The following is a 111,137-nucleotide window of genomic DNA, read 5'->3' as shown; positions in this document are numbered from 1 at the left end:
GTTCGCGCCACCGAGCCGACCTTCATCGATTTCTGCCTGAACCCGGAGAAGGCCGCCGAGGTCACCCTGCAACCCATGCGGCGGTTTCCGTACGACGCGGCCATCGTCTTCGCCGACATCCTGTTGATCCCCCAGGCCTTGGGCCAGAAGGTGTGGTTCGAGGCGGGCGAGGGTCCCAAGCTGGGCGAGCTCCCGTCGATCGAGTCGATGCGCGAGCTGACGGGCCAGGCCGGCCAGGCGCTGGGCGCCGTGGGCGAGACCCTGAGCCGCGTACGTTCGGCCCTGGAGCCTGAGCGGACCCTGATCGGTTTCGCCGGCGCGCCCTGGACCGTGGCGACCTACATGATCGAAGGCGGCTCCAGCGATCGCTCCGGCGCGCGGACCTACGCCTACCAGAACGCCGAGAAGCTCGACGCCCTGATCCAGGTGCTGGTCGACGCGACCATCGACTACCTGGCCATGCAGGCGGCGTCGGGCGCCCAGGTGCTGAAGCTGTTCGAGAGCTGGGCCGAGGGCCTGTCCGAGCCGCTGTTCGACCGCCTGGTGACCAAGCCGCACACCGCGATCATCGAAGGCCTGCGCGCCAAGGGCGTGACCACGCCGGTGATCGGCTTCCCGCGCGGAGCCGGCACGCTGGTCGAGACCTACGCCAAGCTGGCGCCCGTTCAGGGCGTGGCGCTGGACACCCAGGCCTCCGCGGCGCTGGGCCAGTCCATCCAGAAGACCAAGGCCATCCAGGGCGCGCTGGATCCCCTGCTGCTGCGGGCCGGCGGCGACGCCCTGCTGGCGCGGGTCGACCAGCTCCTGGAACAGTGGGGGCAGAGTCCCTACATCTTCAACCTGGGTCACGGCATCCTGCCCGACACGCCGATCGCCCACGTCGAGGCGGTGCTGGCGCGGGTCACCGGCAAGTGACCAAGCGCATAGCCGTCGTCCTGTTCAATCTGGGCGGGCCTGATGGGCCGGACGCGGTGCGACCGTTCCTGTTCAACCTGTTTCGCGACAAGGCGATCATCGGCCTGCCGGCGCCCCTGCGCTATCCGATCGCCGCCTTGATCGCCGGGACGCGCGCCAAGTTGGCCAAGGAAAACTACGCCCTGATGGGCGGCGGCTCGCCCTTGTTGCCGGAGACCGAAAAGCAGGCGAGGGCGCTTGAGGCGGACCTGGCCGCGCGCTTCCCGGACGCCGAGACCCGCTGCTTCGTCGCCATGCGCTACTGGAAGCCGCTGACCAACCAGACGGTCAAGGCCGTGAAGGCCTTCGCCCCGGACGAGGTCGTGCTGCTGCCGCTCTATCCGCAATATTCGTCGACCACGACCGGCTCGTCGCTGAAGGCGTGGAAACGGGCCTATCGCAAGGGTCCCGGCCGGGTCTCGACCGTCTGCTGCTATCCGGTGAACGAAGATCTGGTTCAGGCCCATGCCGACCTGATCAAGGCGGCCTACGACAAGGCCGGAGGTCCCGGTCCGGCGCGCCTGCTGTTCTCGGCTCACGGCTTGCCCGAGAAGGTGATCCTGGGCGGCGATCCCTATCAGCAGCAGATCGAGGCCACCGCCGCGGCGGTGGCCGCCAGGCTCGGCGAAGGTTGGGACTGGCGGGTGACCTATCAGAGCCGCGTCGGTCCGATGAAGTGGATCGGGCCCTCGACCGAGGACGAGATCAAGGCCGCCAGCAAACAGGGCCTGGCGCTGGTGGTCACGCCGATCGCCTTCGTCTCCGAGCACATCGAGACCCTGGTCGAGCTGGATCACGAATACCGCCAGGTGGCGTTCGAGGCCGGCTGCCCGGTCTATGTCCGCGTGCCGGCCCTGGGTGTGACGCCGGGCTTCATCGCCGGCCTCGGCCGCACCATCCAAGGCGCCCTTGGCGCGCCCGATCGCCTGGTCACCGGCTGCGCCTGGCGCTGCGGCGGCGACCGCACCCAATGTCCGAACAAGCAGGGAGCTTCGGCGTGATCGATTTCCTGGCCCCGCATTTTGACCTGATCCGCGGACTGCACATCATCTTCGTGATGGCCTGGATCGCCGGCATGCTGATCCTGCCGCGTCTGTTCGTCTATCACATGAAGGCCGAGCCCGGCTCGGACATGGACGCGACGTTCAAGCTGGCCGAGCTGCGCACCCTGCGGATCATCATCAATCCGGCGATGATCCTGGCCCTGCTGATGGGCTTGCTGCTGGCGGCGATCGACGCCGAGCGGCTGGGCCACGACTTCTTCCTCAAGCCCTGGGCCCTGACCAAGATCGCGGCCCTGATCTTCCTGTTCGCCTGGCACGGCTTCGTCTCCAAGGCTCGCCGCCAGTTCGCCGCCGGGACCAACACCCGCTCGGAAAAGTTCTGGCGGATGACCAACGAGCTGCCGTTCCTGGCGGCGATCGTCATCGTCCTGTCGGTGACGACCAAGTTTCTGGGCCACTAGCCCAGGCGGCGATCCGGGCGGCTTCGCTTGACCGGCGGGGCCGCTTGTGGTTCCCATCCAGGCAGACATGTCGCCTCGCGGCCTGTTCCCGCCTCTTACGGACCGGCGCTCGTCCTGACGCGCCCCCGGAGCCTCTCGCTTCGAAGGTCTGTCCCCCGATCGATACGCGCCGTCGTCATGGCGCGACCTGCTCGCCGCTTCACCGCGACGAGTCCGTTTTAGAACCAAGGCTCGGCTCGCATCCCCGCGGGCCGCGCGACGTTGAGTGTCAACTATGACCGACCAAACCGAAAACCAATCCGAGACCGAAGAGCCCGTTATCGACACGACGGCCGAGGTCTCCAGCGACCCGCAGGACGCGCCCGAAGGCGACGGCGGCGACGATGAATCCGAAGTGGGCGCCACCGTGGCGGCCATGGGCCTGAAGACCATGTCCCTGCAGGAGCTGAAGGAGAAATCCCCGGCTGACCTGCTGGCGTTCGCCGAGACCTTCGAGGTCGAGAACGCCAACTCCATGCGTAAGCAGGACATGATGTTCGCGATCCTGAAGACCCTCGCCGAGGAAGGCGTGGAGATTTCGGGCTCGGGCACCATGGAAGTCGTGCAGGACGGCTTCGGCTTCCTGCGCTCGCCGGAAGCCAACTATCTTCCGGGTCCTGACGATATCTACGTGTCGCCCTCGCAGATCCGCAAGTTCGGCCTGCGCACCGGCGACACCATCGAGGGCGCCATCCGCTCGCCGCGCGAAGGCGAACGCTACTTCGCCCTGACCGGCGTCTCGAAGATCAATTTCGAGAGCCCGGACAACGTCAAGCACAAGGTCCACTTCGACAACCTGACGCCGCTCTATCCCGAAGAGCGCCTGCACATGGAACTGCCCGATCCGACCATCAAGGATCGCTCGGGCCGGGTCATCGACATCGTCGCCCCGCTGGGCAAGGGCCAGCGCTGCCTGATCGTCGCCCCGCCGCGGGTCGGCAAGACGGTGATGCTGCAGAACATCGCCAAGTCGATCGAGACCAACCACCCCGAGTGCTATCTGATCGTCCTGCTGATCGACGAGCGCCCGGAAGAAGTCACCGACATGCAGCGCACGGTGAAGGGCGAGGTCATCGCTTCGACCTTCGACGAGCCGGCGACCCGCCACGTGCAGGTGGCCGAGATGGTCATCGAGAAGGCCAAGCGCCTGGTCGAGCACAAGCGCGACGTCGTCATCCTGCTGGACTCGGTCACGCGTCTGGGCCGCGCCTACAACACCACCGTCCCGTCGTCGGGCAAGGTGCTGACCGGCGGCGTCGACGCCAACGCCCTGCAGCGCCCCAAGCGCTTCTTCGGCGCGGCGCGGAACGTCGAGGAGGGCGGCTCGCTATCGATCATCGCCACCGCCCTGATCGACACCGGCAGCCGGATGGACGAAGTGATCTTCGAAGAGTTCAAGGGCACCGGTAACTCGGAAATCGTCCTTGATCGTAAGGTGGCTGACAAGCGCATCTTCCCGGCCATCGACGTGCTGAAGTCCGGCACCCGCAAGGAAGAGCTGATCACCCCGCGCGACCAACTGCAGAAGACCTACGTCCTGCGCCGCATCCTCAACCCGATGGGCGCCTCGGACGCTATCGAGTTCCTGCTGGAGAAGATGCGCCAGTCGAAGACCAACGGCGATTTCTTCCAGAGCATGAACACTTAAGCTTGGTGTTTCACGTGAAACACGAAGGGCGGCTGGAGCAATCCAGCCGCCCTTTCTTTTAGCTCCTCCCCTGTGGGGGAGGTGGCCCAAAGGGCCGGAGGTGGAAGTCGCGCCTACGGGATCAGCAGTGTCGCCCCAGTCGTCCGCCGCCCCTCCAGCGCCTCGTGCGCCGCGCGGGCGTCCGCCAGCGGGAACGTCTGCCCGACCTCGATCTTCACCGCGCCCGACGCCAGCACCGCGAACAGGGCCGCCGCGCTTTCGTCCAGCTCGGCCGTCGTGCCGATGTAGTCGAACAGGCGCGGCCGGGTCAGGAACAGCGATTTGGTCCCCAGCTCCAGCGGCGCGATCGCCGGGGCCGGACCGGAGGCGTTGCCGAAGGTCGCCAGGATGCCGCGTCGGCCCAGGCTCTTAAGGCTGGCCTCGAAGGTGTCCTTGCCGACCCCGTCATAGACCACGGCCACGCCTTGGCCGCCGGTGATCTCCGCCACCCGGGCCGCGACGTCCTCCTCGCCGTAGAGGATCACATGGTCGGCGCCGTGATCGCGGGCGAGAGCGGCCTTGGCCTCCGAGCCGACGGTGGCGATCACGGTCGCGCCCAGCGCCTTGGCCCACTGCACCAGGATGGAGCCGACACCGCCCGCCGCTGCGTGGATCAGAACGGTCTGACCCGGTTCGACCTTGTGGCAACGGCGGACCAGGAACTCAGCGGTCATGCCCTTGAGCAGGACGGCCGCGGCGGTCTCCAGGCTGACCGCGTCCGGGACCTTCACCGCGCGGTCGGCCGGAACCACGGCGGCTTCGGCATAGGCGCCGAGCGTCCCGTTATAGGCGACACGGTCGCCGGCCTTGAACCGGGTGACGCCTTCGCCGAGCGCTTCGACGAGGCCCGCCGCTTCCAGTCCAAGGACGGCCGGCATCTTCATCGGGTAGAGGCCGCTGCGGTGATAGGTGTCGATAAAGTTCAGACCCACGGCCTGGTGGCGGACCAGGATCTGGCCGGGACCCGGCGAGGGGACTGGCAGGTCGACGGCCTCGAGCACTTCGGGGCCGCCGGTGCGGACGGCTTGTATGGCCAGCATGACGGTCAGCCCAGGTTGGACTTGAAGAAGGCCAGGCTGCGGGCGTTGGCCCTACCGGCGTCCGCCGCGTCGTAGTGCGCTCCGCCCACCCGGGCAAAGGCGTGGTCGCGGCCGGGATAGGTATGGATCTCGATCTGCGGGTGATCCTTCAGCGCGTCGAGGATCACCTTCTGGGCTTCCTTCGGCACGAACTGGTCTTCCTCGGCGATGTGGATCAGCAGGGGTCGCGCCAGCTTCTCGGCCTCGGCCACGTACTTGTCGGTTCCGACACCGTAGTAGGAGACGCTGGCGTCCGCGTCGGTGCGGGTCGCCGTCAGGAAGGCCAGCAGGCCGCCCAGGCAATAGCCGACCGCGCCGACCTTGCCGTTGACGCCGGGCAGGGCGCGGGTGGCGGCGATCGTCGCGGCGATGTCCGAAACGCCGGCGTCGACGTCGAAGGCGTTGTAGAGCTCGAACGCGCGCTTCCAGTCGGCTTCGCTCTGATCGGTGATGTCGATGCCCGGTTCGATGCGCCAGAACAGGTCGGGACAGACGGCGACGAAGCCCTGGGCGGCGATGTCATCGCAGACGTCGCGCATGACCTTGTTGACGCCGAAGATCTCCTGGATGACGACGATGGCCGGAGCCGACGCTGCCGAAGCCATTGGGGGGCGAGCGACATAGGCCGAGAAGGCGCCGTCGGGGGTGGTGATCGTGAGGGTCTCGGACATGGGGCTCTCCGTATCCAGCAAGGCGTCGATGGGACTTTCGACCGAAGCGCTCTAACGTGCGCCGTTGCGGTCGAGGCATAACAACATCGTGCTTCCGCGGCAGGGAACCCCAGATCATGAAGATGACCATTGAGATTGACTGCACGCCGGTGGAGGCCCGCGCTTTCCTGGGCCTGCCGGACGTGAGCGCCCTGAACGACCACCTGGTCAAGGAGATGCAGGAGCGCATGACCTCCAACATGGCCATGCTGGCGCCCGAGGAGCTGATGAAGAACTGGATGGCGTTCGGGGTGGGGGCCCAGGACCAGTTCCGCAAGTTGATGACCGCGGCGGCCGGGGCGGCGGTCGGGGGCATGGGCGGCAAGTCCGAATGAACGACACGATCTACGCGCCGGCCACGGGCGCGGGCAGGGCGGCGGTTGCCGTGGTCCGGGTCTCGGGGCCGCGCTCCGCCGACGCCGTGCGCGCGCTGGCGGGCGATCTGCCCAAGCCGCGCCGTGCGGCCCTTCGCCAACTGACCCGCGAAGGGGTCGCCCTCGACGACGCTCTGGTGCTCTGGTTCCAGGGGCCGGCCAGTTATACCGGCGAGGACGCCGCCGAGTTTCACGTGCACGGCGGTAGGGCCGTGGTCGAGGCCTTGCTTGAAGCCCTCGCCGACGAGGGTCTGCGCCTGGCCGAGCCAGGCGAGTTCACGCGGCGAGCCTTCGAGAACGGCAAGCTGGACCTGACCCAGGCGGAGGGCGTGGCCGACCTGATCGACGCCGAGACCGAGGCGCAGCGTCGTCAGGCTCTAGGCCAGTTGGGCGGCGCGTTGAGCCAGCGCTACGACGCCTGGCGCGGTCTTCTCGTCCAGGCTTTGGCCATGCTCGAAGCCGCGGTCGACTTCCCGGACGAGGAACTGCCCGAGGATGTCGCGGCTCGCGCTCGCCCCGGACTGGCGGCCTTGGAGGCCGAGATCGGGGCGGCCTTGGAGGATTCTTCGCGGGGTCGCCGTGTCCGGGACGGCTTCCGGATCGCCCTGGTCGGTGCGCCAAACGCCGGCAAGAGCACCCTGCTGAACGCCCTGGCCGAGCGCGACGCGGCTATCGTCACCTCAACGCCGGGCACCACCCGCGACATCATCGAGGTTCCGCTGACCCTCGGCGGCTACAAGACCCTGCTGGCGGACACCGCCGGTCTGCGCGCCACCGAGGACGCCATCGAGGCCGAGGGCGTGCGCCGGGCGCGGGCCTGGGCGGCCGAGGCTGACCTCCGCCTCTGGGTCATCGACGCCGCCATGTTCCACGTGAAACAGGACGAGGAGCTCGCGGTGGTTCAGCCCGGCGATTGGGCGGTGATCAACAAGATCGACTTGGTCGACGCCTATCGTCTGGAGGAGTTGCGGGAAGTCCTGTCGACCCGTGGCTTGGCGGTGATCGAACTGGCCGCCCGCAAACCGGGCGGTGCGGAGCAGGCGAGGGCGGCGCTTACGGCGCACGTGGTCGACGCCCTGTCTGGCGCGGAGTTCCCGGCCGCAACTCGTATCCGCCACGCCGAAAGTCTCACCGAGGCGCGGGCCTATCTTCAGCGCGCCCTTTCCGATGTCGGCCTGGAGGTCGAGCTCGCCGCCGAGGACGTGCGACTGGCCACGCGATCGTTGTCGCGGATCACCGGGCGCATCGATCCGGAAGATGTGCTGGATCGAGTGTTTTCAACCTTCTGCATCGGGAAGTGATGTTTCACGTGAAACATCGGCTTGAACTGTCCACAGGCTGATCACAGATGTCTCGGGCGTGTTTCACGTGAAACACCCGGGACCGACTCGCCGCTGCGGGTAGTCTCGCGTATAAGGCTAATACGCCCCCGCCGAGACGGGGGCGTTCGCATTCGAGGCGCGCAAGCTTGTCCAACACTTGGGATGTCATTGTCATCGGCGGCGGTCACGCCGGCTGCGAAGCCGCTTCTGCGTCGGCTCGCGCCGGTGCGCGCACCCTCCTGCTGACCCACAAGCGCGAAACCGTCGGCGAGATGTCGTGCAACCCGGCTATCGGCGGCCTGGGCAAGGGCCACCTGGTCCGTGAGATCGACGCCCTGGACGGCCTGATGGGCCGCATGGGCGACAAAGCCGGCATCCAGTATCGGCTGTTGAACCGCTCCAAGGGTCCCGCCGTGCGCGGCCCGCGCTCGCAGATCGACCGCAAGCTCTATCGCGAAGCCATGCAGGCCGAGCTGTTCGCCTATCCGAACCTCGACGTGATCGCGGCCGCGGCCGAAGACCTGATCGTCGAGGACGGCGTCGTGGCCGGGGTGATCGACGGGGAGGGCGGGATCTACCGCGCTTCTCGCGTGGTCCTGACCACCGGCACCTTCCTGAAGGGCGTCATCCATCAGGGCGAGACCCGCATCTCGGCCGGCCGGGTCGGCGACGCGCCGTCGATCGGCCTGTCGGACCGGCTCTACGCCCTGGGGTTCGACATGGGCCGCCTGAAGACCGGCACCCCCGCGCGCCTGGACGGCAAGACCATCGCCTGGGATCGCCTGGCGATGCAGGCCGCCGACGAGAAGCCCGAGCCGTTCTCGTTCCTGACGACCCACGTGGATATCCCGCAGATCCAGTGCGGCATCACCTACACGACGGCGCAGACCCACAAGATCATCGCCGAGCGCCTGGGCGAGTCGGCGGTCTATGGTGGTCGCGCCACCGGGATCGGCCCGCGCTATTGCCCGTCGATCGAGGACAAGGTCGTCCGCTTTGCCGACAAGACCAGTCACCAGGTGTTCCTGGAGCCGGAAGGCCTGGACGACGACACCGTCTATCCGAACGGCATCTCGACCTCGGTCTCGGCCGAGACCCAGCTGCTGTTCCTGCGCACCATGCCGGGTCTCGAGAACGTCGAGGTCATCCGGTACGGCTATGCGATCGAGTATGACTACGTCGACCCACGTGAGCTCTACCCGACCCTGGAGACCAAGCGTCTGACCGGGCTCTACCTGGCGGGCCAGATCAACGGCACGACGGGCTACGAGGAGGCCGGCGCCCAGGGCCTGATGGCCGGGCTGAACGCGGCGCTGGCGGCGCAGGGCAGGGAGCCCGCCGTCTTCGCCCGCGACGAGGCCTATATCGGCGTGATGATCGACGACCTGGTCACCCGGGGCGTCACCGAGCCCTATCGGATGTTCACCAGCCGCGCCGAGTTCCGCCTGATCCTACGGGCCGACAACGCCGACCAGCGCCTGACCGACAAGGGTCTGGAGCTGGGCGTGGTGGGTCCGGTCCGCGCCGAGTTCTGGGCGGCCAAGAAGGCCGAGCTGGAAACCGTTCGCGCCTTCGCCCGCTCGGTCACCCTGACCCCGGCCGAAGCCAATCGCGCCGGCTTCAAGGTCAATCACGACGGTCAGCGTCGCGACGTCCTGGCCATGCTGGCCCTGCCCGATGTCACGCTCGACGGCCTGACCGCGGTATGGCCGGAGATTTCCACGTGGAGCCCGATGGCCCGCGAGCAGATCGAGATCGAGGCGGCCTATGCCGGCTATCTCGACCGCCAGCGCAACGACGCCGAGGCCTTCCGCAAGGAAGAGGACCTGCGCCTGCCGGCCGATCTGGACTACGGCCTGGTCGGCAGCCTGTCGAACGAGGTGCGCGAGAAGCTGGCGCGCGTGAAGCCCCTGACCCTGGGCCAGGCGGCCCGGATCGAAGGCGTGACGCCTGGGGCCCTGACCGCGCTGCTGGCCCATGTCCGCCGCGCGAAGGCCGCTTGATGTCGGCTGTCGTTTCGCCCCTGGTCATCGAGGACCTCGATCCCGTCGACGCCGCCGCGTTCCAGCGGCTGACGGGCTGTTCCGACAGCCAACTGGCCGATCTCGTGCGGTTCCAGGTCCTGCTGGCCGAGTGGAACGAAGTGATGAACCTGGTGGGTCCGGCGACGATCGCCACCTACTGGAACCGTCACGCGTGGGACAGCGCCCAGCTGCTGCAGCTGGCGCCGGACGCCAAGACCTGGGCCGACCTCGGAGCCGGCGCCGGCCTGCCCGGCGTCGTGCTGGCGATCCTGCTGAAGGACACGCCGGGGGCCAAGGTCCACCTGGTCGAGAGCATGGCCAAGCGTTGCAAGTTCCTGCGGGTGGTCGTCGACGCGCTGAACCTGCCCGCCGAGATCCACAACACCCGCGCCGAAGAGCTGGACCTGAAGGTCGACATCGTGACCGCGCGGGCCTGCGCGCCGATGGTCAGACTGCTCGGGTACGCCCAGCCCTACCTGAAGCGCGGCGCGGTCGCCTGGTTCCTGAAGGGACAAGATGTCGCTTCGGAGCTGGCCGAGGCCGCTACATATTGGAAATTCGAGTCGACCCTGCGGTCATCCCTGAGCGACCCGCGAGGCCAGATCGTGCAAGTGAAGGGGCTTAAGAGTGTCCGTAAAGTCTGACCAACCGCTGCGCGTCCTCGCCATCGCCAACCAGAAGGGCGGGGTGGGCAAGACCACGACCGCGATCAATCTGGGCACCGCCCTGGCGGCCTGCGGCGAACGCGTGCTGCTGATCGACGCCGACCCGCAGGGCAACTGCTCCACCGGCCTGGGCATCACCCGCATGCAGCGTCGGACCACGCTCTATGACGTGCTGATGGGCGAGAAGCCGGTCGTCGATGCGGCGGTGCCGACCGAGCTGCCAGGCCTGGACGTGATCCCCGCCGACGCCGACCTGTCGGGCGTGGAGATCGAGCTGGGCCAGCAGGCGCGGCGTTCCTACCGCCTGCGCGACGCCCTGGAGCCGCTGCGCGCCAACGGCCCCTACACCTATGTGCTGATCGACTGCCCGCCGTCGCTGAACGTGCTGACCGTCAACGCCATGACCGCCGCCGACGCGGTGTTCGTGCCGCTGCAGTGCGAGTTCTTCGCCCTGGAAGGCCTGACCCAACTGATGCGGACCATCGAGCGGGTGCGCGGCAGCCTCAATCCCAAGCTGGAGATCCAGGGCGTGGTTCTGACCATGTACGATCGCCGCAACAGCTTGTCGGACCAGGTGGCCAAGGATGTCCGGGAGCACTTCGGCGACAAGGTGTATGACGCGGTCATACCGCGCAACGTCCGGGTGTCGGAGGCGCCGTCCTTCGGTAAGCCCGTCTTGCTCTACGACCTCAAATGCGCCGGCAGCCAGGCCTATCTGCGGCTGGCGCGCGAGGTGATCAGCCGCGAGAAGTCGAGGCTCTCCCAGGCGGCCTGAGGTCCGTCTGAGGATAACCATCCAAGTCATTGTCCAAATTGAGTATCGAGCGCGTGAAGGAGTCGGTCGTGGTGGGAGAGCCGGGGATGTCTGAAGGTCGTCGTGGTCTGGGTCGCGGCCTTTCCGCCTTGCTCGGCGAAGTCGATTCCGCGCCCGCCCAAGCCCCGGGCGACACCGGCGCCGGCTCGCGCGAGGCGCCGATCGAACTGATCCGCCGCAATCCCGATCAGCCGCGCCGGACCTTCCGCGAAGAAGACCTGGTGGAACTTTCGGACTCGATCCGCGAGAAGGGCGTCCTGCAGCCGATCCTGGTCCGTCCCGCCCCGGGCGCTCCCGGCGAATACCAGATCGTCGCCGGCGAGCGTCGCTGGCGGGCGGCCCAGCGGGCGGGCCTCAAGACCATCCCGATCATGATCCGCGAGCTGGACGACCTGGCGGTGCTGGAGATCGGCATCATCGAGAACGTCCAGCGCGCCGACCTCAACGCCCTGGAAGAGGCGCTGAGCTACAAGGTGCTGATGGACAAGTTCGGTCGCACCCAGGAGGCGATCGCCCAGACCGTCGGCAAGAGCCGCAGCCACGTGGCCAACACCCTGCGCCTGCTGGCCCTACCCGAAGCTGTGCAGTCATACCTGACCTCGGGCGAGCTGACCGCCGGCCATGCCCGCGCGATCGCCTCGGCGCCGGACCCGACGGTTCTCGCCCGCGAGGTCATCGCCAAGGGCCTGTCGGTGCGCGACGCCGAGGCCCTGGCCCGGCGCACGCCGAACGCCGACGGTGAGGTCCGCGCCAAGTCGAGCGGCGGCCGGCCGCCGAAGTCGAAGGACACCGACACCCAGTCGCTGGAAGCCGACCTGTCGTCGCTGCTCGGCCTCGATGTCGAGATCGACGATCGCGGCGGCGCCGGCGCCCTGACCATCCGCTACGCGACGCTCGAGCAACTGGACGATCTCTGCAACCGTCTGACGCGCGGCGCCTGAGGCCTTCTTCGAGGGTCCTCTGTCGCGCACGGAAGGCGGCTCGACCGTGTCGCTGGTCGAGCTGTTCGCCAGAGTTGGCCCTTCATGAACGCCAATTCTCGTGCAAGCTGCTGAAAAACCAAAGGAAACGGCGTGGTCGGCCGACAATTTGGTCGGGGCCGCCGAAAGCCGGAATCGACAGATTCTTGTGGATGAAGACGCTGATGGTTTGACGAAGCCAGCGACTCGCTGATCGAAGCGAGCGCGTCGGCGCTAGAGCCCCAGCCGCCGAGCCTTGCCGGCGATCTGCATGGCGAGGCGCTCGGAGATCAGCTGGTCGGGCGAGCCGGACGTCTTGCAGGCCTTGTCGGCCGCCAGCACCTCGGCCTGGACCGCCAGCAGCTGATCCAGGGTCCAGGCCCGGGCCTGGCGCAGGAACTCGCGCTCGCTCTTCCAGAACACGCCCGAGGCCTTGGCGGCGGCCGCCAGGTCGACGCCGTTCTTGTGCAGGGTCAGGGTGCGGCGCAGACGGCCCAGGTGATAGCCCATGGCCCGTACGGCCGCGGGTCCGCCTTCGCCCTCGGCGGCGGCGCGGCGCAGGCCGGCCTGGGCGGGGCCCACGCGGCCGCCGAACGCGTCGATGGCCGCGTCGCCCAGCGAAGCCTCGGGCTCGACGCCCAGGAAGTCGGTCAGATCGGCCGGCGTGGCCACGACGCCGCTGCCGGGCTTCAGATAGAGGGCGAGGCGCTCGATCTCGGCGCGGGCCACGCCGCGCTCCTTGGGCAGGCGCGAGACGAACAGGTCCAGGGCCTCGCCGTTCAGGCTGACCTTGTCCTTGGTCAGGGTCTCGCGGGTCAGCCGGGCCAAGTCGCCGGCCTCGTCCTCGTAGCAGGGGATCACCGCCGCGCCGCTGGCCTTCTCGGCGACCTTGCGCAGGGTGGAGTCGCGACCCAGGGCGCCGGCCTCGATCAGGAAGAAGGCGTCCGGGTTCAGCTGGCCTTCGACATGGCGGGTGAGGGCTTCGGCCGCCTGCTTGTCGGGGCCGCCCTTCTCGCCGGTCAGGCGCAGGCGCACCAGGCGCCGGCCGCCCATCATCGACAGGGCCGAGAGCTCGTCCTCCAGCTTGCCGGCCTGGCTGTCCAGGTCGCTCTCGGTCAGCTGGGCGGTGTCGAACGGATCGTCGGGGCGCGCGAACAGCTTGTTGACCAGCTGGTCGGCGCGGTCGCGCACCACGCCGCGATCGCGGCCATAGATGACCACGGCGCGGATGTCGGCGGCCGGATCCCGCAGGAAGCGTTCGATGTCCGGTCGTTTCGACAGGATCATGGCGAAGGGACCTTACGCCTTGGCCTTGCCCGCGAGCCAGGTCGCCAGTTCCAACTGGATCCGGCGCGCCAGTTCGGTGGCGGCGCGTTCCTGGCTGTCTTCCTGGGCGGCGATGGAGGCGTAGGGCTGGTCGGCCGAGTCATAGGTCACGGCGGCGCTTGTGGAGCCCGCGCGGACGGCCAGCCCGGTCTTGGAATCCATCAGGCGCCAGTTGGCCGTGAGGCTCAGCTCATAGCGGTTGGCGACGTTGTCGACCCGGACGCCACGCGCGTAGCGGCGTTCCTCGAGCGTATAGACCAGCCGGTGGGACGGGAGCACGTTGACGTCGCGGGCGAAGGCGTCGTCCAGTTTCTCACGCAGCAGGTAGCCGGCGCGACCTGGGGGCGCGACCACCTCGATGGCGCTGAGCCCCTTGGTGACCGTCTGGGGGCCGTATAGCGGCGTGAAGCCGCAGGCCGACAGGGCGAGGGCCGCGACAGCCAGAACGGCGACGGGAAGGGCCTTGGAGAGCGATTGTGAGAGCGAAAAGCGCTTCATGGATCAGCCGGCCACGATGTTGACGATACGGTCTTTCACCACGATCACCTTGCGAACGGTCAAGCCCTCAAGGTGGCCCAGCACGGCGGCGTCCGCCAGAGCGATTTTCTCGACCTCGGCCTCGGCGGTGCCGGCCTTGACCTTGATCTCGCCGCGGCGCTTGCCGTTGATCTGGATCGGCAGCACGCGCTCGTCGTCGGCGGCCAGGGCGGGATCCGCCTTGGGCCACGGCGCGTCGACCACCATCCCGGCCTTGCCCAGGTGGGCCCAGGCCTCTTCGGCCAGGTGGGGCGTGAAGGGCGAGATCAGGCGGGCCAGAATCTCCAGGGCCTCGGCGCGGGCCGCCAGGACGCCCTGGGACGCGTTCTCGGCCGGCGCGGCCTTCAGCATGTTCAGGAACTCGTACAGGCGCGCCACGCCGCTGTTGAAGCGGAAGCCTTCGATGGAGTCGGTCACGAAGCCGATCAGGCGGTGGGCGCCCTTGCGCAGGGCCACGGCGGCCGCGTCGGCGTCGTCATGGGCGAAATCGCCGGCCGGCTGGCTCTCGAACTCGTTCCAGACCCGGTGGGTGAAGCGCCACGAACCTTCGACGCCGCTGTTGGTCCACTGCACGTCGCGCTCGGGAGGGCTGTCGCTCATCACGAACAGGCGCGCGGCGTCGACGCCGTAGGCCTCGAAGATGTCCTCGGGGGCGACGACGTTCTTCTTGGACTTCGACATCTTCTCGATGTCGCCGATGGTGATCGGCTCACCGGTTGTCGCGTGCTTGGCCGAACGGGCGTTGCCCTCGACGGCGATGACCACGTCCGAGGGTTCGACCCACTCGCCGGCGGTGTTCTTGTAGGCTTCGTGGGTGACCATGCCCTGGGTGAACAGGCCGGCGAACGGCTCCTCCACCGAGACCAGGCCCTCGTCTTTCAGGGCGCGGGTGATGAAGCGGGCGTACAGCAGGTGCAGCACCGCGTGCTCGACGCCGCCGATATACTGGTCGACCGCCATCCAGTGGTCGGCCGCGGCCTTGTCGATCGGCTCGGCGGCGGTCGGATCGGTGAAGCGGGCGAAGTACCAGCTGCTGTCCACGAAGGTGTCCAGCGTGTCGGTCTCGCGCTCGGCCTTGCCGCCGCAGGTCGGGCAGGTGGTGTGGCGCCAGGTCGGGTGGCGCAGCAGCGGGTTGCCCGGCTTGTCGAAGGCGACGTCGTCGGGCAGCACCACCGGCAGCTGGTCTTCCGGCACGCCGACGGGGCCGCAGGCCGCACAGTGGATGACCGGGATCGGGCAGCCCCAGTAGCGCTGGCGCGAGACGCCCCAGTCGCGCAGGCGATAGACCGTGGCGCCCTGGCCCTGGTCCATGGCCTCGATGCGGTTCACGGCCTCGGTCTTGGCGGCCTCGATGTCCAGGCCGTCCAGGAATTCCGAATTGAAGATCGCGCCGGGGCCGACATAGGCCTCCTTGCCGACCTGGAAGGTCGCGGCGTCCTCGCCGGGGGGCAGGACGACGGGCAGCACGGGCAGGTCGTACTTGCGGGCGAAGTCCAGGTCGCGCTGGTCGTGGGCCGGGCAGGCGAAGATCGCGCCGGTGCCGTAGTCCATCAGGATGAAGTTGGCGATCCAGACCGGCAGGGTCAGGGTCGGGTCCAGCGGATGGACGACGCGCAGGCCGGTGTCGCGGCCCAGCTTCTCGGCGCCCTCGATGTCGGCCTCGGACGTGCCGCCCTTGCGGCATTCGGCGACGAAGGCGGCCACGGCCGGATCTGCCGCCGCCAGCTGCTCGGCCAGCGGATGCTCGGGGGCGATCCCGACGAAGCTGGCTCCGAACAGGGTGTCGGGGCGGGTGGTGTAGACTTCCAGGCCGTCGGCGTGGCCGGCGGGCGCGGCTCCATCGAACTTGAACGTGAACCGCAGGCCCTTGGACCGGCCGATCCAGTTCTCCTGCATGATGCGGACCTTCTCGGGCCAGCGATCCAGGGTCTTCAGGCCGTCGATCAGGGCGTCGGCGTAGTCGGTGATGCGCAGGAACCACTGGGTCAGCTTGCGCTTCTCCACGGTCGCGCCTGAGCGCCAGCCCTTGCCGTCGATCACCTGCTCGTTGGCCAGGACGGTCATGTCGACCGGATCCCAGTTGACCGAGGCCTCCTTGCGATAGACCAGGCCGCGCTTCAGCAGGCGCAGGAACCAGGCCTGCTGCTTGCCGTAGTATTCCGGGTCGCAGGTGGCGAACTCGCGCGACCAATCGACCGACAGGCCCAGGGCCTTCAGCTGCTCGCGCATCGCGGCGATGTTGTCGTAGGTCCAGCCCTTGGGGTGGACGCCGCGCTCCATGGCCGCGTTCTCGGCCGGCATGCCGAAGGCGTCCCAGCCCATCGGGTGCAGCACGTTGAAGCCCTGGGCGCGCTTGTAGCGGGCCACGACGTCGCCCATGGCGTAGTTGCGCACATGGCCCATGTGGATGCGCCCCGACGGATAGGGGAACATCTCGAGCACGTAGTACTTCGGACGCGCGTCGGGAGTGATCGGCGTCAGGAAGGTGTTGGCGGTCGCCCAGGCGGCGCGCCACTTCGGCTCGGTGTCTTTGGGATTGTAGCGGGCCATGAAACCAGACTGTAGGTGCGGGGGCTCGCGCCTCAGGCGCGTTCCGCGGAAGTCATAAGCGGTTTCGGCCGGGGCGCGGTTCTAAAAGTGCGAACGGGAGCCGTTTGTCGCCAGGACAAAGGGCTCCCGCGAAGAACCAGGGAAGGCCCTAGTTCTTGATGTTGGAAAGTCGAAGCTGACGGGCGCGGGTCAGGATGGCGTTCTCGACGTCGGTCGCCGTCTGTTCGGTGGCGGCGGTGTCGACCCAGCCGCCGCTGGCGTCCTTGACCTGCTTGAAGATCGTGACGTTCAGGCCGTCGGCCCGCAGGCGGGTGTCCAGGATGTAGACGGTCGCCTTGAAGCGCTCGTCCGGCTTTTCCGGATTGGTGTACCAGTCGGTGACGATCACGCCGCCGTAGGGATCGGCCGAGGCCAGGGGCATGAAGGCCAGGGTGTCCAGGCTCGCGCGCCACAGGAAGCCGTTGACGCCGATCGCGCCGGCTTGCGGAGCCGACTTGGAGCCGCCGCGACCCTTGAAGGGATTGAAACCCGGATCGCTGTCTTGGGTGACAAAGGTTCCGCCGCCCTTATTGCCGCCACAGGCCGAAACGCCCGTCAGAACAGTCAGCGCCAGAACGCCAGCGGCGACGCCGCGCAACACCGACCCACGCTCAAACGCCATAGTACCTCGCTCCAATGTATCAGCCGGCGCTTGCGCGCACCCAGGCGCGCCCCCGCAGCCGGAAGCGGTCTATAGCATGGTCGCGCTGCGTCAAAACAGGAATCGCGTGGCAGGACCGCCACAGGCGCCGCTTGAATCGACTCTTGCGACCCTGAGTCCAATCCAACTGCGGTTGACCGCGTTGTACTAGGGTCTTTAATCGATGTTCAGGGAGCCCGCTCCTATATAGGGTTTGACTCTATGAGGCGCGGGTTGGGGATTGGGTTCGAGTAATATGTTCGCCGCACGGTATTTCATGGCAGGGGCCGCCGCGCTGATCCTGATGGGATCGGCTTCGGGGGTCTATGCCCAAAGCAAGCCGCGCACGAGCTCGCCGGACTTCGCCGTGAAGAGCGACTTCAGCAATTCGACCCCGATCGCGCCGTTCAACCCGCAGCAGGGCCCGAAGAAGTCCCTGAAGTGGGACGACAAGAAGGGCAAGTGGGGCCTGAAGCTCGATCTCGAACAGCCGGTGGGCCGCGAGATGGAGGGACGGGACGTCCAGGCCGGCGCCTACTACAGCGTCACTCCGTCGATCCGCGTCGGCGGCGCCGTGGCCCTGGGCGACCAGAACCCGGCCCTGGCGGCCCGTAAGAACGAGATCCAAGAGCCCGCGCCCCGGGTGAAGCTGGAAACCGCGTTCAAGTTCTAAGACCCGGCTTGGCGCCCAATGAGGCGCTGAGCGCCTCCACCGCCGCGATCCCGACAATTCCCGTGTCCAGCAGCAGCGTCACCGTGTCCGCGCGCACGCCGCCCAGGGCATAGACCGGCGTCTCCACCGCCTCCACGATCCGTTTCAGGCCCTCCACGCCCAGTGGCGCGCCCGCCGAGGGGCTGTTGCTGGGGAAGATGGGCGAAACCACCAGCGCGTCCGCTCCCGCCTCGGCGCCGGCCAGGGCCGCCTCCATGTCATGGGCGGCCAAGGTGATCAGCCAGCCAGGATGGGCCGCGCGCAGGTCGGACAGGGTTGGGACCAGGCGTTCGGGCAGGTGAACGCCGTCGGCTTCGACCTGCAGCGCCAAGGTCTCGTCCGCGCCGACCAGCAGCCTCAGGCCACGCCGCCGGGTGATCTCGCGCAGTCGGGCTCCCCGTTCCGCCGCGTCCGACGCGCCAAAGGCCCGGAACACCACGGCCGCGCCGGCCGGCAGGCGCTCGGCGACCCGCTCGGGATCGGGCGTGCGCTCGGGATCGGTGAAGAACAGCAGGTTCGGCAGCGGCTTTCCGCGCACCGGCCATGGGCGAAGGCGCGCGACCGTTCTAGACAGGGCCTCCATCTGGTCGATCACGTGTTCCGAGCTCATGTCTGACGTCTACGCCTCGATCCAATCCCGCATCCGCGCCGCCGCCGTGGCCGCCGGCCGCCCGGCCGATGCGGTCACCCTGGTGGCGGTGTCCAAGCTGCAGCCCTGGGACCATATCGCGCCCATTCTCGACGCGGGCCAGCGGGTGTTCGGAGAAAATCGCGTCCAGGAGGCCATGGGCCGCTGGAGCGAGCGCCGGGGCGAGATCGAGCTGCGCCTGATCGGGCCCCTGCAGAGCAACAAGGCTCGCGACGCCGTGGCCTTCTTCGACGTGATCGAGAGCCTGGACCGCGAGAAGCTGGCGCGCGTGCTGGCCGACGAGGTCCAGGCCCAGGGCAAGGCGCCTCGGCTGTTCGTCCAGGTCAACACCGGCGAGGAGCCGCAGAAGGCCGGCGTGACGCCCGGCGGGGCCGACGCCTTCATCGCCCTGTGCCGGGGCCTGGACCTGCCCGTGGAGGGCCTGATGTGCATTCCGCCGGCCGACCTGGACCCCGCCCCGCATTTCCGCCTGCTGGGCCAGATCGCGGCCCGCAACGGGCTGGAAAAGCTGTCGATGGGCATGAGCGACGATTTCGAGGCCGCCATCGCCTGCGGCGCGACCTCGGTGCGGGTGGGCTCGGCGCTGTTTGGAAGCCGGATCTAGGTCGCGGCGATCTCGACCGCGTCGCCTGGCTTTGCGATCGCCAGCAGGGCCTCGACATCCTCCCGCGCCAGGGCCACGCAGCCCTCGGTGCCGGGATAGCCGTCGCGCGCCAGGTGCAGGAAGATCGCCGAGCCCAAGCCGGGGACCGGCGGGTCGTCGTTGTGGCCCAGCACCACCACCAGGTCGTAGACGGCGTCGTCGCGCCACAGCCGCTCGGCGCTGGCCGGGCAGGGCAGTTTGACCGGCTGGTTGTAGGCCGGGTCGCCCGGCGCGTCGCACCAGCCGTCGTCCGGCGCGATCGGCCTGGTCTCGAGCGCGGTCGTGGGACCGTCAGGATAGACGTCGGGACGGTAGAGCACGTAGCGGATCGGCCACACGCCCGTCGGGCTGCGATTGTCGCCCTCGCGCTTGTCGGCTCCGGCGATCGTGCCGGCCTTGCCGAGCGCGGCCCGCGTGGACTTGTCGTCCCACTCGATCCGGCCGTCCCAGGGGCTTGAACCATCGGGGCGGGCGCGAAAGATCGTCAAGACGAGGTCTCCAAGGGCGTTGCGTGGCGCCGGGAGCGAGAACCGCCCTTGGCGCCGGGGGCCGCAGCGGTGCATGTTCCCGCTCATGGCGCAACGCAAAACCCTTCTCCTGGTCGACGACGACGATGATCTGCGCGGAGCTCTGGCCGAGCAGCTCGCCCTCCACGAGGAGTTCGCGGTCGCCGAGGCTCCGACGGCCGGCGAGGGCGTGCGGATGGCCAAGGAGCTCAAGCCCGACCTGGTCCTGCTGGACGTCGACCTGCCCGACATGGACGGCCGCGAGGCCTGCCGCCTGATGCGCAAGAACGGCGTCACCGCGCCGGTGATCATGCTGACGGCGGCGGCCAGCGACAGCGACACCATCCTGGGCCTGGAATCCGGCGCCAACGACTATGTGACCAAGCCCTTCCGCTTCGGCGTGCTGCTGGCCCGCATCCGCGCCCAGCTGCGCAGCTACGAGGCCTCGGAAGACGCCCTGTTCCGCATCGGCCCTTACGAGTTCCGGCCGTCGGCCAAGCTGCTGATCGACGAGAAGCAGAAGAAGGTCCGGCTGACCGAGAAGGAAACCAACATCCTCAAGTACCTTTATCGCGCCGGCTCCAAGCCGGTGTCGCGCGAGGAACTGCTGACCGAGGTCTGGGGCTACAACGCCGGGGTCACCACCCACACGCTGGAGACCCACGTCTATCGCCTGCGCCAGAAGATCGAGCCCGACCCGGCCGTGGCGCGGATCCTGATCACCGAAATGGGCGGCTATCGGCTGCAGCCATGATCCACGCTTGGGGACAGTCGCATGCGACTGTCCCCGTCCAGGCAAAGAAAAAGCCCCGGCCGCTTCGAGCGACCGGGGCTTTTGTCTTTCAGCGCTCAGCCCGTTGATCAGGCGTTGCCGACCACCACGCCTTCGGCCTGGGCCTTGCGGGCCGCGTAGACGCCGGCGAAGTCGATCGGGTCGATCAGGAAGGGCGGGAAGCCGCCTTCGGTGGTGACGTCCGAGATCAGGCGGCGGGCGTAGGGGAACAGGAAGCGCGGGCACTCGATCAGCAGCACCGGCTCCAGCTGGTCTTCCGGCACGCCGGCGATGTGGAACAGGCCGCCGTACATCACCTCGACGTGGAACACGGGCTGTTCGTCGCGGGTGGCGCGGGCCGACAGCTTCAGGTCCACTTCGAACAGGCCGTCGGGACGGCCGCGGGCGTTCATCTCGACGCCCATGTCGATGGCCGGCGGAGCGCCGCCGGCGCGCAGGGAGTCGGGGGCGTGCGGGCTCTCGAAAGAGAAGTCGCGCACGAACTGGGCGATGATGCGGATGCCCGTTTCGGTGGCCGCGGAGTCGTCCGAAGCGGCGGGCGGAGCGGCGGTCGTGTCGGTCATGTGCGATAAATCCGTATTCGGCGTCGAAATTGGCCGCTAGGAGAGAGCCGGGCTGCTAACACGCGGGCGGCTGGCGCGCAACGCCAGGCGCCTGACGCGCGAGCCCGTTATCGCCTATATAGGCAATGGGCGGCGCCTTGGCCGAGTGAGCGGAAAATATCGTGTTTGAATGGATTATCCTGGCGGCTCTGGCCGCGGTCATCCTCTACCAGCTCTACGCCACCCTGGGTCGCCGGGTCGGACGTCAGCCGGAGGACGCCCCCGCGGTGGTTCCCGCCAACGCCCCGACGCGTGACCTGAAGGCGCCCGAAGCGCCGCCGGAAGCCCTGTCGGGCCTGGCCGCTCTGCGCGCGCGTCAGGCGGACTTCGACATCGGCCACTTCCTGAGCGGCGCCCGCCAGGCCTACGAGATGATCGTCAAGGCTTTCGCCGCCGGCGAGCGCGAGACGCTGAAGCCGCTGCTGGCGCCGGACGTCATGGCCAATTTCGAGGCCGCCATCGCGGCTCGCGAGGCCCAGAACCGCACCGAGAAGGCCGAATTCCTGGTCACGCCGCGCACCGACCTGGATTCAATCACGGTCGAGGGCGACGTCGCCAAGGCGGTGGTCCGCATCCTGGCCGAGATCCGCACCCGCTCGACCAGCGCCGAAGGCGATGCGGTCGACGATCGTCGCACCGCCGACCTGTGGACATTCCAGCGCGACCTGAAGAGCAAGAACCCGAACTGGACCCTGGTCCGCGTCGACGTCGCGGAGGCGTGATGCGCCAAGGTTTCGTCGCCGCCGCCTTCGCCCTTCTGGCGCTGGCGGCCTGTACGACCGCGCCGGTTACGCCGACGGGACCGGTGATGCCGGGTCCCGGTCCGACCATGCCGCCGGTCACGCCGCCGGGCCCCGGCGCTCTGTCGTTCAACGACCTGGCCGGCTGGTCGCAGGAAGACCATCTCGGGGCCCTGGATGCCTTCCGCCTGGGCTGCGGCGTGGCCAAGGACCGGGCCATGATCGAGGTGTGCCGCAAGGCCCGCGCCGAGCGCCTTAACGGTGATGACGACGCCCGCCGATTCCTCGAAGCCAATTTCCGACCCGAGGCCGTCCCCGGCCAGGGCCTGCTGACCGCCTATTTCGCCCCGGAATACGAGGCGCGGATGTCGCGCTCGGCCGAGTTCAGCGCGCCGATGCGCGGCAAGCCGGCCGATCTGGTCACCCTGGACCTGGCCCAGTTCGATCCGGGCCTGACGGGCAAGAAGGTGGCCGGCGAGATCGAAGGCGGCCAGGTGCTGCCCTATCCGGACCGCGCGACCATCGAGGCGACGCCGGAGACCCGGCCTCTGGCCTGGATGCGGCCGGAGGACCTGTTCTTCCTGCAGATCCAGGGCTCGGGCATCCTGGTGATGCCGGACGGTCGCCGGGTGCGCGCGGCGTTCGCGGCCCATAACGGCCGCCCGTTCGTCGGCATCGCCACGCCGATGCGCGACAAGGGTCTGCTGCCCGACAACAACACCTCCGGCGACGCCATCCGCACCTGGCTGGCCGACCATCGCGGTCCCGAGGCCGATGCGATCATGCAACTGAACCCGCGCTACGTGTTCTTCCAGACCCTGCCCGACGACGGCAAGCAGGCGGTGGGCGCGGCGGGGATCCCGCTGCCGGCCGGCCGGGCCATCGCCGTGGACGCCAGCAAGCACGCCCTGGGCGAGCTCTACTGGCTGGACGCCAGCGCGCCGAAGCTGACGGGCGCCTTCCCGACCTATCGCCGCCTGGCGGTGGCGCTGGACGTCGGCGGGGCGATCAAGGGCGACGTGCGGGCCGACCTCTACACGGGCACGGGCGCGGCGGCCGGGGCCGAGGCGGGGCGCGTGCGCCACGAGCTGCGCCTCTACCGCCTGGTTCCCCGAGGCTAGAGGTCGTGAAGCGCCCCCCGCGCCAGGACGAGATGCGCCTGTGGGGCATGGTCACCGCCACGGTGAAGGCCAAGACGACCCAGAAGGCGGCCGGCTGGACGCCCAAGGCCGAGAAGTCGCTGATCCAGCCGACCACGCTGCAGCCGATGGCGCCCTTGCTGGTCGACCCCAAGACGATCAAGCCGGCGGGCGCCAAGCGTGTTCCGGGACCGCTGGAAGGCATCGAGCCCAACCGCAAGCGCAAGATCGCCCGCGAGCACACGCCGCTGGAGGCTCGGCTGGACCTGCACGGCCTGGACCAGGACCGCGCCCGGCCGGTGCTGGAGGCCTTCCTGCGCCGCGCCTGGGAGGACGGTCACCGCGCCGCCCTGGTGGTCACCGGCAAGGGCAAGCTGGGGGTCGGGGTGCTGAAGGCCCGCACGCCCGAATGGCTGGCCGGCCCGGCGCTGCGGGACATCGTGGCGGGGGTGTCGCCGGCTGATAAGCGGCACGGCGGCGACGGGGCGCTGTACGTGGCGCTGAAGCGTCGGCCGCCGAAGGTTTGATTTAGGTCCTCCCCCTGTGGGGGAGGCGGCCCGAATGGGCCGGAGGGGGGAGTAGACCCACCGCTCCAATATCCCCCCACCGATCGCTTCGCGATCGCCTCCCCCATAGGGGGAGGGCCTAAGAGGGGCGCGAAGCCTTCTCGGCGACGCCCGAAATCCCCTCGCGGGCCTCAAGCTTCTCCGCCACCGCGTCCAGCGAGACGCCCGAAGCCGCCATCAGGGCCAGCCAGTGGTACAGCAAGTCGGCGCTTTCGCTGGCCAGGGCGTCAGGCCCCTGGGCCACCGCGGCGATCACCGTCTCGACGGCTTCCTCGCCCAGCTTCTTGGCGGCCAGGGCGGGGTCGTTCAGCAGCTTGGCGGTGTAGGACGTGGCCGGATCGCCGCCCTTGCGGGCTTCGATCGTCGCGGCCAGGCGCTCCAAAACCTCGAACAGCTTGCTCACGCGGCCCCCTTCAGATCGTCCAGGCGCACGGGGATGCCGGCGTCGGCCATGGCCCGCTTGGCCTCGCCGATGCTGATCTCGCCGAAGTGGAAGATCGAGGCGGCCAGAACGGCGGCGGCATGGCCGTCGCGCGCGGCTTCGACCAGGTGATCGGTCTTGCCCGCGCCGCCCGAGGCGATCACCGGCACGGTCACGGCGCCGGTCACGGCCTTCAGCAGCGGGATGTCGTAGCCGATCTTGGCCCCGTCGCGGTCCATCGAGGTCAGCAGGATCTCGCCCGCGCCGCGTTCGACCACCTTGGCGGCCCACTCGACCACGTCGATGCCGGTGTCCTTGCGGCCGCCATAGGTCCAGACGTTCCAGCCCGAACCGTCCTCGCGCAGCTTGGCGTCGATGGCCACCACCACGCACTGGGCCCCGAACGCGTCGGCGCCGGCGGCCACCAGGTCGGGGTTCTCGACGGCGGCGGTGTTGACCGAGACCTTGTCGGCGCCGGCCAGCAGCAGGCGGCGCATGTCGCTCACCTGGCGCACGCCGCCGCCGACCGAGACCGGCATGAAGCAGACCTCGGCGGTGCGGGAGATCACGTCCAGGATCAGGCCGCGGCCTTCGCTGGAGGCGGTGATGTCCAGGAACATCAGTTCGTCGGCGCCGGCCGCGTCATAGGCGCGGGCCTGCTCCACCGGGTCGCCGGCGTCGCGCAGGGCCACGAAGTTGACCCCCTTGACCACCCGGCCGTCCTTGACGTCCAGGCAAGGAATGATCCGGGTCTTCAGCATCAGGCGGCCGCTATGGTCAGGGCTTCGGCCGGGCGGATGGTGCCGGCGTAGAGCGAGCGGCCCAGGATGGCGCCGGCGATCTCGACGCCCTCGCGGGCCTTCAGCCGCTCGATGTCGGCCACCGAGGCCACGCCGCCCGAGGCGATGACCGGGATCGAGACCGCGTCGGCCAGTTCGCCCACGCCCTCGACATTGACGCCGGTCAGGGCGCCGTCGCGGCTGATGTCGGTGACGATCAGGGCGGCCACGCCCACGTCCTCGAAGCGCTTGCCCAGGGTGATGGCGTCCAGGTCCGACAGGCCGGTCCAGCCGTCGACCGCCACCTTGCCGTCGCGCACGTCGACGGCCACGGCGATCTGCTCGGGCCACAGGCGGGCGGCCTTGCGGACCAGTTCGGGGTCATGGACGGCGATGGTGCCCAGGATCACGCGCGACACGCCGGCCTCGATCCAGCTCTCGATGCCCGCCAGGGTGCGGATGCCGCCGCCCAGCTGCACCGGGATCGAGATCGACTCCAGGATCGACTGCACGGCGGCGGTGTTGACCGACTTGCCCTCGATGGCGCCGTTCAGGTCGACCACGTGCAGCCAGGAGAAGCCGTCCTTGACGAACCGCTCGGCCTGGTCGGCCGGGCTGGTGTTGAAGACCGTGGCCTTTTCCATGTCGCCGTGCAGCAGGCGCACGCACTGGCCGTCCTTCAGGTCGATGGCGGGATAGAGGATCATGGGCGCCATTCCAGGAAGTTGGCGAGCAGGGCGAGCCCCGCGGCTTGGGATTTTTCGGGGTGGAACTGTACGCCCGCCACGTTGCCCTTGGCCACAGCGGCCGTGAAAGGACCGCCGTGGTCGGTCGTGGCCAGCACGTCGGCCGGGTCGGTCGGCGTCAGGGCGAAGGAGTTGGCGTAGTACATGTGGGCGCCGGTCTCGACGCCCTTGAACAGGGCGTGGCCGCGCGCGAAGGCGATCGCGTTCCAGCCCATGTGCGGAATGGTCAGGGCCGGATCGCGGGGCTCCAGCTTCTTCACCTGGCCGCCGATCCAGTCGAGGCCCGGGGTGACGCCGAACTCCAGGCCTTCGGTGGCCAGCAATTGATGTCCGACGCAGATGCCCAGGAACGGCGCGCCCTTGGCGTGCACGGCCTCGTTCATGGCCTCGTAGACGCCCGAGGCGTCCAGGCCGGCGCGGCACGAGGCGAAGGCCCCCACGCCGGGCAGGACCACGCGATGGGCGGCGGCCACGATCCCGGGATCGGCGGTGACAACGATGTCAGCGTCGATCGCGTGGCGGCGGGCCGCCTCGCGCAGGGCTTTTTCGGCCGAGCGCAGGTTGCCCGACCCGTAATCGATCAGGGCGACGGTCTGCATGAAATCAGATTCCCTACAGCACGCCCTTGGTGGAGGGGGCATGGCCGCCGGTCTTGGGGTCGATCTCGACCGCCTGACGCAGCGCCCGGGCCAGGGCCTTGAACCCGCTCTCAGCGACGTGGTGGGTGTTGTCGCCGTAGAGGGTCTCCAGGTGGACGCACGCCCCGCAGTTCATGGCGAACGCGTGGTGGAACTCCTTGAAGAGCTCGGTGTCCATCTCGCCGACCTTGGGCCGCTTGAAGTCGACCTTCCAGATCAGGTAGGGCCGGTTGGACAGGTCGATGGCGCAGCGCGTCAGGGTCTCGTCCATCGGGATATAGGCGTGGCCGAAGCGCCGGATGCCCTTGAAGCCGTCCAGCGCCTTGTTGATCGCCAGGCCCAGCACGATGCCGGTGTCTTCGACCGTGTGGTGCATGTCGATATGCAGGTCGCCCTTGGTCTCGACCTTCAGGTCGAAGCCGCCGTGGCGCGCGAAGCTCTCCAGCATGTGGTCGTAGAAACCGATGCCGGTGGAGATCGTCGAGGCGCCGGTCCCGTCGAGATCGATCCAGACCCGGATCTGGGTCTCCTTCGTCTCGCGGACCACTTCAGCGGTGCGGGCCATGGGCTTCCTTAGAGTCCGTTCTGACCTTAGAGGCCGTTCTTCGCGGCCAGTTCCCGCAGGCTGACCTGCGGACGCGGACCGTAGTGGTCGATCACCTCGGCGGCGGCCAGGGAGCCCAGCTGGCCGCAGACCGGCAGCGGGCGGCCCTGGGACAGGCCGTAGAGGAAACCAGCGGCGTATTGGTCGCCCGCGCCGGTCGTGTCCACGACTTTTTCCACCGGATAGGCCGAGATTTCGTGAAGCTGCCCGTTCGAGGCCACGACCGAGCCCTTTTCGCTGCGGGTGATGGCGGCGATCTCGCAGCGGGCGGCCAGGGCCTGGACGGCGGCGTCGAAGTCGGTGGTCTCGAACAGCGAGCAGACCTCGTCGGCGTTGGCGAAGACGATGTCGCACTGGGTTTCGATGAAGCCCAGCAGGGCGCCGCGGTGGCGGTCGACCATGAAGCTGTCGCTCAGGGTCATGGAGATCTTGCGGCCCGCGCCGTGGCTCAGGGCGGCGGCCTTGGCGAAGGCGCGGCGGGCTTCGGGCGGATCGAACAGATAGCCCTCGAGATACGAGAACTGGGCGGCCTCGATGATCGCCGGGTCGACGTCGGCCGGGTTCAGCTCGACGCAGGCGCCCAGATAGGTCGACATGGTGCGCTGGGCGTCGGCGGTGACGTTGATCAGGCTCTGGGCCGTGGCCGGGCCTTCCGCCAGCGACGGGGTGGTGAAGTCGCAGCCGATGGCCTTCATGTCGTGGCGGAACACGTTGCCCAGCTGGTCGTCGGCGACCTTGCCGATGAAGGCGACCTTGCCGCCGAAGCTGGCGACGCCGGCGGCGGTGTTGGCGGCCGAGCCGCCCGAGGCCTCGATGCCCGCGGCCATCACTTCGTACAGGCTGGCGGCGCGCGCCGGGTCGATCAGGGCCATCGAGCCCTTCACCAGGCCCTCCCGCTCCAGGAAGGCGTCGTCGCACTGGGCGATGACGTCGACGATGGCGTTGCCGATGGCGGCGACGTCGTAGAGAGCGGTCATGAAAGGCCTTTTTCGAAAGAGCGACGCGCGCGAAGTACCGGATCGAAGGCCGCAAGGCAACGCGAGCCTTGCCCGGAGGAGCACGGCGTTCTACCGCCAAGAGTATGACCGACGTCCTTATTCTCACCCCCGCGCCCGACGAACCCCGCTTCGCCAACAGCTGGTCGCGTCTCTTTGAGCGTCTGGCGACGCCGCTGCGGGCGCGAGGTTTGACTGTCGAGGCCGCCAGTTGGGTCGACGCCGACACGGCCGGGGCCAGGGTGGTGCTGCCGCTGCTGGCCTGGGGCTACCACTTGCGGTCCGACGAATGGTTCGCCCGGCTCGACGCCCTGGAAGCGGCCGGCGCTCGCCTGGCCAATCCCGTTTCGGTGCTGCGCTGGAACACGACCAAGACCTATCTGGCCGACCTTGCCGCCAAGGGCGCGCCGGTTGTGCCGACCCATGCGGTCGACCGGTTGACCCAGGAGGCCCTCGACTACGCGCGCGACGTGTTCGGCGTCGACACCCTGGTGACCAAGCCGCAGATCTCGGGCGGCTCGCAGGACACCGTCAAGCTGCGCCACGCCGACGGCATGAGGGGCTGCACGACGGGCCCGGCCCTGATCCAGCCCTTCCTGCCCGCCGTGGGCGAGGAGGGCGAGCTGTCGCTGTTCTATTTCGACGGCGCGTTCAGCCATGCGGTGACCAAGGTGGCCGTGGCCGGCGATTTCCGCGTCCAGCCGCAGTTCGGCGGCCAGGTCAGCGGCGTCGCGCCCGAGCCTGAGGCCCTGCACGCGGCCGAGATGGTGCTGAAGGCGGCCGGCGCGCCCCTGACCTATGCCCGGGTCGACCTGATCCGCGGCCTAGACGGCGCGCCGCAGCTGATGGAGCTGGAGGCCATCGAGCCCGATCTGTTCCTGGAGCACGTGCACGACGACGGGGCGGCGTTCGCTGCAGCTATCTTGAGGGTGCTGTAGCTCTCCCGCTTGCCCCCACCTGGCGGCTCCGCCGCCTGTTCGCCCCCCGTAGGGGGCGGAGGCCGCCCTCTTCCCCCTGTGGGGGAAGACGATCGCGAAGCGATCCGTAGGGGGCAACGTTCGCCGCCTAGGCGCCGAGAAAAAGCTCCCGAGACGGACACAGATCCGAAATCTTGCACACCTCGCACTTCGGCTTCCTCGCCACGCACACATACCGCCCGTGCAGGATCAGCCAGTGGTGCGCCCGGGTCTTGTAGCGGTCCGGCACGATCCGCATCAGGTCGTCCTCGACCGCGTCCGGGGTCTTGCCGGCCGACAGCTTCAGGCGGTGCGAGACGCGGAACACGTGGGTGTCGACGGCGATGGCCGGTTCGATGTCCAGCTCGTTGAGCACCACGCTGGCAGTCTTGCGGCCCACGCCGGGCAGGCTTTCCAGCGCCTGGCGGTTCAGCGGCACTTCGCCGCCGTAGCGGTCGACCAGGATGTGGGCGGCCGCGATGACGTTCTTGGCCTTGGTCCGGTAGAGGCCGATCGAGGCGATGTATCGCGTCAACTCCGCTTCCCCCAGCTCCAGCATCTTGGCGGCGCTGTCGGCGACCTGGAACAGCGGGCCGGTGGCCTTGTTGACCTGGACGTCGGTGGCCTGGGCCGACAGGGCCACGGCGGTCACCAGGGTGTAGGGGTTGGAATAGTGCAGCTCGGTCTTGGGATGATCCTCCAGGCTCTCGAACCGCGAGAACAGCACCTCGACCCGCTCGCGCTCGGCCGGCGAGACGCGCTTTGCGACGGGGCGTTTCTTCGTGAGGGATTTGGCCATGGGCGGCGACCATGCCGTGATGCGCGCCCCTCGCCAAGCCGTCGCGCCGAGCCTAAATCAGCCGTCATGGCTCAGCCGCTGTATATGGACGCCGTGATTAAGCCGAACCGCTCGATGAGCCGGCGGGGGCTCTATGTCGTCCTGGGCGTGATGATCGCCTTCAACCTGATGGTGGCGGCGTTCCTGCTGGTGGTCGGCGCGCCGCCGGTGCTGCCGTTCCTGGGGCTGGACGTCCTGGCCGTCGCCCTGGCTCTGCGCGCCAGCTTCCGGGCCGCCGAGCGGTCCGAGCGGGTGCGGGTCACCGCCGAGGCCGTCACGGTCAGCCGCGAGGACGAGAAGGGCGCGCGGGTGATCTGGACCTCGCCGACCGCCTTCACCCGCGTGGGCGTCGACCAGCCGGGCGAGCACGAGACCCGGGTGCGGCTGATGATGTCGCGCAAGCGCCTGACCCTGGGCCGGGCGCTCAGCCCGCCCGAGCGGGTGGATTTCGCCCGGGCGCTGGAGCGGGCGATCCTGAAGGCTCGGTCGGAACGACATGGCTGAAGGCGCAAGAACCGGGCGGACGGCGTTCTCCCGACGCACTATCTTCTGTCCATGGCCCTCGATATCTCCCCTTCGCAAGCCTTCGCCCACCTGTCCGAGCGGTCGGCCGACTACGACCGCATGGCCAAGGCCCTGGCCTGGCTGGCCGACCGCTGGCAGGAGCGCCCGTCGCTGGACGAGGCCGCCCAGGCCGTCGGCCTGTCGCCGTTCCACTTCCAGCGGGTGTTCAGCCGCTGGGCCGGCGTCAGCCCCAAGACCTTCGTGGCCGCCATCGCCCACGCCGAGGCCCGCAAGTCGCTGGAGGAGGGGGCCAGCGTCCTCGACGCGGCCTATGACGCCGGGCTGTCTGGCCCGTCGCGCCTGCACGACCTGTTCATCGCCCAGGAGGCCGTCACCCCTGGCGACGTGCGCCGGCGCGGCGAGGGGATCAACCTGACCTGGGGCTGGGCGCCCACGCCCTACGGCAAGGGCCTGTTCGTCATGGCTCCGCGCGGCCTGGCGGGCCTGGCCTTCTCGGACGGCGACGACGAGGCGACGTTCGAGGACATGCACCGGAGGTTTCCCGCGGCCGACTGGCATCGGGACGACGCCGTCGCGGCCCAGACCGCCATCCACGCCTTCGCCGGCGGCGACCAGCCCTTGCCGGTGGTGCTGATCGGCTCGCCGTTCAACGTCCAGGTCTGGAAGGCCCTGCTGCGCATTCCACCAGGCCGGACCTCTAGTTATGGCGAGATCGCCGCGTGGGCGGGCAGTCCGCGCGCCTATCAGGCCACCGGCGGGGCGATCGGGGCCAATCCGATCTCGCTGCTGATCCCCTGCCACCGGGCCATCGCCAAGGACGGGCGGCTGACCGGCTATCACTGGGGCCTGGGCCGCAAGGCGGCGATGCTGGGCATGGAAGCGGTGGAGGCCGGCGGCCGGCTTTCGGCCTGAGGCGCCAGGGCCTAGTCTGGGCGCCAATCACCAGCAGGGCCGGGAACAGCGCATGACCGCCTCGATCAAGGCTTCGGCCAAGGCCTACGAGGCCTGGCTGGGCGCAGCGCTCGGCGGCGACCTTGTCGAGGCCGACCTGGCCGAGAAGCACGACAAGATGCGCAAGGGCCCGTTCCCCTTCCTGCGGGCGACCTACTGGCGCTGGGCGGAGACGATCTTCGAGACCTGCCCGGACCTGGCCTCGGCCCCGCCGGTCCTGGCGATCGGCGACACCCACGTCGAGAACTTCGGCTGCTGGCGCGACGCCGAGGGGCGGCTGGTCTGGGGCGCCAACGATTTCGACGACGCGGCGGTCATGCCCTATCCGCTGGACCTTGTCCGCCTGGCCGCCAGCGCGCTGCTAGCTCGCAACGACGAGGACGCCGGGTCGCGCGAGATCTGCGAGGCGATCCTGGCGGGCTACGCCGCCGGCCTGGCCGACCCCCGGCCCTTCATCCTGGAGCGCGATCACAAGTGGCTGCGCAAGGCGGTGATGCTGCCCGAGCCCGAGCGGGCGGCCTATTGGAACAGGTTCGCCGCGCCTCCGTCGCGTCCGATCCCGCCGCGCTACCGCCAGGCCCTGCGCGCGGCCTTGCCGGATCCAGACGAGGCCTTCGAGACCTTCCCGCGCACGGCCGGGGTCGGCAGCCTGGGCCGGCCGCGGTTCGTCGCCCGTGCCGACTGGCGGGGCGGTCCGGTGCTGCGCGAGGTCAAGGCGGTGGTCGTCTCGGCCTGGACGCTGCGGCACGGCGGCGATCCGGCGATCCGCGCCGGCGATGTGGCCGAGGGCGGGTTCCGGGCCGTCGATCCGCACTACCGCGTCGCGGACGGCCTGGTGGTCCGCCGCCTGTCGCCCAACAGCCGCAAGATCGAAGCCAAGGACTCCACCGAAGACCTGCTGTCGCCCGACATGCTGATCGCCATGGGCCGCGAGATCGCCGCCTGCCACGCGGGGGACGGCGAGCGCGCTCAGGCGCTAGGCGCGCACCTGCGAGGCCTGCCGCCCGACTGGCTGCGCGACCACGCCAAGGGGGCCGCGCGCCAGGTCGAGGCGGATCAGGCGGCGTTCGACTAGAGGATGAACCGGCTCAGATCGGCGTTCGCCGCCAGCGCGCCGATCCGCGACTGCACATAATCCGCGTCGATCGTGATCGTTTCGCCCGAACGATCCGCCGCCGAGAAGCTGATCTCCTCGACCACCTTCTCCAGGATGGTCTGCAGCCGGCGGGCGCCGATGTTCTCGACCGAGGCGTTGACCGCCACGGCCGCGTCGGCGACGGCGTCGATGGCCTCTTCCGAGAACACCAGGGTCACGCCCTCGGTCAGCAGCAGCGCCTGGTGCTGGCGGATCAGATTGGCTTCCGGCTCGGTCAGGATGCGGCGCAGGTCGTCGCGCGACAGGCCCTTCAGCTCCACGCGGATCGGCAGGCGGCCCTGCAGTTCGGGCAGCAGGTCCGACGGCTTGGCCACGTGGAAGGCCCCCGAGGCGATGAACAGGATGTGGTCGGTCTTCACCGGCCCGTACTTGGTCGAGACCGTCGTGCCCTCGATCAGCGGCAGCAGGTCGCGCTGCACGCCCTCGCGGGAGACGTCGGCGCCGCCGCGCTGGCTCGAGCTGGCGACCTTGTCGATCTCGTCCAGGAAGACGATGCCGTGGTTCTCGGCCAGTTCCAGGGCTTCCTGGGTCAGGGCCTCCTGGTCCAGCAGCTTGTCGCTTTCCTCGGCGATCAGCGGGGCCCAGGCGCCGGTGACGGTGGTCTTGTGGGTCTTGGTGCGGCCGCCGCCGCCGAACGACTTCATCATTTCCGACAGGTTCAGCACCGAGGCGCCCGGCTGGCCGGGGATCTCGAACATGCCGCCGCCGCCGGTGTCGGCCAGCTGCAGTTCAACCTCCTTGTCGTCCAGTTCGCCGGCCCGCAGCTTCTTGCGGAAGCTGTCGCGGGCGGCGGTCGCGCCGGGACCGGTCAGGGCGTCGAGGATGCGCTCCTCGGCGGCGGCCTCGGCCTTGGCCCGCACGCCGGAGCGGCGCTTGTCGCGGACCATGGACAGGGCGCTCTCCACCAGGTCGCGGACGATCTGGTCGACGTCGCGGCCGACATAGCCGACCTCGGTGAACTTGGTGGCCTCGACCTTGAGGAACGGCGCCTGGGCCAGCTTGGCCAGCCGGCGGGCGATCTCGGTCTTGCCCACGCCCGTGGGGCCGATCAGCAGGATGTTCTTGGGGGTGACCTCGTCACGCAGGTCGGCGGGCACCCGGCGGCGACGCCAGCGGTTGCGCAGGGCCACGGCGACGGCCTTTTTCGCGTCGGTATGGCCGACGATGTAGCGGTCGAGTTCGGAGACGATTTCGCGGGGGGAGAATTCGGTCATGTGTCCGTGTTCAAGGTCTCGAAGATCAGGCGCCACCCTTGGGGGCGCTTTTGCCAGACATGCATATAGTGCGTGTCGATCGGGGTTTCAGAAGGGCCGGTCCAAACGGCCGTCCCGTGGGTCCAGACGAAGTCGCCGGCCGCCGAGGCCCCGCCGCCGTCCATCCTGATCGTCATCCGTGCTGGGCGCAGGCCGATCCGAGCGGCGAGGTCGGCGGGCGTGAGAGCTTCGGTTCCGCCCGGGCCGGTCAGCCAGGCGTCGGACGACAGGGCGGCGCGATAGGCCTGGGGAGCGTCGACGCTCGCGGCCTTGGCCAGATCTGTCTCGGCCGAACGGACGGCGGTCAAGGCTTCGGCGGGCGATCTGGAGCCCTTCGTGGCCGTCGGGCCCTGGATCGCCGGGGTCGAGGCGTCGGGCGCCCTCGCGGCGTCCGCCTCGGCCCCGCCGTCGTAGATCCACTTCCACTGGCCGTCAGGGCCCTTGCGCCAGATCGTGGCGTAGTAGCCGCCGCGCTTGCCGTTGACCGCGGAGGGGCCGACCGACAGGCCAAGGTCGCCGGAGCGGGCGATCACCACCTTCTGCGGCCACCATTCCAGCTTGGGCGTCTTGCTGGACGGGCGCTTCTCGTAGAGCGCCTTGGCGCTGACCGGGCCAGGTCGGAACATGATGGCGTCGTCGGCCATGTGCGCGAGGAACGAGTCCCGGATGCCCAGGGCCAGGCCGTCGGCCGCGAAGGCGCGCTCGGCCTTCTCGATCTCGGCGGGCGATGGTTCGGCGGCAAGGGCCGGCGCGGCCAGCAGCAGTGAAGCGATCAGAACGGTCTTGAGCATCGGGGTCCCTCCCGCCCGCAGCTAAGCGCCGCGCGCGGTCGGTGGCTCGTGAATTCCGCGTAACGCCGCGAAATCAGAGGGTTTCAACCGTCAGGTTGCCGTTGGTGTAGACGCAGATCTCGGCGGCGATGGCCATGGCGCGGCGCGCGATCTCCTCCGCCGTCAGGTCCTGGTCGATCAGGGCCTTGGCCGCGGCCAGGGCGTAGTTGCCGCCCGAGCCGATGGCCGCGACGGAGCCGCCGCCCTGGCTTTCGCCCGGCTCCAGCACGTCGCCGACGCCCGTGACCGTGTAGATCGAGGTCGCGTCGGCCACCAGCAGCATGGCCTCCAGCCGGCGCAGGTAGCGGTCGGTGCGCCAGTCCTTGGCCAGGTCGACGCAGGCCCGGGCCAGCTGGTCGGGATACTGCTCGAGCTTGGCTTCCAGGCGTTCGATCAGGGTGAAGGCGTCGGCCGTGGCCCCGGCGAAGCCGGCCACCACCTTGCCGCCGGCCAGGCGGCGCACCTTGCGGGCGTTGCCCTTGACGACGGTTGGGCCCATGGAGACCTGTCCGTCGCCGGCGATCACGGTCTGACCGTTCTTGCGCACCGCCAGAATGGTCGTGCCGTGCCAGTCGGGGAAGGAATTGCTGTTTTGCATGTCTCGCATCTGGCGAGGCTCAGCACGGATATCAAGCGCCATGAGCTTTTCCGAGGCCGAGGTCGAACGCTACGCCCGCCATCTGGTGCTGCGCGAGATCGGCGGACCGGGCCAGCAGAAGCTGAAGGCGGCGCGGGTCCTGGTGGTCGGGGCCGGGGGCCTGGGCGCCCCGGCCGCCCTCTACCTGGCCGCCGCCGGGGTGGGGACCCTGGGCCTGGTCGACGCCGACACCGTCGCGCTGTCCAACCTGCAGCGCCAGGTGCTGTTCGCCACCGCCGACACGGGCCGGCCGAAGGTCGAGGCGGCCGCCGAACACCTGACCGCCCTGAATCCGCATCTGAGCGTCGAGACCCATCAGGTATGGCTGGGTGAGGCCAACGCCCGCGACCTGATTTCCCGGTATGACCTGGTGCTGGACGGCACGGACGACTTCGCCACCCGCTTCGCCGTCAGCGACGCCTGCCTGGCCGAGGGCAAGACCCTGGTCAGCGGAGCCTTGGGCCGCTGGACCGGCCAGGTCGGGGTGTTCCAGGGCCGGCCCTGCTACCGCTGCCTGGTGCCCGAGACCCCGCCCGACGCCGAGACCTGCGCGATGGTCGGGGTGGTCGGCGCCCTGGCCGGGGTGATCGGCTCGATGATGGCCCTGGAGGCGGTCAAGGCGATCACCGGGGCCGGCCATACCCTGGCCGGCCGCCTGCTGATCTACGACGCCCTGGCGGCCGAGACCCGCACGGTGAGGATCGGCGCCGACCCGGCCTGTCCCAGCTGCGGCGGCTAGGCCTGGTCGAACGCCTTGGCGATGTGCTCGATCGCCTGGTTGAGGATATTGCGGGTGGTGAACCGGTCCCAGCCCCGGTGGCCGATCCAGGCGATCTGGTTGTATTTGACCGAGGCGCCGGCGGCCTTCAGCGCCCTGTTCATGGTCTTGGACTGTTCGACCGGGACGATCGAATCCAGGGTTCCGTGGATCAGCAGCACCGGCGCCTTGATCTCGCGGGCGCGCAGGGCGGGCGAGCTGGCGGCCAGCAGGGCCTTGTCGGCCACGGGATCGCCGATCGTCTTGACCCAGTACTGGTAGGTCGGCGAATCCGCGCCGTCCTCGTCGCGGGCGTTGGCCAGGAAATCGTCGAGGTGGCTGACCCCGGCGATCGAGACCACGGCGCGATAGGCGTCCGGGGTCTTCACCGCGCCCATCAGGGCCGCGTAGCCGCCGTAGCTGGCCCCGCAGATGGCCACGCGGCGGGTGTCGAGCTTGCCCGTGGTCAGCGCCGCCGCCAGGGCGTCCTCGACGTCGTTCTGCATCTCGACGCCCCAGCGCTTGCGGCCGGCGTCGGCGAAGGCGCGGCCATAGCCGCCCGAACCCCGGAAATTGACCTGCAGGACGGCCCAGCCCTTGGCCGCGAAGGCCTGGACGAAGTTGTCGAAGCTGTAGTCGTCCCGCATCTCCGGCCCGCCGTGCGGGACGACGATCAGGGGCCGTGGTCCGGTCGCCTCGCCGATGGGCAGGGTCAGGTAGGCGGTCAGGTCCAGGCCGTCGCGGCTCTTCAGCTTCAGCACGCTCATCGGCGCCAGGCGCCCGTTCAGCCAGGGCTTGGTCTGGCCCAGCAGGTTCAGCGACCCCGCCGCGTCGTAGAACCACAGCGAGCCGGGATCCGTCGGGTTGGTGGTGCTCAGCACGAAGCGCTTGTGGTCGAGGCTGACGTCGACGAACCCGACATTGGCGTCGTTGCGGAACACCGCCGACAGCTGGTCGAACTGGGTCTTCAGACCAGGTTCGAAGAACAGGTAGTCGTTGCGGTCCTCGGTGAACGAGGCGGCGATCAGGTGGCTGCGTTCGTCGATGAACACGCCGGTGATGTCGCGGCCCGGCTTGGCCACGACGGCGTCGCCGAGCTCCAGCTTGTTGAGGTCGAACCGCCGCAGCACCTTGCCGTCGTCGCCGTCGCGTTCCGAAGCGACCAGCAGGACGCCGACGTCCGGCGTCGAGCCGACGACCTCCAGATCGGAAAACTTGCGCATCTCGTCGCGTCGCAGCTTGCGATACAGGGTCCAGTCCGACGCCCCCGGGGCGCGGGTGAACATCGACACCACCGTGCCTCGGCGGTTGGAATCGAAGCGCACGACGGGCACGCCGTTCTGGGTGAACCAGCCGTAGGTCGTCTGCGACCCGCGCTCGAAGAAGGTCGCCGCCCCGGTCCGCACGTCGACCTTGTAGAGGACGTAGCAGAGCTTCTGGCTGTCCCAGGCCTGCATCAGGACCTGGTTGGGATCGTCGGACAGGGTGTCGACGACCGTGGCCAGGTCGAACTCGCGCAGGAGCCGCTCCTCCTGGCCGAACAGCAGGGCGGACTCCGAGCCGTCCAGGTTCATCGACAGGATGCGGCTCTTGGGCACGTCGAAATAGAGGTCGCCGTAGCGGACGCGGGTGGGCCTGCCGTCCAGCTCCTTGTGCACGTCGACCCAGATCAGCAGCCGCTCGTCGTTGGCCCATTCGATCCGCTGGACGTCGTAGTCCCCGATCAGCACCACCGTCGGCGCCGCCTTGGTCTGGTCGGTATGCTGTAACAGGACGTAGGCCTTGAGCTGCTCGCGCTCGTGCTCCACGCGCAGCACCGCCAGCTGGGTCCCGTTCGGCGAGAGCGCCGCGCCCAGAAGGGTGGACGGGGCCAGAAGCTCGTCGAGGGTCGGAGGGATCTGGGCGGCCGGAGCCGCCACGGCCGCGCCCAGCACCGCCGGCGCGACGGCGCCGCCGGCCAACACCCCACGCCGAGAAATCATGTAAGCCCCCGAACACAACTCCGGCGACAGGAGCGCGATTGGCCTACGCGGTCAAGCTTGTGGGATCAGAGCATCGACGGGATGACGCGGTCCGGCGGGCGGTGGCCGTCCATGAAGGTCTTCACGTTGACGATGACCTTCTCGCCCATGTCGACGCGGCCCTCGACGGTGGCCGAGCCCATGTGGGGCAGCAGCACGACATTGGGCAGCTTCAGGAGCTTGGGGTTGATGGCCGGCTCGTGCTCGTAGACGTCCAGGCCCGCCCCGGCGATCTCGCCGCGCGCCAGCATGTTCGCCAGGGCCCCTTCGTCGATCACCTCGCCGCGGGCTGTGTTGACGACGATCGCGTGGGGCCGCAGCAGCTTGAGCCGGCGGGCCGACAGCAGATGGTAGGTCGCGGGAGTGTGCGGGCAGTTGACCGAGATGAAGTCCATCCGGGCCAGCATCTGGTCCAGGCTTTCCCAATAGGTGCAGCCCAGTTCCTCGGCGATGCGCGGGCTGACGGGCTTGCGGTTGTGATAGTGCACCTGCATGCCGAAGGCCTTGGCGCGGCGGGCCACGGCCTGGCCGATGCGGCCCATGCCGATGATGCCCAGGCGCTTGCCCCACAGGCGGCGGCCCAGCATCCAGGTCGGCGACCAGCCGTGGAAGCCGCCGGCCTTGACCACCTCCGCGCCCTCGACGATCCGGCGCGAGGCGGCCATGATCAGGGTCATGGTCAGGTCGGCGGTGTCCTCGGTCAGCACGCCGGGGGTGTTGGTGACGATGATGCCCCGGGCATTGGCCGTGGCGACGTCGATATTGTCCACGCCCGCCCCGAAATTGGCGATCAGCTTGAGGCGGTCGCCGGATCGCGACAGAAGGCGGCTGTCGATGCGGTCGGTGATGGTGGGCACCAGCACGTCGGCCTGGTTCATGGCCTCGACCAGTTCATCGGCCGTCAAGGGTTTGTCGGTGACGTTCAGCTGGGTGTCGAACAGCTCGCACATCCGCGTCTCCACCGGATCGGGGAGTTTGCGGGTGACGATGACTTTGAGCTTGCGAGCTGACATGAGCGGTTCGAAAAGCCTTCCCCAATTGGGCGTTTCCCAAATGGGGCGCCAGGCGGGTGTTTGAAATCAGTAGCAAAGGGGCCGGGTGCGGCCAAGCAACATGCCGACGAATTGCAAACATCGTTCGCTCGGCGCCTTGACGCTCGTCGTGGCCGGACTGGCCGTGCTCGGAGCGGGCGCCGCCTGGGCGCAAGGCCCCAAGGTCACGCCGTCGGGCATGGAGGTGCCGCGCTACGTGTCGCTAAAGTACGGCGAGGTGAACGCGCGCGTCGGGCCGGACGAGGCGCACCGCCTGCTGTGGATCTACAAGGCCAAGGGCATGCCGGTGCAGGTGGTGGCCGAAACCCGCGAGTGGCGCAGGATCTGCGATCCCGAGGGCAACCTGGCCTGGGTGCACAAGCGCACCACCGACGGCCGCCGCACCGCCATGCGCGTCCAGCCCACGCCCCTGGCGCTGCGGGCCCAGCCCAAGCCCGACGCGCGGATCAGCGCCTATCTGGCCGGCCGCTCGACCGCCGGTCTCGACCGTTGCGAAAAGGGCTGGTGCAAGCTGAAGGCCGACGGCGAGTCGGGCTGGGCGCCGCAAAGTGAAATTTGGGGAGCCGCGCCTCAGGTGCAGTGCAAGGAATAGGACGTTTTCGCCCCGTTTCAGCCCTTGGGCAGCGATTGGCGATCACACGCGTTACCGAAAGTAACATTGAGGCGCGGCCCGCCGCCGTGCTAGGGCGAGGCCATGCAACAAAGTTCCTACACCTTCGACGAGCTCCTGGCCTGCGGCCGAGGCGAACTGTTCGGCCCCGGCAACGCCCAGCTGCCGGCGCCGCCGATGCTGATGTTCGATCGCATCGTCCGCATCGAGTCCGAAGGCGGCAAGTACGGCAAGGGTTATGTCGAGGCCGAGTTCGACATCAATCCGGACCTGTGGTTCTTCGCCTGCCACTTCATCGGCGACCCCGTCATGCCCGGCTGCCTGGGCCTGGACGCCCTGTGGCAGCTGGTCGGCTTCTTCCTGGGCTGGTCCGGCGGTCCCGGCCGCGGCCGCGCCCTGGGCGTGGGCGAGGTGAAGTTCACCGGCCAGGTCACGCCGGACATCAAGAAGGTCGTCTACAAGATCGACCTGAAGCGCGTCATCATGCGCAAGCTGGTGATGGGCATCGCGGACGGCGTATTGGAAGCCGACGGCAAGGTCATCTACGAAACCAAGGACCTGAAGGTCGGCCTGTTCACCGCCGAGCAGATGGCGTCTTGATCCAGTCGCAGGGTCGGCCGCTCTAGAGTCGACCCCTTCTGGATCGGGGGAAGAAAAGAGGATTATTCATGCGTCGCGTCGTCGTCACCGGACTGGGGATCGTCTCGTCCATCGGCAACAACGCCAATGAGGTGCTCGCCTCACTGCGTGAAGCCAAGTCCGGCGTGGTTTTCGCGCCGGAGTACGCCGAGTTGGGCTTCCGCTGCCAGGTTCACGCCAGCGTCAAGCTGGACAGCTGGGAAGCCCTGGTCGATCGCCGCGCCGCGCGCTTCCTGGCGCCCGGCACGGCCTATGCGCACATCGCCATGGAACAGGCGATCGCCGACGCCGGCCTGGAGGAGACCGAGGTCTCCAACGAGCGCACGGGGCTGATCGTCGGTTCGGGCGGTCCGTCCACGCGGGTGATCGTCGAGGCGGCGGCCACCACCAAGGAAAAGGGCCCCAAGCGGATCGGTCCGTTCGCGGTGCCCAAGGCCATGAGCTCGGGCCCGTCGGCCGTGCTGTCGACCTGGTTCAAGATCCGCGGCATCAACTATTCGATCAGCTCGGCCTGCGCGACCAGCGCCCACTGCATCGGCGCGGGCGCCGAGCAGATCCAGATGGGCAAGCAGGACATCGTCTTCGCCGGCGGCTGCGAGGAACTGGACTGGACCCTGTCCAGCCTGTTCGACGCCATGGGCGCGATGAGCAGCAACTTCAACGACCGTCCGGCCGTGGCCAGCCGCGCCTACGACAAGGACCGCGACGGCTTCGTGATCGCCGGCGGCGCCGGCATCGTGGTGCTGGAAGAATACGAACACGCCAAGGCGCGCGGGGCCAAGATCTACGGCGAAGTGGTCGGCTACGCGGCCAATTCGGACGGTTTCGACATGGTCGCCCCGTCCGGCGAGGGCGCTGCGCGCTGCATGAAGATCGCCATGGCCGAGGCCGGCGGCCGGACCATCGACTACCTGAACCCGCACGGCACCTCCACGCCGGTCGGCGACAGCAAGGAGATGGGCGCGGTCCGCGACGTGTTCGGCGACAAGGCCCCGCTGATCTCCTCGACCAAGTCGCTGACCGGGCACAGCCTGGGCGCGGCCGGGGCGCAGGAGGCGATCTACTCGATCCTGATGCTCGACAACGGCTTCGCCGCCAAGAGCGCCAACATCGAAAACCTCGATCCCGAGTTCGCCGACCTGCCGATCCTGCTGGAGCGTTCGGACAAGCCGCTGACCACGGTGATGTCCAACAGCTTCGGCTTCGGCGGCACCAACGGCACGCTGATCTTCAGCAAGGCCGACTGATCCGGCGGGGCGGGCGGTTCAGGCCATGACCGCGCGCCAAGCCTTCGACCTCTACCAGACCGGCCGTGCCGCCGAGGCGGCGGCGCTGTGCGAGCGCCTGGTCCGCGACGATCCCGGCGCGACGGCCGCCTGGCACATGCTGGGGGTGTCGCGGCTGGCGCTGGGACGAACGGCGGAGGCCCTGGACGCCCTCGACCGCGCCCTGGCGCTGGATCCCGCCCGGGCCGGCGTGCTGACGGCGCGCGCCGCCGCGCTGGTCTCGCTTGAGCGGTTCGAGGAGGGCCTGTCCGCCTGCGCCGCCGCCCTGGCGGCCGATCCCGCCAATCCGATGGTCCTGAACGCCCAGGGCGTGGCCCTGCGCCGCCTCGGACGGACGGAAGAGGCCTTGGCGGCCTACGACCGCGCCCTGGCGCTGTCGCCGGGCTTCGTGGACGCCCTGTGCAATCGCGGCGGGGCGCTGTCGGACCTCGGCCGGTTCGACCAGGCCCTGGCGGCCCACGACCAGGCCCGCGCCGCCGCGCCCAATCAACCCCAGCCCCTGGCCAACCGCGCCGCCTTGCTGATGCTGCTCGGGCGACCCGCTGAGGCGGCTCTGGACCTGGAGCGGGTGGTCGCCCAGGACCCCCGCCATCCCCGCGCCGTCGGCGACCTGTTGCATGCGCGCCGCCTGGTCTGCGACTGGCGGGACGACGCGGCCCTGTTGGCGGCCATCCGAGCCGAGCTGGAGGCGGGGCGGCCGGCCGTCGGCCCGTTCGCGGCCCTGTCGGCGTTCGACGACCCGGCCCTGCATCGTGTCGTCGCCGGCCTGGCCGCGCCGCCCGTCGCGCCGACCCCCGTCTGGCCGCCGCGCCCGCCGGGCGACCGGATCCGCGTCGCCTATCTGTCGGCCGACCTGCACGACCACGCCACCGCCCGGCTCATGGCCGGCCTGCTGGAGGCCCACGATCGCGAGCGGTTCGAGATTATCGCCCTGTCCTACGGTCCCGACCTGGGCGGCGCCCTGCGCGAGCGGATCGACGCGACGTTCGAGCGCCGGATCGACGTGCGCCGGATGTCCGACGCCGCCGTGGCGTCTCTGGCCCGCGAGTTGGGCGTCGACATCGTGGTGGACCTGAAGGGCTACACCCAGGACGGCCGGCCGGGAATCCTGGCCCATCGCGCCGCGCCGGTTCAGGTCAGCTGGCTGGGCTATCCCGGGACTTTGGCGGCCCCCTATGTCGACTATGCGGTCGCCGACGCGGTGGTGCTGCCGCCGGGGGCGGAAGGTGATTGGAGCGAGGCGGTGGTCCGCCTGCCGCTCTACCAGCCCAATGACGCCCTGGCCGCGCCCGAAGCGACCGCCAGCCGCGCCGACGCCGGACTGCCGGACGACGCCCTCGTGTTCGCCTGCCTGAACAATCCGGCCAAGATCACGCCGGAGACCTTCACCGCCTGGATGACGATCCTGGCCGGCGCGCCCGGCGCGGTGCTGTGGCTCTACGAAGGCTCGCCCGGCGTCGCCGCCAACCTGCGGGCCCGGGCGGAGGAGGCGGGGATCGATCCCGAGCGCCTGATCTTCGCCGCGCCCGCCCCGCACGCCGATCATCTGGCGCGCCAGGGCCTGGCCGACCTGGTGCTCGACACCTGGCCCTACGGCGCCCACACCACGGCCAGCGACGCCCTGCGGATGGGAGTTCCGCTCCTGACCCTTCCAGGCAAGAGCTTCGCCAGCCGGGTCGGCGCCAGCCTGCTGACCGCGCTGGGCCTGCCCGAACTGATCGCGCCGGACGTCCAGGCCTATGTCGCCGCCGCCGTGCGCCTGGCCTCGGATCGAGCGGCGCTCCAAGCGCTGAAAACCCGCCTGGACAAGTCTTTGCGGACCTCGTCGGTGTTCGACCCCGTCGCCTTCGCCCGGCATCTGGAAGCAGCGTTCCAGGCCCTCCACACCCGCGCCCGGGCCGGCCTGTCGCCCGCAGGCCTCGACATTGATCCCGTCTGAAGGGTTCCGCGAACAACGAGCGCCTGCTAGCTAGCGCTCAAGGATTCCAGGAGAGCCAAGCCATGGCCGACGATTACGCATTCCCCAAGGGCGAGCTGATGCGAGGCAAGAAGGGCCTCGTCATGGGCGTCGCGAACCATAATTCGATCGCCTGGGGCATCGCTTCGCAGCTCGCCGCCCAGGGCGCCGAGATGATCTTCACCTACCAGGGCGAAGCGCTCGAGCGCCGCGTGCGGCCGCTGGCCGAGAGCATCGGCGTCACCACCCTGGTCCCGGCCGACGTCACCGACGACGCCTCGATGGACGCGGCCTTCAAGGCAATTGAAGAGAAGTTTGGCGCGATCGACTTCGTGGTCCACTCGGTGGCCTTCGCCAACAAGGACGAGCTGAAGGGCTCGTTCGTCGACAACACCACCCGTGACGGCTTCCTGCTGGCCATGAACATCTCGGCCTTCAGCTTCGTGGACGTCGCCAAGCGCGCCGCGAAGATCATGCCGAACGGCGGCTCGCTGATCACCATGACCTATCTGGGGTCGGAGCGGACCATCCCGAACTACAACACCATGGGCGTGGCCAAGGCCGCCCTGGAAGCGGCGACCCGCTACATCGCCCGCGACCTGGGCCCCAAGGGCATCCGCTGCAACGCCATCTCGGCCGGCGCCATGCGCACCCTGGCCCTGGCCGGCATCGCCGGCGGCCGCGGCATGATCGCCCAGGGCCGGGCGTTCAGCGCCATGAAGGAAGACACCTCGATGGAGGGCGTGGCCGGCGCGGCTCTTTGGCTGGTATCGGACCTGGGTCGCTCGACCACCGGCGAGGTCGTCCACGTCGACGCGGGCTTCCACATGATGGGCATGCCCGACGAAGCCGAAGCCTAGGGCTCGGCGGCATCGCGAAGAAGACAGGGCCCTCGCCATGCGGCGGGGGCCTTTTCTATGGGGCGTAGGCGCGCATGAAGCGCTCGGCGGCCTCGCGCGCGAGACGGCGGTACTCTTCCGGCGTCTTGTCGGACGGCAGGCGCAGCAGCGAGCGCATCTGGCTCTGGCCCATGACCATGCCGGAGAACAGTTCCGCGGCCTGGTCGAAGTCCTCGACCTTCATGCGGCCCAGCTCGGTCTCGGCCTTCAGGAAGGCGGCCAGCTGACGACGGGCGCTCAGGGGGCCGGCCTCGTAGACCTCCTGGGCGACATCGGGCATCTCGCCCGCGCCCAGCATGATCACCCGCATCATCGAATAGCTCTTGTTGGTGATCAGGGTCTCCAGCAGCGAGAGCGCGTAGGCCTCCAGGGTCTGCGTCGGATTGTCGACGGCGCCGGGATCGCGCAGCGGGGCGGTGATGGATTCCACCCGCCGCTGCATCAGGGCCCGCATCAGTTCGGCCTTGGAGCCGTAGTGGTTGTAGACGGTCTGCTTGGAGACGCCCGCCCGCTTGGCGATCGCCTCCATCGGCGCGCCCAGGCCGCGCTGGCCGATCACCTCGACGGCGGCGTCGAGGATGGCTTCGGTCTTGGCGACATCGATCTGGCCAGCGACTCTAGGCATGTCAGTGCGCGTCCGAAGGGGGAGGAGGAGCGTTCCTGGCCGGCTTGGCCAGCAGCGAGACGGCGGCGGCTATGAAGCAGCCATAGGCCAGCAGGGTGAAGCTGTCGCCGAAGGCCAGCACCGTGGCCTGCTGGCTCAACATGCCGCTGATCGCCTTGCGCGCCGCGCCGTCCGGATCGGCCACGCCCAGCTGCTGCATGCGCGCGGCGAGGCCGGTCATCATGCTGGCGATCCGGGCGTCGCCCTGACCCATCTCGTCCGACAGGCCCATATAGTACAGCGCCGTCTGGTTGGTGATCGCCGTGGCCAGCAGGGCCAGGCCGATCGCGCCGCCGGTGTTGCGGGCCAGGTTCACCAGGCCCGAGGCGTTCTTGACCATGTGCTGGGGCAGGGTGCTCATCGTCACCTGCTGGGTGGCGATCATGGCGATCATCACCCCCACGCCCCGGCAAGCCTGGACCCCGGCGAACTCCCAGAAGCCCCAGTCCTTGGTCACGCCATGGGCCATGTACATGCCCCAGCCCGCCAGCAGGAAGCCGATGAACATCGGGATGCGCGGGTCCATCTGGCGCACCAGGCGGCCGGCGATCGGTCCGGTGGCGAACATCGACAGGCCCGAGACCACCATGGTGGTGCCGACTTCCGAGGCCGAATAGTGCCGCACCCGGCCCAGGAACTGCGGCAGCAGGAAGGTGCCGCCGAACAGGCTGGCCCCCGACACGGCCGTCATCATCACGCCGATGCTGAAGTTGCGGTTGGCGAAGGCCCGCAGCTCGACGATCGGGTTGCGATAGCTCAGCGAGCGCCAGACGAAGACCACGCCGGTGACGACGGCCGTCACGGTCAGGGCCAGGATGCCGCTGTCCTCGAACCAGCCGTCCTTGGAGCCTTCCTCCAGCACGAACTGCATGCTCATCAGGAAGATGGCCATGACCGCCAGGCCGAACCAGTCGAAGCCCTTGGCCAGGCTGGGGTCGCCCTTGTCGAACTGGCCCCAGCGGGCCACGCCGAACAGCACGACCAGGCCGGTCGGCACGTTGATGAAGAACAGCCAACGCCAGCTGAGCCACTCGGTCAGGTGGCCGCCCAGGGTGGGGCCGACCGTCGGGGCCAGGGTGACGATCAGGCCCATGATCACGCTGGCCGTCACCCGCCGCTCGGGCGGGAAGGCGGTGAAGGCCACGGCGAACACCGTCGGGATCATCGCCCCGCCGATGAAGCCCTGCAGGGCCCGGGTGATGATCATCATGTCGATCGACGAGGACAGGCCCGTCAGCACGCTCATGACGATGAAGCCGGTGCACGACATCAGGTAGACGCGCTGCGTCCCCCACAGCCGCGACAGATATCCCGACAGCGGGATCATCACGACCTCGGGGATCAGGTAGGCGGTCTGGATCCAGCTGACCTGGTCGGCGCTGGCGCCCACCCCGGCCTGGATCTGCGGCAGCGAAGCCGCCACGATCTGGATGTCGAGGATGGCCATGAACTGGCCGATGACCATGGCCCCGAAGCCGAGCATCAGCCGGCCCCAGTCGATCTCCTGGGCCGGCGCGGCCGGCTTGGGCGCGGCCTGGGCGGGGAGGGCGGCGTCGGTCATGACCGGGCTCCTGGCCTGACGCGCCTAGCGCGCCACGCCGCGCTGGGCCAGTTGCGGCGCGTTCGGCTGGCCGGCCTCGGCGAACGAGGGGCCCGATCGGTCGCGCACGTCGACCTTGACGTCGACCGACAGGCCGGGGCGCAGGGCCGAGCCCAATTCCGACTTCTCGACGACGATCTTCACCGGCAGGCGCTGGGTGATCTTGGTGAAGTTGCCCACGGCGTTCTCGACCGGGATGAGGGCGAACTCCTGGCCGGTGGCCGGGGCGAAGCTGTCCAGCTTGCCGTGGATCACGCTCTTGCCGAAGGCGTCGGCCTTGATCTCGACCGGCTGGCCCACGCGCAGGCGGGCGACCTGGGTCTCCTTGAAATTGGCGACGATATAGCCCTGGCCGACCGGAACGATCGACATCAGGGCCACGCCCGGCGAGACCAGCTGGCCGGGGCGCACGGCGCGGGCCCCGACCACGCCGGAGGCGGGCGCGCGGATCACGGTGCGGTCCAAGTCGATGCGGGCCTGCTCGACGGCGGCGCGGGCGGCGGCGGCCTGGGCCACGGTCTGGGCGCGGGCCGAGCCCAGCGACTCCGCCGTGCGGCGTTCGGCTTCCAGGGCGGCTTGAGCGCTCTGCACGGCGGCGGCCGACTGGGCGGCGCTGGCTTGAGTGGTCTGGACCTTCTGGGTGGACACCCAGCCCTGCTTGGCCAGGGCGTCGTAACGCACCAGGTCGGCCTTGGCGCGGCCTTGGTCGGCCTGGGCGCTGGCGACGCCGGCGGCGCGCTGGGCGATCATCGCCTGTTCGAGGGCGGCCTTGTCGTCGACGCCCTTGATGGCGGCTTCCAGGGCCTGGGCGTTGGCGATGGCCTGGTCCAGCTTGGCCTGCAGGGGTGCGGGGTCGATGCGCGCGACCACCTGGCCGGCCTCGACCCGCTGGTTGTCGGCCACCAGCACCTCGGCGACATAGCCCGAGACCTGCGGACTGACCTGCACGGTGTCGGCCTGGACGAAGGCGTTGTCGGTGGTCTCGTAGCGCTGCTTGTCGACGAACCACAGTCCGCCCCCGACGACCAGCGCCACGACGGCCACGCCGCCGACGATCAGGGGAACAAGCTTCTTGTTGGACGCGGCGGCCATGGACGTGACGATCCTGAAAACAACCCGATGGACCGGGGCGATATATCGGACCTACGTCCCGGGCAAGGGATAAATGGACGCACCCGTCCAAAAATCAACCGGGTCTGGAGCGAAAGCTCAAGCCTGCGTCGTCACGTCGCGCGAACGGTGTGATCCGGCGCGTTCGCATAGCGCCGGAGCGTGTCTTCAGCGCACTTTCTCGCTGCGGGCGAATCACCCATTAATCTTCGAGCGTCGGCAACCGGGGGAGCTGTGCGCGCGTATTTCCAAGGACGGAGCTGTTCGTTCCGTGCTGTCGCCCAGGAAGCGCCCATGAACGCCCCGATGAACGCCCGAAGCGGCCCGCTCTCGATGTTCCGCCCCGTCCTGTGGCTGGCGGCCGCCGCCTTCGCGGCGGGGTTCGGCGGCTATCTGGCGATGTCGCCCGCCCTGCACGGGGGCTGAGAACGCGGCGGCTGGTCGCCGCCGCTCCAGAGTTTAGCGCCCGCCGGTCGAGCCGAAGCCGCCCGCGCCGCGCGCCGTCTCGTCCAGGCTGGTCGTCAGGCCCCACGAAGCCTGGACCACGGGCGCGATCACCAGCTGGGCGATGCGATCGCCCCGGCGGATCGTGAAGTCCTCTTCCCCCAGATTGATCAGGATCACCTTCACCTCGCCGCGATAGTCGCTGTCGATGGTGCCGGGGGTGTTCAGGCAGGTGACGCCGGCCTTGGCGGCCAGGCCCGAGCGCGGCCGCACCTGGGCCTCGAAGCCCAGCGGCACGGCGAAGGCCAGGCCCGTGGGGACCATGAAGCGCGCGCCCGGCTTCAGCACCAGCGGCGCGTCCTCGTCCACCGCGGCCCGCAGGTCCATGCCGGCCGCGCCGTTGGTCTCATAGGCGGGCAGGGGCAGGCCCTCGGCGTGGGCCAGTTGGACGACGGGGATGTGCGGGGTGGTCATGAAAGGCTCGTTTCCAGGGATTGGGCTATGCGTTGGGCGAGGTCGTGGGCCACGGAATTCTTGGCGGCCCGCGTCCAGCGTTCGGTCTTGTCCTTGGAGATCAGCAGGACGGCGTTCTCGTCGCCGCCCATCACCCCGGGCTCGGTGACGTCGTTGGCGATGATCCAGTCGCAGCCCTTGCGCGCCAGCTTGGCGCGGGCGTGCATCTCGACATCGTTGGTCTCGGCCGCGAAGCCGATCACCAGCTTCGGGCGCTTCGGTCCGGAGGCCGAAAGCGTCGCCAGGATGTCGGGGTTCTCGACGAAGGTCAGGGCGGGCGGGCCGCCCTTGTCCTTCTTCAGCTTGACGCCGAACACCTCGTCGATGCGCCAGTCGGCGACAGCGGCCACGAACACCCCGACATCGGCGGGCAGGGCGGCCTGGCAGGCGGCCAGCATGTCGCGCGCGGTCTCGACGTCGACGCGGTCGACGCCCAGCGGGGTGGGCAGGGCCACGGGGCCGCTGACCAGCGTCACCCGCGCGCCCAGCTTGGCCAGGGCGCCGGCGATGGCGTAGCCCTGCCGGCCGCTGGAGCGGTTGGTGATGCCGCGCACCGGGTCGATCGGCTCGAAGGTCGGGCCGGCGGTGACCAGGGCGTGTTTGCCGACCAGCGGCCGGGCGGCGGGTCCGGCGAGCGCGGCCATGATCGCCTCGAAGATCACCGGCGGCTCGGCCAGACGTCCGGGGCCGAACTCGCCGCAGGCCATGGCGCCCTCGTCGGGACCGACGAACGTCACGCCGTCGGCCTTCAGGGTCGCCAGGTTGCGCTGGGTCGCCGGGTGCAGCCACATCCGCACGTTCATGGCCGGGGCCATCAGCACCGGCTTGTCGGTGGCCAGCAGGGTCGTGGAGGCCAGGTCGCCGGCCAGGCCGTGGGCGGCCTTGGCGATCAGGTCGGCGGTCGCCGGCGCCACCACCACCAGGTCGGCCGAGCGCGACAGCTCGATATGGCCCATCTCGGCCTCGTCGGTCAGCGAGAACAGCTCGCTATAGACCTTGTCCTCGGCGAGGGCGGAAAGGGAGAGGGGAGTGACGAACTCGGCGCCCGACTTGGTCAGGATCGGCCGCACGCCGACGCCGGCCTTGCGCAGCAGCCGCGTCAGTTCCAGCGCCTTGTAGGCGGCGATGCCGCCGCCCACGATCAGAAGAACCCGCTTCTCGGTCATGTCATCGGCCTCCGGCGCGTCTCGCCTCCAGGCGCATAGAGCGACGCGCGCTCCAGCGTAAGCCCCTTCGCGCAAAAACCTTAACAGGGACTCGACATCCGTTCTTTCTTCGTTCTTAATCGTAAAAGTAGAGGAAACACCTGGAGATCGATCATGACGGTACGGTGCGCGTCCTGGCTTTCCGCGTTCGCGATTGTCGCCGTGGCCTTGAGCGTCGGGGCCTGCGACGGCGGCGCTTCAGCGGTGAAGGCGCCCAAGGCCGGCGACGTCGCTTCGGCGGCCGAGCCGGCGTCCGATCGCGACGCGCCGTCCTATGACAGCGCGCCCACCCGGCCCGACCCGCGCGACGCGCCGGTGCGCAAGGTGGCGGGCAAGCCGATGTGGGCGGCCAACCGCACGCGCACGGCCGAGGAGAACGCCCAGCGGGGCTTCGAGCGCTACGGCGCCGAGTTCGCCGCCGCCGATGTCGATGACTATGTCCGCAAGACCCACGCCTTCGTCGGCCACCCGCCGGCCGGCGCCGAAACCCTGAAGCGCGCCAATGGCGACACCCTGATCTACGACCCCAAGGACAACGTCTTCGCGGTGGTCACCAAGACGGGGGCGCCGCGCACCATGTTCAAGCCCGACGACGGCGCGGTCTATTGGGCGACGCAGAAGGCGGGCCAGGGTCGGCGAACCACCGCGTCCCGCGATCGGACCTCCGTCGCCGGCGACAGCTAAGCCGCCGTTCCAGCGCGCCCAGGGGGAGGCGCCGAAGGGAAGGCGAGCGGCCCCACCGCGCCCTCCCTTCGTTTCCCGGCTCGCCTGGCGGGCGACCGGGACCCAGGGGGGCGGACCACGCCGCTCCCCTGGACTTGATGAAGACCAGAGCGTGTCCGAACCCCTCTCCCGGAGGGGAGAGGGAGGGGCCCGCGCGAAGCGTGGGAGGGTGAGGGGTGAAGGCGTTTGCCGGCGCGCCGGCAGAGCGCCCGCTTGAGCAGTGGCCGCGAGCAAGCGTCGAGAACGGGGCGCGGGCTCCTAAACCAGCCAAGCGCCCGTGGCGAAGGCCAGGCCCGCCACCGCCGCGCCGGCCAGGAACCACAGCAGCGGCCGGGCAGGGCGCTGCTCGACCACGACGGCCGGAACGGTCGGCGTCTCGGCCAGGCGGGCCAGGGCGCGGATCGCCCGCACGGCCTCGTCGGCGAAGTCGCGGACCTTGGCGGTCGGCGACAGCTCGCGGGCGATCCAGCGGCGCACCACCGGGTCGGCGGCGGCCCACAGGTCGTGGGTCGGGTCGATGCGGCGGGCCACGCCCTCGACCGTGACCATGGTCTTCTGCAGCAGCACCAGTTCCGGGCGCAGGGCCATGTCGAACAGGGCGGTGATCTCGAACAGCTGGGCCAAGAGCTTGCCCATCGAGACGCCTTGGGCGTCGCGGCCGAACACCGGCTCGCCCACCGCCCGCAGGGCCTGGGCGAAGGCGTCGCGATCCTGGTGGGCGGGCACGTAGCCGGCGTCGAAATGCACCGCCGCCACGCGCGGATAGTCGCGATTGAGGAAGCCGTACAGGATCTCGGCCAGGTACTTGCGCTCGGCTTGGCCCAGGCGGCCCAGGATGCCGTAGTCGACCGCCACGATCGAGGCCGGGGCGCTGACGAACAGGTTGCCTTCGTGCAGGTCGGCGTGGAACAGCCCGTGGTCCAGGGCCTGGGCCAGGAAGCCGCGCGTCACGGCCTCGGCCAGGGCCTTACGGTCCAGACCCGGCTGCTCCAGGGCGGCGGGGTCCGACAGGGCCAGGCCCGTGGCCCAGGTCAGGGTCAGGAACCGCTTGCCGACCCCGTCCCACACGACCTGCGGCGCGCGCATGTAGGGGTCCAGCTTCATGGCCTCGCCCAACTCGGCGCAGCCGGCGGCCTCGAAGCGCAGGTCCAGCTCCAGGTCCAGGGCCCGGATCACCACCTCGACGAACTCGCGCGGCCGCAGGCGGCGGGCGGCGGGAACCAGACGCTCGGCCAGGTCGGCGGCCAGGCGCAGGGCGGCGCTGTCACGGGCGACCTGGCGCTCGATGCCCGGCCGCAGGACCTTCACCGCCACCCGGGTCCCGTCCAGCAAGGTCGCCGAATGGGCCTGGGCCAGCGAGGCGGCGGCGATCGAGGTCTCGAAACTGGCGTAGAGCGTGTCGAGCGGCCGGCCAAGGCCGCGCTCGATCTCGGCCTTGGCGATCTCCAGCGGGAAGGCGGGCAGGCGATCCTTCAGGTGCGACAGGTCCTCGGCGAACTGGCTTCCGAAGATGTCGGCCCGGGTCGACAGGAACTGGCCCATCTTGATCGCGGCGGGACCCTCGTGCTCCAGCACCCGCGCCAGGCGCTCGCCGGGCCGGCCCTTGCACGCGGCGCCGCCGGCGAACAGCCGCAGGGCGCGACCCGCCCAGAGCGCCGACGGCGGAAGGACCGGCTCCAGCTCGCGCGGAACCAGGGCGTCGGCCCGGACCAGGGCCCAGCCGGCGGCGATCAGGCGCAGAAGGGCGGCGACGCGGCTCATGCGGCGACGAACGGGAAGGCGCCGGGCGCGAGGTCGAAGCGGGAGGGCTCTGTCATGCTCAGGCCTCAAAGCCCGCTCCGGGCCTTCCGGTCAAGGGCGGAACACCAAAGGCGGGTTGCGAAGAGGCGCGGCGCGCGCCAAACGTTCGAGGCGGTCAGGCGCGATGTGGGGGCTTGACGGGTGTGCTCAGTACGCAGGATTTCATCGCCAATGACCTATGCCGTTTTCCTTCATGTGCCCAAGACCGCCGGCATGAGCCTGCACGACACCTTGCGACGCCAGGTGGGCGACGAGGCCGTGAGCCCGTCCGTCAACGCCTCGGTCATGACCCAGGCCGAGGCTGACGCGCTGGCGCACTACGACGTCGTCGTCGGGCATATCAGCGTGACCGACGCCCGGCGGTTCTTTCCCGGCGCGGCGCTGCTGACCGTCCTGCGCGACCCGATCGAACGCTCGCTGTCCTGGTACTATTACGCGCGCAACTTCCCTTGGGCGCCGCATGAGGACGTGGCGGCCGCCCAGGCCCATCCGGTCGAGGAATTCTTCGACCTGCCCACGGACGTGGTCTTCGAGAACATCCACAACCGCCAGGTCCGCCAGCTGGGCGACCACGTCTACAACTACACGGTCGACCTGGACCAGGCCCTGGAAAACGCCAAGGCGACCCTGGACGCCTGCGCCTGGGTGGGGCGGCAGGAAACGCTGGACGCGGACCTGGCGCGGCTGGCCGACGTCCTGCCGGCGGTGAAGGGCGCGAGCCTGGACCAGCTGAACGTCACGACGACAAGGCCGAGCGATCGCGCGATCAGCCCATCCCTGCGCGAGTCGATCATGCGCCACAACGCCTTCGACCAGCGGCTCTACGACTACGCCGCGAGCATCGCGCCCTGAATTCCGGGCGCCGCGGGATACGGCGCTACAGCGCCCAGCCCTGGTGCATCGCCGCGACGCCGCCGGTGAAGTTGGTGATCGTCACCCGCTTGAAGCCGGCGTTCTCCATCATCCCCGCGAAGGTCTTCTGGTCGGGGAAGCGGCGGATGCTCTCGACCAGGTACTGGTAGGCGTCGCGATCCTTGGCCAGCCACTCGCCGAACTGCGGGATCAGCTTGAAGGAATAGGCGTCGTAGGCCTTGGACAGGGCCTCGGTCACCGGCTTGGAGAATTCCAGGCAGATGAAGCGGCCGCCGGGCTTCAGCACCCGGCGCGCCTCGCGCAGGGCCGCGTCGATGTCGGTGACGTTGCGGATGCCGAACGAGATCACATAGGCGTCGGCATAGGCGTCGGGCAGCGGCAGGCGCTGGGCGTCGCCGACCGTCCAGGTGATCTCCGGCGCGCCGCCCTTCTCGATCCCCGCGCCGATCATCTCGGCGTTGTAGTCGATGATGTTGATCACGGCGTCCGGCCCGCCGCGCCGCTCCTGCGCTGAACGAGCAAGCTTGGCGAAGCGGCGGGCCATGTCGCCGGTGCCGCCGGCGCAGTCGATGATGATCTCGCCCGGCTGGGGGTTGAGGCGCGCGGCGACCGCGTCCTTCCAGAGCCGGTGCACGCCGCCGCTCATCACGTCGTTCATCAGGTCGTAGTTCTTGGCGACCCGGTCGAACACGCCGCGCACCAGGCCGGCCTTGGCCGAGGCGTCGACGTCCTTGAATCCGAAGGTGGCGGAGGCCTTGGTCATGTCATTGCTCGAATTTGGCGCTCGAAATCGTCCGGGGCCAGCCCGTGGCGCCCGATGGGGTATGGGGCTCTTATAACCGCCCGTGCTTGTCCGTCACCGGTTTTGCGTGTCCCGCTCTAGGAACGGCGCGCGGTATGCCCGATATCTGGCGACCCGCCATCCTCCGAGGTCCGCCTTGCCCGAATTGCCTGAAGTCGAGACCGTGCGCCGCGGCCTGGAGCCGGTGCTGAGCGGCGCGCGCCTGGCCCGCGTGCGCGCCAACCGTCCCGACCTGCGCTTCCCCCTGCCCGACGGCTTCGTCCAGCGGCTGACGGGCGCGAAGATCCTGCGGCTGGACCGCCGGGCCAAGTACCTGCTGGCCCCGCTCGACCGCGGCGACACCCTGGTGATGCACCTGGGCATGACCGGGCGTTTCGAGATCGCCGCTCCGGAGGGCTCGACGAGGCCCGGCGACTTCGCCCGCGAAGTCACGCCCGACGACAAGCACGCCCACGTGGTCTTCGAGACCGAACCCGGCGCCGTCGTCACCTATTACGACCCGCGCCGGTTCGGCTTCATGGACCTGATCGCCACCGACCGCCTCGACCGCCACCCCTGGTTCGCGACCATGGGGCCGGAGCCGCTCAGCGACGCCTTCGACGCCAAGACCCTGGTCGCGGGGTTCAACGGTCGCAAGCAGGGGCCCAAGACCCTGCTGCTGGACCAGAAGACCGTCGCGGGCCTGGGCAACATCTATGTGTGCGAGGCCCTGCACCGGGCCCACATCTCGCCGTTCAAGCCGGCGGGGATGATCGCCGGCAAGCGGCTGGGGCCCCTGACCACGGCGATTAAGGACGTGCTGGCCGAGGCCGTCGAGGTGGGCGGCTCGTCCCTGAAGGACTTCGCCGCGGCCGACGGGGCCCTGGGCTACTTCCAGCACCGCTTCCGGGTCTACGACCGCGAAGGCCAGCCCTGCCCCACGCCCGGCTGCAAGGGCGTGATCGCCCGCGAGGTCCAGGCCGGCCGCTCGACCTTCTTCTGCCCGGTCTGCCAGGTCTAGGCGGGACCGCCTCCAGGGAGACGGTCCCTCACCTGGGCTCAGGCCTGGAGCTGGCCCGCCGCGAGCAGTTCGCGGGTGCGCTTCAGCGTCGACAGCAGCGCGGCCCGGTAGCCCGTGTCGCCGTCGAACTGCGCCTGTTCTGCCTGCTCCTCCGGACCGTTCGGCGTTTTGTCGCGCAGGCCGAGATAGCAGTAGAAGCGCAGCTGCAGCGCCCCGGCCTCGTCCTCGAAGAGTTCGTTGACGATGGCGCCTTCGCGCGGTCCCGCGGCTTGGAAGAAGGTGACCTTGCTCCGCGGTTCCAAAACGACGATCTCCCGCAGGTCGACGCCGCCGATCGTGGCGTCACGGACGAAATGGCTCGCGCTTTCCTCGACGACGTCGCAGCGGGTGCAGAGGCCAGGCGGCAGGAACAGCCGGGCGTCGCGGGCCTTGAGCTCCAGGCCCGCCCACGCCTGCGCGCGGGTCAGCCTGGTCTCGCCTTCCGGATTCACCGGGATGGTGGCGGTCGAATAAATCATGGCCTCAGTCCTTGGCGGCGGTCGCGGCGATCTGGGCCGCGAACTCGCGATAGGTGTGCAGCGGGCGGCCCAGGATCTTGGTCAGACGCTCGACGTCGCCGGCCTCGGGGAGCATGCCGTCGCCGACGAAGCGCTCGGCCATCAGACGCATCTCATAGGCCATCCACTTGGGCATGAAGTTGGCCAGGTTCCGCTCGAACCCCGTGGGATCGTCGCCGCCATAGGCGACCGGACGGCCCAGGACGTCGGACCAGATCGTCGCCACGTCCGACCCGGTCAGGGTGTCGGGGCCCACCAGGTTGAGGGTCTCGGTGGGCAGCTTGCCGGGCGCCTGGTCGCGACGGATCAGCTCGATCGCGGCGACCTCGGCGATGTCGCGGGCGTCGACCATGGCCAGGCCCTTGCCGCCGATCGGCATCGGATAGAGGCCGTGGTTCAGGACCACGTCCTTGATCGTCAGTTCGTTGTCGATGAAGTAGGCCGGGCGCAGGATCGTGGCGGAAAAGCCCATCTGCTGGATCATCCGCTCGGCGCCCGACTTCACCGCGAAGTGCGGCACGTTCACGAAGCGGTCGGCGTGGATCACCGACAGGTAGACGACGCGCTCGACGCCGGACTCGCGGGCGATGTTCAGGGCGATCAGCGCCTGGGTGAATTCGTCGGCCGCCACGGCGTTGAGTAGGAACAGCGTGCGCACGCCATTGAAGGCGGCGCGCACGGCGTCGACGTCGAGCAGGTCGCCCTGGACGACCTCCACGCCGGCCGGGAAGTCGGCCTTGGCGGGATCGCGGACGAGCACGCGCACGTCGGCGCCGCGCTGGACCAGTTGCTGGACGACGTGGCCGCCGACACGGCCGGTGGCGCCGGTAACGAGGATGGTCATGGGAAAATCTCCGGGGTTCAAGTGACACCCGGCAAATTAGTGATCCACAGTTGGCCCAATAGCCGTTAGATTTGGACACTCCGTCCCACAGGTGGAACACATGGACTGGCTGGCCCTCGCCGATTTCAACCTGGTCGCCCGGCATGGCGGGGTCGGCCGCGCCGCCCGCGCCGCCGGGCGGCCCAAGGCGACCCTGTCGCGCCGGGTCGCGGAGCTCGAGGCCAGCCTCGGCCTGCGCCTGTTCGAGCGGGGCGGGCGAACCCTGAAGCTCACGCAGGAGGGACGGACGCTCCACGAGCGGACATCCGCCCTGCTCACGGAACTCGACGAGACCGCGGCCGGGATCGCGTCCGGCGGAAGCACCCCGCGCGGCTTGCTCCGGGTCAGCGCGCCCTTGCTGTTCTCGCAGATCGCGATGGGGAGGCTGGCCGCCGAGTTCGCCCTGAAACATCCGGAGGTCCGCCTGGAGGTGACGACGGAAGACCGGGCCGTCGACATGGTCGAGGAAGGCTACGACCTGGTGATCCGTGTGAATCCGCATCCCGACGAGACCCTGGTCGGACGGGCCTTCATGCGCGACCGCCTGGTGGTGGTGGCCAGCCCCGACCTTGTCCGGCCCGCGGACGGCTCGGCCGTCCCCGCCGTCGTCCGCGGGACAGGGTCTGGAACCGAGGCCTGGAGGGTGGCGAGCGCGACTGGACGTTCGACCCTGATGGTCGATCCCGTCCTGGGCCTGTCGTCGATGATCATGGTCCGCGATGCGGTCCGGACCGGCGTCGGCGTCGCGCGGCTTCCGGTGTCGCTGGTCAGCCACGACCTGGCGGCGGGTCGCCTGGCCCATTGGGGCGACGTCGACGGGCCGGAAATCCACCTGTGGACGCTCTACCCGTCGCGCCGCCTGCTCAGCGCGCGGGTCTCGGCCTTTCTCGAGCACCTCAAGGCCGCCTTCCCCACCGGCGAACCGCACGAGTTGGCCGCGTTCATCGCGATGTAAGGAACGGCCGAGGCGACGCCCGCTCCCCGGGGGGGCTCCCCAACCTCGCCTGGCCCTCTATAACGGCGGCGCTCAACAGGAGACCCGTCGATGGCCGCGTACCAGACCCTGATCGTCGAGACCCCCGAGGCCGCGCCCGGCGTGACCCTGATCCGGCTGAACCGGCCCGAGGCGCTGAACGCGCTGAACACCGCCTTGCTGACCGAGCTGGGCCAGGCCCTGGCGGCGGCCCAGGCCGATGACGCGATCGGCTGCATCGTGATCACCGGCTCGGCCAAGGCCTTCGCGGCCGGGGCCGACATCAAGGAGATGTCGGACAAGTCCTACGCCCAGATGTTCAAGGACGACTTCTTCGCCGCCGGGGCCCGGGCCATCGAGGGGACCCGCAAGCCGATCATCGCCGCGGTGGCCGGCTACGCCCTGGGCGGCGGCTGCGAGCTGGCGATGATGTGCGACTTCATCCTGGCCGCCGACACGGCCAAGTTCGGCCAGCCCGAGATCAATCTCGGCGTCGCCCCCGGCATCGGCGGCACCCAGCGTCTGACGCGCCTGGTGGGCAAGTCCAAGGCCATGGACATGATCCTGACCGGCCGGATGATGGGCGCCGAGGAGGCCGAGCGCGCGGGCCTGGCGTCGCGGATCTTCCCGGCCGACACCTTGGTCGACGAGGCCCTGTCGGTGGCGGCCAAGATCGCCGCCCAGTCGCCGCTGGCCACGGCGATGAACAAGGAGCTGGTCAACGCCGCCTACGAGACCACGCTCAGCACGGGCGTGCAGCTGGAACGGCGGTTGTTCCACTCGCTGTTCGCCTTCGACGACCAGAAGGAAGGCATGGCGGCCTTCGTCGAGAAGCGCAAACCGGCGTTCAAGGGGTCGTGAACGGCCGTTTGCCAAGGACGCGGGATGGCGGGAGAGATTCTGGCGCCTCGGTGGATTGACCCCGGGCGGTCGTTCCCGTATATCCGCGCGCTCTTGATTTCTCCTGCTTCGCGGCCGCCCGCGCGGCTGTCCGTTTGAAGGTCCGAACTAATGGCCAATAATCCCGGCGCCAAGAAAGCGATCCGCAAGATCGCTCGTCGCACCGAAGTGAACACCGCTCGCCGCTCGCGCGTGCGCACCTTCCTGCGCAAGTTTGAAGACGCCCTGGCCGCCGGCGACGCCGCCGTCGCCAAGGCCGCTTTCATCGAAGCGCAATCGGAACTGATGCGCGCCGTCTCCAAGGGCGTCGTCCACCCCAACACCGGCTCGCGCAAGGTTTCGCGCCTGGCGGCTCGCTTGAAGAAGCTTGATCAGGCTGCTGCCTAAATCAAGATTCTCGCCGAACGCCGTTCGGCTAGCGAAATCAAAGACTTAGAAAAGCCGGTCGAGGAAACTCGGCCGGCTTTTTCTATTGCCTTTTTTCGAACTCAAGATTGTCCTCAGGACATTCCGGTGGGTGAACGCGGGGCTCCGAAATAGCATTCCCTTGGCGGGCGAGGACGTCTGTCGAGTCAACAGAAATATCCGCCGACGGACGCAAGTTTTCCGTTTGACCGGCGGGGGCCGCTGGCTAGTTTAAGCGTCTCAACGCTCTTCCAGTCCATGGAGATCACTGGCGGCGGTCGAACCCTTGCGTTCGCCGATCAACCCCCTGTGTCTGCTGGACAGAGAAGGCTTGAGGCACGGTCGTGCGCCATGGGGGGCGGCGATCGGGGATGACACGACATATCGAGGCGGTGACCGATGACGACCAAAGGCGGGGTAGTGACCCAAGAGTTTTCGGCTGCGTTCTCGACGGTTGCCTGCGAGCCTGCGGGCGTCGTCTGGGGCAAGGTCTGCACGGTGCTGAAACGCGAGCTGGGCGACGCCGCTTTCGGGTCGTGGATCGCGCCCGCCGTGCTGCGTGAAGGCCAGGCCGGCGATGTGGTGGTGGTGACGCCGACCGGCATCGCGCGCGACTGGATTCGTCGCAGCGCCTGGCGTCGCGTCAGCGAGCTGTGGGCGGCCAACGATCCGACCTCGCGCCGACTGGATCTCAAGTCGCGTCTGGAATTCGAAGCCGCCAACGGCGTTTCGGGCGGCGTGACCGCCGGCCACGACGCCAAGGCCGAACCGATCGAGATCGTGCTGCCGGTGTCCAGCGACGTCCCGGCCCTGGCCCCGACCAACGGCGCCAAGCCCTCGCCCGTCCAGGGTCTGCAGGAACGCTTCACGTTCGACACCTTCGTGCCGGGTCCGGCCAACGAATTCGCCCACGCCGTGGCGCGCCGCGTGGCGAGCTGGGCCGACGGCCACTTCAACCCGGTGCTGTTCCACGGCCCCTACGGCTTCGGCAAGACCCACCTGCTGAACGCCCTGGCCTGGGAGGCCATGCGCCAGGCTCCGACCAAGCGCGTGGTCTATCTGACCGCCGAGCGTTTCCTGTCGACCTTCGTGCGGGCGGTGATGGATCGCCAGACCGCGGCCTTCAAGGAAGAGCTGCGCGGCGCCGACCTGCTGATCATCGACGACGTGCACTTCATCGCCGGCAAGCAGTCGAGCCAGGAAGAGCTGTTCCACACCCTGACCGCCCTCGTCGAGGACGGCCGCCGGGTGGTGTTCTCCTCGGACCGCGCCCCCGCGGCGATGACCGAGATGGACGCCCGCCTGCGCTCGCACCTGTCGGCGGGCCTGGTCTGCGGCCTGGAGCCGGCCGACCGCGCCCTGCGCCTGGGCATCCTGGACCGCAAGCTGCAGGCGCTGTCGCGCCAGCACGGCTTCGAGCCGACCCTGCGCACCGAGGTCCTGCACTTCCTGGCCGACCGCTTCACCGACAGCGTCCGCGAGCTGGAAGGCGCGCTGAACACCCTGTCGGCCCGGGCCGGCGAAGGCGTCTCGCGCCTGACCCTGGACGAGGTCCAGGCGATCCTGCGTCCGCACCTGCGGGCCGGCGAGAAGCGCATCACCATCGACGACATCCAGAAGGCGACGTCCGAGCACTACGGCATGAAACAGGCCGACCTGCTCAGCGAGCGCCGCAACCGCGCCATCGCCCGCCCGCGCCAGGCGGCCATGTGGCTGGCCAAGCAGCTGACCACCCGCTCGCTGCCCGACATCGGCCGGCGCTTCGGCGGCCGCGACCACACCACCGTCCTGCACGCCGTGCGCCGCATCGAGGCCCTGCGCGCCGAGGATCCGGTCCTGAGCCAGGACCTGGAGACGATCACCCGCAAGCTGCGCGGGTAGGGTTTCGGGGTTTTGAGATGATGAAGGGCCGTCCCGATGGGGCGGCCCTTTTTCGTGCGGCGAACACTTGCCCCCTACGGGCCTTCGGCCGTCTTCCCCCAGAGGGGGAAGAGGACGTCCTCCGCCCCCTATGGGGGGCGGACAGACCGCGCAGCGGTCAAGTGGGGGCAAGGGGGTGAGCCGCCGAGGCTCTCCGCAAGGTGATGTTGATCCGCCCTCCCCCCGGCACGAGCCCCGAAGACCCCGGCAAAATCCGGTCAACCCCGTGGAACGCCAGCCGCGCCGGCCCCGACAGGCGGCACACATCCCCCGACGACAGCTTCAGCGACTTCGTCGGGTCCTTGCGCGAGGTTCCGCCGATCCGGAACACCGCGGTGTCGCCCAGCGAGATCGACAGCACCGGAAAGCGCGGATCGGCCTCGTCGCGGTCCTGGTGCAGGCCCATGCGGGCGTCGCCGCGATAGAGGTTGATCAGGGCCGAGTCCGGCGGGGTCTCCGGATCGCCCAGGTCCGCCCAGAGATCGAGCAGGGCCTGGGGCATCTCCGGCCAGGGCTCGCCGGTCCCGGGGTGGCGGTCGGCGTAGCGGTAGCCGGTCTTGTCGCTGGTCCAGCCCAGAGGGCCGAAGCTGGTCATGGCCACGCTCATCGCCTTGCCGTAGGCGGTCTCGTAATTCGCGGGCGGCGCGGTCTCGAAGGCGGCGAGGGTCAGGCGCGTCAAATCGTTCTGGGCCTTGGGGTCCAGCAATCCGGGCCATAGGTCGAAACCTGGCAGAACACTGATCGGTTTAATCATTACGGAGATTTAATGCGCCAGACGCGTTGCGACAGTGTTGGTTTGCGCCCGCCGGACCCTCCGGCCGAACAAATCTTGCAAATCCAGGGCCGTTCATGCGTCGACTTCTCTCTTCCGCGGCTGCCGCCGTGCTCGTTTTTGCCGCCGGTTCCGCCCTGGCCGCGCCAGCCGCCCCCGCCAAGTCCGCGATCACCGCCGCCACCGTCACGACCCAGCTGCCGCGCGGCGTGGTCCCGACCCACTATGATCTGGCCTTCACGCCCGACGCCGACAAGCTGACCTTCACCGCCTCGGTGAAGATCGCCATCGACGTCGCCGCCCCGACCAACACCATCACCCTGCAGGCCGCCGACCTCGAGTTCACCAAGGCCGAGATGGCTGGCGTGGGCGTCGCCAAGATCACCGTCGACGCCGAGGCCCAGACCGCCACCTTCACCTTCGACAAGCCGGTCGCCAAGGGCGCGCACGTCCTGGCCCTCGACTACAGCGGCAAGATCTACAAGCAGGCCGCGGGCCTGTTCGCCCTGGACTACGACACCGACCAGGGCAAGAAGCGCGCGCTCTACACCCAGTTCGAGAACAGCGACGCCCGCCGCTTCATCCCCTCGTGGGACGAGCCGTTCTTCAAGGCCACCTACGACGTCCAGGTGACCGTCCCGACCGGCCAGATGGCCATCGGCAACATGCCGATCGCCAAGACCGAGGACCTCGGCGGCGGCAAGTCCAAGGTGACCTTCGCCACTTCGCCCAAGATGTCGACCTACCTGCTGTTCTTCGGCCTGGGCGACTTCGATCGCGCCACCGCCAAGGTCGGCGACGTCGAGATGGGCGTGATCACCAAGAAGGGCGACCTGGCCAAGGCCGACTTCGCCCTGAAGTCCTCGGGCCCGATCCTGCAGTGGTACAACGACTATTTCGGCGCCCCCTACCCGCTGCCGAAGCTGGATCACATCGCCGCTCCCGGCCAGAGCCAGTTCTTCAGCGCCATGGAGAACTGGGGCGCGATCTTCTACTTCGAATACGCCCTGCTGGACGACCCGGCGATCTCGACCCAGAACGACCGCGAGAACATCTACACCACCGTGGCCCACGAAATGGCCCACCAGTGGTTCGGCGACCTGGTCACCATGTCGTGGTGGGACGACCTCTGGCTCAATGAAGGGTTCGCGTCCTGGATGGAGGGCCGGGCCACCGAGCACTTCCACCCCGAGTGGAACAGCCAGCTGAGCGCCGTCGGCAATCGCGAATACGCCATGGGCCTGGACTCGCTGGCCACCACCCACCCGGTGGTCCAGCACGTCGAGACCGTCGACCAGGCCAGCCAGGCCTTCGACGCCATCACCTACCAGAAGGGCGAGGCGGTCATCCGCATGCTCGAGGCCTATGTCGGCCATGAGGCCTGGCGCACGGGCGTTCGGTCCTACATCAAGGCCAACGCCCACGGCAGCACCCAGACCGACGACCTGTGGCGCGAGGTCGAGAAGGCAGCCGGCAAGCCGATTACCGCCATCGCCCACGACTTCACCCTGCAACCGGGCATCCCGCTGATCACGGTCGACACCGGCGCCTGCGTGGCCGGCAAGACCCCGGTCACCCTGACCCAGGGCGAGTTCAGCCGCGACAAGCCGACCAAGACCCCCCTGGCCTGGCGCGTGCCGGTCTCGGCCCAGGTCGCCGGCTCCAGCAGCGTCGCCAAGACCCTGGTGGTCGGCGGCAAGGGTTCGCTCAGCGTCGACGGCTGCGGCCCGGTGGTCGTCAACGCCGGCCAGGCCGGTTATTTCCGCACCCTCTACACGCCCAAGGCCTTCGCCGGCGTCTCGGCCGGCTTCGCCAAGCTGCCGGCCATCGACCAGCTGGGCGTGATCTCCGACGCCTGGGCCCTGGGCCTGAACGGCCAGCAGGCCGTCACCGACGCCCTGGACCTGGTCATGGCCACCCCGGCCGACGCCGATCCGCAGGTCTGGGGCAAGGTCGCCACCGTCCTGACCACCGTCGACGGCATGTACGACGGCGCGCCGGCCGAGCAGGCCGCGTTCCGCAAGCTGGCCGTCGCCCGCCTGTCGCCGGTGTTCCAGCAAGTGGGCTGGACCGCCAAGGCCGGCGAGACCGGCCCCGTCGCCACCCTGCGCGCCAGCCTGATCGGCGCGCTCAGCACCCTGGGCGATCCGGCGGTGATCGCCGAGGCCAAGCGCCGCTACGCCGCCGACAAGACCGATCCGACCGCCGTGCCCGGCCCGCTGCGCAAGGCGATCCTGGCCTCGGTCGGCCGCCACGCCGACGCGGCCGCCTGGGACGCCCTGCGCGCCCAGGCCAAGGCCGAGAAGACCCCGCTGATCCACGACCAGCTGTACACCCAGCTGGCCTCGGCCGAGGATCCGGCCCTGGCCGCCAAGGCCCTGGACCTGGCCCTGACCGACGAGCCGGGCGAAACCCTGTCGGCCAACATGATCTCGACGGTGGCCAAGCTGCACCCTGACCTGGCCTTCGACTTCGCCGTCGCCCACAAGGACGCGGTGAACGGCAAGGTCGACGCGGCCTCCAGCACCAAGTTCATCCCGGGCCTGGCCAAGGCCTCGGCCGATCCGGCGATGATCGGCAAGGTGACGGCCTACGCCGCCGCCAACCTGCCGGCCGGTTCGCGCGGCGAGGCCGACAAATCGGTGGCCTCGATCACCGACCGCATCAAGTCCCGCAAGGCCGCGTTGCCGCAGATCTCGGCCTGGGTCGCTAAAAAGGGCTGAGGCGAACTTATCCCTAGGCCCGCTCGAAGAGCGGATTCAGCGAACGCGAGTTGAGGCTTTCGGGCCGCTCTCGCCGCCTATCTGACGGAAGGGCCGCGCTTTTTCGAGCGCGGCCTATTTCGTCGCAGGTCACGATTCCCCTTCATTCCATGCGGGATTGGGCTTGCAGGCTGGCGCCCATCCCCCATATCGGGCATCGAAGCGGGGTTGACGGGCTCGTCAACTTCGATTGAACGAACGCTTTCCCTTCGAACGTCGTTTGGGGGGTAAGGATTTGGATCAACCGTTAGAACGCGACCAGACGGGGACGGCTCGAGAAAAACCGGGGCGCTTGCCTTAAGGCCCTTGTCACCGCCGTCCGCCAATCAGGAGCTGCAGGTCTCAACATGAGCAAGATTATCGGTATCGACCTTGGCACCACGAACTCGTGCGTGGCCATCATGGACGGTAAGACCCCGAAGGTGATCGAGAACGCCGAAGGCGCTCGCACCACCCCCTCGGTCGTCGCCTTCCTCGAGGACGGCGAGCGCCTTGTCGGCCAACCCGCCAAGCGCCAGGCCGTCACCAACCCGACCAACACCCTTTTCGCGATCAAGCGCCTGATCGGCCGCAACTTCGCCGATCCCGTCGTGGCCAAGGACAAGGCCATGGTCCCCTACGAGATCGTCAAGGGTTCGACCGGCGACGCCTGGGTCAAGGCCCACGGCAAGGACTACAGCCCGCAGGAAGTGTCGGCCTTCATCCTTCAGAAGATGAAGGAAGCCGCCGAGAGCCATCTGGGCGAGCCGGTGACCAAGGCGGTCATCACCGTTCCGGCCTACTTCAACGACGCCCAGCGTCAGGCGACCAAGGACGCCGGCAAGATCGCCGGCCTGGAAGTCCTGCGCATCATCAACGAGCCGACCGCGGCCGCCCTGGCCTACGGCCTGGAGATGAACGAAGGCAAGAAGATCGCCGTCTACGACCTGGGCGGCGGCACGTTCGACGTCTCGGTCCTGGAAATCGGCGACGGCGTCTTCGAAGTGAAGTCGACCAACGGCGACACCTTCCTGGGCGGCGAGGACTTCGACCTTCGGATCGTCGACTACCTGGCCGACGAGTTCAAGAAGGAGCAGGGCGTCGACCTGCGCAAGGACAAGCTGGCCCTCCAGCGTCTGCGCGAAGAGGCCGAAAAGGCCAAGAAGGAGCTGTCCTCGACGGCTCAGTACGAAGTGAACCTGCCCTTCATCTCGATGAACGCGTCGGGCCCGCTGCACCTGAACATCAAGCTGTCGCGCTCCAAGCTCGAAGCCCTGGTGGAAGACCTGATCACCCGGACCATCGGTCCGTGCGAACAGGCCCTCAAGGACGCCGGCCTGAAGAAGAGCGACATCGACGAGGTGATCCTGGTCGGCGGCATGAGCCGCATGCCCAAGGTCCAGCAAGCCGTGCAGGACTTCTTCGGCCGCGAACCCCACAAGGGCGTGAACCCCGATGAAGTCGTCGCCCTGGGCGCCGCCGTTCAGGCCGGCGTCCTGCAAGGCGACGTCAAGGACGTGCTGCTGCTGGACGTGACCCCGCTGACCCTGGGCATCGAAACCCTGGGCGGCGTGTTCACCCCGCTGATCGAGCGCAACACCACCATCCCGACCAAGCGCTCGCAGACCTTCTCGACCGCCGACGACAACCAGTCGGCCGTGACGATCCGCGCCTTCCAGGGCGAGCGTCCGATGGCCGTCGACAACAAGTTCCTGGGTCAGTTCGACCTGCAGGGCATTCCGCCGGCGCCGCGCGGCGTGCCGCAGATCGAGGTCACCTTCGACATCGACGCCAACGGCATCGTCAACGTCCACGCCAAGGATAAGGCGACCAACAAGGAGCACTCGATCCGCATCCAGGCCAACGGCGGCCTCTCCGACGCGGACATCGAGCGCATGGTCAAGGAAGCCGAGGCCAACAAGGCTTCGGACGAGAAGAAGAAGGCGCTGGTCGAGGCCAAGAACCAGGGCGAGGCCATCGTGCACTCGACCGAGAAGGCCCTGGCCGAGCACGGCGACAAGGTCGGCGCTCCCGAGAAGGAAGCGATCGAGACCGGCCTGACCGACCTGAAGTCGGCGCTGGAAGGCGAGGACGTCGAGGCCATCCAGGCCAAGACCCAAGCCCTGATCCAGGCGTCGATGAAGCTCGGCGAAGCGATGTACAGCGCCCAGCAAGGCGCTGAAGGCGGCGACGAAGCCGCCGCCGATGACGGCGTCGTCGACGCCGAATTCGAAGAAGTCGACGACTCCAAGCCGTCGGCGTGACCATGGGTCGCGGGGCGAAACCCTTAACGGCTGTTTCGCCCACGCCGCCTTTCGGGAACAAGGCTCCTGCCCGCCGCTTGCGGCTGGGCGGGAGCGCTCCCACCTCCTTATCCAACATGGCTAGTGATCGACCCTGACGATGCGCGACTATTACGAAGTCCTGGGCGTCGCCCGAGGCTGCGATGACGCCGCCCTCAAGGCCGCGTTCCGCAAGATGGCGATGGAGCACCATCCCGACCGCAACGGCGGTTGCGAGAACGCTTCCTCGCGCTTCAAGGAAATCAACGAAGCCTATTCGGTGCTGTCCGACGCCCAGAAGCGCGCGGCCTACGACCGCTTCGGCCATGCCGGGGTGAACGGCCAGCAGGGCGGACCGGGCGGCTTCGGCGGCGCCGACGCCGGCGACATCTTCAACGACGTCTTTGGCGACGTGTTCGGCGAGATGTTCGGCGGCGGCCGTCGCCAGTCGAACGGTCCCCAGCGCGGCCAGGACCTGCGCTACGACCTGGAGATCACCCTCGAGCAGGCCTATGCCGGCGCCGAGGTCGAGATCAAGGTTCCCGCCGCCATCACCTGCGAGGTCTGCGACGGCTCGGGCGCCAAGCCCGGCACCAGCCCGACGGTCTGCGGCACCTGCGGCGGCGCCGGCCGCGTGCGGGCCACCCAAGGTTTCTTCGCGGTCGAACGCGCCTGCCCCCGCTGCAGCGGCACGGGCCGCCTGGTGCTCGACCCCTGCACCACCTGCCATGGCCACGGCCAGGTGCGCCGCGAGCGCATCCTGTCGGTGCGCATCCCGGCCGGCGTCGATGACGGCGCCCGCATCCGCCTGGCCGGCGAAGGCGACGCCGGAGCCCGCGGCGGCCCGCGCGGCGACCTCTACCTGTTCCTGTCGGTGATCCCGCACGAGCTGTTCGAGCGCGACGGCCTGGACCTGCTGTGCACCGTGCCGGTGCCGATGACCGTGGCCGCCCTGGGCGGAGAGATCGAGGCCCCCTGCCTGCTGGGCGGCGAGAACTGCGACGGTTCCAACCGCCAGACCGTCAAGGTCCCGGAAGGCTCGCAGACCGGCAAGACCGTCCGCCTGAAGGGCCGGGGCATGCCGTCCCTGCGCAGCCGCCAGCGCGGCGACCTGGTGGTCGAGCTGTTCGTGGAAACCCCGACCCACCTTTCCGCACGGCAAAAGGAGCTCCTGCAGGAGCTGGCCGGCCTGTGCAGCGAGAAGCAGAACCCCAAGTCGGCCAACTTCGTCGGCAAGGCCAAGCGCTTCTGGGAAGAAGTCACCGGCAGCTAGGCGGCGACGCCCGCGAAACATGGCAAGGGCCCGGAGCGGCGTCGCTCCGGGCCCTTGTTCGTTTCCGGCGTCTAGCGGCGTTCGCTGTTGGGTCCCGAAAGATCCCTGCCGTCGGCGCGCCGCGACCAGCGGCGAAGGGCGACGCCGACCAGAATGACCAGGATCACGCCCCCGCCGATCCCCATTAGCAGGCCCGACTGCGACTTGGCGTGATCGGCGACCCAATCCCATCCGCGCGAGACGACCACGCCCAGCGGCGAAGGCGTCGCGGGCCGTGGCGGCGCGGCGTCGGCATCCGGCGCCGACGACCTGGAGCCGGGCGTCAGAAAACTGATCGGAATGGTGACTTCCGAGGGGTTCCTGGCGTCGCTGGGCGGCCGCGTCATCTGGAACTGCGGCGCCAGGGCCAGGGCGGCGGCGCCGAAGCCGTAGTCGGCCGGCGCCTCGCTGGCCACCTCGCAGCGCATCAGCCCGCCGTCCGGCGCCACCAGGCAATGGAGCACGGCCTTGCCGCCGACCTCTTCCCGCTGCGCGCGCTGGGGATAGGCCCACGCCATGTCCTCGCTGGACGGCTTGCGCAGCCAGTCGGGCTTGTAGCGCGGGGCCGGTTCGACGTCCGCGTCCGCTTTCTGCAACGTCTGCGCCGCCATTCAATCCCCCGATCAAGCTTGAGTGGAACTAAGCGGCTCTTTGGCGTCGTGGCAATGTCGCTTTCTCTTAACGCGGCGCCCGACGCACTGTAGTTTCCGGCCGGATGAACGCCCCCGCCTCCCCCACCGTCCAGACCTATGACGCCACCGGCGCGACCCCGGTGATGCAGCAGTTCTTCGAGATGAAGACGCGGCAGCCCGACGCCCTGATCTTCTTCCGGATGGGCGACTTCTACGAGCTGTTCTTCGACGACGCCTACAAGGCCGCCGCCGCCCTGGGCATCTCGCAGACCTTCCGGGGCACCCACAACGGCCAGCCGATCCCGATGGCCGGCGTGCCGCAGCACGCGGCCGAGGCCTATCTGTCCAAGCTGATCCGCATGGGCTTCAAGGTCGCCGTCTGCGAGCAGATGGAAGACCCGGCCGAGGCCAAGAAGCGCGGCTCCAAGTCGGTGGTCCGTCGCGACATCGTCCGCGTCGTCACGCCCGGCACTCTCACCGAGGACGGCCTGCTGGACGCCCGGGGCGCCAACCGCCTGGCCGCCGTGGCCGTGCGGGCCGGCCAGGCGGCCGTGGCGGCCGTGGAGCTGTCCACGGGCGAGGTGGAGTGCTTCCTGGTCGCCAAGGACGCCGTGGCGGCGATCCTGGCCGCCCTGGCCCCGTCCGAGACGCTGGTTGCCGATCGCCTGCTGTCGGACGAGCAGCTGTCCCAGACCCTGAAGATCTGCGGCGGGCTGATCCAGCCCATGCCGTCGGCCCTGTCCGAGCCCCAGGCCTCGGAGACCCGGGTGAAGCGGCTCTACGGCGTCGACACCCTGGACGGCTTCGGCGGTCTCTCGTCGGCCGAGATCGGGGCCCTGGGCCTGATCGCCGCCCACCTGGAGATGACCCAGGCCGGCAAGCTGCCGGCCCTGCGCGCCCCACGCCGCGCCGCCGAGGCCGACGTCATGGCCATCGACCCGGCCACCCGTTCCAGCCTGGAGATCGACCGCACCCAAGGCGGCGACCGCAACGGTTCGCTGCTGGCCGTCATCGACCGCACCGTCACCGCCGGCGGCGCCCGGATGCTGGCCTCGCGCCTGGCCCGGCCGCTGCTGGACCCCCACGCCATCGACGCCCGCCTGGACGCGGTGGAATGGTTCGTCGACCACAGGACCCTGCGCGAACGCCTGCGCGAGGTGCTCAAGGGCGCCGGCGACATGGCCCGCGCTCTGTCGCGCCTGGCCCTGGGCCGGGGCGGCCCGCGAGACCTGGGCTGCATCAAGGACGGGCTGAAGACCGGCGAGAAGCTGGCCGGCATGGTCGGCGGCTCGGGCGACCCGCTGTCGCCGCCGCCCGCCGAGCTGGAAAGCGCCCTGAAGGCCCTGACCCCGTCGCTGCAGGAGGGCCTGTCGCGCCTGCTGGCCCAGCTGGAAGTCGGCCTCGGCCCCGACCTGCCGGCCCTGGCCCGCGACGGCGGCTACGTGGCCGCCGGGGTGCGTCCCGAGTTGGACCAAGCCCGCGCCCTGCGCGACGACAGCCGCCGGGTGGTCATCGCCCTGGAAACCCGTCTGTGCCAGGAAAGCGGCGTGCCGCTGAAGATCCGCCACAACGGCGTGCTCGGCTATTTCGTCGAGGCCACGGCCGGCAAGGCCGACCCGCTCTTTCAACCCCCGCTGAATGCTGTCTTCATCCACCGCCAGACCCTGGCCAACCAGGTGCGGTTCACCACCGTCGAGCTGGCCGATCTGGACGCCCGCATCGCCCAGGCCGCCGAGCGGGCCCTGGCCATGGAGGTCGCGGCCTTCGAGGACTGGCGCGCCGAAGCGGTCGCCCTGGCCGAGCCGATCCAGCTGGCCGCCGAGGCCCTGGCCAAGCTGGACGTCGCCGCCGCCCTGGCCGAGTGGGCCGAGGACGCCGGGGCCGTGCGCCCCACCGTCGACAAGTCCCTGGCCTTCGACGCCCGCGCCGCCCGCCACCCGGTGGTCGAGGCCGCGGTCAAGCGGGCCGGCGACCCCTACACCCCCAATGACTGCCGCCTGGACGCGGCCGGCGAGGCCGGAGCGCGGCTGTCGATCGTCACCGGCCCGAACATGGCCGGTAAGTCGACCTTCCTGCGTCAGAACGCACTGCTGGCGATCCTCGCCCAGTCGGGCTGCTACGTGCCCGCCAAGTCCCTGCGCCTGGGTGTCGTGGACCGCCTGTTCAGCCGCGTCGGGGCCGGCGACGACCTGGCTCGGGGCCGCTCGACCTTCATGATGGAGATGGTCGAGACCGCCGCCATCCTGACCCAGGCCAGCCCGCGCAGCCTGGTGATCCTGGACGAGATCGGCCGGGGCACGGCCACCTATGACGGCCTGGCCATCGCCTGGGCCTGCGCCGAGGCCCTGCACGACGTCAACCGCTGCCGGGCGCTGTTCGCCACCCACTATCACGAGCTGGCCACGCTGGAGACGCGGCTGGCCCACGTGTCGAACCTCAGCCTGCGCGCCAAGGAGTGGAACGGCGACCTGGTGTTCCTGCACGAGGCCGCCGCCGGACCGGCCGACCGCTCGTACGGGGTGCAGGTGGCCAAGCTGGCCGGCGTGCCGCCCCAGGTGGTGGCCCGCGCCAAGGAGGTGCTGGACCGCCTGGAGAGCAAGACCGAGTCGCCGGCCAAGCTGGACGAATTGCCGCTGTTCGCCGCCTCCGCGCCCGTCTCGGCGCCCGTCATGGCGGCGCCCAGCCGCACCGACGCGGCGCTGGACGAGCTGGATGTCGACGGCATGAGCCCCCGCGAGGCCCTGGACGCGCTCTATCGCCTTAAAGCTCTGCTCAAGACCTGAGATCCTATAGAGAGGGCGCGCGGGTCGCCTAACCGTTCGGCGAACACGCTTTGGAACACCATATAGCCGTCATGCCCCGCCGCCTTCGCCCCACGCCTCTGGAACACGTCGTCGACGGCCACGCCCTGCGCGCCCGGCTGTCGGCCGCCGCCCTCGACCTGATCGGCGACGAGGCCGGCCAGCGGGCCCGCGCCATCGAGATCTTGAAACAGGCGCTGTTTCGCGGCCGGATGATCGCCAAGGAGCGGCTGGAGAACGGGGCCGGCGGCCTGGAGACGGCCCGCCTGCTCAGCGGCGTCACCGACGAGGTGATCACCGCCCTCTACGACTTCACCACCGTCCACGTGTTCCGGGCCCGCAACCCGACCGAGGGCGAGCGCCTGTGCCTGCTGGCGGTGGGCGGCTACGGTCGGCGCACCCTGGCGCCGTTCTCCGACATCGATCTGCTGTTCCTGCGGCCCTACAAGCAGACGCCGCACGCCGAGAGCGTGATCGAGTTCATGCTGTATGCGCTGTGGGACCTGGGCTTCAAGGTCGGCCACGCCTCGCGGACCATCGAGGAGTGCGTCAAGCTCTCCAAGGAAGACTACACGATCCGCACCTCGATCCTGGAGGCCCGCCGCCTGACCGGCGACGAGCGCCTGGGCGACGAGCTGACCCGCCGTTTCCGCGACGACGTCATGAAGGGCACCGGCGCCCAGTTCGTGGCCGCCAAGCTCAAGGAGCGCGACGACCGCCAGGCCCGGGCCGGCGCCAGCCGTTACATGGTCGAGCCCAACGTCAAGGAAGGGAAGGGCGGTCTGCGCGACCTGCACACCCTGATGTGGATCGCCGAGTACCTGCATCCGGTCGACCGGCCGGAAGACGTGTTCAAGCTGGAGGTGTTCGATCGGCGCGAGGCCAAGGGCTTCATCCGCGCCTTCGACTTCCTGCACGCCGTGCGCGCCCACCTGCACTTCGCCACCGGCCGTCCGGAAGAGCGCCTGACCTTCGACCTGCAACCCGAGATCGCCCGCCGCATGGGCTACGGCGACCGCGGCGACGCCCCGGCGGTGGAGCGCTTCATGCGCCGCTACTTCCTGGTGGCCAAGGAGGTCGGGGCCCTGACCCGCGCCTTCTCGGCCAAGCTGGAGGCCGAGCACTTCAAGCACGAGCCCAAGGGCATCTCCCGCTTCCTGCCCGGCGGCGGCCGACCCAAGCGCAAGGCGCTGGACGTGGCCGGCTTCTACGAGGACGGCGGCCGGCTGAACATCGACGGCCCGCAGGTGTTCGAGGCCGATCCGGTCAACCTGATCCGCCTGTTCAGGACCGCCGACGAGCGGGACCTGGACCTTCACCCCGACGCCTTCACGGCGGTGACCCGCAACCTGCACCTGATCACGTCCAAGGTCCGTCGCGACCCGCAGGCGACCGGGGCGTTCCTGGACCTGCTGGCCCGGGGCAAGCGGTCCTACCGCACCCTGACCCTGATGAACGACGCCGGGGTGCTGGGACGGTTCATCCCGGAATTTGGCCGCATCGTCGCCCAGATGCAGTTCAACATGTACCACTCGTACACGGTGGACGAGCACACCCTGCGGGCGGTCGGCATCATCGGCGACATGGCCGCCGGACGGCTGGTCGACGACCACCCGCTGGCCGTGTCGATCATGCCGCTGATCGAGGACCGCGAAGCCCTGTTCCTGGCCATGCTGCTGCACGACACCGGCAAGGGCGGGGTGGGAGGCCAGGAAAAGGCCGGCGCCCGCAGCGCCCGCAGCGCCTGCGAACGGCTGGGCGTCGACCGGCTGAAGGTCGAGCTGGTGGCCTGGCTGGTCGAGAACCACCTGGTCATGAGCGACTTCGCCCAGAAGCGCGACGTGGCCGATCCCAGCACCGTCGCCGCCTTCGCCCGCATCGTCGAGAATCCCGAGCGCTTGCGCCTGCTGCTGGTGATCACCGTGGCCGACATCCGGGCCGTCGGTCCGGGCGTCTGGAACGGCTGGAAGGGCCAGCTGCTGCGCGAGCTCTACAACGCCACCGAGGCGGTGTTCCGGGGCGGGCGCGGCAGCGACGCCGCCGCCAGCGTCCAGCGCCATCAGGAAGCCGCCGCCGAGGCCGCGCGCGAGGCCCTGGTCCAGGCCGACCCCGCCGCCAAGGGCTGGGCCCAGGCCATGGAGGCCGCCTATTTCGGCGCCTTCTCGCAGGACGACCTCAAGGCCCACGCCGAACTGGCCCGCCGCGCGGCGATCCAGGGCGGGGCCGCCGCCGAGGGCCGGGTGCCGGTCGGCGCCAACGCCGCCGAGATCGTGATCGCCGCCAAGGATCGTCGCGGCCTGTTCGCCGACCTGGCTCTCGCCATCTCCTCCTTGGGCGGCAACGTGGTCGGGGCCCGCGTCTTCACCTCGCGCCAGGGCCAGGCCCTGGACGTCTTCCATGTGCAGGACGTGACCGGCGCGGCCCTGGGCTGCGAGAACCCGCGCGCCCTGCGCCGCCTGGCCGACGCCCTGGAGGCCGCCGGCCGCGGCGAGCCGATCGCTGTCGAGCCCCGGCGCGGCGCGGAGCTGTCGCGCACCGCCGCCTTCTCGATCGCGCCCACGGTGGTGATCGACAACGAGGCGTCCAACGAGGCCACGGTGGTCGAGGCCTCGGGCCGCGACCGGCCTGGCCTGCTGCAGGCCCTGGCCCGCACCCTGGCCGACAACGGCCTGTCCATCCAGTCGGCCCACATCGACGGCTACGGCGAGCGGGCGGTCGACGCCTTCTACGTCCAGACGTCCGAGGGCGGGAAGGTGGCCGACGCCAAGAAGGTCACGGCGCTCAAGGCCGACCTGCTGGCGGCGCTGGAGCAGAACGAGGCGGGGGCGCCGAACACGCGTCCGGGCCTGAAGCGGGCGCGGGCCAGCGTGGCGCGGTAGGGGGCTTTGGGGCCGGGCGCCGAAGTCGGCTTTCGACCCTGAGCGGACCTTCAGCAGCGGGAACTATTTCACGGAAGTCTGACACCTCGATAGGTCGGGTCGCCTCGTGAACACCGGTCAAAAGCAATGTCGTAAAGCCAACCATCTTCTCTGCAAATTCGACACACGCCATTCTTGTCTCGACGCACTTGAGCGCCGGAATAAGCCTTCGCATGCCTAACTTGCTGAACACACGAAGTTTCCCGGTGTGCAAACCACGCTCCTGTCATTATCAGCAAAGCGCCGATAACTAACGGCAGTGCGACCAGGCGTGGTTTCCGAACAAGCATCTGCCCAGCTTACCGCTTTAGCTTCCGACAACCACCCTTAGCTGCCGTTCGGAAGGTCTGGTTATTGGCGCTCCGGCCGAAGGTCCGCTTTGAGCGCCGAGGCCAGTTCCGCTTTCGACCCTTAGCGGGAGTTCGCGGCGTCCGCTAAGAGATGATATCGGCCTAGGGAGTTCGCATGATCCTAGCTATCGAAGGTGCCCCGGGTGTTGGGAAGTCAACAACAGCTGCCGCTCTTCGGGACGCCGGCGCCTACGTCGTTCCGGAGGTGAATCTGCTCTTCGCAAGGCCCATTCCGGAGCCAACGGGCTGGTATCACGACAGACAGGCCGCCCGTTGGGAAATGGCGAGGCTGAAAGCATCGCAGGGCGCTCTATCTGTCCTGGACGGAGATCCTCTGCAGCCAATCTGGTTCGGTTGGATCTTCGACAATGAGGCTTGGTCCCTTCCAGCAGAGTCGATCGCGTTTTACCGTAGCAAGTTTGCCGAACGAGGGATGGAGGTCCCTGATCGATACGTGCTCCTGCACATCGCGGAGGAGGAGCGCCGCGAGCGGATGCTGAAGCGCGAGCGCGCAAGGGGTTTGGGCGAGGAAAGGGCGCAACTGAAGGTCGCGCGCTACGCCCGGATGGTCCAACCTCAAATGGCCTTCTTCAACGCCCTGTCAGAACGCTTTTCAGGCTGGGTCACTTTTGTCGAAACCACGTCAGTCGACGAGACCGTGTCGGCCATCATGTCCCTTGGCGCACCAAGCGCCGCCCCGGACAGTATTGAGGCCATCGACTTCATCGCGGAGTGGGTCGCCACCCACTCTGCCGCTCAGGCATGAGATCGGGTCACGCCCGACAACCACCCTTAGCTGACGCTCGGAAGGTCTGCTTGTTGGCGCCGAGGTCGAAGGTCCGCTTTCAGGGCCGGCGCCAATTTCCGACACCGTCCTACGCGCCGCGATCCCCGACGCCGACCGCCACGTGATGGTCGACCAGCCTTTGGCCTTCGTGGCTGGACTACGCGGGCCGCTGGCGGGGTGGCGCTCCAGGAGCTCGGCGGTCGGCCATGGCCCCGGGGCGTTGTTCGTCGACAGTGCGTTGGCTAGGATACGACGGGTCGGGCGGGAACGAGCAATGGCCAAACCAGTGGATGTCGGCGTGGACACGCGCGTCGGGCCTCGAACCATCAAGGCGTCACGCTTCAAGGCGTCGCTGCAATTGGTGATGAGCCTCGTCTTCGTCGCGGTGGGCTTAATGATGGTTCGGATTAATCCGGTCGGCTTGATCGGCTTGGCGGGCTGGCTCGTGCTGCTCTTCTTTGGACTGAGCGCCGCGATACTCGTTGTGTTGTTGGTGCGTCGCCGCTCCCTGGAATTGGACGCCAAGGGCTTCACGCTCCGGGGCGGTTTGATCCGCCTTCCCAGAAAGGTGCTCTGGCGCGATATCGAGCCGTTTTTCCTCTATCGTCTACCCAAGGGGGGCAAGATGATCGGCTACAAATTCGTGCCCGCCTCAAGGAAGGAAATGGCGCTGGAACGGGCGGACAGCCTCGAAGCTGACGACGCCATGATCGATGAATGGCCCCGTTCGCCGGAAAAGATGGTCGAGGACCTGAACGCCTACCGACACTGGGCGCTCGGGACCGTCTAGCTCCTGTCTGGTCGCCATCTCGGTGCGTGAGTGCGCCTCTCAGTGAAACACTCCTTCGCCCTATGGCGATCGTGGGGGGCGGCTTCCCACCCTAAGCTAACGTTCGGAACGTCGGCTTGTGGAATCGTCCCATCCGCCCCGGATGGGGCCGCGCCTTAAAGCCTTGGTGGATCGGAGCTCTGGCGTCTGGCCGTGTCAAGGACCGCCCCTGGCGGCCGCGTCGCGGCGACGCTCCGCGTCGTCCTTGACACGGCCAGACGCCAGAGCAGGCTCGCCATCAAGGCTTCAAGGCGCGGCCTCGCCGTTAGCGGATGACGTCAGGGGCGTCTCCGGAAAGGGCGCATTCTGAACCCTCTCCCGGAGGGGAGAGGGAGGGACCCGCGCCGAAGGCGTGGGAGGGAGAGGGGTGACGCCCTGTCCGGTTTCACGCGAACGCCCTGCCGGCACGCCGTTGAACTCAGTAGCCCCTCACCCTCCCACCGCTGCGCGGCGGGCCCCCTCTCCCTCTGGGAGAGGGTTCAAGAGCGTCCATGCTCGGCGTTCAGCGAATGAAGCTTAGCGATTTCAACGGCCTAATTTTTCTCGACCAAACTTATCCTCACCCCTTCGAACCACCCCCATACTGCTTGCACCTGAAGGCATGGGGAGGGCGCACGTACGGCGACCGATGCGGCTTTTGGGGGTGGTCGAGCGGGAAGTGCTCGCTGGTGGTCTTCAGTGACGCTTCGGACGTCCAGGTCAGGTTCCTTGCAACACAGGACAAAGCCCTGGCGACGAAGGATCGGCGGACGCAACAGGCCTGGGCTGAAATCGCCCAGGCGGTCCGGAGCAAGCCAATGCTCCGCCCGTCGGGGGCCTCTATCGGAGCGGGTTAAAAATCCGCGATCCGAAGGCTTCCGGATAACGGCCACGCGAAGCGCTCGTCTTCGTCGAAACGGTACTCAAACTGCAAATCATCCGGGCGAGGCCCGGGCGCTTCGCACCCTTCCCATTCAGCTCATGGCCTTTGGCGTGAGATCACACCGACTTGCCCCCACCTGGCGGCTTCGCCCGCCTGTCCGCCCCCACAGGGGGCGGAGGATACGCGCACGGCTCCTCTTCCCCCTGTGGGGGAAGACGACCGCGAAGCGGTCCGTAGGGGGCAAGGGGGCGGTGCACTGAAAACCCTCCGGAAATCCCGAAGCCCTCGCTTGACGGCCCTTCGCCCAGCCCCCAGAAGCCATGCGTGTCCGACATCGCGCCCCCCGAACAAGCCCCGACCGATCCGGCCCCCGCCAAGAAGCCCGGCGGGCTGCTGAAGTCGTCGATGATCTATTCCGGCCTGACCCTGGTCAGCCGGTTCATGGGTTTCGCCCGCGACCTTGCGGTCTCGTCCCGGATGGGGGCCAGCGCCACCCCGGCGGCCGACGCCTACAACGCGGCTCTCGCCTTCCCGAACCTGTTCCGCCGGTTCTTCGCCGAGGGCGCGTTCGCCGCGGCCTTCGTGCCGGCCTACGCCAAGTCGCTGCAGATCGACGGCGAGGAGAAGGCCGACGTCCTGGCCGGCGACGCCATGGCCACCCTGGCGGCCTCGACCCTGATCATCACCATCGTCTGCCAGCTGGCCATGCCCTGGCTGATGATGCTGATCAGCCCGGGCTTCGGCTGGGGCACCGAGAAGTACAAGCTGGCGGTGCTGCTGACCCAGATCACCATGCCCTACCTGCCGTGCATGGCCATCGTCGCCCACCTGTCGGGCGTGCTGAACGCCCGCGACCGCTTCGTGCTGTCGGCTGGGGCGCCGATCCTGCTGAACATCGCCACACTGATCTTCATCCTGCCGCAGACGACGGCCGTGGACGCGGCGGTCTGGGGTTCGGCCGGTGTGGTCGTGGCCGGCGTCGCGCAAGCCGCTCTGCTGGTCTGGGGCGTCAACAAGTCTGGCGCCAAGGTCCATTGGCGGCTGCCGCGCCTGACGCCGGAAGTGCGGGCCCTGATCGGCAAGGCCATTCCCGGCGCCCTGGCGGCCAGCGCCACCCAGGTCAACATCTTCATCTCCGGCAACCTGGCCAGCCATGTGCCGGGCGGCCGGTCCTGGCTGGCCACCGCCGACCGCCTGTACCAGCTGCCGCTGGGCCTGGTGGGGGTGGCGATCGGCGTGGCCCTGCTGCCGCGCCTGTCGCGGGCGGTGAACACCGGCGACGGCGACGACGCCCAATCGGCCATGGACCAGGCCATCACCCTGGCCATGGCCCTGACCATCCCGGCGGCCGCGGCCCTGGTGGCGATGCCGGGCTTCCTGTCGGACGCCCTCTACACCCGGGGCGAGTTCACCAGCTTCGACGCCAGCCAGACCGCCTCGGCCCTGTTCTTCTACGGCCTGGGCACCCCCGCCTTCGTGCTGCAGCAGCTGTATTCGCGGGCCTTCTTCGCGCGGGGCGACACCAAGAGCCCGATGCGCTTCGCCCTGATCTCGGTGGCGATGAACATCGGCCTGGGCATCCTGCTGTTCAACCTGGTGGGGGTGAAGGGCATCGCCGCCGCCACCGCCGTGTCCTCGTGGATCAATGTCGGCCAGATGGCCTGGGGCCTGTCGCGCAAGGGTCACTACAACCCCTCGTTCCAGACCTGGTCGCGGGTGGCGCGGATCCTGGCGGCCAGCGTCGCCATGGGCCTGGCCCTGGCGGCGGCCTCGCACTGGCGGCCGCTGATCGAGGCGCCGCTGGAGGCCATGGGCCTGAAGGGCCACGTGATCGGCGCCAAGGAGTTTGCTCTGCTGCTGACCGTGCTGGTCGGCGGGGCGCTGTATCCGCCGCTGGTCTTCCTGTTCGGCGGCGTGACGCCGGCGGAACTGAAGGGCGTGCTCAAGCGGGGCAAGGCGTAGGATCACTTGGGGACATGCCCTTGCGGCGTGTCCCCAACCTTGGGCGCTACGGTTGCCGATGGGGACACGCGGCGAGCGCATGTCCCCGGCTCGGGTCTTGCCCTCCAAGCCTGCGCCCGGTAACGAACAGCCATGGCTTCGATCGGTTCTTCCGCGCCGCGATGGCGCAGCTTCCTCTGATCCGTTCCGCCGCGGCCTGCACGCGGCTCGCGTTTTCACGCGTCCGCCATACCGCTTTCGATATCCAAGGCTGAAGCCATGACCGACCACACTCCCGTCCCCTATGCGGGCCCGACCCGCGTGCTCTCCGGCGTCCAGCCGTCCGGCGCCCTGCACCTGGGCAACTACCTCGGCGCCCTGGTGAAGTTCGCCAAGCTGCAGCACGAGATGGACACCTTCATCTTCGTGGCCGACCTGCACGCCATCACCGTCTGGCAGGACCCGGCCCTGCTGGCCCAGCAGACCCGCGAGATCGCCGCCGCCTACCTGGCCGCCGGCCTCGACCCGGCCAAGGCGACGATCTTCCCGCAGTCGGCGGTGCGCGAGCATTCCGAACTGGCCTGGATCTTCCAGTGCACGGCCCGCCTGGGCTGGCTGGACCGCATGACCCAGTTCAAGGAGAAGAGCGGCAAGCACAAGGAGCGCTCGAGCGTCGGCCTCTACACCTATCCGGTGCTGCAGGCCGCCGACATCCTGGTCTACAAGGCCACCCACGTGCCGGTGGGCGAGGACCAGAAGCAGCACCTGGAGCTGACCCGCGACATCGCCGGCAAGTTCAACCACGACTACGGCATCCCGGCCTATTTCCCGCAGCCCGAGCCGCTGATCCAGGGTCCCGGCGCCCGGGTCATGAGCCTGCGCGACGGCTCGGCCAAGATGAGCAAGTCCGACCCGTCGGACTACAGCCGCATCAACCTGACCGACGACGCCGATGCCATCGCGACCAAGATCAAGAAGGCCCGCACCGATCCGGAGCCGCTGCCCGAGACCCTGGACGAGCTGGCCGCCCGTCCCGAGGCCGACAACCTCGTCGGCATTTTCGCGGCGCTGTCGGGTCGGACCAAGGCCGAGGTGCTGGCCGAATACGCTGGCAAGGGCTTCGGGACCTTCAAGCCGGCCCTGGCCGAGCTGTCGGTCGAGAAGCTGGCCCCGGTCGGCGAGACCATGCGCCGCTTCCTGGCCGACCCGACCGAGATCGACCGCATCCTGAAGGCCGGCGCCGAGCGGGCGAGCGAGGTCGCCGCGCCGACGGTGGCCGAGGTGAAGAAGCTGGTCGGGTTCTGGGGGGCCTAAGACCCCTCAGAGCCGGCTCGGAATCCTTACCGGCAGGCTCTCATACCCCTTCACGAAGCTGGAATAGACGCGCTTGGGCTCGCCCATCACGTCGATCTTCGGGAAGCGCTTGAGGATCTCTTCCCAGATGATCTTCAGCTGCAGCTCGGCCAGGCGGTTGCCGACGCAGCGGTGGATGCCGAAGCCGAACGACAGGTGGCGGCGGGCCTGGGGGCGGTCGATCAGGAAGGCGTTGGGGTTGTCGATGACGGTGTCGTCGCGGTTGCCCGAGACGTACCACATCACCACCTTGTCGCCCTTCCTGATGGTCTTGCCCGACAGCTCGAAGTCCTCGATGGCCGTGCGGCGCATATAGGCCAGCGGGGTCTGCCAGCGGATGATCTCGGAGACCATGTTGGGGATCAGCGACGGGTCGGCCCGCAGCTTGGCCTCTTGGTCCGGGTTCTGGCTCAGGGCCAGCAGGCCGCCGGTGATCGAGTTGCGGGTGGTGTCGTTGCCGCCGACGATCAGCAGCAGGATGTTCCCCAGATATTCGAACGGCGGCATGTTCCGCGTCGCCTCGCCGTGGGCCAGCATCGAGATCAGGTCGTTGCCGGGCTCGGTGCTGTTGACCCGCTGGTTCCACAGCTCGGTGAAGTAGGCCAGGCATTCCAGCAACTCGGCCCGGCGCTGGTCCTCGCTGTCGACGATCCCGGCGCCCGGCACCGCGGTGGTGACGTCGGACCAGCGGGTCAGCTTGCGGCGCTCCTCCCAGGGGAAGTCGAACAGGGTGGCCAGCATCTGGGTGGTCAGCTCGATCGACACCTTGTCGACCCAGTCGAAGGTCTCGCCGATCGGCAGGTCGTCGAGGATGCCGCCGACCCGCTCGCGGATCGTGCCCTCCAGCAGCGCCAGGTTCACCGGCGAGACGATCGGGCTGACGGTCTTGCGCTGGATGTCGTGCTTGGGCGGGTCCATGGCGATGAACATCGGCAGGACGAAGTCCTCGTCGAAGTTCCGAATGGTGATGCCGCCGAAGCTGCTGTCCGACGAGAACACCTGGTGGGTGGTGTCGACGGTCATGATGTCGTTGTAGCGGGTGATCGACCAGTACGGCCCGTGCTCGCTTTMGGCGCAGTAGTGCACCGGGTCCTCGGCCCGCAACCGCTCGAAATAGGGCCAGTGGGCGTCGGCCTGGAACAGCGCCGGGTCGGCGACGTCGATCTGCTCCAGCGGCATAGCGTAGGCTTTTGCCCGGGCATCAGCCGAAAGATCGATGGCTCCGTCGCTCATGGCGACCTCCCGTGAAACAACTGTTTCGACGATGGAGCCATAACGCGGTTCGTTTGTCACGATGACGCAAGCGGCAGCCAGCCTCTTGTCCCGGGGCCCCGAGAGGTCCATTTCTCCGGCATGTTCATCCAGACCGAAACCACGCCCAATCCCGAGGTCCTGAAGTTCCTGCCCGGCCGCGAAGTGCTGGGAGCCAATAATCCTTTGGGGAGCGCGCGGGAGTTCAAGACGGCCGAGGAGGGCGACGCCTCGCCCCTGGCCGAAGCTCTGTTCCGTCTGGGCGACGTCAACCGCGTGTTCTTCGGCCCGGACTTTCTCACGGTGACCAAGGCCGAGGGCGCGGAGTGGCCGCACCTGAAGGCGCCGATCCTGGCCGCCATCATGGACCACTTCACCAGCGGCCGACCCCTGTTGCTGGACGCGACCGCCGAGAGCGGCCACGACGAAGACGGCGTCTATGACGACGAAACCTCGCAGATCGTCGCCGAGATCAAGGACCTGCTCGACACCCGCATCCGCCCGGCCGTGGCCCAGGACGGCGGCGACATCGTGTTCAGCAAGTTCGAGCCGGCCACCGGCGTGGTCTGGCTGCACATGCGCGGCGCCTGCTCGGGCTGTCCGTCGTCCTCGGCCACGCTGAAGGCCGGCGTCGAGAACATGCTCAAGCACTATGTGCCCGAAGTGACCCGGGTCGAGCAGACGCTTTAAGCGCTCCCAGAAAAACTTCGCCAGGACGATCTTGCGAGCGTTCGGCTGAGTGGATACTGTAACTACAAGAGTTACTGATATCGCCCTTGAGGATCGTTCATGGCCAAGCTTGAAACCGCCGCGCTCAATCAGCTGTTCACAGAGGCGCGCACGCGCAACGGCTGGAGCGACCAGCCAATCCCGGAAGCGGTCCTGCGCGAGCTGTACGACCTGGTGAAGTTCGGCCCGACCGCCGCCAACACCACTCCGGCGCGCTTCGTGTTCGTGCAGAGCCCCGAGGCCAAGGCCAAGCTGGCGGCGCTGTCGTCGGGCTCGAACGGCCCCAAGATCCTCAAGGCCCCGGTCACGGTGATCGTCGGCTACGACCTGGATTTCCCCGAGACCCTGGATCGCCTGTTCCCCAACGCTCCCGGCGCCAAGCACTGGTTTGGCGACCCCGTGGCCAAGGAGGTCGGCGCGCTGCGCAACAGCTCGCTGCAGGGCGGCTATTTCATCCTCGCCGCCCGGGCCCTGGGCCTGGACGTCGGCCCGATGTCGGGCTTCGACAACGCCGGCGTCGACGCCGCGTTCTTCGCGGGCGCCAACATCAAGTCCAACTTCATCGCCTCGATCGGCTACGGCACCGAAGAGAACCTGTTCCCGCGCAATCCGCGCCTGGACTTCGAGGAAGCCGCGCAGATCGTCTGAAAATAGTCTGTCATCCCGGAAGCGGCGCAGCCGCTATCCGGGACCGACTTGGAGCGCGGCGTTCGGGTCGGTCCCGGATCTTCGCGCTCCGCGCTCGTCCGGGATGACATGAGCATGCATGCACATGCTAAAAGGCGCCCATGACCCAGCGCCTCGCCCTGATCGCCGCCCCGCTGCTGCTGCTCGCCGCCTGCGGCCCCGCCAAGCAAGCCGACACCGCGCCGCCGCCGGCGGCCTCGGGTTCCGAAGTCCCCAAGTCCGGACCGGTCGCCATCGCGGTCACGCCCTATGTCGGCGGGCCGCTGCGCGTGCGCGCCGACGGCGTGGGGCCGATCACCGGCGAGACGGCCTTCGACCTGGCGACGATCAAGGCCCTGTTCCCCAAGGCGGTGGCCAAGAGCGCCTTCATCCACGTCGGCGAAGGCCCGCCCGGACCGATCATCACCGTCGAACAGGACAACGTCCCGCTGCTGGAGATCGGCAAGGGCGTCGAGGGCGGCATCGGCGAGATCCGCCTGGCCGGCGGTCCGGTCGAGGGCCCGAAGGGCGAAGCCCTGCTCGGAAAGTGGGCCGACCTCGGCTTCGACATCGCCCAGTGCCGGGCCGGCGAGGGCCGCACCGTCAACCAGACCGTCTGCGTGCGTCCAGAGGCTCCGACCGTGTCCTACGTGTTCGGCGTGCCGGGCTGGACCCAGGGCGGCCTGCCGCCGGTCGACGTTCTGAAGGCCAAGGGCCAGCTCAACGAATTCGTCTGGCGTCCGGCCGAGCAGGCGGCGGTCGGCGCGGCCTGATCCGATGTTCCGCTTCTTGATCCTGGTCGCGCCTTTGCTGGCGCTGGCCGCCTGCGGCCCCGCCGACAAGTCCGAGACGGCCTCGCCCGCCGCCGCGCCGCCGGCGCCGGCCACGGTGATTTACAAGACCGCCACCGGGGTCGATGTCTTCACGCCGTATCAGGGCGGGCCCCTGGCGCTGGACGAGTTTTCGGTCGGTCCGATCATGGCCCAGACCACCTTCGCGGCGGCCGCCATCGAGCCGCGCTTCCCGAAAGCCGTGGTGAAATCCGCCTTTCTGCACCAGGAGACGGGCGAACCGACGCCGATCATCACCGTCGAGCAGGACGGCGGCGTGATCGAGATCCAGGGCAACCCCGGCACGGTCACGGTCGGCGACGTTCGCGTCACCGGCGGAACGCCGAAGGGACCGCGCGGCGAGACCCTGATGATGAAATGGGCCGACGCCGACATGGACTATCCGCGCTGCTGGATGGGCAAGGACCGCGACGTCCACGCCGTGATCTGCACCCAGCCCGGCGAGCCGGTCCTGCGCTATGTGTTCGGCGTCCCCGGTTGGACCCAGGACGCCATGCCGCCTGAAGCGGTGCTGCGCGAGAAGGCCGTCCTGCGTGAGTTCCTCTGGCGCGGCGGGGCTCCGAGCCAATGATCCTGTCCATCGACACCTGCCTGGCCGCCAGTTCGGTCGCGATCCTGGACGGCGACACGGTCCGCGCCGTCCGCAGCGAGCCCATGACCCGCGGCCACCAGGAGCGCATCGCCGTCCTGGCCCGCGAGATCGCGGCCGAGGCGGGCGTGAAGTTCGCCGACCTGACCCGCATCGCCGTCACCGTCGGCCCGGGCTCGTTCACCGGCCTGCGGGTGGGGCTGTCGTTCGCCAAGGGCCTGGCTACGGCCCTGTCGATCCCCTGCGTCGGGGTCAACACCCTGGAGGCCCTGGCCGCCTCGGTCACGGCGACGGGTCTGGTCGCCGGCGTGCTCGACGCCAAGATGGGCCAGGTCTATCTGCAGGTCTTCGACGGCGGAAAGGCCCTGATGGCTCCCGACGCCCTGGAGGTCGGGGTCGCCGCCGCGCGCCTGGCCGAGCTCTATTCGGGCGGTCCGGCCACCCTGGTCGGCTCGGGCGCGCCGCTGATCGCCGACGTCCTGCCCGACGCCGCCGTGCTGACTCCGGCCTATGCCGATCCGGTCGCCGTCGCCCGCCTGGCCGCCGCGAGACCGGCCCCTAGTCATTCGCCCCGGCCGCTCTATCTGCGCGCGCCCTATGCCGTGGCGCCCGCCGCATGATCCTGCGTCCCGTCGGGCTGGAAGCCTGCTTCACCCTCGCCGACCTGCACGACCGCGCCTTCGACCGGCCTTGGTCGGCCGAGGAATTCGAAACCCTGCTCAAGGGCCCGGGCGCCTTCGCCGTGCTGGGCGCGGCGGGGGAGCCGGAAGAGGCAAAGGGTTTCATCCTGTGCCGCGCGGTCGCCGGCGAGGCCGAGATCCTGACCGTGGCCGTCGATCCGGCCGCCCGCCGTCGCGGCTGGGGCGCGGCCCTGGTCGAGATGGCGGCCGGCATTGCCCGGGAAGCCGCCGCCTTCGAGATGTTCCTGGAGGTCGCGGCCGACAATCTGGCGGCGATCAAGCTCTACGAGGCCACCGGTTTTGAGCGCGTCGGCCTGAGAAAAGGCTATTATCCCCATCCCGATGGGGCCAAGGACGCGGTGGTGATGCGTCGGGTGCTTAACAGCTAGCGGCTGAGCCCCTATCTTGCCCGCGAATCTCGCCCCCGACTGTCGTTTGGGTTCATCTTTCCGGAGACGCCGCCGTGGATCGCCTCGAAAAGCTCTGCATCGAAAAGGGCATGCGCATGACCGACCAGCGTCGGGTCATCGCCCGCGTGCTGTCGGCGGCCACCGACCATCCGGACGTCGAGGAGCTGCACCGCCGCGCCCACGCCGTGGACCCGCACATCTCGATCGCCACGGTCTATCGGACGGTTCGCCTGTTCGAGGAGAGCGGCATCATCGAGCGCCACGACTTCCGTGACGGCCGCTCGCGCTACGAAGAGACGCCCGATCACCACCACGACCACCTGATCGACATGAAGACCGGCAAGGTCGTCGAGTTCGTGGACGAGGAGATCGAGGCCCTGCAGAACGCCATCGCCCGCAAGCTGGGCTACAAGCTGGTGGACCACCGGCTGGAGCTGTACGGCGTTCCGCTGGAGGACTAGTCCTCGCACTTGCCCCCACCTGGCGGCTTCGCCGCCTGTCCGCCCCCGTAGGGGGCGGAGGACAATGCGCGTCCTCTTCCCCCTATGGGGGAGGAGGGCCGGAGGCCCGGAGGGGGCAGGGGTGTGGCGCCGACGTCCTTGCACGTCGACGCCCCCGCGCCCATAACCTCGCCGCATGAGCGAGACCCCGCAAAAGCGCCTCTATATCAAGACCTACGGCTGTCAGATGAACGTCTATGACAGCGAGCGCATGGCCGATGTCCTGCGTCCGCTGGGCTATGGGATCGTCGACGAGCCGGAAGGCGCCGATCTGGTGGTGCTCAACACCTGCCACATCCGCGAGAAGGCCACCGAGAAGGTCTATTCCGAGCTCGGCTACATCAAGCAGATGAAGAACCGCAAGGCCGAGGCCGGCGGCAAGATGACCATCGCCGTGGCCGGCTGCGTGGCGCAGGCCGAGGGCAAGGAGATCATGCATCGCCAGCCGGCGGTCGATCTCGTCGTCGGGCCCCAGGCCTATCACCAGCTGCCCGAGCTGATCGCCCGCGCTCACCGCGCGACTGGCGAGCGCCTGTCCGCCGACTTCGCCGCCGACGAGAAGTTCGACGCCCTGCCGGCCGAGCGCCAGGTCAACGGCGTGACCGCCTTCCTGACCGTGCAGGAAGGCTGCGACAAGTTCTGCACCTTCTGCGTGGTGCCCTACACCCGGGGCGGGGAGTGGTCGCGGCCGCCGGAGCAGATCGAGGACGAGGCCAAGCGCCTGGCCGACCAGGGCGTGCGCGAGGTCACCCTGCTGGGCCAGAACGTCAACGCCTATGACGGCGGCGGCTACACCCTGGCCAAGCTGGTGCGGCGTCTGGCCAAGATCCCGGGCCTGGACCGCATCCGCTACACCACGAGCCACCCGCGCGACATGGGCGACGACCTGATCGCGGCCCACGGCGAGCTGCCGGAGCTGATGCCCTATCTGCACCTGCCGGTGCAGGCCGGGTCGGACAAGATCCTCAAGGCCATGAACCGCGACCACACGGCCGAGAGCTATGTCCGCCTGATCGAGAAGATCCGCGCCGCGCGGCCCGACATCGCCATGAGCGGCGACTTCATCGTCGGCTTCCCGGGCGAGCGCGACGGCGATTTCGAGAAGACCCTGGAGCTGGTCCGCGAGGTCGGCTTCGCCTCGGCCTTCTCGTTCAAGTACTCGCGACGCCCCGGCACGCCGGCCTCGGCCATGCCCGGCCAGGTGGACGACGCGGTCAAGGCCGAGCGCCTGGATCGCCTCAACGCCCTGCTGGACGAGCAGCAGAAGGCGTTCAACGCGCTGCAGGTCGGCAAGGTCATGCCGGTGCTGTTCGAGAAAAAAGGCCGCAACCCCGGTCAAATCGTCGGGCGCAGTCCCTATCTTCAGGCGGTGCACGCGGTGGGCCCTGACAGCCTGCTGGGCCAGATCGTTCCCGTCCGCATCGAGTCGTCGGCCAAGATGAGCCTGGGCGGCGTGCTCGAGGCCCAATCCATTCCGGAGCCCGCTTGAGCCGTACGCCTGAGTTCCTGCCCCTGTCCGACACCGCCGTCCGCGCCGTTTCCGGTCCGAACGGCCGTCACGCCGCCCTGATCGAGGACGCCTTCAAGGTGCTCATCGAGACCCCGGGCGGCGGGGTGACGATCACCGGCGACGTCAAGGCGCGCTCCAGCGCCAAGCGGGCGATCCAGGCCCTGGCCCATCGGGCCGACGCCGACGACGAGGTAGTCGAGGCCGACGTCCGCGTGGCCGTGGGCGACGCCCACAGCGCCGCCGGCCAGGCCTCGCCGCGCGCCGTGCGCAAGGGCTCGGTCTCGCCCAAGACCAAGGGCCAGGCCAAGTACATGGAGGCCATGGCCAGCCATCCGCTGTGCTTTGGCCTGGGCCCCGCCGGCACCGGCAAGACCTTCCTGGCGGTGGCCCAGGGAGCGGGCATGCTGCTGCGCGGCGAGGTCGATCGCCTGATCGTCACCCGTCCCGCCGTCGAGGCCGGCGAGAAGCTCGGATTTCTTCCGGGCGACCTGAACGAGAAGGTCGACCCCTACATGGCCCCGGTCTGGGAGGCCCTGACCGACATCATGGGCGCCGACCAGCTGCGCCGCCGCCGCGAGAAGCTGGAGATCGAGGTCGCCCCGATCGCCTTCATGCGCGGCCGCACCCTGGCCCATGCGTTCGTCATCGTCGACGAGGCCCAGAACTGCTCGCGCCTGCAGATGAAGATGGTCCTGACCCGCCTGGGCGAGGGCGCGCGGATGGTGGTGACGGGGGATCCGACCCAGGTCGACCTGCTGAACCCCCGCGATTCCGGCCTGGCCCACGCGGTGTCGATCCTGGAAGGCGTCGAGGGCGTGGCGGTGTCGCGCTTCACCTCGGCCGACGTGGTGCGCCACCCGCTGGTCGAGCGCATCGTCAAGGCCTACGACGCCGACGCCCTGCAGACGACGACGCGCTAGATGACGATCACGCCCCCATGATTACGGTAGACATCGAGATCGAGGACGAGGCCTGGACCAAGGCCGAGCCCGAGGTCGAGGCCCTGGTCTGGCGGGCCGCCCAGGCGGTGCTGGACGCCCACGAGGACATCGAGGGCAACGGCATCGTCATCCTGCTGGCCGACGACGACAGCGTCCAGGCGCTGAACCGCGACTTCCGCCAGAAGGACTACGCGACCAACGTCCTGTCCTTCCCCTCGCCCCCCAATCCGGAAGGCCAGATCGGCGACATCGCCCTGGCTTTTGGCGTCTGCCAGCGCGAAGCGATCGAGCAGGGCAAGCCTCTTGCGCACCATTTGCAACATCTGGTGGCGCATGGGGTGCTTCATCTCTTAGGATACGACCATCAGGACGACGCCGAGGCCGAGGCCATGGAAGCGTTCGAGCGCGAGATCCTCGCGGGCTTGGACATTCCGGACCCCTACGCCGAACCCGCGTCCCCAGAGGGATAACCAAGCCAGGGCATGCCCAGCGACGACCAGAGTTCCCCGCCCGCCGGTTCGGCTCGCTTGAGCCGTGGCGTGCGGGCGTTCTTCCGAAAGATGCGCAAGGACCTGGCCGGCCGTGGCGTGCCAGGCTTGGCCGAGACCTCGCGTCCGGCCGATCCGGCCCTGGTCCACGAGGTCGACATGGTCGACCAGGCCGAGGCCTTCCAGACCCTGCGGGTGGCCGACGTGATGACCCCGCGCGCCGACATCGTGGCCGTCGAGGTGGGCGCGCCGTTCGAGGCGGTTGTGGCCCAGTTCACCGAGGCCGAGCATTCGCGGATGCCGATCTATCGCGAGACGCTGGACGACCCGGTGGGCGTGGTCCACGTCAAGGACGTGTTCCGCCTGCTGGCCAATGACGACAAGCGGCCGAGCCCGACCGACCAGATCCTGCATCGGCTGCGGCGCGAGGCGCTGTACGTGCCGGCCTCGATGCGGGCCGCCGACCTGCTGCTGCGCATGCGCACCAGCCGCATCCACATGGCCCTGGTCATCGACGAGTTCGGCGGCACCGACGGCCTGGTGACCATGGAAGACCTGATCGAGGCGGTGGTCGGCGAGATCGACGACGAGCACGACGACGCCCAGGTCTCCAACATCGTCGCGCGTCCCGGCGGCCTGTTCGAGGTTGACGCCCGCGCGCCGCTGGAAGACCTGGAAGCCGCCCTCGACACCGATCTGGCCCCGCCGGACATGGAAGAGGACATCGACACCGTCGCCGGCCTGGTCGTGGCCCTGGCCGGCCGGGTGCCGCAGCGGGGCGAGGTGATCGCCCACCCCGCCGGCTTCGACCTGGAGGTCGTCGAGGCCGATCCGCGCCGCGTGCGACGGGTCCGGGTTCGCCCAGCGGCCGTGGCCGAGCCGATCGTCGCGCCCGGCCGCGTGACCGCTTCGTGAACCTGCCGGCCCTGCCGAAGCTGACGCCGTGGCGGGTCCGGGGCCTGGCGTTGGCGGCCGGTCTGGCCGCCGCCCTGGCCCATCCGCCGTTCGGGATCCTGCCGGGGCTGCTGGGCTATGCGGCGCTGCTGTGGCTGCTGGACGCCGTCGACGGACCCCGGCCCCTGCGCTCGGCCTTCTTCCGCGGCTGGCTGACGGGGCTCTCCTATTTCGGCCTCTCCACCTGGTGGATCGCCGAGGCCTTCATGGTCGACGCCGCCAACCAGGGCTGGATGGCCCCGTTCGCGGTGGCCGCCATGGCCGCCGGCATGGCGCTGTTCTGGGGACTGGCGGCGGTGCTCTACCGCCTGATCCGTCCCGCCGGCGTGCGGCGGCTGCTGGTGTTCGCCGGGGCCTTCGCGGCCCTGGAGTGGACGCGCGGCCACATCCTGACCGGCTTTCCCTGGAACCTGCCGGGCGAGACCTGGCGGGCGGGCTCGGCGGTGTCGCAGTTCGCGGCGGTGGTCGGCGCCTACGGCCTGACCTGGATCACCCTGGCCATCGCCGCCGCTCCGGCGGTGTGGCGGGACGGCAGGCGGGGGCGGATCGCCGTCGGATCGGCCGCCGCCGCCCTGGCCGCGCTCTGGATCGGCGGCGCCGTCGTCCATTCGGCCGCGCCGAGCAGCTCCGACCCGCTGAGCGTCCGCATCGTCCAGGCCGACATCCCGCAGGAATCCAAGTGGGACGCCGCCCGGTTCGCCCAGATCGTCCAGGCCTATGTCTCGCTGACCGCCAGGCCCTACGCCGGCGAGCCCGCCGACATCGTGATCTGGCCGGAGGGCGCCCTGCCGCTGGCCATCAACGACTACATGGTCCCCGGCAGCTGGGTGCGGCAGGCGATCGTCGACGCCCTGCGGCCCGGCCAGCTGATGCTGATCGGCGGCTACCGCTACGAGGGAACGCCCGACAAGCCGGTCTATTACAACAGCCTGGTCGCCCTGCGCCGCACGGCCGACGACGTCGAGGTGGTCGGGATCTACGACAAGCACCGACTGGTGCCGTTCGGGGAATACCTGCCCGCCGACGCCCTGATGACCCGGCTGGGCGTCAAGAGCATGGCCCATCTGGGCGACGGCTTCGCCACCGGGCCGGAGCCCCGGCCGCTGCGCGTGGCGCCCAACCTGCTGGTCCAGCCGCTGATCTGCTACGAAAGCCTGTTTCCGCGCCTGGCCAAGCCGGTCCCCGGGGTGCGCGCCATCGTCAATGTCTCGAACGACGCCTGGTTCGGCGTGACGTCCGGACCGTTGCAGCACCTGAACCTGGCCAGCTACCGCGCGATCGAGACGGGCACGCCGATCATCCGGGCCACGCCCACCGGCGTTTCCGCCCTGATCGACGCGCGGGGAAGAATTTTACCCGGCGCCCGCTTGAAACTTGGCGAATCAGGGGTGATCGACGGTAAGGTAAGTGACGTTGGTTCACCGACCTTGTTCACCAAGCTAGGGCACTGGCCTTTCGGATTGCTGCTTTTGGTTTCATTTGCCGCCGCGATTCGCGTTCCAGGAGGTCGAGGCTTGGAAAAAGTTCTAAACTGAAACAGACAAGCTTCCAGATACCCGTGGCTTCCTCCCCCAGTGATTGAAACGGCATGAACACGATTCCTGAAGAACGCTCCCCCAATCCGGTCGACCTGCACGTCGGCGCCCGGATCCGCATGCGCCGCAAGATCCTCGGCGTCAGCCAGGAGCGTCTGGCCGACGATCTGGGCCTGACCTTCCAGCAGGTGCAGAAGTACGAGCGCGGCGCCAACCGCGTCAGCGCTTCCAAGCTGTACGAGATCGCCAAGAGCCTGCAGTCGTCGGTGTCCTACTTCTTCGAAGGCCTGGCCGACCCGACCGACCTCGAGGGCTTCGAGGAAAACGGTTCGGAGCAGTTCGTGCACGACTTCCTGATGACCCCCGAAGGTCTGGAACTGGCCGCGCTGTTCCCGCGCATCGGCAAGTCCCGCGTGCGCCGGCGCATCCTGGATCTCGTCCGTTCGATGGCCGAAGACATGATCGAGGAAGAGCCCCAAGCCTGATTTGGGGCTGATTCAGGCCCGATCTGGGGTCTGAACCGGCGAAAGCCAGCCGGGGCGACTTGCGGACATAAACATATCTTTATATGTTCCGCTCGTCCCTCGGGCAGACCGCCCGTGCGGGCGATGTCATGTCCGGAGCTGACCCTTGAGCCGTTCTTCCTACATCTTCACCAGTGAAAGCGTTTCCGAAGGCCATCCGGACAAGGTCGCCGACCGGATCAGCGACACCGTCGTCGACGCGTTCCTGACCGCCGACCCCGAAGCGCGCGTCGCCTGTGAAACCCTGGTCACCACCAACCGCATCGTCCTGGCGGGCGAAGTGCGGGCCGGCAAGCCGGGCGGCGACAAGGCCGCCAACAAGGCGCTGACCAAGGACATCCTCGGCTCGCTGGAGTCCAAGGTCCGCGCCGCGGTCAAGGACATCGGCTACGAGCAGAAGGGCTTCCACTGGCAGAAGGCGAAGTACGCCAACTATCTGCACGGCCAGTCGGCCCACATCGCCCAGGGCGTGGACGCTTCGGACAAGAAGGACGAAGGCGCCGGCGACCAGGGCATCATGTTCGGCTACGCCAGCACCGAGACCCCGGAGCTGATGCCGGCCACCCTGCAATACAGCCACAACATCCTCAGCCGCCTGGCCCAGCTGCGCCACTCGGGCGAGCTGTCGGAACTCGAGCCCGACGCCAAGAGCCAGGTGACCCTGGAGTATGACGCCACCGGCAAGCCGGTCCGCGTCGTCTCGATCGTCGTGTCGCACCAGCACAAGAAGAAGATCGACGGCAAGGCCGCGACCTCCAAGCGCGTGCTGGACCTGATCAAGCCGCACATCCTGCCGATCTTCCCGGAAGGCCTGATCACCAAGAAGACCCAGTGGCTGGTCAACCCGACCGGCCGCTTCGAGATCGGTGGTCCTGACGGCGACGCCGGCGTCACCGGCCGCAAGATCATCGTGGACACCTACGGCGGCGCGGCTCCGCATGGCGGCGGCGCGTTCTCGGGCAAGGATCCGACCAAGGTCGACCGTTCGGCCGCCTATGCCTGCCGCTACCTGGCCAAGAACGTCGTGGCCGCCGGCCTGGCCGAGCGCTGCACCATCCAGATCGCCTACGCCATCGGCGTGGCCCAGCCCGTGTCGTTCCACGTCGACCTGCACGGCACCGGCAAGGTCGATCCGGCCGTTCTGGAAAAGATCCTGCCGCAGCTGATCGGCGGAGCCACCCCGCGCTCGATCCGCGAGCACCTGCAGCTGAACAAGCCGATCTACGCCCGCACCGCCGCCTACGGCCACTTCGGCCGCACGCCGGACAACCAGGGCGGCTTCTCGTGGGAGAAGACCGACCTGGTGTCGGAGCTGAAGGGCCTGGCGTAAGCCTCACCCTTTCCAGATCTATCGAAGCGGGCCTCGGTCATCCGATCGGGGCCCGCTCTCGTTGAGGCCTTGCGTCCTTCGAGGCTCGGCCGCGCCTCGCACCTCAGGATGAGGACGTTTGCGCGCTTCTGAATTCCTCATCCTGAGGCGCCCGCGCAGCGGGCCTCGAAGGACGCACGGCGGCTCAGCTAGCCTCCTGTCGATATGCCCGGTAAACACCCGCCCATGACCAATCCCCAACAGCCCCACGGGCCTCTGCGCTCGTTCGGCCGCCTGAAGTCGCGGCCGGTGAAGCCGCGTCAGCAGGCCCTGCTCGACAGCCTGCTGCCCGAGATCGCCGTGCCGACCGCGCCCTTCCAGCCGCGCGACCTGATGCCGGAAGCGATCGAAGTCTGGCTGGAGATCGGCTTCGGCGGCGGCGAGCACATGGCCGCCCAGGCCGGCAAGCGTCCCGACGTGCTGGTGATCGGCGCCGAGCCCTTCGTCAACGGCGTGGCCAGCGCCGTTCGCCACGTCGAGGAGCAGGCGCTCAAGAACGTCCGCATTCACGAGGGCGACGCCCGCGACGTGGTCGGCTGGCTGCCCGACGCCAGTGTCGACCGGCTTTTCATCATGTTCCCGGACCCCTGGCACAAGGCCCGCCACAACAAGCGCCGCCTGATCCAGCCGGCCTTCGTGACCGAACTGGCGCGGGTGCTGAAGCCGGGGGCGGCCTTCCGCTTCGCCACCGACTGGGCCGACTACGCCGAGTGGACGATCGAGCGGGTGCTGGCCGATCCGGCCTTCCGCTTCGCCGAGCCCGGCGCCGACCGCAACGCCGCCCCGACCGACCACGTGACCACCCGCTACGAGGAAAAGAAGCTGGGTGACTGCGCGCCGGTGTTCCTGGACTTCGTCAGGGCCTAGACGCGACCCGTGCTAGGCTGGCCGCCGGCCCGCGTCCGACGGGCGCGGGGAGGCGGCCATGACCTGGCTCATCGACAACATCCACATCGTCCTGATCGTCAGCGGCCTGCTGACGATCACCATGCTGCAGTTCGCGATCGCGCCGACGCGGTCGCTGAAGTCCACCTATGGCGAGACCCTGCAAGGGCCGCTTGTCGACCTGGTGGTGCGGGGCTGGGGATTCCTGATCGCCCTGGTCGGGGCGATGTTGCTGTGGGCCGCCTTCCATCCCGAGACGCGGACCCTGGCGGTCGGCGCGGCCATCGCCAGCAAGCTTTTCTACGTCGGCGCGCTGCTGACCCACCGGAAGCGGTTCCTGAAGGGCTTCGCCGCCGTCACGGCGGGCGTCGACGTGGTCATGGTGGCGTTGCTGGCCGCCTGGCTGGCGAAGACCGGCGTGGGCTAGAGCGTGACAGCCGAAGGTGGATGCCGGTTTCGGCGTTCGTCGCGCTCCTATGTTCGGAGCACGAAAAAGGGGAGCCCGCCGTCCGGCGAACTCCCCTTTCCGGATCACGTGGTGATCGTCGAGCTTAGTAGCTTTCGTCGTGGCGCTTGATCGCCGCGCGGATGATCTCGGCGGTTTCTTCCGGATCGGCCCAGCCGGTGATCTTGGTCGACTTGCCCTTTTCCAGGTCCTTGTAGTGCTGGAAGAAGTGGGCGATCTGCTCGGTCAGGATCACCGGCAGGTCGCGCCAGCTCGAGACGCCCGTGTAGAACGGGTGCAGCTTGTCGACCGGCACGGCCAGGATCTTTTCGTCCGAACCCGCCTCGTCGACCATCATCAGGGCGCCGATCGGGCGGCAGCGGATGATCGCGCCGGGCACCACCGGGGTCGGGCCCACGACCATGATGTCGGCGGGGTCACCGTCGTCGGCCAGGGTGTGCGGGATGAAGCCGTAATTGGCCGGATAGAACATCGCGGTGTGCAGAAAGCGGTCGACCATCAGCGCGCCGCTGGCCTTGTCGATCTCGTACTTCACCGGCTCGCCGCCTTGCGGGATTTCGATGACGGCGTTCAGGTCGTACGGCGGGTTGGCGCCGACGGCGATCTTTGAGAGGTCCATTGTGACTCTTCGTTTTGGGAAAGGTCCCGCGGGGAGGCGAGCCTGCGCGGGGGCGCTTGTAGCCCACAACTGCTGCACTGCGGAAGGGGCGACGACACGTCACGACGGCAGGGGGCTTCCACCCGCCCAAACATCGCGCTATATAGCTCCCACATCGTCCGTCAGCGCTGATAGCGCTTTCGAGCGGCGGCCCGAAAGGCTGCCGCTTTTTCTTTGGCCGCTCGCCAGCTTGGCTTTTAGCCAGCGCGTGCGTCGGCCCAGTGAGTTGAGAGAACCGTGCGCGGGAAGACGCAGGAAGATATCGGTCTGGTCGAATTGCTGGATCCCGTCGCCGAGTCCGTCGGCTACGAGATCGTCCGCCTGCGCCTGATGGGCGGGGCCGAGCAACGTCGCCTCCAGATCATGGCCGAGCGGCCGCTCCTTGAAGATGGGAGTGGGGGCGACATGAACGTCGAGGATTGCGCCAAGCTGTCGCGCGCCATTTCCGAGATCATGGACGCCGCCGATCCGATCACCGGCGAATACACCCTGGAAGTCTCCAGCCCGGGCGTCGACCGCCCGCTGACGCGACTGAAGGACTTCGACACCTACGCCGGCCTCGAGATCCGCATCGAGCTGGACCGCGTCGCCGAGGGCCGCAAGCGCTTCAAGGGCGAGCTGGCCGGCGTCGAGGACGGCCAGGTGGGCCTGAACATCGAGGGCGAAGACGACACCACCGTCTATTTCCCGTTCGAATGGATCGTCGACGCCAAGCTGGTGCTCACCGATCAACTGATGAAGCGGGGCGCCGACCAGCGCGCCGCCCGCGTCGGCACTGACGCCGACAACGATATTGACCTGTCCGAAAGTGAAGAGGACTGACCATGGCTATCGGCATCTCCGCCAACCGCCTCGAGCTGCTGCAGATCGCCGACGCGGTCGCGCGTGAAAAAGGCATCGAGAAGGAAGTCGTCATCGAGGCGATCGAGGACGCGCTGCAGAAGGCCGCCCGCGCCCGCTACGGCGCCGAGCACGACATCCGCGTCAAGATCGACCCGCGCACCGGCGAGACCACCCAGAAGCGGGTGATCGAGGTCGTGCCGGACGACTTCGAGCTGGAAGGCGAGATCGGCAAGGTCCAGCTGTCGTCGGCCAAGCGCACCTGGCGCGACGCCGAGGTCGGCAAGATCTACGAGGAAAGCCTGCCGCCGTTCGAGATCGGCCGCGTCCAGACCCAGATGGCCCGCCAGGTCGTCATGCATAAGGTCCGCGAAGCCGAGCGCGAGCGCCAGTACGACGAGTACAAGGATCGCGCCGGCGAGATCGTCAACGGCAGCGTCAAGCGCGTCGAATACGGCAACGTCATCGTCGACCTGGGCCGTGGCGAAGGCATCATGCGCCGCGACCAGTCGATCCCGCGCGAGAACTTCAACGTCGGCGACCGCATCCGCGCCTACATCTACGACGTCCGCCGCGAGACCAAGGGCCCGCAGATCATGCTGTCGCGCGCCCACGGCGGCTTCATGGCCAAGCTGTTCGCGCAGGAAGTGCCGGAAGTCTACGACGGCGTCATCGAGATCCGCGCCGTGGCCCGCGACCCGGGCTCGCGCGCCAAGATGGCCGTGATCTCCAACGACAGCAGCATCGACCCGGTCGGCGCCTGCGTCGGCATGCGCGGCTCGCGCGTGCAGGCCGTGGTGGCCGAGCTGCAGGGCGAGAAGATCGACATCATCCAGTGGTCCGAGGACGAGGCGACCTTCATCGTCAACGGCCTGGCCCCCGCCGAAGTCTCCAAGGTCGTCATGGACGAGGAAGACGAGCGCGTCGAAGTGGTGGTGCCGGACGAGCAGCTGTCGCTGGCCATCGGCCGCCGCGGCCAGAACGTCCGCCTGGCCTCGCAGCTGACCGGCTGGCAGATCGACATCATGACGGAAACCCAGGAGAGCGAGCGCCGTCAGAAGCAGTTCGCCGAGGCCACCGCCCTGTTCCAGGAAGCCCTGGACGTCGACGAGGTCATCGCCCAGCTGCTGGTCACCGAAGGCTTCACGGCCGTCGAGGACGTCGCCTATGTCGAGCCGCACGAGATCGCGGCCATCGAGGGCTTCGACGACGAGACCGCCGACGAACTGCAGACCCGCGCCCGCGAGTTCCTGGAAAAGGAAGCCGCCGCCCTGGACGCCAAGCGCGTCGAGCTGGGCGTCGAGGACAGCCTGCTCGACATCGAAGGCGTCACCCTGCCCGTGGCCGTGGCCCTGGGCGAAGGCGACGTGAAGTCGATCGAGGACCTGGCCGGCCTGATCCCCGACGATCTGCGCGGCTGGTTCGAGACCAAGGACGGCGAGCGCGTGCGCGAAGCCGGCATCCTGGACACCTTCAACCTGTCGCCGGAAGACGCTGAAGCGCTGATCATGCGCGCCCGCGTTGTCATGGGCTGGGTCGAGGCTCCGCCCGAACCGGAATATGTCGAAGAGGAAGTCGAGTTCGAGGAAGAGGCGGGCGAGGAGCCGGCCGAGGCCTCTGAAGAAGCCTCCGAGGAGGCCTCGGAAGAGGTCGCCGAAGACGAACCGGCCGAAGAAACCAAGGAAGACTGATCCAGGACCCGGGCCTCTCACGCAAGTGGGAGGCCCGGCGCCTTTCGAGCCCCATGACCGACGCCGACGCGCCCCATACCCCCGTGGCCAAGACCCACGCCGAAGCCAATCGCCTGCGCAAGGACATCGTCCTGGGCGAGGCGACGGACGAGGCGCGCCTGGTGCGGTTCGTGGTCGGGCCCGACGGGACGGTGGTCCCGGACGTGGCGCGCAAGCTGCCCGGCCGCGGCATGTGGGTGGACGCCACCCGCGAGGCGGTGAACGCCGCCGCCAAGAAGGGCCTGTTCTCGCGCTCGGCCAAGACCAAGCTGACCGCCCCGGCCGATCTGGCCGACCAGGTGGAACGGCTGCTGTCCAAGCGTGTTCTGGACGGACTGGGACTTGCACGGCGCGGCGGAACGATTATCTCAGGCTTCGAAAAGGTCTCCTCGGCTTTGGCTTCGGGGCAGACCGCTTGGTTGATCGAGGCGTCCGACGGCGCCGCTGACGGTCGCCGAAAGATTCTCACCGCGGTCCACAAGGCCCCGAACAGTCCCAAAATCTGCGGGATGTTCAGCTCGGACGAATTGGGTTTGGCCTTGGGCGGGGAGAATGTGATACACACGGCGCTCCTTGCCGGGCGCGGCACTGATCGCTGGACTTTGGACGTCGAGCGGTTATCAGGCTTCCGCCCACTCCTTCCCTCGAGTTGGTCGGCGAGTTGGCGCGAGGAGCCCTAGGGCCCTGGCCTCGACGAATGGCTTCCATTCGTCGGCGACAGGGGTCTGGAACTTGAAATGAGGAGCGTGATCCGCTCCTGAGCGAAGGGTCGGGAAACGCGCTTCCTTTGGGAAGTACGTCCAGGCCCCTTTCTCACATGGATCAAACGTTTTTGGCCGGCCCCCGCCGGCGGAAGTACAAGCGAGCGCATGAGCGACGAGAACGATAACGGTCGGCCTGGTTCCAACCCCGGCGGGCGAGCGCCCATCACGCTGAAGCCCCGTCAAGGGTCTGTCAGCGCCGGCGTCGTGAAGCAGAGCTTCAGCCACGGCCGCACCAAGACGGTGGTGGTTGAAACCAAGCGCGTGCGTCCGCACGTGCCGCCGGCCGGCAATCTCGCCGCGCCGTCCTCGGCCGAGCGCCGGCAAGACGCGCCGCGTCCGCAGTCGTCCCAAGGGGGCGGTGGTGGCGGCGGTTCGGCCGGTGGTCTGTCGCAGAGCGAAATGGTGGCCCGCCAACGCGCCATCGAAGCCGCTCGCGAACAGCAGGAACGCCAGGCCGCCGATCGTCGCGCCGCCGAGGCCCGCGCCGCATCGGAAGCCGCGKCGGCTCGCGAAGCCGCCGCCAAGGCCGCTGCTGCCGCCAAGGCCGCCGCGACGCCGGCTCCGGCTCCGGAAGCGCCCGCCGCTCCCGCTCCGGTCGCCCCGGCGGCTCCCGTCGCGCAAGCGCCGGTCGCTCAGGCCCCGACCCCCGCTCCGGCGGCTCCCGCGCCCCAGGCTCCGGCTCCCGCCGCGCCGCCGGTGCGCGCCGAGGCTCCGCGTCCGGCTCCGGCCCCGGCCGCCGGTCAGACCCGCACCTACGAGCCCAGCCGCGACCGTCGCGACGACCGTTCGTCGACCACCACCTACCGTCCGGGTCCGGGCGCTCAGGGTGATCGCCCGCAAGGCGACCGTCCGCAGGGCGACCGTCCGAACTTCGCGGACCGGCCGTCGTTCAACCAGCGCGCACCGCGCCAGGACGGCCCGTACAACCAGCGCACCCCGCGTCCGGACGCCGGCGGCCCGCCGCGCGGTCCCCGTCCCGAGGGCGCCGGCGGTTATCGCAACGACCGTCCGCAAGGCGACCGCCCGCAAGGCGATCGTCCCCAGGGCGACCGTCCGCAAGGCGACCGTCCGACCCAGACCGTCCGCTATTCGGCCCTGGCCCCGCGCCCGGCGCCGGGCGCCCGTCCGGGTCCCGGTGGTCCGCGCGGCGCCCGTCCGGGCGTCCCGGCCTCGGCTCCGGCCACCCCCGAGATCCAGCGCGCCACGCGTTCGGCTCCCCGCCCCGGCAGCGACATCGGTCGCAAGCCCGAGGAGGATGACGATCGTCGCAAGGCCGCGGCTCCCGGCAAGGCCGTCAGCCGCGCCAAGGGCGCCCCGGTTCGCCGCGAAGGCCGCCTGACCATCCAGACCGTGGCCGGCGACGGAGATTCCGCCGACCGCATGCGCTCGCTGGCCTCGGTTCGCCGAGCCCGTGAACGCGAAAAGGAAAAGCGCCGCGGCGGTCCCGCCGACGTGGTCAAGGTCAGCCGCGAAGTGGTCATTCCCGACGTCATCACCGTGCAGGAGCTGTCCAACCGGATGGCCGTCCGCGGTGTCGAGATCATCAAGTTCCTGATGCGTCAGGGCGTGATGCTGAAGATCAACGACGTCATCGACAACGACACCGCCGAGCTGGTGGCGACCGAATTCGGTCACACCGTGCGCCGCGTGTCGGAAGCCGACGTCGAAGAAGGCTTCATCGGCGCCGAGGATGTCGACGATCACCTGGAGCCCCGGCCCCCGGTCGTCACCGTCATGGGTCACGTCGACCACGGCAAGACCAGCCTGCTGGACGCGCTGCGCAAGGCCGACGTGGCCGGCGGCGAGCACGGCGGCATCACCCAGCACATCGGCGCCTACCAGGTGCGTCTGGAAAATGGCCAGAAGGTCACCTTCCTCGACACCCCGGGCCACGCGGCCTTCTCGCAAATGCGGGCTCGCGGCGCCAACATCACCGACCTGGTGATCCTGGTGGTGGCCGGCGACGACGGCGTCATGCCGCAGACGATCGAGGCGATCAAACACGCCAAGGCCGCTGAAGTGCCGATCATCGTGGCCGTCAACAAGATGGACAAGCCCGGCGCCGACCCCACGCGGGTCGTCAACGAGCTGCTGCAGCACGAGATCGTGGTCGAAAGCCTGGGCGGCGACACCCAGATCGTCGAAGTCTCGGCCAAGACCGGCCAGGGCCTGGACGAGCTGATCGAGCGCATCCTGCTGCTGGCCGAGGTCATGGACCTGAAGGCCAACCCCGACCGCACCGCCGACGGCGTGGTGATCGAGGCCAAGCTGGACAAGGGTCGTGGCGCGGTCTCCACCGTGCTGGTCAAGCGCGGCACGCTGAAGCGCGGCGACATCGTCGTGGCCGGCAGCCAGTTCGGCCGGGTTCGCGCCCTGCTGAACGAGCGCAACGAGCAACTGACCGAAGCCGGTCCCGCCACCCCGGTCGAGATCCTCGGCCTGGACGGCGTGCCCTCGCCGGGCGACAGCTTCGCCGTCGTCGAGAACGAGGCCCGGGCTCGCGAACTGACCGAATACCGCATCCGCCTGAAGCGCGAGAAATCGATGCATCCGGTCGGCGCGGGCGCCACCAGCATGGCCGACATGATGGCCAAGCTGCAGGACAAGAAGTACCGCGAACTGCCGCTGGTCATCAAAGCCGACGTGCAGGGCTCGGCCGAGGCGATCATCGGTTCGCTGGACGCCATGTCGACCGACGAGGTCCGCGCGCGGATCATCCTGTCGGGCGCCGGCGCGATCAGCGAAAGCGACGTGATGCTGGCCAAGGGCGCCGGCGCGCCGCTGATCGGCTTCAACGTTCGTGCTTCCGCTCAAGCGCGTGCTCTGGCCGAACGCGAAGGCGTCGAGATCCGCTACTACGCGATCATCTACGACCTGCTGGACGACATCAAAGGCGTGCTCTCGGGCATGCTGGCCCCGATCCAGCGCGAAACCTTCCTCGGCAACGCCGAAGTCCTGCAGGCCTTCGACATCTCCAAGGTCGGCAAGATCGCCGGCTGTAAGGTCACCGAGGGCGTGGTCCGCAAGGGCGCCAAGGTCCGGATCATCCGCAACGACATCGTCGTTCTGGAACTGGGCACCCTGGCGACGCTCAAGCGCTTCAAGGACGAGGTCAACGAGGTCCCGTCCGGCCAGGAGTGCGGCATGATGTTCGCGGGCTTCCAGGACATCAAGGTCGGCGACACCATCGAGTGCTTCACCGTCGAGGAGATCAAGCGCCAGCTCGACTAGGCGTTCGATCAAGCTTCAGCTTAAAGAGAAAGGCGCGGACGCCAGTCCGCGCCTTTCTTGCGTTCGGGGGCGTGCATGGAAATCGCGGGCGAAATCGGAATCTTCGAAAACCAGAAGGCCTGCGCGCCGCTGCGCAAGCATCTGTTCGGCGCCAAGCGCTTCGCCCAGTGGTGGTTCGTCGTCGGACTCTTGATCGTCATCTCCACCGCCCAGGCCCTGGTCGACTGGGTGGCGCCGGGCTTTGGCATAGTGGGGATCTTGGCGGGGACGGCGGGCTGCTGGTTCGTGTGGTTCCGCTACGCCCGCACGCTGGCGCCCAACGCCTGGATGGCGCGCGGCGTGCCGGCGAGTTCGCCGATAAGCTATCGGATCGAAGACACGGCGTTCGTTCTGGACAGCACGACGTCGGAAACCCGCGTGGTCTGGTCCGCCCTCTCGCAGATCGCGCCGGGCAACGCGGCCTGGCTGTTCATCGGCCCGGGCCAGGCCTGGTTCCTGCCGACCCGGCTCTTCGCCGACCGCCAGCAGGAGCGCGCCTTCCTGGCCGCCTGCTTCGACAAGCTGACGCCGGAAGCCAAGGCGCGCAGCGGCGAGGTCGCGGCGCTGGCCGCCAAGGAAGCCGGCCCGTGGGGCGCAACGCCCGCCTGAGGTTCGCCGGACTGGAAATCGCCCGAATTCGGGCCTAACCGTAGGCGATGCGCATTCGAGCCCTTCTCGCCGTCAGCCTCGCCGCCGTCTCGCTGTCGGCCTGCGCCACGGCCACCCGCTACGACGCGGCCGGCGACGTCCACGCCCTGCTGGTGGCGATCCGCAACAACGACCACGCCGCCTTCGACGCCCGCGTCGACCGTCCGGCCCTGAAGGCCGAGATCGAAAGCCAACTGGTGCGCAGGGCGCGCGACGCGAACATGGGCGGCGGCTGGCAGGCAGCGGTCATCGCCCTGGCCGGCCCGGCCGCCGACATCGCCGGCGAGGCCCTGGTCCGGCCCGAGACCTTCCGCTACGCGGCCAACTATTACGGCTACACGCCCGACAAGCCGATCCCCGACCGCATCAGCATCGCGGCGGGCCTGCGCTACATCGGTTCCGACCAGGTCTGCGCGGCCAAGACCAAGGACGGCCCCTGCCTGCTGACCTTCACGCTGGAGGGCGGGACCTGGCGGCTGTCGGGCTTCGACGCCGAAACGGCCAAGCGTCACCTGAAGCTTTGAGGCCAGGGGTGGCGGGGCTGAAGACCATGCGAAAAACCGGCCTGAAGGCCGCCCTCGGGCTGGCGTTGGCGTGCCTGGCGACCGGCGCCGCGGGCGCGGCCCACGCCGAGCGCAAGATGTACTCCTACGACCCGATCTCGGCCGACGCCAAGCGGCTGACCGGGGCCGGCCTGACGGTGCTGTTCGACAAGAAGCTGACTGGGACCCGGGTGATCAAGGTGCTGGCCACCGGCGTGCCGGTGCAGGGGCGCCTGGTCGACGGCCACGAGAAGGACCTGGGCCCCGGCGGGCTGAAGGGCATGAGCGGCGTCGACGCCGACGCGGCGCTGTACGAGATCGATCCCAAGTTCGAGCAGGGCAAGATCTACATCCGCGCCTTCTGCCCGGGGGCCAAGCGCCTGTGGCTGAGCTTCAGCCGGCTGGCGGTGCACTACGACCTGCGCGTCCAGGCGTTCGGCGACGACCCCAAGGGCGGCCCCACGCGGCTGTGCGGCACGCTGGACTTCTCGTACCGGGGCGAATGGAAGCTGCCGGGCGGCAAGCTGCCCGACCCGATGGAAGATTGGACCGGCGGCAACGGGCCGGGCTGACGGTTTCCTTTGAGAACGGCGTTCGCCTTGTGCCATGCTCCGCCAAAGGGCAGGGGGCGGGCATGACCGACGCGCTGGCGGGGTTCACGAAGTTCGAGTTCGACGACGGCCGATGGACGCGGCCGGTCTACCGCATCGGCTCCGGGCCCGCGGTGATCGTCATCCACGAGATACCCGGCCTGCATCCCGCCGTGTTGGACTTCGCCCGCGACGTGGCGGCCGAGGGCATGACAGTGTTCTGCCCCAGCCTGTTCGGCGAGCCGGGACGACCTGTCTCGGTGGGCTACGCGATCGGGGTGATCGCCAAGACCCTGTGCGTGCGGCGTGAGTTCTCGGCATGGGCCGCCGATCGTTCCAGCCCGATCGTCGACTGGCTGCGGGCCCTGGCGCGCAAGGTCCACGCCGAGTGCGGCGGCAAGGGCGTGGGGGCGGTGGGCATGTGCTTCACCGGCGGCTTCGCCTTGGCGATGATGACCGAACCGTCGGTGGTGGCGCCGGTGCTGTCGCAGCCTTCGCTGCCGTTGGGCAAGAAGCGCGCGGCGGCCCTGGACTGCTCGCCGGCCGAACTGGCGACGGCGAAGGCGCGGATGGAGGCCGAGGATCTGTCGCTGATGGCCCTGCGGTTCGAAGGCGACGACATCGTGCCCTGCGCCCGCTTCAAGACCCTGGAGCGCGAGCTCGGCGCGCGGGTCCAGACCATCACGCTTGCTGACGCCTCGGCGCTCCCGGGCACGGGCCGCCAGCCGCATTCCGTGCTGACCCTGCACCTGAACCGCGACGACCCGAACGGCGAGACCATGAAGGTCCACCGCCGGGTGCTGGACTTCTTCCGGGAGCGGACAGGGGCGGGCGGTTGAGATCGCTCCAGGTTTGAGCGATCTTGTCGCCATGACAACGAAGCCGCCTCGTACACCTCAGGAAAAGAAGGCGCTGAGCTATGTCCGCGACTATCGCAACACGAACAACAGCAGCGACAAGTCGATCCGCACGCTGATCCCACAGCGCAAGGCTGGGGAAAGCCGTAAAGCTCGCCGAAAGGCCAACCACGCGCTCCAGATAGTCGATCGTGTCGAGGAAGCCGAGGTCGATCTGCTTGAAAGCTCGCTGAAGCACGATGTCGAGCGGGTGGGCGGTTGGCGCAAGTGGCCGCCTGTATCGCTGGCCGACAGCGTGGACGGCGCGCACGAGCGGCGCGAAAGTCTGGGCATGGTCCCGGCCGCGGACCCGAATGAGGAAGGGGCCTGATCGCCCTCGCACTGGACTTTTGGGTCGCACGCGCCTAGACACCCCGCCTCCTATTTCTCCCCGCGATCCGGCGTTCGATCCGCCGGCCGGGCATCGAGGCGACCGCGCCATGAAGCGCCATTCCGAAAACAAGAAGAGCGGACCCGTGGGTCCGTCGCAACGGCAACTGCGCGCCGGCGAGCTGATCCGCCACGCCCTGGTGGACATCCTGCGCGAGGAAGAGCTGGTCGATCCGGCCCTGCAGGGGATCTCGGTGACCATCTCCGAAGTGCGGATGAGCGCCGACCTGAAGCACGCGATCTGTTTCGTCGAGCCCTTGGGGGCCAGCATCGCGCCGCAGGTCGAGCGTGAAGCGTCCTCGCCGTCGCGCACCGTGGTCGTCCCGGGCAGTCCCGCCGAGGTGGTGGCGGGCCTCAACCGCCTGACCAAGTTCCTGCGGGGGCGCCTGTCCAAGGTCATCGACATGAAGTTCACGCCCGAGCTGAAGTTCCTGCACGACGAGACCTTCAACTCGGCCACCTACATGGACCGCCTGTTCGCCGATCCGCGCGTGGCCCAGGACGTGCGCCGCCTGTCCGACGTGGCTGAAGACGAGGAAAACTAGTGGCGCGCCGCAAGAAGGGCGACGCCATTTCCGGCTGGGTTTGCCTGGACAAGCCCTACGACCTGACCTCGACCAGCGCCGTGTCTCGCGTGCGCCGGGCGTTCAACGCCCAGAAGGCCGGTCACGCCGGCACCCTGGATCCCCTGGCCACCGGCATCTTGCCCCTGGCCCTAGGCGAGGCGACCAAGACCGTCCCTTTCCTGATGGACGCCGACAAGGCCTATCGCTTCATGATCCAGTGGGGGCGCTCGACCACCACCCTGGACCGCGAGGGCGAGACCACCGACAGCAGCGACGTGCGCCCGACCCGCGAGGCCGTCGAAGCGGCCCTGCCGGCCTTCGTCGGCGAGATCGACCAGATCCCGCCGAACTATTCGGCCATCAAGGTCGACGGCGAACGCGCCTACGATCTGGCCCGCGAGGGCGTCGAGTTCGAGCTGAAGACCCGCAAGGTCACCGTCCACGCCCTGCGCGTGAGCGCGGCGCCGGACGTCGACCACATCGAGCTGGAGATGGAATGCGGCAAGGGCACCTATGTCCGCGCCGTGGTCCGCGACCTGGCCGCGGCCCTCGGCGCCTGTGGACATGTCGACCAGCTTCGCCGGACGCGAGTCGGCCGGTTCGGCGAGGATTCGGCGATAGGTCTGGAAACCCTTGAGAATTTAAGCTATGAGGCGCGCCTGTCGGAGGCATTGCTTCCGGTCGAGACCGCGCTGGACGACATCCCGGCGCTGGCCGTGACCGATGAAGACGCCTTCCGGCTTGCGCAAGGACGCGCCATCGTTCTGCTCCCAAGGCAGGTTGAAACGCTGAAAACCGAGCTCACGCCCGGTGATCGAACCGTTTCCGCCATGGTGGGAGAGAGACTGGTGGCCTTGTGCGAGATGCGCGCCGGACGGCTCAATCCGGTGCGGGTCTTCCAACTCACCTGAGCGGAGACAACCCGATGTCGATCACTGCCGAGCGCAAGACCGCTCTTATCGCCGAACACGCCCGCACCGAGGGTGACACCGGCAGCGCCGAAGTCCAGGTCGCGATCCTCTCCGAGCGCATCGCCAACCTGACCGAGCACTTCAAGACCCACAAGAAGGACAACCACAGCCGTCGTGGTCTGTTGATGATGGTTTCCCAGCGTCGCAGCCTCCTCGACCACCTGAAGAAGTCCGATCTGGGCCGTTACACGGCTCTCATCGAGAAGCTGGGTCTGCGCCGCTAAGTTAGGCGCAATTCGGCCGCCCTGCTCACGCAGGGCGGCCGAACGCATTTCTGGCCACCGTTTCAAGACAGGCTGAAACGACTGGTTGCTGCGGTTTCGCACCTCGCGAGCCGAATGTACGTCCGAGGATCACGATCGTCGGGAGCCTGTCGAACTGGATGAGGAAACATCGGGACCGCCCTTCGGCCGCCCGCCCCTGTCCGTCCTGAAGGAAATGGGTCCTTCGGAACCGAAAGAAGCAAAAATGTTCGATATCAAGCGCAAGACGATCGAGTGGGGCGGCAAGACGCTGGTCCTCGAAACCGGTCGCATCGCCCGTCAAGCCGACGGCGCCGTCCTGGCCACCATGGGCGAAACCGTCGTCCTGGCCACCGCCGTGTTCGCCAAGAAGGCGAAGCCCGGTCAAGATTTCTTCCCCCTGACGGTCAACTATCAGGAAAAGACCTTCGCGGCCGGCAAGATCCCCGGCGGCTTCTTCAAGCGCGAAGGCCGTCCGTCGGAAAAGGAAACCCTGGTTTCCCGCCTGATCGACCGTCCGATCCGTCCGCTGTTCGTCAAGGGCTTCAAGAACGAAGTCCAGGTCGTCGTCACCGTGCTGCAGCACGACCTCGAGAACGATCCCGACATCCTGGGCATGGTGGCCGCCTCGGCCGCCCTGGTCCTGTCGGGCGCCCCGTTCATGGGCCCGATCGGCGCCGCGCGCGTCGGTTACGTTGACGGCGCCTACGTGCTGAACCCGACGCTCGACGAGCTGAAGGAAAGCAAGATGGACCTGGTCGTCGCCGGGACCACCGATGCCGTCATGATGGTCGAAAGCGAAATCCAGGAGCTCTCGGAAGAGATCGTCCTGGGCGGCGTCAACTTCGCCCACAAGGAAATGCAGACGGTGATCGACGCGATCATCGAGCTGGCCGAACACGCCGCCAAGGAACCCTTCGACTTCCAACCGGAAGACACCGACGCCCTGAAGGCCGAAGTGAAGAAGGCCGTCGGCAAGGACCTGGCCGCCGCCTACAAGATCCAAGGCAAGGGCGAGCGCGTCGCGGCCCTCGGCGCGGCCAAGAACAAGGCCGTCGAGACCTTCGCCAAGAGCGACACCAACCCGGCCGGCATCGATCCGCTGAAGCTGATCTCGGTGTTCAAGGAACTGGAAGCGGACATCGTCCGTCGCTCGATCCTCGACACCGGCATCCGCATCGACGGCCGCACCGTCGACAAGGTCCGCCCGATCCTGGGTGAAGTCGGCATCCTGCCGCGCACCCACGGCTCGGCCCTGTTCACCCGCGGCGAGACCCAGGCGATCGTGGTCGCCACCCTGGGCACCGGCGACGACGAGCAGTTCATCGACGCCCTGGAAGGCACCTACAAGGAATCCTTCCTGCTGCACTACAACTTCCCTCCCTACAGCGTCGGTGAAACCGGCCGCATGGGCAGCCCGGGCCGCCGCGAAATCGGCCACGGCAAGCTGGCTTGGCGCGCCCTGCGTCCGATGCTGCCGGCCAAGGAAGACTTCCCCTACACCATCCGCCTGGTCTCCGAGATCACCGAGTCGAACGGCTCGTCCTCGATGGCGACGGTCTGCGGCTCCTCGCTGGCCATGATGGACGCGGGCGTTCCGCTGATCCGTCCGGTCTCGGGCATCGCCATGGGCCTGATCCTCGAAAAGGACGGCTTCGCCGTCCTGTCCGACATCCTGGGCGACGAAGATCACCTGGGCGACATGGACTTCAAGGTGGCCGGCACCAGCCAGGGCCTGACGTCTCTGCAGATGGACATCAAGATCGCCGGCATCACGCCCGCGATCATGGAGCAAGCGCTGGCCCAGGCTAAGGGCGGCCGCGAGCACATCCTCGAAGAGATGAACAAGGCGATGGACGCGCCGCGCGAGGAAGTCGGTGACTTCGCTCCGAAGATCGAGACCATCACCATCCCGACCGACAAGATCCGCGAAGTGATCGGCACCGGCGGCAAGGTGATCCGCGAGATCGTCGCCACCACCGGCGCCAAGGTCGACATCAACGACGAAGGCACCGTGAAGGTCTCGGCCTCGGACGCCGCCAAGATCAAGGCCGCGATCGACTGGATCAAGTCGATCACGCAAGAAGCTGAAGTCGGCGCGATCTACGACGGCAAGGTCGTGAAGGTCGTCGATTTCGGCGCCTTCGTGAACTTCTTCGGCGCCAAGGACGGCCTCGTCCACGTCAGCCAGATCAGCAACGAACGGGTGGCCAAGCCGTCGGACGTGCTGAAGGAAGGCCAGATCGTCAAAGTGAAGCTCCTCGGCTTCGACGATCGCGGCAAGACCAAGCTGTCGATGAAGGTCGTCGACCAGGAAACCGGCGAAGACCTGTCCAAGAAGGAAGCCGTGACCCCGGAGGAAGCCGTCAACACCTGAGGGTGACGACGTCTTTCACGGCGTGACGTAGCGAACGGGCGGTTCCGAAAGGAACCGCCCGTTTTGCGTTTGGCTTCAATGGGGTTAGCTTAACCATAGCGTTTGGGGGACGCTCGAATGAACGACGATTCAAGACGAGTTCGCTGCGACCGGCACGGGGCGCAAAGACCCACCTTCGTGTGCCGACACCTGGTCTCGGGCGTGGGGCTCGGCTTCGTCGAACCCTTCGGGGAGCAGGACGCGGACGCCTCGGACGAGCAGGCCGCCTGGTGCGACCGCTGCGAGGAGGCCCGCCTGGCCGCCGGCGGCTGGACCGACACGTCCGAGGCGCAAGCCGGGGTCACCATGATCTGCGCCGCCTGCTTCGAGGCCTCGCGAGCCCGCAACAGCCGCTGGATGGACGTGGCGCGCGGCTGGCGCCATCCCCTGGCGGGCTAGCGCTTCGGCGTCACCTGGATCGTCGCGCTGTCCGGCGCGCCATTGCCGCCCCGGCAGGCGGCCAGCTTGAAGTTCAGGTCCATGCAGACCCAGACCTCGGTCAGGCGGCCGTCCTTGACCCGCACGTTCAGGCCGTCAGCCGTCATGCCGCGATTGCGCTTGAGGAAGGCCTGGCGGATCTCGGCCCCGGTCAGGGTCCCGGACGGTCCCGGATTCAGGTCCGGAACCTTCAGGCGCTCACGCACCTCGCGGGCCTTCTTGAAATAGGCCTCGGGCGTGTCCCATTGGCAGGTGCCGTGCGCCTGCCACTCGTGCTGCAGCAGCCAGGGCGAGGGCGTCATGCACAGATTGGCCAGCACGGTCGCGGCGCTCATCGGCGGGCTGGGCTTGCAGTAGCGGGGATGGACCTTGTCCGGCCCGTTGGGCCACAGGCCGTGCACCGTGAAACCGAAGCTGTTGGTCTGGCACTGGATGACCTTGTTCGATTCCGGGATGCCCGCGCGGCAGGCCTCGGGCGACCAGAACAGAGCCAGCAGATAGGCGGCGGTCGGGACGTCGGTGTGGATCTCGCCGGCGGGCGGAATCTCGGCCGGGGCCGGGATCACGCTGGGCGGGATCGTGCAGGATTTCAGGCTGGAGGCCTGGGCGACGCCGGCCAGGGCCAGAGAGGCGAGGGCGCAGGTCAGGGTCTGGGCGATCTTCGACGGGGTCATGCGCGCACCTTCAACTCCGCTCATCCCGGCGAAAGCCGGGACCCAAGCTGAGTTCGTCATTACCCGCCGAGCCAGGAGCCGCCAAGTGCGAGAAAGGACCTGCTACCGCCGCGCCTCGGTGGCCATCTTCACGGCCAGGCCGCCCAGCACCGAGGCCATCAGCCAGCGCTGGATCAGGGCGAAGCTGGGGCGGGTGGCCAGGAAGCCGGCGATCGTGCCGGCCGCCAGGCAGATGGCGCCGTTGACCGTCAGGCTGATGGCGATCTGGCTGAAGCCGAGGGCCAGGGACTGGGTCAGGACGTCGCCGTGATGCGGGTCGATGAATTGCGGCAGCAGCGACAGATAGAGCATCGCCGCCTTGGGGTTCAGCAGGTTGGTCAGGAAGCCCATGCTGATCAGCTTGGCGGGGCTGTCCTTGGGCAGTTCGCGCACCTGGAACGGCGAGGCGCCGCCCGGCTTGATCGCCTGCCAGGCCAGCCATAGCAGGTAGAGCGCGCCGCCGAACCGCAGGATGTCGTAGGCGATGGGCGCGGCCATCAGCAGGGCGGTGATGCCCAGCGCCGCGCAGACCAGATAGACCACGAAGCCGGCGGCGGTGCCGACCAGCGACACGATCCCGGCCCAGCGGCCCTGGCAGATCGAACGGCTGACCAGGTACAGCATGTTGGGCCCGGGGGTCAGGGCCATGCCCAGGCAGACGGCGGCGAAGGCGATCCAGGTCTTGGCTTCGGGCATGGGCGAACTCCGCTTCGAAGGTTGGGCGCCCAGGCGAACGGCTCGTGACGCCCGCGCTCCCTCAGGGTGCTCCCTGTGATCGCCAGTCACGCGGACACGGCTGTGTACACCGGTTCGCGGTGAAGGTTGAGGCCAGGTTTTTTGAAGCTCGCGTCAGGAGCGCTTCCTTCACCCTCTCTCTTGGGGAGAGGGGGCAAGGGCGCTTATCCTCGGCGTTCAGCCAACAAACCCTCGCGATTTCAACGCCCTGAACTTTCTCGACCCGATTTGGTCCTCACCCTTTCGCGGCGCCCGTATCCTTGACCCACCTCGCCGCAGGGAAAGGGCGCAAGGCCAGCGACCGATGCGGCGGCGGGGGGCGATCGAGCGGGACTGGGCTGGAG

At 68.8% G+C, this 111,137-nt stretch carries 109 protein-coding genes, 2 pseudogenes and 1 riboswitch (1 of these 112 running past the window's edge); of the genes and pseudogenes, 74 read left to right on the top strand and 37 right to left on the bottom strand.

What is annotated here, in order from left to right:
• The 4 genes from hemE to rho all read left to right on the top strand — a co-directional run.
• Window positions 1-915, top strand: partial view of a uroporphyrinogen decarboxylase gene (gene hemE, locus AC1DMQ_RS15585; RefSeq protein WP_477034465.1) — the 3' portion only. Its footprint begins 114 nt before the window's first position; 915 of the gene's 1,029 nt are visible here — the last part of the coding sequence; its start codon lies beyond the left edge, outside the window; it ends in the stop codon at window positions 913-915.
• On the top strand, window positions 912-1,955 hold the full coding sequence (gene hemH / locus AC1DMQ_RS15580) for a ferrochelatase (RefSeq protein WP_477034464.1): 1,044 nt from the start codon (window positions 912-914) through the stop codon (window positions 1,953-1,955). The genes hemE and hemH overlap by 4 nt, the downstream gene beginning before the upstream one ends.
• Complete coding sequence (locus tag AC1DMQ_RS15575; RefSeq protein WP_477034463.1) at window positions 1,952-2,419, top strand: CopD family protein; 468 nt, start codon at window positions 1,952-1,954, stop codon at window positions 2,417-2,419. Before hemH ends, AC1DMQ_RS15575 begins: the two co-directional genes overlap by 4 nt.
• 274 nt (window positions 2,420-2,693) lie before the next feature.
• A complete protein-coding gene (rho, locus tag AC1DMQ_RS15570) occupies window positions 2,694-4,106 on the top strand; it encodes a transcription termination factor Rho (RefSeq protein WP_477034462.1) in 1,413 nt (470 codons plus the stop codon).
• 113 nt (window positions 4,107-4,219) lie between these two features.
• On the opposite strand, the gene AC1DMQ_RS15565 is transcribed toward rho, so the two are convergent.
• Window positions 4,220-5,185 (bottom strand): quinone oxidoreductase family protein, encoded by a 966-nt coding sequence (locus AC1DMQ_RS15565; protein ID WP_477034461.1) that lies wholly within the window; start codon window positions 5,183-5,185, stop codon window positions 4,220-4,222.
• Window positions 5,186-5,190: 5 nt separating this feature from the next.
• Window positions 5,191-5,895 carry a dienelactone hydrolase family protein gene (locus AC1DMQ_RS15560; RefSeq protein WP_477034460.1) on the bottom strand — a complete coding sequence of 235 codons (705 nt, stop codon included), beginning with the start codon at window positions 5,893-5,895 and terminating at the stop codon, window positions 5,191-5,193.
• 116 nt (window positions 5,896-6,011) lie between these two features.
• Here AC1DMQ_RS15560 and AC1DMQ_RS15555 point away from each other — a divergent pair, with 116 nt between their 5' ends.
• The 6 genes from AC1DMQ_RS15555 to AC1DMQ_RS15530 all read left to right on the top strand — a co-directional run bounded on the left by AC1DMQ_RS15555 (window position 6,012) and on the right by AC1DMQ_RS15530 (window position 12,074).
• On the top strand, window positions 6,012-6,269 hold the full coding sequence (locus AC1DMQ_RS15555) for a DUF6489 family protein (protein ID WP_477034459.1): 258 nt from the start codon (window positions 6,012-6,014) through the stop codon (window positions 6,267-6,269).
• On the top strand, window positions 6,266-7,609 hold the full coding sequence (gene mnmE / locus AC1DMQ_RS15550) for a tRNA uridine-5-carboxymethylaminomethyl(34) synthesis GTPase MnmE (RefSeq protein WP_477034458.1): 1,344 nt from the start codon (window positions 6,266-6,268) through the stop codon (window positions 7,607-7,609). Before AC1DMQ_RS15555 ends, mnmE begins: the two co-directional genes overlap by 4 nt.
• 167 nt (window positions 7,610-7,776) lie before the next feature.
• Window positions 7,777-9,633: a tRNA uridine-5-carboxymethylaminomethyl(34) synthesis enzyme MnmG gene (gene mnmG, locus AC1DMQ_RS15545; protein ID WP_477034457.1), complete on the top strand. Its 1,857-nt coding sequence runs from the start codon at window positions 7,777-7,779 to the stop codon at window positions 9,631-9,633.
• Window positions 9,633-10,298 (top strand): 16S rRNA (guanine(527)-N(7))-methyltransferase RsmG, encoded by a 666-nt coding sequence (gene rsmG, locus AC1DMQ_RS15540; RefSeq protein WP_477034456.1) that lies wholly within the window; start codon window positions 9,633-9,635, stop codon window positions 10,296-10,298. Before mnmG ends, rsmG begins: the two co-directional genes overlap by 1 nt.
• Window positions 10,282-11,094, top strand: a complete 813-nt coding sequence (locus AC1DMQ_RS15535) for a ParA family protein (protein ID WP_477034455.1) — start codon at window positions 10,282-10,284, stop codon at window positions 11,092-11,094. Before rsmG ends, AC1DMQ_RS15535 begins: the two co-directional genes overlap by 17 nt.
• A gap of 86 nt (window positions 11,095-11,180) precedes the next feature.
• A complete protein-coding gene (locus AC1DMQ_RS15530) occupies window positions 11,181-12,074 on the top strand; it encodes a ParB/RepB/Spo0J family partition protein (protein ID WP_477034454.1) in 894 nt (297 codons plus the stop codon).
• Between the two features lie 252 nt (window positions 12,075-12,326).
• On the opposite strand, the gene holA is transcribed toward AC1DMQ_RS15530, so the two are convergent.
• The 4 genes from holA to AC1DMQ_RS15510 form a co-directional block, all read right to left on the bottom strand.
• Window positions 12,327-13,379, bottom strand: a complete 1,053-nt coding sequence (holA, locus tag AC1DMQ_RS15525) for a DNA polymerase III subunit delta (RefSeq protein WP_477034453.1) — start codon at window positions 13,377-13,379, stop codon at window positions 12,327-12,329.
• Window positions 13,380-13,391: 12 nt separating this feature from the next.
• Window positions 13,392-13,916, bottom strand: a complete 525-nt coding sequence (lptE, locus tag AC1DMQ_RS15520) for an LPS assembly lipoprotein LptE (protein ID WP_477034452.1) — start codon at window positions 13,914-13,916, stop codon at window positions 13,392-13,394.
• A gap of 3 nt (window positions 13,917-13,919) precedes the next feature.
• On the bottom strand, window positions 13,920-16,505 hold the full coding sequence (leuS, locus tag AC1DMQ_RS15515; protein WP_477034451.1) for a leucine--tRNA ligase: 2,586 nt from the start codon (window positions 16,503-16,505) through the stop codon (window positions 13,920-13,922).
• Between the two features lie 148 nt (window positions 16,506-16,653).
• The gene (locus AC1DMQ_RS15510) at window positions 16,654-17,181 is read right to left on the bottom strand and encodes a DUF3576 domain-containing protein (RefSeq protein WP_477034450.1); all 528 of its coding nucleotides are present in this window, start codon (window positions 17,179-17,181) and stop codon (window positions 16,654-16,656) included.
• A gap of 280 nt (window positions 17,182-17,461) precedes the next feature.
• Between AC1DMQ_RS15510 and AC1DMQ_RS15505 the strand changes: the two genes are divergently transcribed.
• On the top strand, window positions 17,462-17,857 hold the full coding sequence (locus AC1DMQ_RS15505; RefSeq protein WP_477034449.1) for an NtrZ family periplasmic regulatory protein: 396 nt from the start codon (window positions 17,462-17,464) through the stop codon (window positions 17,855-17,857).
• Here AC1DMQ_RS15505 and AC1DMQ_RS15500 read toward each other — a convergent pair.
• The gene (locus AC1DMQ_RS15500; protein ID WP_477034448.1) at window positions 17,847-18,506 is read right to left on the bottom strand and encodes a thiamine phosphate synthase; all 660 of its coding nucleotides are present in this window, start codon (window positions 18,504-18,506) and stop codon (window positions 17,847-17,849) included. The two genes, AC1DMQ_RS15505 and AC1DMQ_RS15500, sit on opposite strands and share 11 nt — an antisense overlap.
• On the opposite strand from AC1DMQ_RS15500, the gene AC1DMQ_RS15495 reads away from it, so the two are divergent.
• Entirely contained in the window at window positions 18,505-19,149 is a 645-nt protein-coding gene (locus AC1DMQ_RS15495; RefSeq protein ID WP_477034447.1) for a YggS family pyridoxal phosphate-dependent enzyme, read from the top strand. The two genes, AC1DMQ_RS15500 and AC1DMQ_RS15495, sit on opposite strands and share 2 nt — an antisense overlap.
• Here the strand turns inward: AC1DMQ_RS15495 and AC1DMQ_RS15490 are convergent.
• A complete protein-coding gene (locus AC1DMQ_RS15490; protein ID WP_477034446.1) occupies window positions 19,146-19,676 on the bottom strand; it encodes a L,D-transpeptidase family protein in 531 nt (176 codons plus the stop codon). The genes AC1DMQ_RS15495 and AC1DMQ_RS15490 overlap by 4 nt on opposite strands.
• 85 nt (window positions 19,677-19,761) lie before the next feature.
• Here AC1DMQ_RS15490 and AC1DMQ_RS15485 point away from each other — a divergent pair, with 85 nt between their 5' ends.
• Window positions 19,762-20,448: a response regulator transcription factor gene (locus tag AC1DMQ_RS15485; RefSeq protein WP_028039644.1), complete on the top strand. Its 687-nt coding sequence runs from the start codon at window positions 19,762-19,764 to the stop codon at window positions 20,446-20,448.
• Window positions 20,449-20,555: 107 nt separating this feature from the next.
• Here the strand turns inward: AC1DMQ_RS15485 and secB are convergent, their stop codons facing one another.
• On the bottom strand, window positions 20,556-21,050 hold the full coding sequence (gene secB, locus AC1DMQ_RS15480; RefSeq protein WP_477034445.1) for a protein-export chaperone SecB: 495 nt from the start codon (window positions 21,048-21,050) through the stop codon (window positions 20,556-20,558).
• 161 nt (window positions 21,051-21,211) lie between these two features.
• Between secB and timA the strand changes: the two genes are divergently transcribed.
• From timA to AC1DMQ_RS15465, 3 genes are read left to right on the top strand one after another with little or no spacing between them, the layout of a single operon-like run.
• Window positions 21,212-21,811, top strand: coding sequence for a TIM44-related membrane protein TimA (timA, locus tag AC1DMQ_RS15475; protein WP_477034444.1), 600 nt, complete (start codon window positions 21,212-21,214; stop codon window positions 21,809-21,811).
• A complete protein-coding gene (locus AC1DMQ_RS15470) occupies window positions 21,808-22,950 on the top strand; it encodes an MltA domain-containing protein (protein ID WP_477034443.1) in 1,143 nt (380 codons plus the stop codon). The genes timA and AC1DMQ_RS15470 overlap by 4 nt, the downstream gene beginning before the upstream one ends.
• 5 nt (window positions 22,951-22,955) lie before the next feature.
• Entirely contained in the window at window positions 22,956-23,495 is a 540-nt protein-coding gene (locus tag AC1DMQ_RS15465) for a Smr/MutS family protein (RefSeq protein ID WP_477034442.1), read from the top strand.
• 118 nt (window positions 23,496-23,613) lie between these two features.
• Here the strand turns inward: AC1DMQ_RS15465 and AC1DMQ_RS15460 are convergent, their stop codons facing one another.
• From AC1DMQ_RS15460 to AC1DMQ_RS15435, 6 genes are read right to left on the bottom strand one after another with little or no spacing between them, the layout of a single operon-like run.
• Window positions 23,614-23,937: a phosphoribosyl-ATP diphosphatase gene (locus tag AC1DMQ_RS15460; RefSeq protein WP_477034441.1), complete on the bottom strand. Its 324-nt coding sequence runs from the start codon at window positions 23,935-23,937 to the stop codon at window positions 23,614-23,616.
• Window positions 23,934-24,716, bottom strand: a complete 783-nt coding sequence (hisF, locus tag AC1DMQ_RS15455) for an imidazole glycerol phosphate synthase subunit HisF (protein ID WP_477034440.1) — start codon at window positions 24,714-24,716, stop codon at window positions 23,934-23,936. Before hisF ends, AC1DMQ_RS15460 begins: the two co-directional genes overlap by 4 nt.
• Window positions 24,716-25,450, bottom strand: a complete 735-nt coding sequence (hisA, locus tag AC1DMQ_RS15450) for a 1-(5-phosphoribosyl)-5-[(5-phosphoribosylamino)methylideneamino]imidazole-4-carboxamide isomerase (protein ID WP_477034439.1) — start codon at window positions 25,448-25,450, stop codon at window positions 24,716-24,718. Before hisA ends, hisF begins: the two co-directional genes overlap by 1 nt.
• Window positions 25,438-26,079 (bottom strand): imidazole glycerol phosphate synthase subunit HisH, encoded by a 642-nt coding sequence (hisH, locus tag AC1DMQ_RS15445; protein WP_477034438.1) that lies wholly within the window; start codon window positions 26,077-26,079, stop codon window positions 25,438-25,440. The genes hisA and hisH overlap by 13 nt, the downstream gene beginning before the upstream one ends.
• A gap of 13 nt (window positions 26,080-26,092) precedes the next feature.
• Window positions 26,093-26,683 carry an imidazoleglycerol-phosphate dehydratase HisB gene (gene hisB / locus AC1DMQ_RS15440; RefSeq protein ID WP_477034437.1) on the bottom strand — a complete coding sequence of 197 codons (591 nt, stop codon included), beginning with the start codon at window positions 26,681-26,683 and terminating at the stop codon, window positions 26,093-26,095.
• A 26-nt stretch (window positions 26,684-26,709) separates the two neighbouring features.
• On the bottom strand, window positions 26,710-27,699 hold the full coding sequence (locus tag AC1DMQ_RS15435) for an adenosine kinase (RefSeq protein WP_477034436.1): 990 nt from the start codon (window positions 27,697-27,699) through the stop codon (window positions 26,710-26,712).
• Between the two features lie 104 nt (window positions 27,700-27,803).
• Here AC1DMQ_RS15435 and AC1DMQ_RS15430 point away from each other — a divergent pair, with 104 nt between their 5' ends.
• Window positions 27,804-28,655: an ATP-grasp domain-containing protein gene (locus tag AC1DMQ_RS15430; protein ID WP_477034435.1), complete on the top strand. Its 852-nt coding sequence runs from the start codon at window positions 27,804-27,806 to the stop codon at window positions 28,653-28,655.
• Window positions 28,656-28,782: 127 nt separating this feature from the next.
• On the opposite strand, the gene nth is transcribed toward AC1DMQ_RS15430, so the two are convergent.
• Window positions 28,783-29,472, bottom strand: a complete 690-nt coding sequence (gene nth / locus AC1DMQ_RS15425) for an endonuclease III (protein WP_477034434.1) — start codon at window positions 29,470-29,472, stop codon at window positions 28,783-28,785.
• A gap of 66 nt (window positions 29,473-29,538) precedes the next feature.
• Here nth and AC1DMQ_RS15420 point away from each other — a divergent pair, with 66 nt between their 5' ends.
• From AC1DMQ_RS15420 to AC1DMQ_RS15410, 3 genes are read left to right on the top strand one after another with little or no spacing between them, the layout of a single operon-like run.
• Complete coding sequence (locus tag AC1DMQ_RS15420) at window positions 29,539-30,015, top strand: DUF2244 domain-containing protein (protein WP_477034433.1); 477 nt, start codon at window positions 29,539-29,541, stop codon at window positions 30,013-30,015.
• A 51-nt stretch (window positions 30,016-30,066) separates the two neighbouring features.
• Window positions 30,067-30,948 carry a methylated-DNA--[protein]-cysteine S-methyltransferase gene (locus AC1DMQ_RS15415; protein WP_477034432.1) on the top strand — a complete coding sequence of 294 codons (882 nt, stop codon included), beginning with the start codon at window positions 30,067-30,069 and terminating at the stop codon, window positions 30,946-30,948.
• Between the two features lie 52 nt (window positions 30,949-31,000).
• Window positions 31,001-32,062, top strand: coding sequence for a DUF2252 family protein (locus AC1DMQ_RS15410; protein WP_477034431.1), 1,062 nt, complete (start codon window positions 31,001-31,003; stop codon window positions 32,060-32,062).
• Here the strand turns inward: AC1DMQ_RS15410 and hslU are convergent.
• The 3 genes from hslU to hslV all read right to left on the bottom strand — a co-directional run bounded on the left by hslU (window position 32,059) and on the right by hslV (window position 34,833).
• Window positions 32,059-33,357, bottom strand: coding sequence for an ATP-dependent protease ATPase subunit HslU (hslU, locus tag AC1DMQ_RS15405; protein WP_477034430.1), 1,299 nt, complete (start codon window positions 33,355-33,357; stop codon window positions 32,059-32,061). The two genes, AC1DMQ_RS15410 and hslU, sit on opposite strands and share 4 nt — an antisense overlap.
• Window positions 33,354-34,187: a DUF4440 domain-containing protein gene (locus AC1DMQ_RS15400; protein WP_477034429.1), complete on the bottom strand. Its 834-nt coding sequence runs from the start codon at window positions 34,185-34,187 to the stop codon at window positions 33,354-33,356. The genes hslU and AC1DMQ_RS15400 overlap by 4 nt, the downstream gene beginning before the upstream one ends.
• 73 nt (window positions 34,188-34,260) lie before the next feature.
• Window positions 34,261-34,833 (bottom strand): ATP-dependent protease subunit HslV, encoded by a 573-nt coding sequence (gene hslV / locus AC1DMQ_RS15395; protein WP_477034428.1) that lies wholly within the window; start codon window positions 34,831-34,833, stop codon window positions 34,261-34,263.
• A 31-nt stretch (window positions 34,834-34,864) separates the two neighbouring features.
• Between hslV and AC1DMQ_RS15390 the strand changes: the two genes are divergently transcribed.
• Window positions 34,865-35,602 (top strand): HesA/MoeB/ThiF family protein, encoded by a 738-nt coding sequence (locus AC1DMQ_RS15390; RefSeq protein WP_477034427.1) that lies wholly within the window; start codon window positions 34,865-34,867, stop codon window positions 35,600-35,602.
• On the opposite strand, the gene AC1DMQ_RS15385 is transcribed toward AC1DMQ_RS15390, so the two are convergent.
• Together AC1DMQ_RS15385 and AC1DMQ_RS15380 are read right to left on the bottom strand one after the other, a co-directional pair.
• Entirely contained in the window at window positions 35,599-37,602 is a 2,004-nt protein-coding gene (locus tag AC1DMQ_RS15385) for an alpha/beta hydrolase family protein (protein ID WP_477034426.1), read from the bottom strand. The two genes, AC1DMQ_RS15390 and AC1DMQ_RS15385, sit on opposite strands and share 4 nt — an antisense overlap.
• A 65-nt stretch (window positions 37,603-37,667) precedes the next feature.
• Window positions 37,668-38,654, bottom strand: a complete 987-nt coding sequence (locus AC1DMQ_RS15380; RefSeq protein WP_477034425.1) for a 2-hydroxyacid dehydrogenase — start codon at window positions 38,652-38,654, stop codon at window positions 37,668-37,670.
• A 100-nt stretch (window positions 38,655-38,754) separates the two neighbouring features.
• Here AC1DMQ_RS15380 and AC1DMQ_RS15375 point away from each other — a divergent pair, with 100 nt between their 5' ends.
• The 5 genes from AC1DMQ_RS15375 to AC1DMQ_RS15355 all read left to right on the top strand — a co-directional run bounded on the left by AC1DMQ_RS15375 (window position 38,755) and on the right by AC1DMQ_RS15355 (window position 44,045).
• A complete protein-coding gene (locus AC1DMQ_RS15375; RefSeq protein WP_477034424.1) occupies window positions 38,755-39,285 on the top strand; it encodes an SH3 domain-containing protein in 531 nt (176 codons plus the stop codon).
• Between the two features lie 102 nt (window positions 39,286-39,387).
• Window positions 39,388-39,903 (top strand): 3-hydroxyacyl-[acyl-carrier-protein] dehydratase FabA, encoded by a 516-nt coding sequence (gene fabA / locus AC1DMQ_RS15370; RefSeq protein ID WP_477034423.1) that lies wholly within the window; start codon window positions 39,388-39,390, stop codon window positions 39,901-39,903.
• Window positions 39,904-39,971: 68 nt separating this feature from the next.
• Window positions 39,972-41,189, top strand: a complete 1,218-nt coding sequence (gene fabB / locus AC1DMQ_RS15365) for a beta-ketoacyl-ACP synthase I (protein WP_477034422.1) — start codon at window positions 39,972-39,974, stop codon at window positions 41,187-41,189.
• A 25-nt stretch (window positions 41,190-41,214) separates the two neighbouring features.
• On the top strand, window positions 41,215-43,167 hold the full coding sequence (locus tag AC1DMQ_RS15360; RefSeq protein ID WP_477034421.1) for an O-linked N-acetylglucosamine transferase, SPINDLY family protein: 1,953 nt from the start codon (window positions 41,215-41,217) through the stop codon (window positions 43,165-43,167).
• A gap of 62 nt (window positions 43,168-43,229) precedes the next feature.
• Entirely contained in the window at window positions 43,230-44,045 is an 816-nt protein-coding gene (locus tag AC1DMQ_RS15355) for an enoyl-ACP reductase FabI (protein WP_477034420.1), read from the top strand.
• A gap of 55 nt (window positions 44,046-44,100) precedes the next feature.
• Here AC1DMQ_RS15355 and AC1DMQ_RS15350 read toward each other — a convergent pair whose 3' ends face one another.
• From AC1DMQ_RS15350 to AC1DMQ_RS15340, 3 genes are read right to left on the bottom strand one after another with little or no spacing between them, the layout of a single operon-like run.
• Entirely contained in the window at window positions 44,101-44,709 is a 609-nt protein-coding gene (locus AC1DMQ_RS15350; protein ID WP_477034419.1) for a TetR/AcrR family transcriptional regulator, read from the bottom strand.
• A gap of 1 nt (window position 44,710) precedes the next feature.
• Window positions 44,711-46,309: a DHA2 family efflux MFS transporter permease subunit gene (locus tag AC1DMQ_RS15345; protein WP_477034418.1), complete on the bottom strand. Its 1,599-nt coding sequence runs from the start codon at window positions 46,307-46,309 to the stop codon at window positions 44,711-44,713.
• A 24-nt stretch (window positions 46,310-46,333) separates the two neighbouring features.
• Window positions 46,334-47,440 (bottom strand): HlyD family secretion protein, encoded by a 1,107-nt coding sequence (locus AC1DMQ_RS15340; RefSeq protein WP_477034417.1) that lies wholly within the window; start codon window positions 47,438-47,440, stop codon window positions 46,334-46,336.
• A gap of 312 nt (window positions 47,441-47,752) precedes the next feature.
• Between AC1DMQ_RS15340 and AC1DMQ_RS15335 the strand changes: the two genes are divergently transcribed.
• Window positions 47,753-47,884, top strand: coding sequence for a hypothetical protein (locus tag AC1DMQ_RS15335; protein ID WP_477034416.1), 132 nt, complete (start codon window positions 47,753-47,755; stop codon window positions 47,882-47,884).
• Window positions 47,885-47,917: 33 nt separating this feature from the next.
• Here AC1DMQ_RS15335 and dut read toward each other — a convergent pair whose 3' ends face one another.
• Window positions 47,918-48,376 (bottom strand): dUTP diphosphatase, encoded by a 459-nt coding sequence (dut, locus tag AC1DMQ_RS15330; RefSeq protein ID WP_477034415.1) that lies wholly within the window; start codon window positions 48,374-48,376, stop codon window positions 47,918-47,920.
• On the bottom strand, window positions 48,373-49,581 hold the full coding sequence (gene coaBC, locus AC1DMQ_RS15325; protein ID WP_477034414.1) for a bifunctional phosphopantothenoylcysteine decarboxylase/phosphopantothenate--cysteine ligase CoaBC: 1,209 nt from the start codon (window positions 49,579-49,581) through the stop codon (window positions 48,373-48,375). The genes dut and coaBC overlap by 4 nt, the downstream gene beginning before the upstream one ends.
• A gap of 153 nt (window positions 49,582-49,734) precedes the next feature.
• Here coaBC and AC1DMQ_RS15320 point away from each other — a divergent pair, with 153 nt between their 5' ends.
• Window positions 49,735-50,304: a hypothetical protein gene (locus AC1DMQ_RS15320; RefSeq protein WP_477034413.1), complete on the top strand. Its 570-nt coding sequence runs from the start codon at window positions 49,735-49,737 to the stop codon at window positions 50,302-50,304.
• Window positions 50,305-50,601: 297 nt separating this feature from the next.
• Here AC1DMQ_RS15320 and ubiB read toward each other — a convergent pair whose 3' ends face one another.
• The gene (gene ubiB / locus AC1DMQ_RS15315) at window positions 50,602-52,104 is read right to left on the bottom strand and encodes a 2-polyprenylphenol 6-hydroxylase (protein ID WP_477034412.1); all 1,503 of its coding nucleotides are present in this window, start codon (window positions 52,102-52,104) and stop codon (window positions 50,602-50,604) included.
• Window positions 52,105-52,314: 210 nt separating this feature from the next.
• Here ubiB and AC1DMQ_RS15310 point away from each other — a divergent pair, with 210 nt between their 5' ends.
• Window positions 52,315-52,995: a sulfotransferase family 2 domain-containing protein gene (locus AC1DMQ_RS15310; RefSeq protein WP_477034411.1), complete on the top strand. Its 681-nt coding sequence runs from the start codon at window positions 52,315-52,317 to the stop codon at window positions 52,993-52,995.
• A 25-nt stretch (window positions 52,996-53,020) separates the two neighbouring features.
• On the opposite strand, the gene AC1DMQ_RS15305 is transcribed toward AC1DMQ_RS15310, so the two are convergent.
• On the bottom strand, window positions 53,021-53,779 hold the full coding sequence (locus AC1DMQ_RS15305) for a class I SAM-dependent methyltransferase (protein WP_477034410.1): 759 nt from the start codon (window positions 53,777-53,779) through the stop codon (window positions 53,021-53,023).
• Window positions 53,780-53,954: 175 nt separating this feature from the next.
• Here AC1DMQ_RS15305 and mutM point away from each other — a divergent pair, with 175 nt between their 5' ends.
• Window positions 53,955-54,818 (top strand): bifunctional DNA-formamidopyrimidine glycosylase/DNA-(apurinic or apyrimidinic site) lyase, encoded by an 864-nt coding sequence (gene mutM / locus AC1DMQ_RS15300; RefSeq protein WP_477034409.1) that lies wholly within the window; start codon window positions 53,955-53,957, stop codon window positions 54,816-54,818.
• A gap of 38 nt (window positions 54,819-54,856) precedes the next feature.
• Here the strand turns inward: mutM and AC1DMQ_RS15295 are convergent, their stop codons facing one another.
• Window positions 54,857-55,336 (bottom strand): AtaL-like protein, encoded by a 480-nt coding sequence (locus tag AC1DMQ_RS15295; RefSeq protein WP_477034408.1) that lies wholly within the window; start codon window positions 55,334-55,336, stop codon window positions 54,857-54,859.
• 4 nt (window positions 55,337-55,340) lie between these two features.
• Window positions 55,341-56,219, bottom strand: coding sequence for an SDR family oxidoreductase (locus AC1DMQ_RS15290; RefSeq protein WP_477034407.1), 879 nt, complete (start codon window positions 56,217-56,219; stop codon window positions 55,341-55,343).
• Window positions 56,220-56,319: 100 nt separating this feature from the next.
• Between AC1DMQ_RS15290 and AC1DMQ_RS15285 the strand changes: the two genes are divergently transcribed.
• The 4 genes from AC1DMQ_RS15285 to dnaA all read left to right on the top strand — a co-directional run bounded on the left by AC1DMQ_RS15285 (window position 56,320) and on the right by dnaA (window position 60,417).
• Complete coding sequence (locus AC1DMQ_RS15285; RefSeq protein WP_477034406.1) at window positions 56,320-57,213, top strand: LysR family transcriptional regulator; 894 nt, start codon at window positions 56,320-56,322, stop codon at window positions 57,211-57,213.
• Window positions 57,214-57,303: 90 nt separating this feature from the next.
• Window positions 57,304-58,092, top strand: a complete 789-nt coding sequence (locus tag AC1DMQ_RS15280; RefSeq protein WP_477034405.1) for an enoyl-CoA hydratase — start codon at window positions 57,304-57,306, stop codon at window positions 58,090-58,092.
• A gap of 150 nt (window positions 58,093-58,242) precedes the next feature.
• The gene (gene rpsT, locus AC1DMQ_RS15275; RefSeq protein ID WP_007664810.1) at window positions 58,243-58,518 is read left to right on the top strand and encodes a 30S ribosomal protein S20; all 276 of its coding nucleotides are present in this window, start codon (window positions 58,243-58,245) and stop codon (window positions 58,516-58,518) included.
• Between the two features lie 417 nt (window positions 58,519-58,935).
• Window positions 58,936-60,417, top strand: coding sequence for a chromosomal replication initiator protein DnaA (dnaA, locus tag AC1DMQ_RS15270; RefSeq protein WP_477034404.1), 1,482 nt, complete (start codon window positions 58,936-58,938; stop codon window positions 60,415-60,417).
• 157 nt (window positions 60,418-60,574) lie between these two features.
• On the opposite strand, the gene AC1DMQ_RS15265 is transcribed toward dnaA, so the two are convergent.
• On the bottom strand, window positions 60,575-61,210 hold the full coding sequence (locus AC1DMQ_RS15265) for an alpha-ketoglutarate-dependent dioxygenase AlkB (RefSeq protein ID WP_477034403.1): 636 nt from the start codon (window positions 61,208-61,210) through the stop codon (window positions 60,575-60,577).
• 128 nt (window positions 61,211-61,338) lie between these two features.
• Between AC1DMQ_RS15265 and AC1DMQ_RS15260 the strand changes: the two genes are divergently transcribed.
• The 3 genes from AC1DMQ_RS15260 (at window position 61,339) to dnaJ (ending at window position 67,524) form a co-directional block, all read left to right on the top strand.
• Window positions 61,339-63,951, top strand: coding sequence for a M1 family metallopeptidase (locus AC1DMQ_RS15260; RefSeq protein WP_477034402.1), 2,613 nt, complete (start codon window positions 61,339-61,341; stop codon window positions 63,949-63,951).
• 386 nt (window positions 63,952-64,337) lie between these two features.
• A complete protein-coding gene (gene dnaK, locus AC1DMQ_RS15255; RefSeq protein ID WP_477034401.1) occupies window positions 64,338-66,233 on the top strand; it encodes a molecular chaperone DnaK in 1,896 nt (631 codons plus the stop codon).
• A gap of 139 nt (window positions 66,234-66,372) precedes the next feature.
• Entirely contained in the window at window positions 66,373-67,524 is a 1,152-nt protein-coding gene (gene dnaJ / locus AC1DMQ_RS15250) for a molecular chaperone DnaJ (RefSeq protein ID WP_477034400.1), read from the top strand.
• A 71-nt stretch (window positions 67,525-67,595) separates the two neighbouring features.
• Here the strand turns inward: dnaJ and AC1DMQ_RS15245 are convergent, their stop codons facing one another.
• Entirely contained in the window at window positions 67,596-68,159 is a 564-nt protein-coding gene (locus AC1DMQ_RS15245) for a TonB family protein (protein WP_477034399.1), read from the bottom strand.
• A gap of 119 nt (window positions 68,160-68,278) precedes the next feature.
• Between AC1DMQ_RS15245 and mutS the strand changes: the two genes are divergently transcribed.
• The 7 genes and pseudogenes from mutS (at window position 68,279) to trpS (ending at window position 79,997) form a co-directional block, all read left to right on the top strand.
• Entirely contained in the window at window positions 68,279-70,978 is a 2,700-nt protein-coding gene (gene mutS, locus AC1DMQ_RS15240; RefSeq protein WP_477034398.1) for a DNA mismatch repair protein MutS, read from the top strand.
• Between the two features lie 71 nt (window positions 70,979-71,049).
• Complete coding sequence (locus AC1DMQ_RS15235) at window positions 71,050-73,875, top strand: [protein-PII] uridylyltransferase (protein WP_477034397.1); 2,826 nt, start codon at window positions 71,050-71,052, stop codon at window positions 73,873-73,875.
• 504 nt (window positions 73,876-74,379) lie between these two features.
• Window positions 74,380-75,030, top strand: a complete 651-nt coding sequence (locus AC1DMQ_RS15230; RefSeq protein WP_477034396.1) for a DEAD/DEAH box helicase family protein — start codon at window positions 74,380-74,382, stop codon at window positions 75,028-75,030.
• Window positions 75,031-75,136: 106 nt separating this feature from the next.
• Window positions 75,137-75,232: pseudogene (locus tag AC1DMQ_RS15225) on the top strand (alpha/beta fold hydrolase); the annotation flags it as partial.
• 93 nt (window positions 75,233-75,325) lie between these two features.
• Window positions 75,326-75,841, top strand: coding sequence for a hypothetical protein (locus tag AC1DMQ_RS15220; RefSeq protein ID WP_477034395.1), 516 nt, complete (start codon window positions 75,326-75,328; stop codon window positions 75,839-75,841).
• A gap of 1,225 nt (window positions 75,842-77,066) precedes the next feature.
• The gene (gene murJ / locus AC1DMQ_RS15215; RefSeq protein ID WP_477034394.1) at window positions 77,067-78,704 is read left to right on the top strand and encodes a murein biosynthesis integral membrane protein MurJ; all 1,638 of its coding nucleotides are present in this window, start codon (window positions 77,067-77,069) and stop codon (window positions 78,702-78,704) included.
• 258 nt (window positions 78,705-78,962) lie between these two features.
• Window positions 78,963-79,997 (top strand): tryptophan--tRNA ligase, encoded by a 1,035-nt coding sequence (gene trpS / locus AC1DMQ_RS15210; RefSeq protein ID WP_477034393.1) that lies wholly within the window; start codon window positions 78,963-78,965, stop codon window positions 79,995-79,997.
• A gap of 6 nt (window positions 79,998-80,003) precedes the next feature.
• Here trpS and AC1DMQ_RS15205 read toward each other — a convergent pair whose 3' ends face one another.
• Complete coding sequence (locus tag AC1DMQ_RS15205; protein WP_477034392.1) at window positions 80,004-81,269, bottom strand: cytochrome P450; 1,266 nt, start codon at window positions 81,267-81,269, stop codon at window positions 80,004-80,006.
• Between the two features lie 120 nt (window positions 81,270-81,389).
• Here AC1DMQ_RS15205 and AC1DMQ_RS15200 point away from each other — a divergent pair, with 120 nt between their 5' ends.
• The 16 genes from AC1DMQ_RS15200 (at window position 81,390) to AC1DMQ_RS15125 (ending at window position 94,345) form a co-directional block, all read left to right on the top strand.
• Window positions 81,390-81,977: a NifU family protein gene (locus AC1DMQ_RS15200; protein ID WP_477034391.1), complete on the top strand. Its 588-nt coding sequence runs from the start codon at window positions 81,390-81,392 to the stop codon at window positions 81,975-81,977.
• A 99-nt stretch (window positions 81,978-82,076) separates the two neighbouring features.
• A complete protein-coding gene (locus AC1DMQ_RS15195; protein ID WP_477034390.1) occupies window positions 82,077-82,664 on the top strand; it encodes a malonic semialdehyde reductase in 588 nt (195 codons plus the stop codon).
• A gap of 140 nt (window positions 82,665-82,804) precedes the next feature.
• Window positions 82,805-83,455: a DUF1131 family protein gene (locus AC1DMQ_RS15190; protein ID WP_477034389.1), complete on the top strand. Its 651-nt coding sequence runs from the start codon at window positions 82,805-82,807 to the stop codon at window positions 83,453-83,455.
• 4 nt (window positions 83,456-83,459) lie between these two features.
• Window positions 83,460-84,104, top strand: coding sequence for a DUF1131 domain-containing protein (locus tag AC1DMQ_RS15185; protein WP_477034388.1), 645 nt, complete (start codon window positions 83,460-83,462; stop codon window positions 84,102-84,104).
• Window positions 84,101-84,742: a tRNA (adenosine(37)-N6)-threonylcarbamoyltransferase complex dimerization subunit type 1 TsaB gene (tsaB, locus tag AC1DMQ_RS15180; RefSeq protein WP_477034387.1), complete on the top strand. Its 642-nt coding sequence runs from the start codon at window positions 84,101-84,103 to the stop codon at window positions 84,740-84,742. The genes AC1DMQ_RS15185 and tsaB overlap by 4 nt, the downstream gene beginning before the upstream one ends.
• On the top strand, window positions 84,739-85,191 hold the full coding sequence (gene rimI, locus AC1DMQ_RS15175; RefSeq protein ID WP_477034386.1) for a ribosomal protein S18-alanine N-acetyltransferase: 453 nt from the start codon (window positions 84,739-84,741) through the stop codon (window positions 85,189-85,191). The genes tsaB and rimI overlap by 4 nt, the downstream gene beginning before the upstream one ends.
• A gap of 74 nt (window positions 85,192-85,265) precedes the next feature.
• Window positions 85,266-85,673, top strand: a complete 408-nt coding sequence (locus AC1DMQ_RS15170) for a Fur family transcriptional regulator (protein WP_477034385.1) — start codon at window positions 85,266-85,268, stop codon at window positions 85,671-85,673.
• A gap of 175 nt (window positions 85,674-85,848) precedes the next feature.
• Window positions 85,849-87,201: a tRNA (N6-isopentenyl adenosine(37)-C2)-methylthiotransferase MiaB gene (miaB, locus tag AC1DMQ_RS15165; protein ID WP_477034384.1), complete on the top strand. Its 1,353-nt coding sequence runs from the start codon at window positions 85,849-85,851 to the stop codon at window positions 87,199-87,201.
• Window positions 87,198-88,142: a PhoH family protein gene (locus tag AC1DMQ_RS15160; protein ID WP_477034383.1), complete on the top strand. Its 945-nt coding sequence runs from the start codon at window positions 87,198-87,200 to the stop codon at window positions 88,140-88,142. Before miaB ends, AC1DMQ_RS15160 begins: the two co-directional genes overlap by 4 nt.
• 32 nt (window positions 88,143-88,174) lie before the next feature.
• The gene (ybeY, locus tag AC1DMQ_RS15155; RefSeq protein WP_477034509.1) at window positions 88,175-88,633 is read left to right on the top strand and encodes an rRNA maturation RNase YbeY; all 459 of its coding nucleotides are present in this window, start codon (window positions 88,175-88,177) and stop codon (window positions 88,631-88,633) included.
• A 12-nt stretch (window positions 88,634-88,645) separates the two neighbouring features.
• Entirely contained in the window at window positions 88,646-89,566 is a 921-nt protein-coding gene (locus AC1DMQ_RS15150; RefSeq protein ID WP_477034382.1) for a hemolysin family protein, read from the top strand.
• Window positions 89,563-91,140, top strand: a complete 1,578-nt coding sequence (gene lnt, locus AC1DMQ_RS15145; RefSeq protein ID WP_477034381.1) for an apolipoprotein N-acyltransferase — start codon at window positions 89,563-89,565, stop codon at window positions 91,138-91,140. The genes AC1DMQ_RS15150 and lnt overlap by 4 nt, the downstream gene beginning before the upstream one ends.
• A gap of 53 nt (window positions 91,141-91,193) precedes the next feature.
• A complete protein-coding gene (locus AC1DMQ_RS15140; protein WP_477034380.1) occupies window positions 91,194-91,625 on the top strand; it encodes a helix-turn-helix domain-containing protein in 432 nt (143 codons plus the stop codon).
• A 145-nt stretch (window positions 91,626-91,770) separates the two neighbouring features.
• Entirely contained in the window at window positions 91,771-92,994 is a 1,224-nt protein-coding gene (gene metK / locus AC1DMQ_RS15135; protein ID WP_477034379.1) for a methionine adenosyltransferase, read from the top strand.
• Between the two features lie 225 nt (window positions 92,995-93,219).
• Window positions 93,220-93,900, top strand: coding sequence for a tRNA (guanosine(46)-N7)-methyltransferase TrmB (trmB, locus tag AC1DMQ_RS15130; RefSeq protein WP_477034378.1), 681 nt, complete (start codon window positions 93,220-93,222; stop codon window positions 93,898-93,900).
• Window positions 93,901-93,958: 58 nt separating this feature from the next.
• Window positions 93,959-94,345, top strand: coding sequence for a hypothetical protein (locus tag AC1DMQ_RS15125; RefSeq protein WP_477034377.1), 387 nt, complete (start codon window positions 93,959-93,961; stop codon window positions 94,343-94,345).
• A 124-nt stretch (window positions 94,346-94,469) separates the two neighbouring features.
• Here the strand turns inward: AC1DMQ_RS15125 and ppa are convergent, their stop codons facing one another.
• On the bottom strand, window positions 94,470-95,003 hold the full coding sequence (ppa, locus tag AC1DMQ_RS15120; protein WP_477034376.1) for an inorganic diphosphatase: 534 nt from the start codon (window positions 95,001-95,003) through the stop codon (window positions 94,470-94,472).
• A gap of 276 nt (window positions 95,004-95,279) precedes the next feature.
• On the opposite strand from ppa, the gene rimP reads away from it, so the two are divergent.
• The 14 genes from rimP (at window position 95,280) to AC1DMQ_RS15050 (ending at window position 109,306) form a co-directional block, all read left to right on the top strand.
• Window positions 95,280-95,864: a ribosome maturation factor RimP gene (rimP, locus tag AC1DMQ_RS15115; protein WP_477034375.1), complete on the top strand. Its 585-nt coding sequence runs from the start codon at window positions 95,280-95,282 to the stop codon at window positions 95,862-95,864.
• Between the two features lie 2 nt (window positions 95,865-95,866).
• The gene (nusA, locus tag AC1DMQ_RS15110; protein WP_477034374.1) at window positions 95,867-97,573 is read left to right on the top strand and encodes a transcription termination factor NusA; all 1,707 of its coding nucleotides are present in this window, start codon (window positions 95,867-95,869) and stop codon (window positions 97,571-97,573) included.
• Between the two features lie 53 nt (window positions 97,574-97,626).
• Window positions 97,627-98,292, top strand: a complete 666-nt coding sequence (locus tag AC1DMQ_RS15105; protein WP_477034373.1) for an RNA-binding protein — start codon at window positions 97,627-97,629, stop codon at window positions 98,290-98,292.
• Window positions 98,293-98,481: 189 nt separating this feature from the next.
• Window positions 98,482-101,607: a translation initiation factor IF-2 gene (gene infB, locus AC1DMQ_RS15100; RefSeq protein ID WP_477034372.1), complete on the top strand. Its 3,126-nt coding sequence runs from the start codon at window positions 98,482-98,484 to the stop codon at window positions 101,605-101,607.
• Window positions 101,608-101,682: 75 nt separating this feature from the next.
• A complete protein-coding gene (locus tag AC1DMQ_RS15095; RefSeq protein ID WP_477034371.1) occupies window positions 101,683-102,255 on the top strand; it encodes a YcxB family protein in 573 nt (190 codons plus the stop codon).
• Between the two features lie 47 nt (window positions 102,256-102,302).
• On the top strand, window positions 102,303-102,818 hold the full coding sequence (locus AC1DMQ_RS15090) for a DUF2939 domain-containing protein (RefSeq protein ID WP_477034370.1): 516 nt from the start codon (window positions 102,303-102,305) through the stop codon (window positions 102,816-102,818).
• A 26-nt stretch (window positions 102,819-102,844) separates the two neighbouring features.
• Window positions 102,845-103,408, top strand: coding sequence for a hypothetical protein (locus AC1DMQ_RS15085; RefSeq protein WP_477034369.1), 564 nt, complete (start codon window positions 102,845-102,847; stop codon window positions 103,406-103,408).
• 62 nt (window positions 103,409-103,470) lie between these two features.
• Complete coding sequence (locus tag AC1DMQ_RS15080; RefSeq protein WP_477034368.1) at window positions 103,471-104,265, top strand: dienelactone hydrolase family protein; 795 nt, start codon at window positions 103,471-103,473, stop codon at window positions 104,263-104,265.
• Window positions 104,266-104,278: 13 nt separating this feature from the next.
• The gene (locus tag AC1DMQ_RS15075) at window positions 104,279-104,653 is read left to right on the top strand and encodes a hypothetical protein (RefSeq protein WP_477034367.1); all 375 of its coding nucleotides are present in this window, start codon (window positions 104,279-104,281) and stop codon (window positions 104,651-104,653) included.
• Window positions 104,654-104,762: 109 nt separating this feature from the next.
• Window positions 104,763-105,257, top strand: a complete 495-nt coding sequence (gene rbfA / locus AC1DMQ_RS15070; protein WP_477034366.1) for a 30S ribosome-binding factor RbfA — start codon at window positions 104,763-104,765, stop codon at window positions 105,255-105,257.
• On the top strand, window positions 105,257-106,189 hold the full coding sequence (gene truB / locus AC1DMQ_RS15065) for a tRNA pseudouridine(55) synthase TruB (RefSeq protein ID WP_477034365.1): 933 nt from the start codon (window positions 105,257-105,259) through the stop codon (window positions 106,187-106,189). Before rbfA ends, truB begins: the two co-directional genes overlap by 1 nt.
• A gap of 14 nt (window positions 106,190-106,203) precedes the next feature.
• On the top strand, window positions 106,204-106,473 hold the full coding sequence (rpsO, locus tag AC1DMQ_RS15060; RefSeq protein ID WP_007667263.1) for a 30S ribosomal protein S15: 270 nt from the start codon (window positions 106,204-106,206) through the stop codon (window positions 106,471-106,473).
• 244 nt (window positions 106,474-106,717) lie between these two features.
• The gene (gene pnp, locus AC1DMQ_RS15055) at window positions 106,718-108,868 is read left to right on the top strand and encodes a polyribonucleotide nucleotidyltransferase (RefSeq protein WP_477034364.1); all 2,151 of its coding nucleotides are present in this window, start codon (window positions 106,718-106,720) and stop codon (window positions 108,866-108,868) included.
• Between the two features lie 177 nt (window positions 108,869-109,045).
• The gene (locus tag AC1DMQ_RS15050) at window positions 109,046-109,306 is read left to right on the top strand and encodes a hypothetical protein (RefSeq protein ID WP_477034363.1); all 261 of its coding nucleotides are present in this window, start codon (window positions 109,046-109,048) and stop codon (window positions 109,304-109,306) included.
• On the opposite strand, the gene AC1DMQ_RS15045 is transcribed toward AC1DMQ_RS15050, so the two are convergent.
• The 3 genes and pseudogenes from AC1DMQ_RS15045 to AC1DMQ_RS15035 all read right to left on the bottom strand — a co-directional run.
• On the bottom strand, window positions 109,303-110,019 hold the full coding sequence (locus AC1DMQ_RS15045) for a ribonuclease T2 (protein WP_477034362.1): 717 nt from the start codon (window positions 110,017-110,019) through the stop codon (window positions 109,303-109,305). The genes AC1DMQ_RS15050 and AC1DMQ_RS15045 overlap by 4 nt on opposite strands.
• A 102-nt stretch (window positions 110,020-110,121) precedes the next feature.
• A complete protein-coding gene (locus AC1DMQ_RS15040) occupies window positions 110,122-110,754 on the bottom strand; it encodes a LysE family translocator (protein WP_477034361.1) in 633 nt (210 codons plus the stop codon).
• 20 nt (window positions 110,755-110,774) lie between these two features.
• Window positions 110,775-110,854, bottom strand: a riboswitch (ZMP/ZTP riboswitch).
• A 203-nt stretch (window positions 110,855-111,057) separates the two neighbouring features.
• Window positions 111,058-111,137: pseudogene (locus AC1DMQ_RS15035) on the bottom strand (hypothetical protein); the annotation flags it as partial.

It is taken from the genome of Caulobacter sp. 05L422, from assembly GCF_056397765.1.
Note: the sequence above shows the minus strand (reverse complement) of the source record. Positions and strands in the feature narration are given on the sequence as shown.

Bases quoted from the DNA above. Each gene is read 5' to 3' on its own strand.
- rho (WP_477034462.1), top strand. From the start codon at position 2,694: ATGACCGACCAAACCGAAAACCAATCCGAGACCGAAGAGCCCGTTATC.
- AC1DMQ_RS15565 (WP_477034461.1), bottom strand. From the start codon at position 5,185: ATGCTGGCCATACAAGCCGTCCGCACCGGCGGCCCCGAAGTGCTCGAG.
- AC1DMQ_RS15560 (WP_477034460.1), bottom strand. From the start codon at position 5,895: ATGTCCGAGACCCTCACGATCACCACCCCCGACGGCGCCTTCTCGGCC.
- AC1DMQ_RS15555 (WP_477034459.1), top strand. From the start codon at position 6,012: ATGAAGATGACCATTGAGATTGACTGCACGCCGGTGGAGGCCCGCGCT.
- mnmE (WP_477034458.1), top strand. From the start codon at position 6,266: ATGAACGACACGATCTACGCGCCGGCCACGGGCGCGGGCAGGGCGGCG.
- rsmG (WP_477034456.1), top strand. From the start codon at position 9,633: ATGTCGGCTGTCGTTTCGCCCCTGGTCATCGAGGACCTCGATCCCGTC.
- AC1DMQ_RS15530 (WP_477034454.1), top strand. From the start codon at position 11,181: ATGTCTGAAGGTCGTCGTGGTCTGGGTCGCGGCCTTTCCGCCTTGCTC.
- holA (WP_477034453.1), bottom strand. From the start codon at position 13,379: ATGATCCTGTCGAAACGACCGGACATCGAACGCTTCCTGCGGGATCCG.
- lptE (WP_477034452.1), bottom strand. From the start codon at position 13,916: ATGAAGCGCTTTTCGCTCTCACAATCGCTCTCCAAGGCCCTTCCCGTC.
- leuS (WP_477034451.1), bottom strand. From the start codon at position 16,505: ATGGCCCGCTACAATCCCAAAGACACCGAGCCGAAGTGGCGCGCCGCC.
- AC1DMQ_RS15505 (WP_477034449.1), top strand. From the start codon at position 17,462: ATGGCAGGGGCCGCCGCGCTGATCCTGATGGGATCGGCTTCGGGGGTC.
- AC1DMQ_RS15495 (WP_477034447.1), top strand. From the start codon at position 18,505: ATGTCTGACGTCTACGCCTCGATCCAATCCCGCATCCGCGCCGCCGCC.
- AC1DMQ_RS15500 (WP_477034448.1), bottom strand. From the start codon at position 18,506: ATGAGCTCGGAACACGTGATCGACCAGATGGAGGCCCTGTCTAGAACG.
- AC1DMQ_RS15485 (WP_028039644.1), top strand. From the start codon at position 19,762: ATGGCGCAACGCAAAACCCTTCTCCTGGTCGACGACGACGATGATCTG.
- secB (WP_477034445.1), bottom strand. From the start codon at position 21,050: ATGACCGACACGACCGCCGCTCCGCCCGCCGCTTCGGACGACTCCGCG.
- hisF (WP_477034440.1), bottom strand. From the start codon at position 24,716: ATGCTGAAGACCCGGATCATTCCTTGCCTGGACGTCAAGGACGGCCGG.
- hisA (WP_477034439.1), bottom strand. From the start codon at position 25,450: ATGGCGCCCATGATCCTCTATCCCGCCATCGACCTGAAGGACGGCCAG.
- hisH (WP_477034438.1), bottom strand. From the start codon at position 26,079: ATGCAGACCGTCGCCCTGATCGATTACGGGTCGGGCAACCTGCGCTCG.
- hisB (WP_477034437.1), bottom strand. From the start codon at position 26,683: ATGGCCCGCACCGCTGAAGTGGTCCGCGAGACGAAGGAGACCCAGATC.
- AC1DMQ_RS15435 (WP_477034436.1), bottom strand. From the start codon at position 27,699: ATGACCGCTCTCTACGACGTCGCCGCCATCGGCAACGCCATCGTCGAC.
- AC1DMQ_RS15430 (WP_477034435.1), top strand. From the start codon at position 27,804: ATGACCGACGTCCTTATTCTCACCCCCGCGCCCGACGAACCCCGCTTC.
- nth (WP_477034434.1), bottom strand. From the start codon at position 29,472: ATGGCCAAATCCCTCACGAAGAAACGCCCCGTCGCAAAGCGCGTCTCG.
- AC1DMQ_RS15420 (WP_477034433.1), top strand. From the start codon at position 29,539: ATGGCTCAGCCGCTGTATATGGACGCCGTGATTAAGCCGAACCGCTCG.
- AC1DMQ_RS15415 (WP_477034432.1), top strand. From the start codon at position 30,067: ATGGCCCTCGATATCTCCCCTTCGCAAGCCTTCGCCCACCTGTCCGAG.
- AC1DMQ_RS15410 (WP_477034431.1), top strand. From the start codon at position 31,001: ATGACCGCCTCGATCAAGGCTTCGGCCAAGGCCTACGAGGCCTGGCTG.
- hslU (WP_477034430.1), bottom strand. From the start codon at position 33,357: ATGACCGAATTCTCCCCCCGCGAAATCGTCTCCGAACTCGACCGCTAC.
- AC1DMQ_RS15400 (WP_477034429.1), bottom strand. From the start codon at position 34,187: ATGCTCAAGACCGTTCTGATCGCTTCACTGCTGCTGGCCGCGCCGGCC.
- hslV (WP_477034428.1), bottom strand. From the start codon at position 34,833: ATGCGAGACATGCAAAACAGCAATTCCTTCCCCGACTGGCACGGCACG.
- AC1DMQ_RS15390 (WP_477034427.1), top strand. From the start codon at position 34,865: ATGAGCTTTTCCGAGGCCGAGGTCGAACGCTACGCCCGCCATCTGGTG.
- AC1DMQ_RS15385 (WP_477034426.1), bottom strand. From the start codon at position 37,602: ATGATTTCTCGGCGTGGGGTGTTGGCCGGCGGCGCCGTCGCGCCGGCG.
- AC1DMQ_RS15380 (WP_477034425.1), bottom strand. From the start codon at position 38,654: ATGTCAGCTCGCAAGCTCAAAGTCATCGTCACCCGCAAACTCCCCGAT.
- AC1DMQ_RS15375 (WP_477034424.1), top strand. From the start codon at position 38,755: ATGCCGACGAATTGCAAACATCGTTCGCTCGGCGCCTTGACGCTCGTC.
- fabA (WP_477034423.1), top strand. From the start codon at position 39,388: ATGCAACAAAGTTCCTACACCTTCGACGAGCTCCTGGCCTGCGGCCGA.
- fabB (WP_477034422.1), top strand. From the start codon at position 39,972: ATGCGTCGCGTCGTCGTCACCGGACTGGGGATCGTCTCGTCCATCGGC.
- AC1DMQ_RS15360 (WP_477034421.1), top strand. From the start codon at position 41,215: ATGACCGCGCGCCAAGCCTTCGACCTCTACCAGACCGGCCGTGCCGCC.
- AC1DMQ_RS15355 (WP_477034420.1), top strand. From the start codon at position 43,230: ATGGCCGACGATTACGCATTCCCCAAGGGCGAGCTGATGCGAGGCAAG.
- AC1DMQ_RS15350 (WP_477034419.1), bottom strand. From the start codon at position 44,709: ATGCCTAGAGTCGCTGGCCAGATCGATGTCGCCAAGACCGAAGCCATC.
- AC1DMQ_RS15345 (WP_477034418.1), bottom strand. From the start codon at position 46,309: ATGACCGACGCCGCCCTCCCCGCCCAGGCCGCGCCCAAGCCGGCCGCG.
- AC1DMQ_RS15340 (WP_477034417.1), bottom strand. From the start codon at position 47,440: ATGGCCGCCGCGTCCAACAAGAAGCTTGTTCCCCTGATCGTCGGCGGC.
- AC1DMQ_RS15335 (WP_477034416.1), top strand. From the start codon at position 47,753: ATGAACGCCCCGATGAACGCCCGAAGCGGCCCGCTCTCGATGTTCCGC.
- dut (WP_477034415.1), bottom strand. From the start codon at position 48,376: ATGACCACCCCGCACATCCCCGTCGTCCAACTGGCCCACGCCGAGGGC.
- coaBC (WP_477034414.1), bottom strand. From the start codon at position 49,581: ATGACCGAGAAGCGGGTTCTTCTGATCGTGGGCGGCGGCATCGCCGCC.
- AC1DMQ_RS15320 (WP_477034413.1), top strand. From the start codon at position 49,735: ATGACGGTACGGTGCGCGTCCTGGCTTTCCGCGTTCGCGATTGTCGCC.
- ubiB (WP_477034412.1), bottom strand. From the start codon at position 52,104: ATGAGCCGCGTCGCCGCCCTTCTGCGCCTGATCGCCGCCGGCTGGGCC.
- AC1DMQ_RS15310 (WP_477034411.1), top strand. From the start codon at position 52,315: ATGACCTATGCCGTTTTCCTTCATGTGCCCAAGACCGCCGGCATGAGC.
- AC1DMQ_RS15305 (WP_477034410.1), bottom strand. From the start codon at position 53,779: ATGACCAAGGCCTCCGCCACCTTCGGATTCAAGGACGTCGACGCCTCG.
- AC1DMQ_RS15295 (WP_477034408.1), bottom strand. From the start codon at position 55,336: ATGATTTATTCGACCGCCACCATCCCGGTGAATCCGGAAGGCGAGACC.
- AC1DMQ_RS15290 (WP_477034407.1), bottom strand. From the start codon at position 56,219: ATGACCATCCTCGTTACCGGCGCCACCGGCCGTGTCGGCGGCCACGTC.
- AC1DMQ_RS15285 (WP_477034406.1), top strand. From the start codon at position 56,320: ATGGACTGGCTGGCCCTCGCCGATTTCAACCTGGTCGCCCGGCATGGC.
- AC1DMQ_RS15280 (WP_477034405.1), top strand. From the start codon at position 57,304: ATGGCCGCGTACCAGACCCTGATCGTCGAGACCCCCGAGGCCGCGCCC.
- rpsT (WP_007664810.1), top strand. From the start codon at position 58,243: ATGGCCAATAATCCCGGCGCCAAGAAAGCGATCCGCAAGATCGCTCGT.
- dnaA (WP_477034404.1), top strand. From the start codon at position 58,936: ATGACGACCAAAGGCGGGGTAGTGACCCAAGAGTTTTCGGCTGCGTTC.
- AC1DMQ_RS15265 (WP_477034403.1), bottom strand. From the start codon at position 61,210: ATGATTAAACCGATCAGTGTTCTGCCAGGTTTCGACCTATGGCCCGGA.
- dnaK (WP_477034401.1), top strand. From the start codon at position 64,338: ATGAGCAAGATTATCGGTATCGACCTTGGCACCACGAACTCGTGCGTG.
- dnaJ (WP_477034400.1), top strand. From the start codon at position 66,373: ATGCGCGACTATTACGAAGTCCTGGGCGTCGCCCGAGGCTGCGATGAC.
- mutS (WP_477034398.1), top strand. From the start codon at position 68,279: ATGAACGCCCCCGCCTCCCCCACCGTCCAGACCTATGACGCCACCGGC.
- AC1DMQ_RS15235 (WP_477034397.1), top strand. From the start codon at position 71,050: ATGCCCCGCCGCCTTCGCCCCACGCCTCTGGAACACGTCGTCGACGGC.
- AC1DMQ_RS15230 (WP_477034396.1), top strand. From the start codon at position 74,380: ATGATCCTAGCTATCGAAGGTGCCCCGGGTGTTGGGAAGTCAACAACA.
- AC1DMQ_RS15220 (WP_477034395.1), top strand. From the start codon at position 75,326: ATGGCCAAACCAGTGGATGTCGGCGTGGACACGCGCGTCGGGCCTCGA.
- trpS (WP_477034393.1), top strand. From the start codon at position 78,963: ATGACCGACCACACTCCCGTCCCCTATGCGGGCCCGACCCGCGTGCTC.
- AC1DMQ_RS15200 (WP_477034391.1), top strand. From the start codon at position 81,390: ATGTTCATCCAGACCGAAACCACGCCCAATCCCGAGGTCCTGAAGTTC.
- AC1DMQ_RS15195 (WP_477034390.1), top strand. From the start codon at position 82,077: ATGGCCAAGCTTGAAACCGCCGCGCTCAATCAGCTGTTCACAGAGGCG.
- AC1DMQ_RS15190 (WP_477034389.1), top strand. From the start codon at position 82,805: ATGACCCAGCGCCTCGCCCTGATCGCCGCCCCGCTGCTGCTGCTCGCC.
- AC1DMQ_RS15185 (WP_477034388.1), top strand. From the start codon at position 83,460: ATGTTCCGCTTCTTGATCCTGGTCGCGCCTTTGCTGGCGCTGGCCGCC.
- tsaB (WP_477034387.1), top strand. From the start codon at position 84,101: ATGATCCTGTCCATCGACACCTGCCTGGCCGCCAGTTCGGTCGCGATC.
- rimI (WP_477034386.1), top strand. From the start codon at position 84,739: ATGATCCTGCGTCCCGTCGGGCTGGAAGCCTGCTTCACCCTCGCCGAC.
- miaB (WP_477034384.1), top strand. From the start codon at position 85,849: ATGAGCGAGACCCCGCAAAAGCGCCTCTATATCAAGACCTACGGCTGT.
- AC1DMQ_RS15150 (WP_477034382.1), top strand. From the start codon at position 88,646: ATGCCCAGCGACGACCAGAGTTCCCCGCCCGCCGGTTCGGCTCGCTTG.
- AC1DMQ_RS15140 (WP_477034380.1), top strand. From the start codon at position 91,194: ATGAACACGATTCCTGAAGAACGCTCCCCCAATCCGGTCGACCTGCAC.
- trmB (WP_477034378.1), top strand. From the start codon at position 93,220: ATGACCAATCCCCAACAGCCCCACGGGCCTCTGCGCTCGTTCGGCCGC.
- AC1DMQ_RS15125 (WP_477034377.1), top strand. From the start codon at position 93,959: ATGACCTGGCTCATCGACAACATCCACATCGTCCTGATCGTCAGCGGC.
- ppa (WP_477034376.1), bottom strand. From the start codon at position 95,003: ATGGACCTCTCAAAGATCGCCGTCGGCGCCAACCCGCCGTACGACCTG.
- nusA (WP_477034374.1), top strand. From the start codon at position 95,867: ATGGCTATCGGCATCTCCGCCAACCGCCTCGAGCTGCTGCAGATCGCC.
- AC1DMQ_RS15105 (WP_477034373.1), top strand. From the start codon at position 97,627: ATGACCGACGCCGACGCGCCCCATACCCCCGTGGCCAAGACCCACGCC.
- AC1DMQ_RS15095 (WP_477034371.1), top strand. From the start codon at position 101,683: ATGGAAATCGCGGGCGAAATCGGAATCTTCGAAAACCAGAAGGCCTGC.
- AC1DMQ_RS15090 (WP_477034370.1), top strand. From the start codon at position 102,303: ATGCGCATTCGAGCCCTTCTCGCCGTCAGCCTCGCCGCCGTCTCGCTG.
- AC1DMQ_RS15085 (WP_477034369.1), top strand. From the start codon at position 102,845: ATGCGAAAAACCGGCCTGAAGGCCGCCCTCGGGCTGGCGTTGGCGTGC.
- AC1DMQ_RS15080 (WP_477034368.1), top strand. From the start codon at position 103,471: ATGACCGACGCGCTGGCGGGGTTCACGAAGTTCGAGTTCGACGACGGC.
- rbfA (WP_477034366.1), top strand. From the start codon at position 104,763: ATGAAGCGCCATTCCGAAAACAAGAAGAGCGGACCCGTGGGTCCGTCG.
- rpsO (WP_007667263.1), top strand. From the start codon at position 106,204: ATGTCGATCACTGCCGAGCGCAAGACCGCTCTTATCGCCGAACACGCC.
- pnp (WP_477034364.1), top strand. From the start codon at position 106,718: ATGTTCGATATCAAGCGCAAGACGATCGAGTGGGGCGGCAAGACGCTG.
- AC1DMQ_RS15045 (WP_477034362.1), bottom strand. From the start codon at position 110,019: ATGACCCCGTCGAAGATCGCCCAGACCCTGACCTGCGCCCTCGCCTCT.
- AC1DMQ_RS15040 (WP_477034361.1), bottom strand. From the start codon at position 110,754: ATGCCCGAAGCCAAGACCTGGATCGCCTTCGCCGCCGTCTGCCTGGGC.